This window comes from Streptomyces sp. YPW6 (assembly GCF_018866325.1).
Taxonomy (GTDB): domain Bacteria; phylum Actinomycetota; class Actinomycetes; order Streptomycetales; family Streptomycetaceae; genus Streptomyces.
Genome location: NZ_CP076457.1, coordinates 2,389,225 through 2,504,567, shown reverse-complemented (window position 1 = coordinate 2,504,567; position 115,343 = coordinate 2,389,225). Strand labels below are relative to the sequence as shown.

The following is a 115,343-nucleotide window of genomic DNA, read 5'->3' as shown; positions in this document are numbered from 1 at the left end:
GACCCGGCTGCCGGGCAGCGGGATCGCGTCGTACCAGTCGCCGCCGACCCGGGCGGTCTCGGCCGCCGGGAGGTAGCGCGAGGCGAGGCGGACGCCGGTGGGCTGGGGGAGCGAGTCGGGCAGCATCGTGCGCTGCAGCTCGTCGGCGATGTAGGCCTCGCGGCCGTACAGCACGGCCTTGTCGATGCCGAGCGCGGTGTGCGTCGCCAACTGCGCCGCGACCAGCAGATCACTCGCCTCGAACGGGGTGCGCTCGATGCCCCGCACGAAGACCGCCGCCCCGATGACCCGGCGCCGGCCGCGCAGCGGGGCCAGGATCGCCCGGTGCCCGGTGGGGACGGACCGGCCGGGGCCGAGCAGCTCCGGCAGCGCGGCCCGCGCCGCCGCCGAGTCGCCGAAGACCGGCCGCACCCCGCGCAGCACCTCGGCCAGCGCCCCGCCCGCCTGCACCTCGCACAGCTCGGCGGCGGGCATCAGGTCGGCCTGCGGGTCCAGGATCAGCGGGCGCAGCCGCTCCGTCTCGGAACCGGCCGCCTCGGCGCCCTCCTCGTCGCTGACGCGCAGCCGGTCGCTGCGCCGCAGCCGCAGGACGAACGGGCTCACCGGGCGCTCGTCGCCCACCGGCAGCGGATCGCGGAGGTAGACCAGGATCGCGTCGGAGAACGTCGGCACACTGGCCCGGCACAGCCCGAGGACGATCTCGTCCAGGTCTATGCCCCGGGCGATCCGCCGGGTCGCCGCACCGACGAACCGCAGCCGGTCGCCCTCGCGGCGGGTGGCGGCCTGCGCGTCGGCGACGGCGGCCGCTCCGGGACCCGGGTTCGGCGCGGCGGCCGGAGCCGGCACCGCGGCGGCGGCAGCCGCGGCCGCGGCGTCCTGCTGCCGGGGCCGGGTGCGCTCCTGCGGCCGGGCAGCCAGGGGCTGCCGGCCTTCGTGGGAGGTGGGGTGCTCCGTCACGCGTGGGATTCCGTCCGTCCGGGCCGGTTGTATGAGGCAGTCACCTCGTGGGGCGTCACTGTGCCCCGGCAAGCGCGGGAAGAACAACGGCTGTCACCGGATGCCCCCGATGAGGGGGCCGAAACCGAGCGCCGCGGAGATGGCCGACACGCGACCCCTCCGGCAGCGGACGCGGCGAGCGGGCAGCGGCCGGCGTGCATGTCTCCACCCCCTCGTAGTGGCTCCCGCGACCGAGCGGAACGTCCGGGTCCGTGGCCCGGAGCCCGCACGACCGGTGTGATGACTTGTGGTCAGTTCCGGTGTGGTGCCCGCTGGTTGCGGCGATCGTTCCTCCGTGCGACCGGACCTGCCGACCGGGCCGCCCGAAGGCTTCTTCCAGGGTCTCACGACGGCATACGGGCAGGGGTGCGGTCCCAGTCATCCGGCAGCGGCGGAACCTGCCACCGCGGATCGGGCCGCCAGTGCTCCCAGCCGTCCCGGAAGGGCGACCCCCAGCCGGTGATCACCTCGACCGCCGCCAGGCCCGCCTCCCGCACCCGCCGGGCCGTCCTCCGGTCCATCAGGCCGACGTGCTGAGCCTGGGCGAACTCGTCCTCGTCGAGCCACTTCCAGCTCCGGTCGGGGTGCACGGAGATGTCGAGAAAGTGATCCTCGGAATCCACCCCTCCGGACCAGCGGGTGCGGGGTTCCTCCAGATTCACGTACCAGTTGCGGAACATCCAGCCGCGGTCCCAGAACAGCCACACCGACCACGGGTCGTCCGGCCGGGCCAGTTTCAGCACCCCGGAGCCGAACCACGTCGAGCGGGCCGTGGTGCGCGGCGCGGTGTAGCGGGTGGCCAGCGGCTCGGCGTGCACCTGGGTGCCGTTCGCCAGGACCGGCCGCACGCACTCGGTGCCCGGCGCCATCCAGACGGCGAGCAGTTCGTCGGTGTCCTGCACGACGGTCACCGGACGGCAGATGTGCACGGGCGCGGCCCCGGCCGTCCGGTGGGCCCGGCCGTTGTCGCGGTAACGCCAGAGGATCTGGTCCCCGGGCGCCCAGCGTGCGCACTCTCCGGCGCCTGTCCTGCCCATACCTGTCATGGCGAGATCTTACGGAGCGCTCCCACCGGCCCGCTGCGACTCAGGTCACCCGGGGCCCACGGACGAGTCACCCGTACTCCCGGACGGGCGTCCGCGCTCCCGGACGGGCGTCCGGGGTCATGGACAGCCGGACCGGGTCACGGACGGGTCATCCGCAGCACGTCCAGCGCCTCGTCGAGCTGTTCCCGCGTCAGATCGCCCCGCTCGACATAGCCCATGGCCAGGACCGTCTCGCGGATCGTCGTCCCGTCCCGCAGGGACTTCTTGGCGACCTTCGCCGCCTCCTCGTAGCCGATGTACTTGTTCAGCGGGGTCACCACCGACGGGGACGATTCGGCGTAGGCGCGGGCCCGCTCGGCGTCGGCGGTGATGCCGTCGACCGTCCGGTCCGCGAGCAGCCGGGACGCGTTGGCGAGCAGCCGCACCGACTCCAGCAGGTTCTTCGCGATGACCGGGAGCATCACGTTCAGCTCGAAGTTGCCCGCCGCACCGGCCGCGGCGACCGTCGCGTCGTTGCCGGTGACCTGGGCGGCGACCATCAGGACCGCCTCGGGGATCACCGGGTTGACCTTGCCGGGCATGATCGAGGAGCCCGGCTGGAGGTCGGGCAGCGCGATCTCCGCGAGACCCGTGCGCGGACCCGAGGCCATCCACCGCAGGTCGTTGGAGATCTTCGTCAGCGACACCGCGACGGTCCGCAGCTGGCCCGACGTCTCCACCAGCCCGTCCCGCGCGCCCTGCGCCTCGAAGTGGTCGCGGGCCTCGGTCAGCGGCAGCCCCGTGGCCGCGGCGACCTCCGCGATCACGGCGGCCGAGAAGCCGGGCGGGGTGTTGATGCCGGTGCCCACCGCCGTACCGCCCAGGGGGAGTTCGGCCAGCCGGGGCAGGGAGGCGCGCAGCCGCTCCACGCCGTGGCGGATCTGCGCCGCGTAGCCGCCGAACTCCTGGCCGAGGGTGACCGGGGTGGCGTCCATCAGATGCGTACGGCCGGACTTCACGACGTCCGCGAATTCGGCTGATTTCCGCCCCAGGGAATCGGCCAGGTGATCGAGGGCCGGGATCAGATCGGCCGTCACGGCGGCCGTGGCCGCGATGTGGATGGAGGACGGGAAGACGTCGTTGGACGACTGGGACGCGTTCACCTGGTCGTTGGGGTGGACCTCGCGGCCCAGGCGTTCGGTGGCCAGGGTGGCGATCACTTCGTTGGCGTTCATGTTCGACGAGGTCCCCGACCCCGTCTGGAACACGTCGACCGGGAAGTGCTCGTCCCAGCGGCCCGACGCGACTTCGGCGGCGGCCTCCTGGATCGCGGCGGCGACGTCCGGATCCACCACCTTCAGCTCGGCGTTGACCTTGGCGGCCGCGCCCTTGATCCGGGCCAGCGCCTCGATGTGGGCGCGCTCCAGGCGCTGCCCGGAGACGGGGAAGTTCTCCACCGCCCGCTGGGTCTGGGCGCGCCACTTGGCGTGCGCGGGAACCCGGATCTCGCCCATCGAGTCGTGCTCGATCCGGAACCCGTCGGAGCCGGCCGCGCCGGACGATGCGTCAGTCATGTGTTTAAACCTCCTGAAAAAGATGAGCACGTGTCTTGTTCTCTGTATTCCCAACTGGCCTACCAGCCAGTAAATACCGGGGGTAACCACTTACCGGGAGGCGCAATGAGGCGCACCAGCACCAGATTCCGAGGGCTCCGAGGCCTTCGCCGGCTCCGCTGCACCGTCGCCGCCGCCGTCGCTCTCGCGGCTGCCGTCGGCGGAATGGCCGCCGCCGGACCCGCGGGCGCGACGGAGCCGGCCACCAGCTCTATCGCATCCACCCCCCTTCCGCCCGCGCTGGAAGCCGTCCGGGCCGCCGAAGCCACCCAGCTGTACGGCAGCCCCGCCGAGCGTCCGCCGGCCGAACGCAAGACCGGGCTGATCTCGCTCGGCGACAGCGAGATCTCCGGCGAGGGCGTCGGCACCTACGAACCCGGCACCAACGGGCCGGACAACTGGTGCCACCGTTCCCCGGAAGCCGCCATCCACCGCACGGGCATCGCGGCGGACGTCACGTACAACGTCTCGTGCTCCGGCGCCTATACCGGGAACATCAAGATCGGCGGAAACAAGCAGTACGCCGACGAACTCGTGCAGAGCGACAGCCTCGCCATCAAGGCCCGCAACACCCGGATCAAGATGATCGTCCTGGTCGCCGGGGCCAACGACGACCTCCAGTTCGGTCCGGTCATGACCGACTGCGTGGTCCGCTACATCACCCTCCAGGGCCCCTGCGAGCCGAAGTACGCGGGCGGCTGGCAGGCCCGCGTGGACGCGCTGGTCCCCAAGGTCGAGGCGACGGTCCGCGACCTGCGTACGGTGATGACCGACGCCGGATACGCGAACGACGACTACCGGCTCGTGCTGATGGGCTACCCGAGCCCGATCGGCCCGGACTTCCGCGACAACCCGGACTTCCCCGGCAAGCTCATCTGCGGCGGACTCGGCTACGACTCCGACACCGCCTGGGGCCGCAACACCGCCGTACCCGCCTTCCAGGCCGGCATGCGCAGGGCCGCCGCGAACACCGGAGCCTCCTACCTCGACAACTCCCGGCTCTTCCACGGCCACGAGGTGTGCAGCGAGGCCCCCTGGGCGCGCGGCCTCTACATCGACCTGAGCAAGCCCGGCCTGCCCGACGAGAACTCCGTCCGGCAGTCCTTCCACCCCAACGCGGCGGGGCACCGGGCCTTCGCGTCCTGCCTGACCCAGCTGTACGACTCCGGGCTGCGCGAGGCGAGCTGCGCCGACCCGGCGAGCACGGGCACGCCGGTCCTGACGGGCACGGCCTGGGACGACCTGTTCACCCCGCTCACGAACGAGGCCACCGGGACCTGTGTCGACGTGCCGGCCTCGGTCACCCGTAACGGCACGGCCATCGGCGGCTGGGACTGCCACGGCGGGCGCAACCAGAACTGGTGGTACGACGGCGGGACGCGGACCCTGCGCACCGCGCTCAGCCACGACCGGTGCCTGGACGTGTCCGGCGCCAAGTACAACCCGGGCGCCACGCTCATCGTGTGGAACTGCTCGGGTGCGGCCAACCAGACGTTCGTCCGGCAGTCGGGCACGATCCGCCCGGCCGCGGCGACGGGCCTGTGCCTGACGCTGGCGGGGGCCAAGGACCCGCTCAAGCTCCAGACGTGCGACGGCAGTGCCAAGCAGCGCTTCGCGTAGGCGCGGCCGGTGAGCCGAGGGGGCGACCGTGTGGGGCGGTCGCTCCCTTCTCACGTCCTCAGGGCCAGGGCCTCGCACAGCGCGCCCAGCGTGGGCGTCAGATACAGCTGGCGCAGCGGGATGCCGGGCAGCCCGCGCTCCCGGGCCAGCGTGCCGATCCGGATCGCGTACAGCGAATTGCCGCCCAGGTCCCAGAAGTCGTCGTCCGGGCCGATCGCCTCGACGCCGAGCACGTCGCGCCAGATGGCGGCGAGCGCGGCGGCCGGAGAACCAACGCCGGACGCGTCGTGAGACGCGGGGGGAGAGGGGGAGGCGGTGGCAGCGACAGAGGCGGACGTGGTGGGGGAAGGGGAGGCGCTGCCGGAAGCGGAGGCCGGGGCAGAAGCGGACGTGGTGGGGGAGTCGGGAGCAGAGGCCGGTGCTGCGGCAGGGGCCGTCACCGGGCCGGCCGTCCGCGTCCCGGGCACGGGCAGCCGGCCCGGGTCCAGCTTGCCGTTCGCGGTGAGGGGGAGGGCCGGGAGCACGGTCACCGTCGCGGGCACCATGTGCGGCGGCAGCAGCCGGGCCGCCCGCTTCCGCACGGCCCCGGCGTCCTCGCCCGCCCCCGGGGCCGGAACCACGTACGCGTCGATCCGCACGGCCGCCGCGTCCCCGCCCCCGCCGCCGCTCACGGTGACCGCCGCCGCCGACACCGCCGGGTCCTCCAGCAGGACGTGCCGGATCTCGCCCGGCTCGATCCGAAAGCCCCGCACCTTCACCTGGTCGTCGATCCGGCCCAGGTGTTCCAGCGTTCCGTCGGGCAGCAGCCGCCCCAGGTCCCCGCTGCGGTAGAGCCGCCGCCCCGTCGGGTCCAGGGGGTCCGGGACGAAGCGTTCGGCGGTCAGGGAGGGCCGGTGCAGATAGCCGAGCGCCACGCCCGCCCCTCCCACCACGATCTCCCCGGGAGCCCCCGGCGGCACCGGCCGCCCGTGCGGGTCCAGGACCCGCACCGACCAGCCGGGCAGCGGCCGCCCCACCGACCGCGACCCGGCGAGCGCCTCCCGCCGGGTCACGGTCGCCGCCGTGACATGAACGGTGGTCTCGGTGATGCCGTACATGTTGACCAGCCGGCAGCGGTCCTCCGGGTGCCGGTCGAACCAGTCCAGCAGCGGCCGGGTGTCCAGCGGTTCGCCGCCCAGCACCACCAGGCGCGGGACGGGGTGCGTGCCGGCGGCCCGGTCGGCCGCCGCGAGCTGGGTGAACGCCGACGGGGTCTGGCTCAGCACGCTCACCCGCTCCCGGACCAGCAGCGCGTGGAAGTCCTCCGGGGAGCGGCTGGTCCAGTGGTCCACGACCACCAGCCGCCCGCCCGTCAGCAGCGCGCCCCAGATCTCCCACACCGAGAAGTCGAAGGCCGCCGAGTGGAAGCACGTCCAGGTGTCGTCGGGGGAGAGCCCGAAGTCCTCGCGGACGGCGTCGACCAGGGCCGTCACGTTGGCGTGCGGGACGACGACCCCCTTGGGGCGGCCGGTCGAACCCGAGGTGTGGACGACGTACGCGGGTGAGCCCGGCCCGCCGCGCGGTGCGGCGGCCCGGGGCGGGTGGCCGACGAGGAGGGCCGGGTCCCCGATCGTCAGCCGCACCCCGGCATCCCGCGCGGTGCGCTCCCGCCGGTCCGCCGGATGCTCCGGATCCAGCGGTACGTGCACGGCGCCCGCCTTCAGCACGGCGAGCATCGCCGCCACCAGGTCCGTCGAGCGGGGCAGGCAGAGCCCGACGAGATCACCGGGCCGGACCCCGTGGGCGTACAGGCCGTCGGCCAGCACCTCCGCCCGGCGGTCCAGTTCGGCGTACGACAGCGTCGTGGCCCCGGCGGTGAGCGCGGGGGCGTCCGGCCGGGCGGCGACCTGCGCGGTGAAGGCGTCGTCGATGCGGCCGGGGGCGGCGGGGTGTACCGGGCGGGCCCCGAGGGACACGTGCTCCGCCGACTCCGCCCGGCCCAGCGGATTCAGCCGGGAGAGCGGGGTGGTGGGCGGGCTGTGCAGCAACTGCCTCCGGACGCGCTCCACATGGTGCGCCGGTACGGGCAGGCTGTCCGGCCCGGTCGGCAGGACGGCGGGCCCGTCGCCCGCCGCCAGTTCCAGCGAGGGCGGCTCCTCCCCCGGGGCAGGGGCGGCCGGTTCGGTGGCCAGCAGCTCCGCGACCGTACGGCCGGGTGACAGGTCCGCCGCGAACACCGCGTACCCGTCGAGCGCCCCCAGCGCGTACGGCGGCCGGTCCCGGGCGGGTACGGGGACGGCGACGCGCACCGCCGACACCCCCTCGTACCGTCCGACGGTGAGCGCGAGCGCCGAGGCGAGGCGGCGGGTCTCCTCGTCGAGGTGCGGGGCGGGCGCGAGCGGTCCGGCGAGCGGCGTCACCGCCTCCGCGGCCAGGTCGCCCCGCAGCACCCGCGCGACGATCCGCAGCGAACGCGCGTCCAGGGCGGATCCGGCGGCCGTCAGGACGAGATCGGGGCCCGGGTCCCCTGATCCTCGCCGCTCGTCCGCGTACCGCAGCAGCACCGCGCGCAGCCGGTGGCCGGACGCGACCGGGCGCCGGGCCTCTGCCGCGCGGCGCCGGTCCGCCGCGCCGGACGAGGCCGGGGCGGGTACGGACTCCGTCCACAGCCGGGGGTGGCGGGCCCCGGGCCACCACAGCCCGGACGCCGCGGTGAGGGACGCGGCGAGCGCGGCGTCGGTGGTGGTCGGCGACAGCCGGACCGTCAGGCTGTGCTGGGCAGACGGCACGTACGCAACTCCTCGCGTCTGAACGGGGGATCAGGGATCAGCGGGCGGTGAAGCCGCCGTCCACGGTGACCACGCTTCCGGTCACCTGCCGGGAGGCGTCCGTGGCCAGCCAGAGCACCGCCTCCGCCACATCACCCGGCTCCACCAGCGCGTTCATCGGCTGGTCCCGGACGAAGGCCTCCTCGTGCTCCGCCACCGGCACCTCCAGGGAGCGGGCGATCTCCGCCAGCATCCGGCCCTCCATCGCCTCGTCGTCCCGCACCGAGCCGGGACAGACCGCGTTGACCCGCACCTTGCGGGGCGCGTAGTCCAGCGCCACCGCCTTCGTCAGGCCCACCAGACCGTGCTTGGCCGCGACGTACCCGGCGAAGTGCCGGTAGCCCACCAGCCCCGCCGTCGAGGCGACGTTGACGATCGAACCGGACCCCCGGGCGGTCATCCGGGCCCCCACCGCACGGATCGCCCGCCACGCGCCGCCCAGGTCCACATCGATCATCAACTGCCATTCGGCCTCGGTGATCTCGTGCGCCGGACGGCCCGAAGGCGCGGCGATACCGGCGTTGTTGACCAGCACGTCGATCCGCCCGAACCGCTCCTCCGCCGCCTCCGCCGCTTCCTGGAGCGCCGCCAGGTCCCGGACGTCGGCCCGCCGGGTCAGCACGGCGGACCCCGCCTCACGGCACAGGTCCGCCGTGTGCGCGAGCTGCGAGGCCGAGCCGAGCGGATACGGCACCCCGGGCAGCTCGCCCGCCACGTCCAGCAGCAGCAGGTCCGCCCCCTCGCGGGCGAACGCCAGGGCGCAGGCCCGGCCGAGCCCGCGCGCCGCTCCCGTGATCACCGCCGTCCGCCCGGCCAGCCGTCCCGCACCGGCGCCGTTCACCGGACCCGCACCCGTACCCGGTCCACCGGGAGTCACCGCGCCCTCGCCGCGCGCACCTCGGCGGCCACCAGCTCCAGCAGTTCGCCCGGCCGCTCGGCCAGATACATGTGCCCGCCGGCCGGCTCGGCCACCGTCAGCCTCCCCGTCGTCGCCCGGCTCCACTCGGCCGCCTCCGCCGCCCCCACGAGGGTGTCCTCACGCCCCCGGACGGAAAGGACGGGAACACTCAACGGGCTTTCGGTGGACGGCACATACGTCTCGTGGAGCCGGACGTCCGCCCGCAGTGCCGGCAGCAGCAGTTCCCGCATCTCCGGGTCCGCCAGCGCCGGGTGGTCGTACCCGGCGAACGCCCGGACCCGGGCCGCGAACTCCTCGTCCGGCAGCCCGTCCGCCCGGTCCGTGCGCGACGTCCAGGGGCCGGGCGCCCCGCTCACGACGAGGGCGGTCAGGCGGACCGGCCCGCCCGCCCGCTCGATCCGGTGCGCCAGCTCGTACGCGAGGACCGCGCCCATGCTGTGCCCGAACAGCACGACCGGGCCGCCGCCCCCACCTCCGTCCCCGCCCCCGTCCGCTCCGCCGAGCGCCGCCGTCACCTGCGCGTACGCGTCGTCGACGGCCGGGGCCGCCGTGTCGTGGGCGGGCTCAGGGAACCGCTTCTCGCGGCCCGGCAGGGAGATGGGGAGAATCCGCAGTCCCTCCGGCGCGAGCTTCTGCCAGGGCGTGAAGAAGGAGGGGCCCGCCCCGGCGAAGGGCAGGCAGATGAGGACGGTTTCTGCGTCGGCCACGATCGTTCCTGTTCTCTTTCTCTTCGACCGGAGTCCGGTCAGTCCCCGACCATGATCGTCGTGAGGATCGCTGCGAGGTAGCCCGGGTCGCGCACCCCGCACAGCTCCCGCGCCGAGTGCATCGACAGGCCCGGCACCCCGACGTCCACCGTGGTGACGCCGAGCCGGGCCGCCGTGAGCGGGCCGATCGACGTGCCGCAGGGCATCGCGTTGTTGGAGACGAACGGCTGCCAGGGGGCCCCGGCCCGCTCGGCCGCCGCCGAGAACACCGCGATGCCGGTGGAGTCGGTGGCGTACCGCTGGTTGACGTTCACCTTGATGGTGGGGCCGCCGTTGGGCAGCGGTCGGTGGTCGGGGTCGTGCCGCTCCGAGTAGTTCGGGTGCACCGCGTGCGCCATGTCGGCGGAGACGCAGAACGCGCCCGCCAGCGCCCGCGACCAGTCCTCTTCGCCGCCGCCGCGCGCCGTCACCGACCGGGACAGGATCCGCTCCAGCAGCGGGCTCTGCGCGCCCGTCTCGGAGCCGCTGCCGACCTCCTCGTGGTCGAAGGCGGCCAGCACCGGGATGAACGCCGGCTGCGTGGCCGCCGTCGCCGCGTCCACCAGGGCGGTTACCCCGGCGTGCACCGAGACCTGGTTGTCGAGGCGCGAGGCCACCACGAACTCCCGGTCCACACCCAGGTATCCGGGCGGCTGGATGTCGTGAAGCATCAGGTCCCAGCCCAGGACGTCCGCCGGGTCCTCACCGGCCGCCGCCGCGACCCGGCGCAGCAGTTCGCCCTCCCGCGGGTCGCCCAGCGCCCAGATCGGCGCGATGTGCCGCTGCCGGTCGAGCGCCACGCCCTCGTTCACCGAACGGTCCAGGTGGATCGCCAACTGCGGCACCCTCAGCAGGGGTTCGTCGATCTGGACGAGCCGGCTCCGCGGCACGCCGTCGGAGCCGCGCAGCGCGAGCCGGCCGGAGATGCCGAGGTCCCGGTCGAGCCAGGTGTTCAGCGGCACCCCGCCGTAGATCTCCACCCCGATCTGCCGCCAGCCCGAAGTCCCGGTGTCCGGTGCGGGTTTGATCCGCAGGTTCGGCGAGTCGGTGTGGGTGCCGACGATCCGGAACGGGGTGTGGGCGGGCGCGCCCTCGGGGACGTACCAGGCGATCAGCGCACCGGCGCGGCTGACGAACAGGCCGCCGGTCGCCCCGGTCCAGTCGTCGGTGCCGCGCAGTTCACGGAACCCGGCCTTCTCCAGGCGCTGGGCCGCGGAGGCCACCACGTGGTAGGGGGACGGGCTGGCGGCGATGAAGGAGAGCAGGTCGTCGGTGTGGCTGCGGTGGGGGGCCGGAGTCATACGGCGTCCGCCTTTCCGGTGTTCGGCAATGACTGGGAGGGTGACGGTCCGCCGGGCTGGTCGGGCCCGGCGCTGGCACCCCGGGCGGAGCCCCCGGAGCCTTGGCCCGAGGACCCCTGCGAGGGGCGCTCCCCGAGGAGTTCCCGCACCGGCCGGTCGGGCCGGGCGCAGAACTCCGCGAGCAGGTCGGTGTACGACGCGAGAAGGTCGTGGGCGGTCGTGTGGTCCCACAGGTCGGTGGAGAATTCCAGGAACGTTCGATAACCCTTCGCGGCGTCCCGGCGCGGCGCAAGCCCGAAGCACAGCTCGCTGCGGGAAAGCGGCGGTGCCAGATCGGCCACCTCGACCCGCAGGCCGGGGATCTCGATGTCCGTGTCGACGGAGTTCTGGAAGGCCAGGACGTGCGGCACCCGGTCGGGGACGCTGACAGCGCCCGCGTCCCGCATCGCCTGCATGATGCGGGCCGTGGGCAGCACATGGGCCATGGCGCCGAGCGCGCCCGCGCCCGTACGCACCGCGAGCTCCGCGCACGTCTCTCCGAGATTGGCTGAATCCAGTCGTACGCGGACCATCACCGCCGTGGACGTCATCGCCACCAGCGACTCCGACGCGGTGCCCTCGCGGTTGGCGTACGGCACGCTCAGCAAGGTGTCGGCCTCGCCCGACAGACGGGTCAGGAACACCCCGAGCGCGGCCGCCGCGACGGCGAAGGGGGTGGTCCGCCGGTCGGCCGCGAGCTTCTCCACCGCCGCCCGCACCTCGCCCGAGGCGATCCCGCGCACCGTGTCCCCGTGCCCGCTGAGCTTCTGCGGACGCGGCCGGTCCGTCGGTACGGGAACGGCGGACGGCACCCCGTCCAGATAACGGGCACAGTACGCGGCCCGTTCCCGCTCCACCGCGGGATCGTGGTGCTCCCGCTGCCACCGGGCGTACCCGGGCGCCTGCAGCGCCGGTTCGGGCAGGCCGTGCGGGACGCCCGCGGCGGCCGCCGTGTACAGCGCGGCGATCTCCCCGAGCAGCAGGGACAGCGACCAGCCGTCGGCGCACACGTGGTGCAGGACGAACATCAGCTCCCAGTGGTCCTCCTCGACCCGCAGCAGCCGCAGCCGGGGCAGCAGGGGCCGGCCCAGCTCGAAGGGGGCCGCCGCGTCCGCCCGGCACAGGGCGTCCGCCCGAGGCCGCCGCTCACCGGAGGGCAGCGCCGTCAGATCCTCCACCGGCAACGCCGCGGGTCTCGCCGCCACGACCTCCTGCCACCAGGACCCGTCCGGCGCGTCCTCCTGGACGAACCGGGTGCGCAGCGCGTCGTGCCGGGCGATCACCTCACGGACGGCGGACCGCAGGGCCGCCGGGTCCAGCGCCCCGGTGAACGTGATCCGGGTCGGGACGTTCCACACGGCGGGGTCGGGCACGGCGTGGTGCCCGGCGATCATCCGGGCCTGCTGGTCGCTGACGGGGGCACGGTCGATGACGGGGGCCTCCTCGGCTGCTGAGGCTGCCGTTGCCGGTGCCCTTGCCGCTGGTGCTGCGGATGTCGCTGTCCCGGGCTTCTCGCCGCCCGCCAGTTGCCCGGTCATCGCCCGCAGCGTGGCCTCGGCGAAGAAGTCCGTCAGCGGGTAGCTGACGCCGAGGGTGTCCCGGACCCGGTTCACCAGGCGGATCGCGGCGATCGAATTGCCGCCCAGGTCGAAGAAGTTGCTGTCGTCGGGGAAGCCGCGTACATCGAGGACGGACTCCCAGGCCGCCCGGATCAGAGCTGCGGCGCCCGGCGCGGCCTCCTCGTCCCGGTCGGCTTCCTCGCGCGATGCGGGCTCCTCGTCCGGGGCGCCCCCCTCGCGTGCTGCGGCCTCTTCACGCGACGCGGGCTCCTCGCCCGGTGCGGCTTCCCTGCGTGGCGCGGCCCCCTCGTGTGGCGCGGCCTGCTCGTCCGGCGCGGCTGCCATCGCGTCCAACTGCTCGTCCAGCTCCGCCAGATACCCTTCCGCCGTCGCCGCGTCGAACAGATCCGCGTCGTAGCGCAGCCGCAGCCGCAGGCCCCCGTCCGGGGCGTGGGTGGCCATCAGCGCCAGTTCCAGCGGCGCCGACTCCGTCCCGGCCTCCACCCCCTCCGCCCGCAGTCCGGGCCATTCGATTCCGGCCAGAGCCGCACGGTCCAGATCGACCGAAACCGTCACCAGCGGCCGTGGGTTCCCCGGGTCGGGGTGGACAGAGGCCACCAGCGCGTCCAGGTCCACCCCGCTGTGCTCCTCCGCCGCGAACAGCGCCCGGCCGGTGGCCCGGACGGCCTCCGGCAGCGGTGTGGCGTCCGTCGCGGACAGCGACAGCGGCAGCAGCGCCACATGGAACCCCACCGCGTCCGCCGTCTCCGGCCGTCGCCGCCCGAACGTCGTGCCCAGCAGGAACGCGTCCTGCCCGGACCGCCGCCGCAGCACCAGCTGCCAGGCCGTGCACAGCGAGGCGAACAGGGTCACGCCCTGCTGCCCGCTCCACTCCCGCAGCCGGTCCACCCGCTCCCGGCCCGCGGTCCGGGCCACCGCCCCGCCGCGCCCCGCCACCCGCCGCCCGCGCGGCCGGTCCGTCGGCAGCGCCAGCACCGGCGGCTTCTCGCCCAGCAGCCCGCGCCACCAGGCGAGGCCGGCCGGGTCGTGCGGCGGCTCGGCCGCCCCGACGGTCGTTCCGGCGGGCCGCGCGAAGGCCGGCGGGCGCCCGGCACGGGCCGCCGCGTACAGCTCCCGGAGGTCCCCGGCGATGAGCGCGGCCGAGTGCGCGTCCGTGACGAGGTGGTGCATCCCGAGAACGAGGACGTGGTCGTCCTCGGCCAGCCGGAGCAGCCGGGGCGTGAACAGCGGCCCCCCGGCCAGGTCGTAGGCGCGGTGGCTCTCCTCGGACAGCAGCGCCCCGACGGCCTCGTCCGGGCCCCGCCCCCCGGCGTCGGACACCTGCAACGGGATGCGGAGCCCGTCGCGGACGACCTGGACGACACCCGCCTCGTCCGCGCCCCGGAACACCGTCCGCAGCCCCGGGTGCCGCTCGACCAGACCGTCGACGGCCGCCCGCAGCGCCGCCACGTCCAGCGGGCCGCGCAGCCGTACGGCCTGGGTCTCGTTGTACGCCGCCGGGTTCTCCAGCAACTGCGCCGCCAGCCACAGCCGCCGCTGGGCGGAGGTCGCGGGCGCCACGGTCTCCCGGGCCCGGTCGTCCTGGGGGGCTCGGGAGACCGGGGTGTCCTGCGCCCGGCTGTCCTGGGCCCGGTCGTCCTGGGCCCGGTCGTCCTGCGCTCGGCTGTCCTGGGCCCGGCTGTCCTGCGCTCGGTCGTCCCGGGCCTGGCTGTCCTGGGCCCGGTCGTCCTGGGGGGCTCGGGAGACCGGGGTGTCCTGCGCTCGGTTGTCCTGGGCCCGGTCGTCCTGGGCCCGGTCGTCCTGCGCTCGGCCGAGCCGCTCCCGCGTGCGGCGGCGCAGCACGTCCAGCCGGTCGAGCCCCGACCGCAGCCGCTCCCGGTCCAGCCCGAAGTCGACCAGCGCGGCGATCTCGTCCACCCCGGCCGCGTGCAGCGCGGCGACGAACGGGGCGACGCTGTCCGGCGTACCGATCAGGGCCCGCCGGTCGCAGTAGCGGTCGTAGGCCCGGCGGAACAGGTAGTCCAGGTCCGCCTCGTCCGCCGCCGCCACGTCCTCGCGCCGCTGCCCGGCCGCCGTCGCCGCCGAGCGCATCAGCAGCGAGGAGCGCAGGTAGCGCACCATCGGTTCCAGCGCCTCCGCCCGCGCGGTGGCGTGGTCGTCGCCCAGGTAGGTGTGCACCAGCACCGTCACCCGCCCGGCGTCCGGGTCGAGCCCGCATGCCGCCCGCGTGCGCCGGTAGTGCGCGATGTTGGCGGCCAGTTCCTCCACGGACTGGCTCATCAGGTTGGTGACGACCCCGAGACCGCGCCGGGCCGCCTCCTCGTACGAGGCCCGCTGCCCCGAGGTCGCCAGGAAGAACGGCGGCTCCTCCTGCACCGGGCGCGGCCGGATCCGGATCTCCGCCTCCGCTCCCTCGCCCGTGCGCCGCCGCACCGCCTCCCCGCGCCACAGCCGCCGCACCTCGTCCAGGTGGTCGAAGGCGATCCGCCGCCGGTCCGCGAACCGGTCCGGGTGCAGGGCGAAGTCCCGGGCATGCCAGCCGGTGGCGCAGCCGATGCCGACCCGGCCGCCCGAGAGGTTGTCGACCACCGACCACTCCTCGGCCACCCGCACCGGATCGTGCAGCGGCAGGACCACCGAGCCCGCGTTGATCCGTACACGCTCGGTCTCCCGGGCGACGGCGGAGGCGAGCACGGAGGGGTTCGGGAAGAGCCCGCCGAAGGAGTCGAAGTGCCGCTCGGGCAGCCAGACGGAGGAGAAGCCGCGTTCGTCGGCGAAGCGCACGGTCTCGAAGAGCGCGTCGTACGCCTCCGGAGTACGGGCCCGCCCGGACCCGGTGCCGGTCGCGGTGCCGGTGCTGCTCGCCGGGCTGGTGCCGGGGGCCTTGCCGGCATCCGCCGCGCCGTCGGCCCCGGCGGCTGCCGCGGTCTCCGGGTAGTCACCGAAGAAGTAGACGCCGAAGTCGGGCGCGGGGCGCGGCACATCTCCCGGCCGCACGGCCGCAGCCGGGCGGGGCGCCGACCGGGGGAAGAACCCGCCGTCGCGGAGCTCGCGCAGCGACCCCTCCACCGCCTCCGCGACCCGGTTCACGTCCTCCTCCGTGTGGGCGGTCGAGAGGTAGAAGCTGCGCCACTCCCACACGTACACGCCGCGCAGTTGGAGGTGGTGGTAGAGCAACTCCAGGTCGGCACGGTGCCGGAACCGGAACATCGAGCCGAAGTGGGCCAGCTCCAGCGGGAATTCCTCGTCGCGGAAGAAGGCGTTGAGCCGGTCGGCGAGCCACTGGGTGCGGGCGTTCAGTGCGCTCTGGAGCCCGGGGCCCCGCTCGGTGAGGTGGGTGAGCACGGCACGGGCCGCCGCCATGGACAGCGGGTGCTGCATGTACGTACCGCCGATGAACGTGGTCTCGCGCGCGGGCCCGCCGGGCTCCCCGTACCGCCAGAACCCGCCGTCCACCCCGTCGAGCAGATCCGCCCGCCCGGCCACCGCGCCGACCGGGAAGCCGCCGCCGAGCGCCTTGCCGTACGTGGCGAGGTCCGGCACCACCCCGAAGTGGTCCTGTGCGCCGCGCTGGTGGGGCCGCAGGCCGGTCAGCATCTCGTCGAAGAGCAGCACGATGCCCCGGCGTGCGGTGAGTTCGCGCAGCGACCGTACGAACTCCACCGGCCGCAGGCCCGGGTTGCGGCACTGCACGGGCTCGACGAGCACGGCCGCGATCGTGTCCCCGAGCGAGTCGATCGTCTCCAGGGACTCCTGCTCCCCGTACTCCAGCACGATCAGCTCCGCCACCGCACTGTCCGGGATGCCCCGGGAGACGGGGACCGCGTGCCGCCCCGGGCCGCCGGGGCGGCCGAGGACGGAGTCGATGTGCCCGTGGTACGAGCCCCGGAACATCACGACCTTGTCGCGCCCGGTCGCGGCACGGGCCAGCCGGATCGCCGCCGAGTTCGCCTCCGTACCGGACGAGGCGAAGGCGACCCGTTCCATGCCGGTCAGCGAGGCCAGCAGGGCCGCGGCCTCCCCGGTGTCGGGGGAGCGGGGGCCGAAGCGCAGTCCGTCGGAGAGGTGGCGGCGCACGGCCTCGGTGACCGGCTCCGCCTCGTGGCCCAGCAGCAGGGCGCCGAAGCCCATGGTGATGTCGGTGTACGCGTTGCCGTCCACGTCGACCAGGCGGGAGCCGTGCGCCGAGCGGGCCGCGACCGGATACAGCATCTCCTTGGTGGCGTCCCGGAAACCCACCACGGCCCGGCTGTCGGCCAGCACCGAACGGTGCCGCTGGGCCAGCTCCTTGGAGGTGCGGGTGCGTTCGGTGAACCGCCGGATCAGCGACGCGGTGTGGGCCCGCTGGGCCGCGTCTGCCCCCGCACCGGCCATCCCGCCCGCCGCGTCCACGACGAGCCGCGGGCCGTGCGCACTCCCGCGCGCGGGCCGCGGCTCCTCCGCCGGGGCCTGCGCCGCGGGCTGCACCCTCACCTCCGAAGAGGGCTGCGCCGGGGGGTGTGCCGTGGCCTGCGTCGCGGGCTGCGCCCTCACCTCCGCAGAGGGTTGCGCCGGGACCTCCGCCGGGACCTCCGCCGGGGCCTGTGCCTCGGCCTGTGCGCGGGCCGCCGCGAGCCGGTCGGTGAGCTCCCGTGAAAGCTCCGCCGCCCGTGCCACGGCCTCGGCGGCCCCTGCCGCGGCGTCGGCGGGTGCGGGTATCCCCGCGCTCATCGCGCGTCCGTCCCGGTGGTGCGGGCGGTGAGCAGGGCGACGGCCTCGGAGAGCTGGGTGACCATCGCCGCCTGGGTCTCGGCCAGTTGACGTATCTGCTCGGACAGGGCGGCGACCTCGGCCCGGGTGGCGTACCCGGGCTCGTCGGCCACCGGCGTCACCTGCGCCACCGCCGGGGTCGCGTCGGCTGCCACCGGAGCCGCGAGGGTGGAGTCTGCCGGAGTCGCGAGGGCGGCGTCCGCCGGGCCTGCGAGGGCGGCGCCCCGTGATGCCGCGAAGTCGGCGTCAGCCTGGGGCCGGGGCGCCGCCGAGGAGGGTCTCCGCCCGGCTATCAGCGCCGCCGTCAGCCGAGGCGTTCCCGCCTCCTCCAGGATCTCCCGCATGCCGATCTCCGTGCCGAACTCGGCCTCCAACTGCCGCACCATCCCGATGAGCTGGAGCGAGTCCGCGCCGAGTCCGACGAAGGTGCGGTCGGCCGAGACCTCGCCGGGCCGATGGCCGAGATGGCGCTCGGTCAGCTCCAGCACCCTGTCCAGTACGGCCTGTTCGGTCATGCGGTCCTCCGTGGAGCGTGGCGATGGGTGGGCGTACGGTGCGGGACCCCGCCAGTGGGACCGCCGCTGGAAGGGGTACGTGGGCAGCCGGACGCGCCGGCCGCCGCAGCCGTCGAGCAGCGCGGCCCAGTCCACCGCGGCCCCGGAGCAGTGCAGCACGGCCACCGCCCGCTCCCAGTCCCGGGTCGGTACGCAGACCGCGTCCGGCAGCGCCCGGCGCACCAGCCCCGTCAGCACGGCGGACGGGCCCAGCTCCACCAGCAGGGGCGAGGGGGCCAACGCGTCCAGCACCGCGGCGAAATCGGCCGTACGACGGGCCTGCGCGACCAGGTACGCGGCGTCCGGGCGCCAGCCGGCGGGGCGGACCGTGCCGTCGATCCCGTCGACGAACTCCGTGTGCAGCGGGCGTGGTTCCGTCTTGTCGGCCAGGACGCGGAACTCCTCCAGCGCCGGATCGAGCAGCGCGGTGTGGAACGCCCGGTCCACGGCCAGCACCTCGTACGGCTCACCTCGCGCCGCCAGCAGCGCCCGTACCGCGTCCACCGCCTCCGGAGGGCCGCCCAGCACGTGGTGCGTGGCCCCGTTGACGACGGCGAGCTCAAGACCGGGGACGGCGGCCAGCAGCTCCCGCACCCGGGCCCGGGGGACGAAGGCGGAGACCATCGCGCCCGGCGCGGACCTCTCCCGCATCAGCCGCCCGCGCCCGCAGACGAGCCGCATCGCGTCCTCGGTGTCCAGCGCCCCGGCGACGCAGAGCGCCGCGTACGCGCCGACGCTGTGCCCGGCGACCCGGGCGGGGGTGATCCCGAGCCGTTCCCAGAGCCGGGCCTGGGCGATCTGCAGGGCGAACAGGGCGGGCTGGGCGAAGGCGGTGTCCCACCGTGCGGGCCCCCGCCCGCCGACGATCCGGCCGAGGAAGTCGTCCCGGCCGGTCTCCTCCGCGTACACCCGGGCGCAGGACTCCAGCGCCTCGGCCACCACCGGGAAGCGCGCGGCGAGTGCGGCGCCCATGCCCGGGTGGCCGCCGCCCTGCCCGCTGAACAGGAACACCGGCGCAGGATCCTTTACGGCGTCCGCGACCCCGGTCGTGTACGCGTCGCCCGCCGGAGCTCCGGACAGGAACGCCTCCAGCCCGGCGACCGGGTCCGCGGCCGTGACCACCAGCCGGTGCGGCAGGAGCCGCCGCCCGAGCGCGGTGGTGGTCAGCAGATCGGCGGGGGCGGGGCGCGCGCCGCCCGCCAAGTGGTCCCGCAGGGCCGTGGCGTACGCCCGCAGCGCGGGCCCGTCGGCGGCCGACAGCGGCAGCAGCGCGGGCACGGGAGCCGTCGGCTGCGCGGGGCGCGGGGGCGCGGTCTCCGGCGCCTGTTCCAGGATCACATGAGCGTTCGTACCGCCCATCCCGATGGAGTGCACACCGGCTCGCCGCACCCCCGCCAGCGGCCAGCCCCGCTCCCGTACCGGCAGCAGGAACGGGCTGTCGGCCACCGCCAGCGCCGGGTTGGGCCGGGCGAGGTTCACCAGCGGCGGGACGATGCCGTGCCGCAGCACCTCGACGGCCTTGATCAGCCCCGCCAGTCCCGCCGCACTGTCCAGATGGCCGATGGCCGGCTTCGTCGAGCCGAGCGCGCAGAACCCGGTCCGGTCCGTGTGCGCGCGGAACGCCTCGGTCAGGGCGGCGAATTCGATCGGGTCGCCCTTCAGCGTGCCCGTACCGTGCGCCTCCACATAGCCGATCGACGCCGCGTCCACGCCCGCCGCGCGCAGCGCCCCGAGCACCGCGTCCCGCTGCCCGGCGACCCCGGGGGCGGCGAACCCGCGCTTGTCCGCGCCGTCGTTGGTGACCGCCGAACCGAGGATCACCGCGTGCACGGTGTCGCCGTCGGCCAGCGCCCGTTCCAGTGGCTTCAGGAGGACGGCGGCGGCCCCGTTCCCGCCGACCGTGCCGTCCGCGTCCGCGTCGAACGCCCGGACCGTGCCGGTGGGGGAGAGCGTGGAGCCCTTCACCGGGACCTGCCCGCTGACCTGCGGCAGATGCAGGGCGGCGGAGCCCACCAGCATCAGGTCCGCGTCCCCGGCGCGCAGCGCCTGGCAGGCCAGATGCACCGAGACCAGGGCGCTGGAGCAGGCCGTGGACACGGTGAGCGCGGGCCCGGTCAGCCCGAGCCGGAAGGCGGCCCGGGTGGCGGTGAAGTCGGTGTAGTTGCCGACCTGGACCTGCTTGGCGGTCATCCAGTCGCCCGAGGCGGCCTCCGCCGCCAGGTGGTGGGCCAGATAGCTGTGCAGCGAGTAGAGGCGGTAGCCGGAACTGCCGTACACCCCGATCCGCACGGAACCGCGCGAGCCCCGTGCGTCCGGGTACCTCCCGCCCGGGTGACCGTGCCCGTCCCGTGCGTCCGGAGCCTCACCGCCCGCGCAACGGTCCGCGCCGCCCGCGTGTCCGCTGTCGCCGTGCGCGTACAGGCTCTCGCCGCCCGCGTCACGACCCGAGGGACCGCTCCCGCCGCCCGTACGACCGCTCCCGTCACGCGCGGACGGATGGTCGTCAGGCGCGTACAGGCTCTCGCCGCCCGCGTACCCCCCGTCCTCCAGCGCGTGGAAGCAGCACTCCAGGAACAGCCGCTGCTGCGGATCGGTGAGCTCCGCCTCCCGCCCGCTCATCCCGAAGAACCCGGCGTCGAAACCGTCCACATCCGCCAGGGGCGCGCTCGCCCCGCTGAACCCCGGGCGGCCGTACTCCGCCGCCGGGACCCCCGCCGCGGCGAACTCGGCCCGGGTGAAACGGCGTACACGGCTCGTGCCCGCCCGGATGTCGCGCCAGTACGCGTCGGGCGTGTCAGCCCCGGGAAACCTCAGCGCCGTCCCGATCACCGCGATCCGGTCGTCCCTCAACGGCTTCTTCCTTTCGCAGCCCCGCTCGCTCCGCCCCGCCCGCACGCCCCATCGGACCCGCGGGCTCCGCCCGTCGCAGCGCCGCCACCCGCAGCAGGAACACCACGGCGACGACGATGGCGGCGCCGTGGGACCAGCCCACCACGGCCGGCGGGGAGAACCGGTCGAGGGCCGCCGCCACCAGGATCATGCCGACCCCGAAACCGAGGTTCTCGAAAGTGGCCGAAAGACCGAAGGCGTGACCGCGCAACGTGGCCGGAAGTGTTTGGAGGTGCGAGGTGTAGGCGACCTCGGTGAGACCGTCCGCGGCCCCCGCGATCAGCGCGATCACCGCCGTCACCGCCAGCGGGAACCCGGCGAACGCCGCGATGAACGCCGCCGACATCACCACCGTGCCGTAGCCGAATCCGAGCGCGCCCACGGTCCGCCCGGTGCGCCGGGTGTACCGCTGGATCACCTGCTGGGCACCGATGTTGCCGAGCGCCCACACACACCAGAACGCGCTGACGAACACCGCCGGGTTTGCTGCGTCCAGCGAGGTCGAGTAGACCGGCAGCGCCGCGTTGTGGGACGAGGAGCCGAACGCGTCGACCCCGCGCAGGGCCACCATCAGGCCGAGACCGGGAGCGGCGGCGAGCGCCAGGAAGGCGACCGGCCGCCACCGCGGCCCGCCCTTCTCGGACTTCCCGGACTTCCCGCTCTCCGTGGCAGCGGAGGCGCCGGACCCGGCCGCGCCCTCCGCCCCCCTGCCGCCCGCGATCGGCAGCAGGGCCACCGTCACCGCGCAGATCACGAACGTCGCCATGTCGAGCAGGAAGGCGGCGGTGTACCCCACGAGGGACACCACCACGCCGGCCGAGGCGAACCCCGCCACCATGGCCAGCGAACGCCCGGTGATCGAGAGCGAGTTGGCCCATCCCCTGCGGTCCTCCCCGACCATCTCCGGGATCGAGCTGCGCAACGCGACCATGAACAGCGTCCCGCACGCCCCGATCACCACCGAGACGGCCGTCAACGCCCCGGTCACCAGGGACTCCGGCGTCAGGATGAGCACCAGCATCACAGCGCCCTGGGCGACATTCGCCCACAGCATGATGCTTTTCGCGCTGAAACGGGCGAGCAGTCCGCCGGCGACCAGACCGGCGACGAACCCGGAGGCCAGTCGCACCGCCATGAACAGCCCCATGGCCAACGCCCGGCCCGTCGTCTCGTAGACGAAGAGATTGAGCGCGACCATATTCAGGAAAGTGCCGTAGGAAGACACCCCGTATCCGGCCACCAGGAATCGAAAACGGCGCTCCGCGACCGCGGTGTCCCGGGTCTTTCGAGTTCCGCCGCCCGGCTCGTCCGCCGTCGGTCCGTCCGCACTCCCGATTCCAGATGTCACCCGCTCATACTCGTCGAGCGCGGGAGCCGGGCGGGAGACTCCCGATTGCACAAAGGTAATCTGCATGCTTGTGAAGGACGATCATTCCCCCTCACCGCTATGTGATTGCCGTGAATCACCCTCGGACCGGCCGATACCGGAACAACCCTGCGAGGCGGCGCTCGCGACCTATCGCCGTGCGCTGACCCAGGGCAGCATCCCGGTCGCCGCCGCACCCCCCTGCCTGCTCGCCCTCCATCTGCTGGTCGCCGGACAGGACGCACCCGGCCACCTCGTCCCCGTACCGCCGGAGACCGCCTCGTTCGCCGCGCTCGCCCCGATCGAGGAGGCGATCGTCGAGCAGCGCCGCACCCTGCGCTCCGCGCGCGCCACCCTCGCCGCCTTCGAGGGCCTCTACGCCGAGGTCCACCGCCCCGAACGCCCCGCCCTCACCCGGCTCTCCGGCAGGGCCGTCATCAGCAAGGCCCTGGACGCCGGGGTCAGCGGCTGCCGCGCCGAGGTCCGCACCGCCCACCCCGGCGGCGGGCGCCCCGCCCACGTCCTGGCGGAGTCGTTGCCGCGCGACCTGAACAACCTGCGGCGCGGCATCCGGCAGCGCACCCTCTACCAGCACACCGTCCGCTCCGACCGCACCACGCTCGCCTACATCGAGCAGGTCACCGCCGAGGGGGCCGAGATCAGGACGCTGCCCCAGGTCGTGGACCGGTTCATCGTCTTCGACCGGGACCTCGCCTTCATCCCGTTCTCCGACGAACCGCACACCGCGCTGCGCGTCCGGCACCCGTCGCTGGTCCGCTTCCTGGTCCGGCACTTCGACGAGGCGTGGTCCCGCGCCGTACCCGTACGCCCCGAACGGGCGCCGCTGCGCACCCCCGTCGTCACCTCCGGCCTCCAGCGCGCGATCCTCCAGGCCGTCGTCAACGGTGAGACGGACGCCGCCATCGCCCGCCGGATCGGCATGAGCCGCCGCAGCGTCGCCGAGCACATGCGCAAGGTCTCCGAGCAGCTCGGCAGCAACAGCCGGGCCCAACTCGGCTACCTGGTCGCGACATCGGGCCTGCTGGACGACTGAGCAAGGGGCAGGGCCCCACCCGCTCACCGGGGTGGCCCGACGGACGCCGCAGGGGCCCACCCCTGCGGGTGGGCCCCTGCGCACACGTCACGGATCAGGCCAGACCCGGCCCCCGCACCGGAATGCTGGTGAACGTCGGAGCCGGGGCGGGCTCGGTGAAGAAGTCGTTGCCCTTGTCGTCGACGACGATGAACGCGGGGAAGTCCTCCACCTCGATCCTCCAGACCGCCTCCATGCCGAGCTCCTCGTACTCGACGACCTCGACCTTCTTGATGCAGTCCTGGGCGAGCCGGGCCGCCGGGCCGCCGATCGAGCCGAGGTAGAAGCCGCCGTGGGAGCCGCAGGCGTCGGTGACCTGCTTGCTGCGGTTGCCCTTGGCGAGCATCACCTTCGAGCCGCCCGCCGCCTGGAACTGCTCCACGTAGCTGTCCATCCGGCCGGCCGTCGTCGGGCCGAAGGAGCCGGAGGCGTACCCCTCGGGCGTCTTCGCCGGGCCCGCGTAGTACACCGGGTGGTCCTTCAGGTACTGCGGCATCTCCTCGCCCGCGTCCAGGCGTTCCTTGATCTTGGCGTGCGCGATGTCACGGGCCACGACCAGCGGGCCGGTCAGCGAGAGCCGGGTCTTGACGGGGTACTTCGTCAGCTCGGCCAGCACCTCGTCCATCGGCCGGTTGAGGTCGATCCTCACGACGTCACCGGACTCGTCCAGGTGCTCGTCGGTGGTGTCGGGCAGGAAGCGCGCCGGGTCCTTCTCCAGCTGCTCCAGGAAGACGCCCTCCGCGGTGATCTTCGCGGTGGCCTGGCGGTCCGCCGAGCAGGACACGGCGATCGCGACGGGGAGCGAGGCGCCGTGCCGGGGCAGCCGCACCACGCGCACGTCGTGGCAGAAGTACTTGCCGCCGAACTGCGCGCCGATCCCGATCTTCTGCGTCAGCTCGAAGACCTTCTCCTCCAGCTCCTTGTCGCGGAAGCCGTGCCCGGTGGGGGAGCCCTCGGCGGGCAGCTCGTCCAGGTAGTGCGCGGAGGCGTACTTGGCGGTCTTCAGCGCGAACTCCGCCGACGTGCCGCCGACCACGATCGCCAGGTGGTACGGCGGGCAGGCCGCCGTACCCAGCGAACGGATCTTCTCCTCCAGGAACTTCATCATGGAGGCCTCGTTCAGGACGGCCTTCGTCTCCTGGTAGAGGAACGACTTGTTGGCCGAGCCGCCGCCCTTCGCCATGAACAGGAACTTGTACGCGCCGCCGTCGGTGGCGTACAGCTCGATCTGGGCCGGGAGGTTGGAGCCGGTGTTCTTCTCGTCCCACATGGTCAGCGGGGCCATCTGCGAGTAGCGCAGGTTGAGCTTGGTGTACGCGTCGTAGATGCCGTGCGACAGCGCCTCCTCGTCGCCGCCCTCGGTCAGCACGTTCTGCCCGCGCTTGCCCATGACGATCGCCGTCCCGGTGTCCTGGCACATCGGCAGGACGCCCGCGGCGGCGATGTTGGCGTTCTTCAGGAGGTCCAGCGCCACGAACTTGTCGTTGGAGGACGCCTCCGGGTCGTCGACGATCCGCCGCAGCTGCGCCAGGTGGGCGGGGCGCAGGTAGTGCGAGATGTCGTGCATGGCCTCGGCGGCGAGCGTACGCAGCGCCTCCGGCTCGACCTTGAGGAACGTGCGTCCGTCGGCCTCGAAGGTGGAGACGCCCTCGGCGGTCACCAGACGGTACGGCGTGGTGTCCTCCCCCAGGGGGAGCAGATCGGAGTACGCAAACTCTGCCATGACGGCCATTCCTCACTCGGCGACAGCGGCTGACCTCCCTCGGGCAGCGCGTCCACCAGGGTAGAACGCCTGCTGCGCGTGGATCCTGTGAGGTAAGGCTCACCTGGACGTGGGAGGGGCTCGCCCGGACGCGGGCCGGGCGGTGCGTGCCGCTGGAGGGGTAGTCGCGATCTATCGCGTTTCGGTACGCTGGGCCGGTGGACCTAGAGAAGCAGCCCCAGCAGCCCCTCGGGCCGGCCGCCCAGCCACCCGCCGACGTCCTGAACGGGGACGGCATCCGCGCCTCCGACGGCGACCGCGACCGGATCGCGGACATCCTGCGGGAAGCGTTGGCCGAGGGCCGTCTGACGGCCGACGAGCACGCCGAGCGGGTGGACCTGGTCTACCGGGCCAAGACCGTCGGTGAGCTCCAGCCGCTGGTCCGGGACCTCCCCGCGTCCTCCGGGTCCACCGCCCGCGGCCAGGGCCCGCGGCCCTACAGCTACGGGCCCGAGGCTCCCGAGGGGCCGGCGGACAATCTCGTCGCGGTCTTCAGCAGCTCCGTCCGCAAGGGGCGTTGGCGGGTCGGCGGCCGGACGAACGCCTTCGCGCTCTTCGGCAGCGTGGAGATCGATCTGACCGAAGCGCTTTTCGGCCAACGCTTCACCGTCATCAATGCGACGTCCATCTTCGGCAGCGTCGAGGTGCGCGTGCCGGAGAACATCTCCCTGCGGGGCAGCGGCACCGGTGTCTTCGGCGCTTTCGAGGTGAAGTCGCTCGAATCCGCGGACCCGGAAGCCCCGGTCGTCGTCGTGAACGGCTATGCCGTGTTCGGGAGTGTGGACGCGAAGCCGAAGCGGGGCAAGTTCGTCGCGGATCTCCAGAGGCGGCTGCGTAAACACCTGGGCGATTGAAATCGGCGCCACGGACGACCTCCGTTAATCGGCCAGAATGCCGCAGGGGCGCATTGCGGTGAGTCGCGCGCCGGTGCCACTCAGTGCATAGGCGCACGTACAGCGGGTAGGGAGTGCTGCATCGACTCTCGCTCGCGAAGCCGTAGCCGTCGTCAGGAGTAGCCCGTGCTGCAACCGCCGCATCAGCCTCTGCAGGTCGCCGCCGTTCCGGCCCAGCGGACCCCCGCTCGGGAGGACGATGCGGGCCCCTGGCATTCCGAGGCGGCCTGCCGCCGCGACGAGGCGGGACTCTTCTTCGCCCCCTCCAAGGAGCCGACCGCCGCGCGGCTGGCCCGCGAGGAGGCTGCCAAGCGGGTGTGCGGCGGATGCCCGGTCATGATCGAGTGCCGGGAGCACGCGCTGATGCAGCCGGAGCCGTACGGGGTGTGGGGCGGGCTCACCGCCGCCGAGCGCCGGGTGCTGCTCGCGCGGCGGCGACGGCGGGACATCGAGCTCACCGCCACGACGAGGGCCGGACGCATAGCCGCGGCAGGCTGAACGCGAGCCGCGAGAAGCGAATCGCGGACGCGGAGGGGGTGCGGGGAGCGCCGATGTGCTCCCCGCACCCCCTCGGTGCGTCCCGCGTCGCCCGGAGTGCCCCGGCCGTCGGGCTACTTCGCCCGGTCGAAGTCGATGGCGCTGTAGGCGCGCAGCTTCGACAGCCGGTGGGTCGAGGAGATGGACCGGATCGTGCCGGACTTGGACCGCATCACGATGGACTCGGTGGTCGCCGTCTCCGCGCGGTACCGCACACCGCGCATCAGCTCGCCGTCGGTGATCCCGGTCGCCACGAAGAACACGTTGTCGCCACTGACCAGGTCGTCGGTGGACAGCACCCGGTCCAGGTCGTGGCCCGCCTCCAGCGCCTTCTGCCGCTCCGCCTCGTCCTTGGGCCAGAGCTTGCCCTGGATGACGCCGCCGAGGCACTTTATGGCGCACGCCGAGATGATGCCCTCGGGCGTTCCGCCGATGCCCATCAGCAGGTCGACGCCGGTGCCCTCGCGGGCCGCCATGATCGAGCCCGCGACATCGCCGTCCGAGATGAACTTGATCCGTGCGCCGGTCTCCCGGATCTCCTTGACGATGCCCTCGTGCCGGGGCCGGTCGAGGATGACGACGGTGACGTCCTCGGGGGCGGAGTTCTTCGCGCGCGCGACCCGCCGGATGTTCACCGCCACCGGGGCGTTGATGTCGACGAAGTCCGCCGCTTCGGGACCCGTGACCAGCTTGTCCATGTAGAAGACCGCCGACGGGTCGAACATCGCGCCGCGGTCGGCCGCCGCGAGTACGGCGATGGCGTTCGGCATGCCCTTGGCGTTGAGCGTGGTCCCGTCGATCGGGTCGACCGCGATGTCGACCTCGGCGCCGGTGCCGTCGCCGACCCGCTCGCCGTTGAACAGCATGGGGGCCTCGTCCTTCTCGCCCTCACCGATGACGACGACGCCGTTCATCGAGACGGTCGAGACGAGGGTTCGCATGGCCTTCACGGCGGCGCCGTCGGCGCCGATCTTGTCGCCGCGGCCCACCCAGCGCCCGGCCGCCATCGCGGCGGCCTCGGTGACCCGGACCAACTCCAGGGCCAGGTTGCGGTCGGGGGCCTCCGGGGAGACCTCCAGAGGGGACGGCAGATGATGCTCGGACATCGGAGCGCACCTTTCTGTACGGCGACGACCGGATATGAGGGTGCTGTGACTCTATCGGTAGGTCGATAAAATGAGCAGTGCGGGTCACGCATGAGCACCCTGGCGTCGCCGCCTCCGACCGGCACCCTGCGGCCGGGCGTGTCAGGTCGCGTGCCACCATGGACGCGTGGCAAGCAAGCGAGGCAAGCAGACAGTCCGGGACATGTTCCTGTCGACTTTGGTGATCGCCGCCTGCGCGGGGGTCATCTACCTCTTCATCCCCAAGGACGAGCACGCCGACCCGATCAAGGCGGTCGACTTCACCGTGGAGCTGGCGACGGTACGGACCGCCGCCCCCTATCCGGTGGCCGCGCCGGAGGGTCTGCCGGAGCAGTGGAAGGCGACCTCCGTCCGCTACGACGAGGCCGAGGGCGAGGCCTGGCACCTGGGCTTCCTCGACGCGGACCGCAAGTACGTCGCGGTCGAGCAGTCCACCGCCGCCCCCCGCCGGTACGTCCCCGAGGTCAGCCAGAAGGCGAAGGACACCGGCCGGACCGAGACCGTGGCGGGCAAGGAGTGGCAGGTCTGGGAGGGCGGCAAGTACAACGCCCTCGTCCTGCCCGGCGAGGGCCACACCACGGTCGTCACCGGATCGGCGCCGAAGGAGAGCCTGGTCGAGATGGCCGCGGCGCTGAAGACGGCGCCGCCCGCCGCACCGGCCTCCTGACGCGCGGCCCGCTCGGACGGCGTACGGGAGAAGGCCCCGGAACACCGGGTGACGGTGTTCCGGGGCCTTCGTGCGCCATGAGGCCGCGTGTCGGGCCGCAGCCCGGGCCCCTGTCCGGCGGGCCCGTGTGACGGGCCCGCTCCGGGGGCTCCGTGACGGGCCCTGCTCAGCGGTGTCGTGTGACGGGTTCCTGTCCGGCGGGGCCGCGCGATGGACTCCGTTCGGCGGGACTCAGACGGTCGTGACGACCTCGTCGAAGGAGAGGCGCGGGCTGCGCGGGAACCAGGCGTCCTCGCCCGGCTTGCCGATGTTGACGACCATCAGCGGGGTGTGGTCGGCGTCCAGGAACTCCTTCTGGATGCCCGCGGCGTCGTAGCCGGTCATCGGGCCGGCGGCCAGACCGGCGGCGCGGACGCCGATGATGAAGTACGCGGCCTGGAGCGCGGCGTTGAGACCGGCGGCCGACTCACGGACCGGGCGCTCGGTGAAGAACAGGTCCTTGGCCTGCGGGAAGTGCGGCAGCAGCGCCGGAAGCTCCTCGTGGAACTCGTTGTCGGCGGCCAGGATCGCGACCAGCGGGGCCGTGGCGGTCTTCGGGCGGTTGCCCTCCGCCATGTGCTGCACCAGGCGCTCGCGGCCCTCGGCGGAGCGGACCAGGACGACGCGCAGCGGCGACTGGTTGAAGGCGGTCGGGCCGAACTTCACCAGGTCGTAGATCGCCTGGACCTGCTCGTCGGTCACCGGCTCGTCGGTGAAGGTGTTGGCGGTGCGGGCCTCGCGGAAGAGGAGGTCCTGGGCGGCGGGGTCGAGAACGAGGGACATCTGAGGCAAACCTTCCGAACGAACGCGGTGGGGAGGGTTCGAAGGTACGCCAGAGATAGGTTAACTTTCAACTAAAACTGGAGTCGAGTGATCCATTACACATCATTGCATGATGCAGCTACGTGGTAGAGGCGCCCCGGCCCGGCTCCGGTCGCCGTCCTCCCGGGCCGGCCCCGCACGCTCCGGTCGCCGTCCTTCCCAGGTCGTCTGCGCACGCTCCGGTCGCTGTCCTCCCCAGGTCGTCCGCGCGCTCGGGGCGCTTGCCGTCCCAGGTCGTCCTCGCACGCTCCGGGCGCCCGACTCAGGCCTCGTCCTCGCCGTCACGGGGACGGGCCAGGGCCGCGTCCAGCCGGGCGCGGGCGCCCTCCAGCCAGTGCCGGCAGATCTTCGCCAGCTCCTCGCCCCGCTCCCACAGGGCCAGCGACTCCTCCAGCGTCGTGCCGCCCGCCTCCAGCCGGCGTACGACCTCGATCAGCTCGTCGCGCGCCTGCTCGTACCCGAGCGTGCCCGTGGCGGCAGCCGCCGCCGTACCGTCGTCCGTCATGTGATCCACCCTAGATGTGAGCTGATACGTCGTCGTGGGACCGGCCCCGGCCCCCGGCCGGCCGGCTCCTGCGTTCCTGGCCCGGCCCCGGGCTTCCCGCCGCCCGGCTCATCCGCCCCCGTCCACCCGCACCGTGAACTCGCCCTCCGCCACCCGCGCCCGCAGCGGCTCGCCGGGCGCCCCGGCCTCGTCGGGGGAGCGCACCACATGGCCGTCGGGCCGCTGGAGCACCGCGTAACCCCGCTCCAGGGTCGCGGCCGGCGACAGCGAGACGACCCGGGCGAGCGTGTGCGACAGCTCGGAGTCGGCCCGGTCCAGCAGATGGCCCAGCACCCGGCGGCTGCGCCCGAGGAGCGCGTCCACCTCGGCCTCGCGTTCGTCCACCAGCCGCTGGGGCCGCTCCATGGCGGGACGGCCCATCGCGTGCGCGAGCCCCCGCTCCTCACGCTCCAGCAGCCCCCGCACCGTCCGCAGCGCCCGGTCCCGCAACTGCTGGACGCGCTCCAGCTCCTCGCCCACGTCCGGCACGACCTTCTTGGCCGCGTCCGTGGGTGTGGAGGCACGGAGATCGGCGACCAGGTCCAGCAGCGGCGAGTCCGGTTCGTGGCCGATCGCGGAGACCACCGGCGTACGGCAGGCGGCCACGGCCCGGATCAACTGCTCGTCGGAGAACGGCAGCAGGTCCTCGACGCTGCCGCCGCCCCGGGCCACCACGATCACGTCGACCTCGTCCAGCGCGTCCAGTTCCTCGACCGCCTGCACCACCTGGGCGACCGCGTTCACCCCCTGCACGGCGGTGTTGCGGACCTCGAAGCGCACGGCGGGCCAGCGGCGGCGGGCGTTCTCCAGGACATCCCGCTCCGCGGCGGAGGCCCGCCCGCAGACGAGCCCGATGAGCTGGGGGAGGAAGGGGAGCGGCTTCTTCCGGTCCAGCGCGAAGAGCCCCTCGGCGGCGAGCGACTTCTTGAGCTGCTCCAGGCGTACGAGCAGCTCACCGATGCCGACCGGCCGGATGTCGGTGGCCCGCAGGGACAGCTGCCCCCGGGGCGCGTACCACTCGGGCTTGGCCAGGACGACGACGCGCGCCCCTTCCGTCACCACATCGGCGATACGGTCGAAGACCTGCCGGAAACAGGTGACGCTCACCGAGATGTCGTGGGACGGATCGCGCAGCGTCAGGAAGACGACCCCGGCCCCCGGCCGCCGCGACAGCTGGGTGATCTGCCCCTCCACCCAGACGGCGCCGAGCCGGTCGATCCACCCCCCGATGAGCCGGGACACCTCGCCGACGGGCAGCGGCGCTTCCGCGGACGTGTTGAGAGCCATACGGGCGAGCGTATCGGCCCCCGCTGACAGGACACCGGCCCCGCGCGGAGGCCGACCGGGGCCTCAGCGCCGGGCCCACGGGGCCCTTGAGATCTGCCAGGTCCGCCGGGACCGCCCGCTCCCGCTGGGACCGCCGGATCCACCGGGCCCACCGGACCTACCCCGGGCCCACCGGGCCCACCGGACTCACCCAGGCCCACCGGACTCACCCAGGCCCACCGGACTTACCGCAGGTCCACCAGGCCCACCGCACCTGGCCAGGTCTGCCGGGCCCCCGGGGTCCGCCAGGGTCCTTCGGGCTCACCGGGTCCGCCGGACTCACCCAGGCCCACCGGACTCACCCAGGCCCACCGGACTTACCGCAGGTCCACCAGGCCCACCGCACCTGGCCAGGTCTGCCGGGCCCCCGGGGTCCGCCAGGGTCCTTCGGGCTCACCGGGTCCGCCGGACTCACCCGGTCCGCCCCCCCGGCCCCCCGGTCCCGCGCTGCCGCCCCGTCCCCTGCACCGCCAGCACCACGAGTCCCACGCCCAGCCAGCAGAGGCCCACCACCTGGGCGGAGGCCGTCGCCTCCACGATGACCGCGACCAGCACGCCCGCCCCGACCACCGGAACGAGGACGTGCCGCCACCACACCGGCGGCCCCGCCATCCGGCGTACCGCGAACCAGCCGACCACCGACGCGTGCAGCAGTACGAACGCCGTCAGCGCGCCGATGTCCACCACCGAGACCAGATGGTCCAGGCCGTCGTCACGCCGGGCCGCCCACACGGCGGCCACCAGCGTCACGATGCCCGCGCCGAGGATCGCCAGGCGCGGCACGCCCGACGACGGGTCGACCTTCGCGAGGAGGTGCGGCAGCCGCCGCTCCCGGGCCATCGCGAAGACCAGCCGCCCGGCCGCGGCCTGTCCCGCCAGCGCGGCGAACGCGGCCCCGATCGCCTTGCTGACGGCCACCAGATCGTGCAGCCAGGTCCCCACGGACGCGTCCACCGCGTCGTAGAACGCCGACCCCTGCGCCGCCGGGTCCGCCGCCAGCTGGGCCGAGGTCACCGGCTCCAGCAGCGCCGCCAGGTACGTCTGCGCCACGAACAGCACACCGGCCAGTACCAGGCAGAACAGCACCGCCCGCGCCACCTTCTGCGAGCCGCCCGTCACCTCCTCGGCGAACGAGGCGATGGCGTCGAAGCCCAGATACGACAGCACGGCGATGGACACGGCCCCCAGCACCGCGGCCATGGAGAACCCGGTGTCCCCGGTCAGCGGCGTCAGCCAGCCGCGCTGCGCCCCGTCCCGTACGAGCACGGCCACGGCGGCCACCACGAAGACCAGCAGCACCACGATCTCCATGGCCAGCACCGCGAAGCCGACGCGGGCGGCGGCCCGTACGCCCCACAGGTTGAGCAGCGTGGTCACGACGACCGCGATCGCGGTCCACACCCACCGCGACACCTCGGGCACCAGGGCGTTCATCGCGATCCCGGAGAAGAGGTAGGCGACGGCGGGGATCAGCAGGTAGTCGAGCATGGCCATCCACCCGGCGACGAACCCCGGCCCTTCCCCGAGCCCCTTGCGGGCGTACGTGAAGACCGAACCGGCGAAGGGGGCGACCCGCACCATCTGGGCGTAGCTGAAGGCGGTGAAGGCCATGACCACGGTGGCGACGATGTAGACGAGGGCGACCGCGCCGTCGGACTTGGCGTCCAGGGTGCCGAACACGCCGACGGGGGCCATCGGGGCGATGAAGAGGAGCCCGTAGACGACCAGGTCCCGGAACCCCAGGGTCCGCCGCAGCCGGGCCGGTTCCGAGCTGCTGCCCGCACCGCCTTCCGCGCCACTCCCGGAACCGCCGGCCGAACCGCTCCCGGAGCCACCGACCGAACCACTCCCGGAGCCACCGACCGGAGCACGTCCGGAACCGCCGGCCCGACCACTCCCGGGACCGCTCTGCGAACCGCTCTCCGACACCGAGGTCACACCCCTCCATCACCATCAGCGACTGATCTCACGCGCACCGCGACCAGTGTCCCGATCGGACCGCCCTCGCGCCTGTTCGCCACGGCCTTACGATGGGACGCATGACTGCAACGCCCAGCCCGTCACCCGCCACCACCCCGAGTGGAGGCGCTTCGCGCCGCAGTGACACCCGCCGAGTCCTGCTCGCCGCTCCCCGTGGCTACTGCGCGGGCGTGGACCGTGCCGTGATCGCCGTCGAGAAGGCCCTGGAGCAGTACGGGGCCCCGATCTACGTCCGCCACGAGATCGTGCACAACAAGTACGTCGTGCAGACCCTGGAGAGGAAGGGTGCGATCTTCGTGGACGTCACCGCGGAGGTGCCCGAGGGCTCCATCGTGATGTTCTCCGCGCACGGCGTCGCGCCCACCGTCCACGCGGAGGCCGCCGAGCGCAAGCTCGCCACCATCGACGCGACCTGCCCGCTGGTCACCAAGGTCCACAAGGAAGCCGTCCGGTACGCCAAGGAGGACTACGACATCCTCCTGATCGGCCACGAGGGCCACGAGGAGGTCATCGGCACCTCCGGCGAGGCCCCCGACCACATCCAGCTGGTCGACGGCCCCGAGGACGTGGCGAACGTGGAGGTCCGCGACGAGTCGAAGGTCGTGTGGCTCTCGCAGACCACCCTGTCCGTGGACGAGACGATGGAGACGGTCGACGCCCTCAAGTCGAAGTTCCCGAACCTCCTCTCGCCGCCCAGCGACGACATCTGCTACGCCACGCAGAACCGCCAGATCGCGGTGAAGAAGCTCGCCGAGGACGCCGAGCTGGTGATCGTGGTCGGCTCCAAGAACTCCTCGAACTCCATCCGGATGGTCGAGGTCGCCCTGGACGCGGGAGCCCCCGCCGCCCATCTGGTGGACTTCGCGAGCGAGATCGACGAGGCGTGGCTGGAGGGCGTGACCACGGTCGGCCTGACCTCCGGCGCCTCGGTTCCCGACGTTCTCGTCGACGGCGTCCTGGAATGGCTGGCGGAGCGGGGTTACGCGGACGTGGAGACGGTGAAGACGGCCGACGAGTCGATCACCTTCTCCCTGCCCAAGGAGCTCCGCCGCGACCTGCGCGCCGAGGCCGCCGCCCTTTCCGCCGAGTAGCCGCGCAAGGGGCCCGGGCTGCCCGTACGGTGGATGCCATGGAGATCTTCGGCGTGGACATCGGCGGATCCGGGATCAAGGGCGCTCCCGTGGACCTGGACCGAGGGGACCTGGCGCGGGAGCGCCACAAGGTGCTGACACCGCACCCGGCCACGCCCGAGAGCGTGGCCGACGGCGTGGCCGAGGTGGTCGGCCACTTCGACTGGTCGGGCCCGGTCGGCATCACCTTCCCCGGGGTCGTCACGGACGGTGTCACCCGCACCGCGGCCAATGTCGACAAGGGCTGGGTCGACACGGACGCCCGGACCCTGCTGGGCGAGCGGATCGGCCGGCCCGTCACCCTCCTGAACGACGCGGACGCGGCCGGAGTGGCCGAGATGACCTTCGGCGCGGGCAAGGGCCGCACGGGCACGGTCATCCTGCTGACGTTCGGTACGGGCATCGGCAGCGCGGTCTTCACCGACGGCAGGCTCGTCCCCAACACCGAGCTGGGTCACCTGGAACTGCACGGCCACGACGCGGAGAAGCACGCCTCCACGAAGGCCAAGGAGGACGAGGACCTGAGCTGGCACCACTGGGCGCACCGGGTCCAGAAGTACCTGCTGCACGTGGAGATGCTGTTCTCGCCGGAGCTGTTCATCATCGGCGGCGGTGTGAGCCGCAAGGCGGAGAAGTTCCTGCCCCTGATCGAGAAGGTCCGGGCCGAGCTGGTCCCGGCGCAGCTCCAGAACAACGCGGGCATCGTGGGGGCGGCGATGGCGGCGGCTGATCCGGGGCCGGGCAAGGGCTGAGCGGGTCGGGGCCGTCGGAGCCGACGGGGGCCGAGCAGGCCGACCGGGCTCGGCGGGGCGCCAGGCGCACCGGGCCCCAGCGTCAGGACCGCGGGGACGGAGCAGGGCGGCAGGAGCGGGCCGGACGGCCCCGCCCGCGGGATGCGGGGCGGTCGGACGTCAGGGCCGCTGAGGTCGGCGGGCCGCGGCCGCCGGGCCTGCCCCGGCCCGTACGGGCTTCGAGGACGAGGCGGGGGCGTCGGTCGCACGGGGCCTCCGCTCACCGGCGGGACCGCGCCCCTGGGCCAGGACGTACCGCCGCCGCGCCCGCATCAGGCGCACCTTGCGCACGGTGACGATGAGGCCCGCGACGAGCGTTCCGCCGTACAGCCAGCCGGCGTGCACGGCGAGGGCGGTGACGAGGCCCATGACCTGCCCGCCGAAACCCTCGGACCCCCCGGAGATCGGGAACACCCCGACGGCGAAGGCGATCGGCACGCTGATCGGCGCGGTGACCAGATCGGCGGGCCGCACCCAGAGGGCCGTCAGCGCGCTGACGGGCAGGAAGAGCAGCCCGTAGACGAGCTCCGAGCCGTCGAACAGCAGCCGGTCGGCACAGGCGAGGACGAACATGGTGAGCGAGGCGAACAGCCCGGCCCCGATCCCGGTGAGCCGGGGGTTGGGGAAGCGCCGCAGCGCGAGGACGACGGGCGGCACACTCCGCACCCGCACCCGGTACACGGCGGAACCACCCGGCGCGGGCGGGGCGGGCGCGGCCTGCGGGGGCTGCCGGCGCTGCGGGGGACGTGTCCTGTGCTGCTCCACCTCCACAACGTAGGTCGCCGGGGGCGGGGAATCAGGCGTTGGACACGCGCTTTGGCCGACCTTGGGGTTGCGTTCGATGTCACACGGCCGAAAGCCGCACTGTTCGGGCCCATGGGGCAGGCCCGTAGACTGGAGAATCGGTCCACTCCGGGCCCCGGTCCACCGAGGACCGAGCCGGCCCGGGACGCCCCTGCCCCTGCCCTCCCCGCCTCACTCCAGGAAGTCGCCAACGTGTCGCTCACGATCGGAATCGTCGGTCTGCCGAATGTCGGCAAGTCGACCCTGTTCAACGCCCTGACCAAGAACGACGTGCTGGCGGCCAACTACCCGTTCGCCACGATCGAGCCGAACGTCGGCGTGGTCGGCGTCCCGGACCCGCGCCTGGACAAGCTCGCGGAGATCTTCAGCTCCCAGCGGCTCCTCCCGGCCACGGTGGACTTCGTCGACATCGCCGGCATCGTCCGAGGCGCTTCGGAGGGCGAGGGCCTCGGGAACAAGTTCCTGGCGAACATCCGTGAGTCCGACGCGATCTGCCAGGTCATCCGGGCCTTCAAGGACGAGAACGTCGTACACGTCGACGGCAAGGTCTCGCCGAAGGACGACATCGAGACGATCAACACCGAGCTGATCCTCGCCGACCTCCAGTCCGTCGAGAAGGCCGTCCCGCGCCTGACGAAGGAGTCCCGCCTCCAGAAGGAGAAGGTCGCCGTCCTCGCCGCGGTCGAGGAGGCGAAGCAGATCCTGGAGACCGGCCAGACCCTGTTCGCCGCGGGCATCACGGCGGGCACCGAGAAGGGCAGGCTCCTGCACGAGCTGCACCTGCTCACCACCAAGCCCTTCCTGTACGTCTTCAACGTCGACGAGGACGAGCTGGTCGACGAGGACTTCAAGAACGAGCAGCGCGCCCTGGTCGCCCCCGCCGAGGCGATCTTCCTGAACGCCAAGATCGAGTCCGAGCTGATCGAGCTGGACGACGACGAGGCACTCGAACTGCTCCAGTCCATGGGTCAGGAAGAGCCCGGCCTCGCCACCCTCGGCCGCGTCGGCTTCGAGACCCTGGGCCTCCAGACCTACCTCACGGCAGGTCCGAAGGAAGCCCGCGCCTGGACCATCAAGAAGGGCGCCACGGCCCCGGAGGCGGCCGGTGTCATCCACACCGACTTCCAGAAGGGCTTCATCAAGGCGGAGATCGTCTCCTTCGCCGACCTGGTGGAGACCGGCTCGGTCGCCGAGGCCCGCGCCAAGGGCAAGGCCCGCATGGAGGGCAAGGACTACGTCATGCAGGACGGGGACGTGGTGGAGTTCCGCCACGGAGGAACGTCCGGGAGCGGCAAGAAGTAGGGCACGATCGAGCTGGACGCCGACGAGCCGGAGCCCCAGCCGGCCGTCGACGACGCACCCGTGGTTGTCGCGGAGTTCCGCGACCTCATCCCCCCGGGCCTCGTGACCCTCGATGTTCACCGGATCCGGGGGATGCGGCCGATCGTCCTGCGGGTCAAGCCGTCCGGCACACGCATGACATGACCGGCTGGAAGTCCTCGGTCGTCGCCGCCCCGCCCCGGCCACGAAGCGGTCGGGCACTTCTCTCCACGGCGAACACGCCCCGGAGGCGGCGACCGGCAGCTCACACGCGCGATGTTCCTCTCCGGGGTCGCGGCCCTGTACGGCCCCGCCTCCCGCACCTGCTACGACCGCTGCCGGGCCCGGGGCTCTCCCGTGGTACCGGAGGTCTTTCCGGGGCCGGTGGCGGGAGGCGGTCCGGAGGCCGTCAGCGCGCGGTCGACCAGGGGGCCGGCCATGCCCGTGTAGTGGGCCGGGTCGAGCAGCGGCGCGAGTTCCACGGGGGACAGGGCCCCCCGTACCTCGTCCCGTCCGGCCAGCACCTCGACCAGCGGCCGGCCGGTGTCGGCGGCCTCCGACGACGCGCGGGTCAGCAGCTCCTTCGCGGCCGTGCTGCCCAGCCTCGGGGCGAGCAGGGCGCTGATCCGCTCGGAGACGATCTGCCCGCCGGTGGCCCGCAGGTTGGCCGCCATCCGCTCGGGGCGCACCGTGAGTCCCCGGACCAGCTCCACCATGGTGTGCGCGGCCCCGCCGGTCAGCCGCAGCGCCTCGCGCAGCGGCTGCCACTCGGCGTGCCAGACCCCGGCCGACCGCTCGTCCTCGTGCTGCAGGCACTGGGCGAGGACGGCGGCCAAGGCCGGGACCTGGAGGGCGGCCGAGCGGATCAGCGTCGACAGCACGGGGTTGCGCTTGTGCGGCATCGCCGAGGAGGCGCCCCGCCCGGACACCGCCGGCTCGGCCACCTCCCCGGTCTCGGTACGCGTGAGGACGAGCACGTCGACGGCGATCTTCCCCAGCGCCCCCGCGGTGTGCGCGAGGGCCGCGCCCAGGTCGGCGACGGGCGTACGCAGCGCGTGCCACGGCAGGACCGGCGCGCCCAGCCCCGTCTCGTCGGCGAAGGCGTCCACCAGCTCGGCCAGGACGGCCGCCGGATCGGCCCCGTCGCCCGCGTACTGGAGGTAGCCCGCCAGGGTGCCGGCCGCGCCGCCCAGGGAGACCGGCAGCCCGCCCCCCTCCAGCCGCTCCAGGCGCTCGGCGGACTCCAGGACCAGCTGGCGCCAGCCCGCCGCCTTCAGTCCGAGGGTGGTGGGCACGGCGTGCAGGGCGAGAGTACGGCCCGCCATCACCGTGTCCCGGTGGTCGGCGGCCAGGACCCCCAGGGTGTCGGCCACGGTCCTGAGGTCCGCGACGACCAGGCGCAGGGCGCGGGTGGCCACCAGCATCGCGCCGGTGTCGAAGACGTCCTGGCTCGTGGAACCGCGGTGCACGTACTCGGCCGCTTCGGGCGAGTGGGCCGCGACGCGCGCGGTGAGCGCCTTCACCAGGCCCACCACCGGGTTCGCGGTCTCCCGCGAGGCCAGTGCCAGCTCCCGTACGTCGAAGTCCGCGGCGCGGGCGGCGGCGGTGATCGCGGCGGCCGCGGCGGCCGGGACGGTGCCGCACCGGGCCTGGGCGCGGGCCAGCGCGGCCTCCGCGTCGAGCATTGCCTGGACCCAGGCGGTGTCGTCGACGGCGGCCTCGACGGGAGTGCCGGCCCGGACCGGGGACAGCAGCCCGGTGTCGGTTCCGGCGGGACGGCGCCCGGCGGCGGGGCTCACGCGGCCACCCCTGCCCGAGCGGGCGGGCGCCGGCGGGGCCGTCGCCCTCACGGCCCCGGCCGACGGCTCCGCCAGCGCCAGCACCGCGGCCGCGACGGCGTCGGAGTCCTCCAGCGTCACTGAGCCCACACCCGGACGGATGCCGGCCGCGGTCACCCAGTGCACGGACTCGGTGGGCACCCCGTACGCGAACCGCCTCGGATGCGGCACTCCCCGGGCGTCGATGAGGCGGTACGGCCGCTCGGACACGGCCAGGCCACCGGTCTCGTACGACGAGCCGTCCGTGCCCGCGACGCGGTGAGGCCGCCCCTGCCCGGTACGCAACAGCCCATCCATCAGCGGATCGGCGGTACGCCGGACGTCGATCTCCGGCAGCCGGGCCTCGATCAGCACCGTGGCCCGCACCCGGAGACCGGCGACCCCCTCGGAGGTACCGACGAAGGCCGGGCCCTCCGGGTCGTGCGCGTCGGCGGCCACCCGCAGCCCCGGACCGGTCACGTCGAGGATCCCCGCGTCGATCAGCGCTGCCATCTCCTCGACACGGGAGGCCGGCGGGCCGATGGACAGGTAGGCGTTGAGGGGCGTGTACCACCCGTCCAGCTCGTCACGGTGGGAAGCGGCGTCCAGCCCTCCGTGGTCGATGACCAGGCGCAGCTCGTTGCGCAGATCCCGCAACACGTCCAGAGCGGCCTTGAACGGCCCGCTGACGTTGCCCTCACGGGCCCTGCGCACATCCTCGTCCAGGTAGTCGCGCAGCCAGGAGCGGAAGGCGGCCAGGTCGGGGAAGACGCGCTCACCCGACGGGCGGACGACGCCGTCCCAGTCCCACCGCTCGCCTTCGTCGACACCGGCCGCGGCCAGCAGCCGCTCCTCGGCCGCGCCCTCCTCCGCCCGCAGGAACACGGCCGAGAACACGGCCACCTCGTCCGGATGCGCGCGCCGCGCCAGCAGTGTCTCGTAGTAGACCGTGCGCACCTCCTTGGAGATGAGCGGCCACAGCTCGGTGCCGAAGCGGATCGGCCGGCCGGCCCTCACCCGCGCGCGCAGCTCCGCCACCAGCCCCGTGGTCAGCAGCCGCGGACGGTAGCGGCCGTGCGCGCCCTTCTCGTTGTCGCCTCGCGCCTGGTACGGCACGCCGCGCCGGGATCCGGCGTACAGCCGCGGCTCGCGGCCGGAGGGCCGGTACACCAGGCGGCCGCCGACGCGTTCGAACACCCCGCCGCGTGCGTGCGTGAACAGCGCCATGTAGTCGAAGAAGTTCAGCCCGAGCCCTCGCAGCAGCACCGTCTCGCCCGGGGCCACGCCCGACAGGTCCACGTCCGCCGGGTTGCCCGGCGGGATGTAGGTCAGCCCGTGCCGGGCCGCGTACTCGGCGTGCCCCCGCTCCGTCTCGGTCGGCCGGACCTGTACGTGGCCCTGCGCGAGCACCACGGCGCCGAGACCGGTCAGCCGGGTGCCGTCCTCCAGGACCACGGTCTGCGCCGCGTCGGGTCCGGGGTCGGCGTCCTCCAGGGCGACGGCGCGCGAGGCGTGCACGCGAATGTCGACGTGCGCAGCCGCCTTCGAGACGACCTGCCCGAACACCCAGGTCAGGTAGTGGCCGTACAGCGAGCGGGTGGGATACGCGTCCGGGCCCAGGCCGCGGGCCTCGGCGAGCGTCTCGTCGTCGTACGGCGCGCCGGCGCCGGGGACGAGACCGCCGGCGCCCAGCGCCCTGGCCCACTCGTGGAGGCTCGGGCCCTCCTCCAGCGGTCCTTCGATCCTGACGCTGGCGTCCGTGTGGACGGTCACCTGCGAGGCCACGGTGTTCATGAGCAGGTGCCGGGACTGCGAGGGCCGCCAGACGCGGCCGGCGCCCGGCGGATCCGGCTCCACGACGTGCACGGTGAGGCGGTCCCAGCGGGGGGACTTCCGCTCCTGCGCGCAGAGCCGCTCCAGTACGGACAGCCCGCGGGGCCCGGCACCCACCAGGCACACCCCCATCGTCCTCCCGGTGACTCCCGCCTCGGCCTCGGCCGGGGAGGGGGCCGCTTCCCGGACCCGCGGCAGCCTTTTCGCGCCCTGTGAGGGGCTGGTCCGGGCCGGACCGCGGTTCCCGGTCCGGGGGCCTGCCGCCTCAGCGGTGGGTGAGGTCACGGGTCCGCTGCTCACAAGGACACTCCGCTCAGGAGACGGGGGACGGCCGGACCTCGTCGGCATCGCCGGTGCCGGTCCGGCCCGCTCCCCAAGGGCCGTCGTGGTGTGTCGCAACGGTCTGTCCCGGCGCTCGACCAGGGCTCGGGCCCGGGTGGAAACCGGCCCCGGTCCGGCTTCGGACGCCTTCCCGCCCGGCGAGGCCCCGGAGAGGCCCGGCACCGGCGGGTCCGGGCCTCTCCGGGGCCTCGCCCGGGCCGGGAGGGGACGGACGGCGCACGGGGTCACGGGCTGTCCGTCCTCATCGCCGACAGGAACCCCTGGTCGAGCATGGTCCCGGCGGACGTGTCGTCCGCGGTGCACAGGCCGGCGTCGTGGCAGGCGACGCTCACCAGGTACCGGCCCAGCACCTCGTGCGTGGCGAAGCCCCACTCGCCGCGGGTGGCGGCGCTGCCGTCCGGGGCGTGCAGCTCCAGGTCCCGCCCGAAGCCGAACTCCTTGAAGCCGAGCCGCAACCCCTGCCCCAGCGCCTTGGAGTACGCCTCCTTCAGCGTCCACAGCCGCACCGCGTGCGGCACCCGCAGCGCCTCCGGCAGCTTCGCGATCTCCGCCGCCTCGGTGGCGGTCAGGATCTGCTCCCGCAGCAGGTCCAGCCGGACGGTGCGCCCCGACGGCTCCACGTCCACCCCGATCCGGCCGGTGCGGCTCAGCCCCACGGCCATCAGGTCCCCGGTGTGCGACAGGCTCAGCTCGATCTGGTCGAAACCGCGCAAATACGGGCGCCCGCCGAGCCGGTAGGACAGGTCCAGGTGCTCCGGCTCGATCCCGAGGGCCGCCCCGGCCGTGTACTTGATGAGCAGCCGGGTGGCGGCGAAGCGGTAGCGGGCGGCGGGGTCGTGGGCGCCGCGGTAGCGGTCCCAGTCCGTGCCCAGCAGCTCGCGCAGCCGGGCGGTGGTCAGGACGTTCGGCAGCCATGCGGTCCACGTCGTGTAGGCCACCGCGTTACCGAGTTCCGCCAGGTCCTCCCGCACCCAGTCCCACGGCCCGTCCGGCCGCGGCACGTGCACCGGCACGGCGCACTCCACCTGATGCATCGTCACCTCCTGCGTCGTCGTGCCGGCCGCCCCGGCCTGTTCTGCGTCCGAAGGCCCGTCAGCCCGACAGCCGCGTCCCGTACAGGTCGAGGCTGCGCCGCTCCCGGCACCGGGCGAGCAGCTCGTCCAGCACCGCCTCGACGGTTCCGTCGGACGGGTCCGCCCCTCGCACGCCCAGCCGGCGGGCGATGCGGCTGAGGGCGAGCACCGCCCATGCCGGATCCCCGAGGAACGCGTCGCCGTGCGTGGCCCGCGCCTCCCAGAGCCCCAGCACGGCGGCGGCCGAGAGCACCAGTGCGTAGCGGTCGGCCAGGGCACAGGCCTGCGGGTCGAAGGCGCCGCTGAGCGTGACGCAATGGACGCGCAGCGTCCGCAGCTCCTCGACGAAGGTCCGGGCGAGCGCGGCCAGCGCGGAGTGCGGGGACCCGTGTCCGGTGTGCCCCTCCAGCCGGCCCGTGACCCCGACGAGGGTGGCCGTCAGCAGGTCGTCCGTACGCGAGTGGGCCAGCCGCCGGTGGTCGAAGGGGGGCAGGGGCGCCCCGGGCGTGAAGAGCGCGGGCGGCGGCTCGGCGGTACGGAACCAGGCCGTACGGGCCAGCGCCGGAAGCTGCGGGACGATCACCGCCTGGCAGACGGCGGTGCCCGCGTGCCCCAGCCCGGCCACCGGCAGATCGCGCACGAGCTTCTGGAAGCCCCCGTACAGGGGGCCGCGGTCGTAGCCGCGCCCGCCGAGCACGGTGGCCAGTTCCTCCAGGTCCTCGCGCAGCAGATCGGGCATCGTGTACTTCACGGCCGCGCCCAGGAGGTACGACTGCTCGGGCACCAGACTCATCGCCCGCAGCCCGGTCACCGCCATCGCGTCGCAGGCCAGCAGATCGGCGAAGACCCCGGCGAGCACCTTCCGGCCGCGGCGCGTGGGCCGGGCGTCGGGCCGGTTCTCGGTGGCCGCGCGCACCGCCATGCGCAGGACGCTGTCCACGCCCGCGAGCACGGTGCCGGGGACCAGGCAGTGGCTGGTCTGGAAGCTGCGCAGCGCCAGCGACACCCCGTCGCCGACGGCGCCGACCAGGGCGCCGTCCGGCAGGGCCACACCGTCGAGTTCGAGGCCGGAGAAGTGCGCCCCGCGCATGCCGGGCGTCTTCACCCGGCCGAGGCGGCGCACCTCGCCGGCGGCCGGCGCGTCGGGGCCGAGGATCAGCACGGAGTGGCTGCGGGGGCCGTCCCCTTCCGACGTACGGGCGTACATGACGAACGCGTTCGCGCGGTGGGCGTTGATGACGACGTCCTTGCGCCCGCCGACCAGCCAGCCGCCGCCGGGGCGCGGCCCGGCGTGCATCTCGTCGCGCAGGATGGCGTTGGCGTGGGCGACCTCGCGGTGCACGATCGTGACACGGCCGCCGCCGAGCAGAACGCCGGCCAGCGAACGCCGCTGGTCCTCGTCCCCGGCGGTCCACACCGACGAGGCGGCGAACAGCGAGGTGATGCCGAAGCCGTAGCCGAGGGCGAGGTCACGGCGGAACAGCGGGCGCAGGACGCGGGCCAGCTCCTCCAGGCCGGTGAGCCGGCCGCCGAGGTCGTGAGGGACGAACTCGGCGGCCAGCCCGGCCTCGGCGAGCAGCGCCTCGGTGGCCTCGGGCACCTCGCGGGCCTCGTCGGCGCGCAGCAGCGCCAGGTGGCCGTGCGGGTTACCGGGGTCGAAGGGATCCCCGAGCGCCGCTTCCAGCCGTGCGGCCCGCGCGGGCTCGGCGGCCCGCGGCGCGGAGGGGGCGTCCCGTGCCGGGGCGTGGGCGCCCTGTCCGGGCGGCCGAGTGGTCCCGGGCGCGCTCACGGGGCGCTGACCGGGCCGAGGACGGGCTGGGGGGCGTACCGAGGTACGGACAGACAGGTCCGGCCGGTCCGGCATCTTCCACACCCTCTTCATGCAGTGACGGGGCCGGCGTGGACCACCGCGTGCGGGTGCGGTGGCCTGCCGTGCCGGCGTTGCTCACGCCGGCACGGCCGTCCGCCACGCGTCGGGGCCGTCGGCGGGCGGTACCGGGATCCGCCTCGGTCGGCGGACGTGCCGACGACCTTGTCCTGAACGGCTCGTGTCCGGCTCGAACCCGGCGGAGCGCGCCTCGCCCCGGGCCCCGTCGTGGCCGGACCCGTGGGCCGCGGGCTGCGGGCTGCGGGCCGTGGGGCCGGGGCCGGCCCCGGTGGCCGTCGGCGAGCCGTGGCCGGGGGCACCGTGATCCCGCCGGTGTCCCCGGCCCGTCTCACCGCGCGCCGTCGGCGGTAGGGGCCCGGGCGGCCGGCGTACGGGACAGGTGCTCCCGGCACGCCTCGCCGATCAGGGCGGGCAGCGCTTCGTCGACGACGAAGAAGTGGTCCCCGGCCAGGGTGCGCGGGGTGACGGGCCCGGTGGTCCACCGCCGCCACTCCCGGAGCGCGGTGGGGACGGCCAGCGGGTCGTCGCTGCCGGCGAAGACGAGCAGGGGGACGTCCACGGGGCCGCCGGTGGCGGGGTCCAGGGCCGCCTGCCGCAGGGACCTGGCCAGTCGCAGGTCGTCACGGAGCAAGGGCAGGACGGAGCGGTACCACAGCCCGCCGGGGTCGGAGGTTCCCTTCGGCAGCGAGCCGAGGCCGCCGAGGAGCGGCAGCAACCGCTCGACGGGGGCGTCCGCCGCGCTCATCAGGGGGGTCGTGGCGTGGGGCGGCAGGCAGGCGCCCACGGCGAGGAACAGGGGCGGGGGCGCCCCCTCGTCGGCCAGTGCCCGGGTCAGCGTGTAGGCGACCAGCGCGCCGAGGCTGTGCCCGTACAGCGCGTACGGGCCGGAGTGCGCCGTTTCCAGGAGCGGCGCGAGCAGGTCGCCGAGGAGTCCGGAGCGGTCGGTGACGCGCGGTTCGCGCCGCCGGCGGTCCCGGCCGGGCAGCGGAAGGGCCACCACCTCCACCGCGGGTCCGGCCGCGGCGGGCCAGCGGCGGTAGCTGGACGCGCCCGCGCCCGCGTGGGCGAGGCAGTGGAGCCGTACCCGCCGCTCCACCACCCCGTCGACCGCCGTCAGGGAAGCCATCCGTCTCCCTCCTCCAGGAAGCTGTGCCGACGTGTGAGCCGTGCGACGTACCGGCCGCGGTCCGGAGTCTCGTCACCGGGGCTGGAGCGGGACTCGAATCGCGCGGGGCCGCCCGAGCGGTCTCAGGAGGCCCGCGCCAGACGGTGCGCGGCGAAGTCCTCCGAGGACCAGGAGACGGACCAGACGTCCAGGGCGGGATGGCCGGAGAGGATCGCCGACTGGAGGTTCTGGAGCCGCGGACAGGGCTCGACGCCCAGTTCCTGGTTGAGGACGGACCTGAGCCGGTGGAAGGCCTCCAGGGAGCGGCCGACGCGGCCCGCCCGGTAGAGGGCGATCATCAGATACGCGCAGAGGTTCTCGTTCATCGTGTTCCGCGCGACCACCCGGGTCAGTTCGCCGAGCAGGTCGGCGTGGCGGCCGAGGGCCAGGTCGGCCTCGATGCGCCGCTCCAGGGCGCCGAGCCGGCTCTCCTCCAGGGAGACGGCCTCGATCTCCAGGACGCTGCCCTTGCGGATGTCGACGAGCGCGGGACCGCGCCAGAGCTGGAGCGCCTGGCGGAGCTCCTCGGAGAAGCGGCGGTGGTCGCCGGCCTCGGAGGCGGCGTACCCGGCCCGCACACGTTCCTCGAAGACGGAGACGTCCGTCGTGCAGGCGTCGCCCTCCAGGAGGTAGCCGTTGTGACGTGTGCTCAGGATCTGCCGCACACCGGGGCGTTCGGCGTGGGCGGCGGCAAAGGCGTTGCGCAGCTGGAGGATGTAGGTCTGCAGGGTGGTGGCGTGGCTGCGCGGGGGACGGTCCCCCCACAGCTCCTCGATCAGCGCCGGGACCGTGACGATCCGGCCCACGTTGAGCGCGAGCAGGGCGAGCACCTGGCGCTGCTTGGGCGCGCTGGCCGTCACCTGCGCCCCGTCGAGGTGCAGGGTCAGGGGGCCGAGCAGCCCGATGCTGAGCTGTCCGGGCTGCTGCCAGACGTTGGCGGAGTCGTACCTCATGGGGCCCTCGGACATTTCCGTTCCTCCCGGCTTCGCGCTGTTGGTCTGGGTTTCCGAGCATGCCGAGAGGGGCGGCACTTGCCCACTGACCCGTGCATCTCTCCCGTGTGAAGAATCCACGCGGCGAACGTGAACCGGTGCATGGCGGCCCGCACGGCCGAGGCTGGAAAGTGTGGTCGACCGCGGCACCGACGGCCGCGGACCGGACGAGAGAGGCGATGAACTCATGCAGATCACCCTTGCCGTTGACGACCTGATCATCGAGGACCTGGACGACATCGACGGCTTCACCGGCGACCCCACCGGATGGTGCGCCGTCACGATCCCGACCCCGGCCGCGGCCCAGTAGAGAGCCCGGCCCGCGCCATGCGTGTGGACGAGACACGACCGATCGGGTTCCGGCGCCACCTGCGGGCCGAGATCGTCCCGGGCGAGGCCGTCTACCTCGTCTCGCCCCGGGGGACGACCGCTCTCTCCGGCAACGCGATCCAGAGGATGGCCCCGCTGCTCGACGGGTCGCTGACCCTGCCCGAACTGCGCGAGGCCACGGGGTTCCCCGCGGAACAGCTGGACGGCATGATCGACCGGCTCACCGCCGCGGGTCTCGTCGGCTTCCGCACGGCCCCCCGGGACGTCCCCTCGGGCGCGTACTGGGATCTGGCGGGTGTCGACGGTCCGGCGGACGCGGAGGTGTCCGTCGTGGCGTTCGGCGGAGCCGACGCGGCGGCGGCCGAGCGCGCCTGCCGCACGGCGGGGCTGGTCTGCGGCCCGGACTCGCCCTTCACGCTGGTCGTGTGCGACGACTATCTGGACCCGGCGCTGGCCGAGTTCAACGCGGCACGGCTCGCCGACGGCCGGCCCTGGCTGCCGGCGAAGCCGTACGGGGCGCAGCTCTGGGTCGGCCCGGTGTTCCAGCCGGGTACGGCCGGCGCCTGCTGGTCCTGTCTGGCGGTACGGCTCCGATCCCGCCGGCGCGGTGAGTCGCACGTACGGCGGGCGCTGGGGCTCGCGGCCCCCGTGCGGGCGCCGGAGACCTCGCTGGCGACCACGCGGGAACTGGGGCTGCAGACGGCGGCCCTGGAGGCGGCGAAGTGGCTCGCCGAGCTGCGCGAGGAGCGCCAGAACACGCTGTGGACGCTGGACACGCTGACCCTCGTGGCCGGTCACCATCCGGTGGCGGCGCGGCCGCAGTGCCCGGACTGCGGGGACCCGGGGATGGTTTCGGAGCGGGCGCGGAGGCCGGTGGTGCCGGTGTCCCGGCCGAAGGGCGCGACCGGCGGGAACGGGCACCGGACGCTCTCGGCGGAGCAGATGTGGGAGCGGTTCGGGCGGTTGGCCGACCCGGTCACCGGGGTCACGGAGCGGGTCGTGCGGGACCCGCGGAGCCCTTCGTTCCTGCCCTGCTACCGGTCGGGGCCCAACCTGGCCCTGCCGGAGGGCGACCTGTCCGCGCGCCGGGCGGGGCTGCGGATGCAGAGCGGCGGCAAGGGACGGACGGACGCCGAGGCGCGGGTCAGCGCGCTGTGCGAGGCGGTCGAGCGGTACAGCGCGACGCGTCACGGCGACGAGGAGACCGTGCGCGGGAGCTATCGCGAGCTGGCGGACCGGGCCGTGCACCCGGGGGACTGCATGCTGTTCGACGAGCGGCAGTACGAGGACCGCGAGCGTTGGAACGCCTCGGGCGTCCCCTTCGAGTACGTGCCGGAGCGGTTCGACGAGGACGCGGAGGCCGAGTGGACGCCGGTGTGGTCGCTCACCGGCGGGGAGCACCGGCTGCTGCTCTCGGCGCAGGCGTACCTCGGTGGGCCCTCCGTGGCCTCGGTCGTGGCCGACTCGAACGGCAACGCCGCGGGCGGCTCCCTGGAAGACGCGATCCTCCAGGGCTTCCTGGAACTGGTGGAGCGCGACGCGGTGGCGCTGTGGTGGTACAACCGCACCCGGCACGCCGCCGTGGACCTGGCGGCGTTCGGCGATCCGTGGGTGGCGGCGCTGCCCGAGCGCTTCCGGGAGCTGGACCGCTCGATCTGGGTCCTGGACCTCACGGCCGACCTGGGGATCCCGGTGATGGCGGCGGTGTCGCGCCGGGCCGGGGGACCCGCGGAGGACATCATGCTGGGCTTCGGGGCCCACCTCGATCCGGCGGTCGCGCTGAGCCGGGCGGTCACGGAGCTGGGGCAGATGCTGCCCTCGCTGCCGTCAGGGACGCGGGGGTACGCGCCGGGTCTCCCGGCCCATCTGCTCGACTGGCTGCGCGGGGCGACGGTCGCGGACCAGCCGTACCTGCTGCCCGACCCGGAACTGCCGGTGCGGACCCCGGAGTCGTACGGGTACGTGCCGCGCGCCGACATCCGGGACGATCTGGAGCATCTGGTCGGTCTGGCCCGGACCCACGGTCTTGAGGTACTGGTCCTGGACCAGACGCGGCCCGATCTGGGGCTGCCCGTGGTGAAGGTGGTCGTGCCGGGCTTGCGGCACTTCTGGGCGAGGTTCGCACCGGGGCGGCTCTTCGAGGTGCCGGTGCGGCTCGGGAGGCTCTCCGCCCCGACGCGCTACGAGGACCTGAACCCGACGCCCCTCTTTCTGTAACTTCCATATGAACACGCATGAGTTGAAACCTCCCACGGGCACCCTTGTCCGAGAAAGTTCGGTCGTACCCATGACAGTGTGATGCCTCGTCTGTAAGATCACCTGCGGTATCCAGGAGGGGGGTACCTGGGCGATCGCCCGTGCTTCTCGGACACCACAGGTATGGCGTAGGAGGCACGCTCTGATGCCCGACAAGCCTCGGGGGGAAGGGTGGGGCGACGAGCCCGATCCCCCGTATCAGACCCCGCGCATGGCCCTGCTCGTCACCCTGGGAGTGCTCGGCGGTCACACGCTGGTGACCGTCCTGAACGTCCTCGGGGAGGAGCCCGGAGCCGCGCGGATCGCGCTCCTGGCGGTCTGTCTGGCGGCTCTGCTCCCCCTCCAGTTCGCCTGCTCGACCCGGCGTCCGCGCACCTGGCCCGTACCCGTCCGCGTCCTCACGCTCTGCGCGCAGGCCGTGGTCACCTACCTGCCGCTCGTCTGGCTCGGCATGCCCTGGGGCGCGATGACGGGTCTGCTCGGCGGATCGATTCTCCTCCTCGTGACCGGCCCACTCCGCTGGCCGCTCTTCGCGCTCGCCACTGGCGCGATCGTGCCGATCGTCGTCACGATCGCGGGGACGGGCATCGCGCTCTACAGCCTCGGCGTCACCCTCCTGTTCAGCCTCATCGTCTACGGGGTCAGCTCGCTCTCCGACCTCGTCTCCGAACTCCGCGAGACCCGGCGCGAAATCGCCGGGATGGCCGTCGTCCGGGAACGGCTGCGGGTCGCGGGGGACCTCCACGACCTCCTCGGCTACAGCCTCTCGGCGATCACCCTGAAGACCGAACTCAGCCACCGGATGGTCGTGCCGGCTCCCGATCGCGCCCGCGCGGAGATCGCCGGAGTGTTCGGCATCGCCGGCGAGGCCCTGACCGACATGTCCCTGGTCGCCACCGGCTACCGCGACATGTCGCTCGTCGCCGAGGCCGAGTCCGCCCGCTCCGTCCTCACCGCCGCCGGGATCGAGGCCGTCACCGAGCTGGACTGCGGCCCGCTCCCGAGGGAGTTGGACACCGTCCTCGCCATCGTGCTGCGCGAGGCCGTCACCAACGCGCTCCGGCACAGCAAGGCGGAGCACTGCACGATCACCGCCGTCCGCGAGGGCGGGACGGTGACGCTGCGGGTCCGCAACGACGGCGTGGGGGAGACCAGCCGGGACACCACCGGCGGAGGCGGCAGCGGCCTCGGCAATCTGGCGGCCCGGTTGAACGGTGTCGGCGGCGAGTTCACCGGACGCCCCACGGAGGACGGCTGGTTCGAGCTCCTCGCCCACGCGCCGCTGGAGCCGGCGAAGGGCCCCAAGGCCGATCCGGACACCGGCGGGGCTGCCGCCGTGGACCGTACGGACGGGGCCGGCTCCGAGGAGCGCGCGCCCGCCGCCCCGCACTGGGCGGTCCGGATGGCCCGCGGCATGCTCGTCGCCGTCGTCGTCGGCTACACCCTCGTCGTCGTCATCAACGCCTCCGCCGGCGCGGAATCCGGCCGCGAGCTGCTCGGCTTCCTCGGCTGCCTCGCCGTCGTCGTCGCGCTCCAGTTCCTCCACTCGCTGCGCCGCCCGCGCACCTGGCCGGCCGGCACCCTCGCGCTCAGCCTCACGCTCCAGGCCCTCGCCACGTACGCGCCGCTCCTCTGGCTCGGTGCCCCCTGGGGCTCGATGGCCGGATTCCTCGCCGGCTCGCTCCTCATCACCCTCGTCGGCACCCGGCGGCTCTGGCTGTACGGAGCGGCCGTCGGCGTCATCGCGCCCCTGGCCGTCGCGGCCGGAAACCCCCTGTACGACGTCGTCTACCTGACGGACTCCTCGCTCGTCGCGGGACTCGTCATCTACGGTTTCACGGCGCTGTACCGGCTGGTGATCGCCCTCCACGAGGCCCGGGGCGCGCTCGTCCGGCTGGCCGTCGACCGGGAGCGGCTGCTCGTGGAGCGCGAGCTCCACGAGGTGCTCGGATCCAGCCTCTCCGCGATCGCCATGAAGTGCGCGCTCGTCCAACGGCTGCTGCCCGACGGCCCGGAGGCCGCCCAGAACGAGCTGACCGCCGTCCTCGACCTCTCCCGCCGGGCCCTCGCGGACGTACGGCTCGTCGCGCGCGGATACCGGTCCCTGCCCGGCGCGCGGGAGAAACCGGAGCACCGGGGGCCCCATGATGCGGCTCTCGGTACGCACCTGGCGGAGGACCGGTCGCTCACATTGCGGCAGGAGGACGCCGCGATCTGACAGCTCGTGGTCGTTCAGGGCGGTGAACGTCCTTATCTCATCGGCGGAAGCAAAAAAAGGGGGGCACCAGTGGGGGATCGGCGACTCAGAATTCTCCTGGCCGAGGACATGCACATGGTGCGGGGCGCCTTAGTCGCGCTGCTCGACCTGGAACCGGACCTGGACGTCGTCGCCGTGGTGGACAGGGGGGACCTGATCGTCCCGACCGCCCTGGACTGCCGGCCCGACGTGGCGGTCATGGACGTCGACCTGCCGGGGACCGACGGTCTCACCGCGGCCGAGACCCTGCACGACAAGCTGCCGGGGTGCCGCACGCTGATCATGACCGGGCTCGGGCGCCCCGGTCTGCTGCGTCGCGCGATGTCCGCGAAGGTCTCGGGGTTCCTCCTGAAGGACTCCCCGGCCGAAAGTCTCGCGCAGGCGGTCCGGGAGGTCGCGGCGGGCCGGCGCGTGATCAACCCGCAGTTGGTCATGAGCGCCTGGGACATAGGGGAGAACCCGCTGTCCGAACGCGAGACCGAGGTGCTGCGCATGGCCGCCCGGGGGGACGAACCGCACGAGATAGCGGCCAGTCTGCACCTGTCACCCGGCACCGTGCGCAACTACCTGACGACCACGGTGATGAAGCTCAACGCGCGCAACCGGATCGACGCCGTCCGCATCGCCACCGAGGCCGGCTGGCTCTTCTGACCGGCGCGGGAACGCGTGCGACCGGTCCTCGACCAGCCGTCCACCGGCGCGTTCGACGATGCCGACAGTCGGTGAGGTGAGAGCACCTCCGTGCGACATGAGGAGTGCGTGATGCGCAAGGTCGTTTCCCGGGACGGCACGACGATCGCCTTCGAGAAGTCGGGGGACGGCCCGCCGATCGTGCTGCTGAACGGCTCGTTCCGCGACCACACGATCTTCGACGCGCTCGTTCCCGAACTGGCGCCGCACTGCACCACCTACGTCTACGACCGGCGTGGGCGCGGTGAGAGCGGCGACGCGCCCGAGTACGCCGTCGGGCGCGAGGTCGAGGACCTCGCCGCGGTGATCGAGGCCGCCGGCGGCGAGGCCGTGGTGTTCGCCGGTTCCTCGGGCGCCAATCTGGCGATCGAGGCGGCGCTCGCCGGCGTGCCGATCACCAGGCTGGCGCTGCACGAGCCGTTCTACCGGGTCGACGGCTTTCCGAAGCCCCCGTGGAACGTGGCGAAGACGACGCGTGTGCTGCTCTCCGAGAACCGGCGCCACGAGGCCGTCGAGTACTTCCTCGGTTCCTTCCTCGGCCTCACGCCCGACAGCGTCGCCGAGTGGCGCCGCGGCCCGATCTGGGCGATGAACGAGACGAACGCACACACCCTCCTGTACGACATCGCCATCTGCGGCGACTACGACGTGCCCATCGAGCGGCTCGCCGAGTACCGGACGGAGACCCTGGTCCTCAACAGCGCCGGGACCAGCGACTGGCTGCGCGCCGCCGCGCGGGCCACCGCCGACGCCCTCCCGAACGGGCGCGGCCTCGAACTGCCGGGCTCCTGGCACCGGATCGACATGGACGTCCTCGGCCGCACCCTCGCCGAGTTCGCCACCGCCTGAGCGGACCGACCCCACCGAAGTCGACTCACGTGCAGGAGAGCGTCACCGTGACCACTGCTCCCCCTCTCGCCGCCGCACCGGCCCCGGCCCCCGGGGACCGTACCGAGGCGGCCCTCGCCCGCCCGCGCGGCGCCACCGTCCTGCTGACCGGCCTGCCCAGCGCGGGAAAGACCACTCTCGCCCGTGCCCTCGCCGACCGGCTGCGCGCCGAGGGAGGGCCGGTCGAGGTGCTCGACGGTGACGAGGTCCGTGCCCATCTGTCGGCGGGTCTCGGGTTCAGCCGGGAGGACCGGCACACCAACGTGACCCGGATCGGATTCGTGGCGGAGCGGCTCGCCGCGCACGGTGTCACCGTCCTCGCGCCGGTCATCGCCCCGTACGCCGCCTCCCGCGCCGCCGTGCGGGAGCACCACGCCGCGCGCGGCACGGTGTTCTTCGAGATCCATGTGGCCACGCCCGTCGAGGTCTGCTCGGCGCGCGACGTGAAGGGCCTGTACGCGCGGCAGGCCGCCGGGGAGATGAGCGGCCTGACCGGTGTGGACGACCCCTACGAGATCCCGGCCGACCCCGAACTGCGCATCGGGACCCAGGACCGGTCCGTGGCCGAGTGCGCGGCCGAGCTGCACGCCTTCCTCACCGAGAGGGGACGTCGATGAGCGCGCCGATCATGGCCCGCGGCCCGGCCGGGGCCCCGGAGAACCCCTACGCGCTGTCGCACCTGGACGCCCTGGAAGCGGAGTCCGTCCACATCTTCCGCGAGGTGGCGGGCGAGTTCGAGCGGCCGGTGATCCTCTTCTCCGGCGGCAAGGACTCGATCGTCATGCTGCACCTGGCGCTGAAGGCCTTCGCGCCGGCGCCGGTGCCCTTCGCCCTGCTGCACGTCGACACCGGGCACAACTTCCCCGAGGTCATCGCCTTCCGCGACCGCGTCGCGGCCCGGTACGGGCTGCGGCTGCACATCGCCTCCGTACAGGAGTTCATCGACACGGGACGGCTGCGCGAGCGCGCCGACGGCACCCGCAACCCGCTCCAGACCGTGCCGCTGCTCGACGCCATCGAGACCCGCCGCTTCGACGCGGTCCTCGGGGGTGGCCGCCGCGACGAGGAGAAGGCCCGCGCCAAGGAACGCGTCTTCTCCGTGCGCGACGAGTTCGGTGCCTGGGACCCCCGCCGGCAGCGCCCCGAACTGTGGTCCCTCTACAACGGTCGGCACTCCCCCGGGGAGCACGTCCGGGTCTTCCCGCTCTCCAACTGGACCGAGCTGGACGTCTGGCAGTACATCCAGCGCGAGGGCATCGAACTCCCGGAGATCTACTACGCCCACGAGCGGGAGGTGTTCGCGCGCGACGGCATGTGGCTGACGGCCGGGGACTGGGGCGGCCCGAAGGAGTCCGAGACCGTGGAGAGGCGGCTCGTCCGCTACCGCACGGTCGGTGACATGTCCTGCACCGGCGCGGTGGACTCCGCCGCCGCCGACGACGCGGACATCATCGCCGAGATCGCCGCCTCCCGGCTCACCGAGCGCGGGGCCACCCGCGCCGACGACAAGCTGTCCGAGGCGGCCATGGAAGACCGCAAGCGTGAGGGGTACTTCTAGCCATGACCACCGCACAGGAAGCCACCGTCACGCGGCACGACGCGGCCCCGAAGCACGGGTCCCGGGAGCGCGACGCGGCACCCGGGCACACCGCACCCGCGCCGGGCTCCGCCACCTCGCTGCTGCGCCTGGCCACCGCGGGCTCCGTCGACGACGGCAAGTCCACCCTGGTGGGCAGGCTCCTGCACGACTCCAAGTCGGTCCTCGCCGACCAGCTGGAAGCCGTCGAGCACGCCTCCCGCGACCGCGGCCAGGACACCCCGGACCTCGCCCTCCTCACGGACGGGCTGCGCGCCGAGCGCGAGCAGGGCATCACCATCGACGTGGCCTACCGCTACTTCGCCACGCCCCGCCGCCGGTTCATCCTCGCCGACACCCCGGGCCACGTGCAGTACACCCGGAACATGGTCACGGGCGCCTCGACGGCCGATCTCGCGGTCGTCCTCGTCGACGCCCGCGACGGCGTCGTCGAGCAGACCCGCCGCCACCTCGCCGTCGCCGCCCTGCTCCGGGTCCCGCACGTGGCGCTGGCCGTGAACAAGATGGACCTGGTCAGCTACGCGGAGTCCGTCTTCGCCGCCATCGCGGAGGAGTTCACGGCGTACGCCACCGAGCTCGGGGTCCGGGACGTCGTGGCGATCCCGCTCTCCGCACTCGTCGGCGACAACGTCGTCGAACCCTCCGCGCACATGGACTGGTACGTCGGCCCGACGCTGCTCGACCACCTGGAGAGCGTCCCGGCCGGCGGCGCCCCGAACGGCGAACCGGTCCGCTTCCCGGTCCAGTACGTGATCCGGCCGCAGACCGCCGAGCACCCCGACTACCGCGGCTATGCCGGCCGGCTGGCCTCCGGTGTGCTGTCCGTCGGGGACCCGGTGACCGTGCTGCCGTCCGGCCACACCACCACCGTCGCCGGGATCGACGCCTTCGGAGAACCGGTCGACCTCGCCTGGGCCCCGCGGTCGGTCACCGTACGGCTCGCAGACGACATCGACGTCTCACGCGGCGACCTGATCACCACGGCTCCGGCGCCCGTGCCGACGCGGGACGTGGAGGCCGGACTCTGCCACCTCGACGAGCGCCCGCTGCGCGTCGGCGCCAAGGTGCTGCTCAAGCACACCACCCGCACCGTGCGCGCCGTGGTCCGGGAACTGACGTACCGGATCGACGTCGGCACACTGGAACGGCAGCCGCACCCGTCGGAGCTGCGCGTCAACGACATCGGCCGGGCGGTGCTGCGCACGGCGGAACCGCTGGCGCTCGACCCCTATGCCGACAATCGCGCGACCGGGTCCTTCCTGTTCGTCGACCCCGCCGACGGCACCACGCTCACGGCCGGCATGGCGGGCGAGCCCTTCGGGGCCGCGCTCACCGGGCCGGCCCGCACCGCGGGGGCAGCGGCGAACGACGAGCCGTGGGTCTGACGGTGCCACGCCCGCAGCCGGAGCCCTCGCGCCGCGCGCCCGGCGGGCCGACCCGACGGGCGGCCCTGCGGGGCGGGGCGGCGCTGGCCGCCACCGGCCTCGTCGCCTCCTGCGGCTACGGCTCCCGGAGCCCCGACCGGGCCGGTTCCGGCCCGGTGGAGCTCGCCGCGGGTACGGGCCCGCCGCTCTCCGCCGGCACCGTACGCGTCGGCCACTTCGCGAACCTGACCCACGGCACCGCGCTCGTCGGACTGCGCCGGGGCCTCTTCCAGAAGGAGCTGGGCGGCACCCGGCTCAGGACGCAGGTCTTCGGCGCCGGTCCCAGCGCGATCGAGGCCCTCAACGCCGGAGCCCTCGACCTCGCCTGGATCGGCCCGTCGCCCACGGTCAACAGCTGGACGCGGTCGGGCGGCACGTCCCTGCGGATCGTCGCCGGTGCGGCCTCCGGCGGCGTCCGGCTCGTGGTGAACCCGGCGCGGATCAGAACCGCCGGGGACCTCCGGGGCAGCCGGATCGCCTCCCCGCAGCTCGGCAACACCCAGGACGTCGCCCTCCTCACGTACCTCGCCGAGCAGGGGTACGAGGTCGACCCCGCCACCGGGGCCGGCGAGGTCTCCGTCGTCCGCACCGACCACAAGGTCCTGCCCGGCGCCTACCGTTCGGGCTCCGTCGACGGCGCCTGGGTGTCCGAGCCGGCCGCCGCCCAGCTGACCGCGCTCGGCGCGGAGGTGCTCCTCGACGAGCGGTCCCGCTGGCCCGGCGGGGCGTTCGTCACCACCCACCTCGTCGTCGCGCAGCCCTTCCTGACCGCGCACCCGGATGTCGTCGAAGCCCTGCTGCGCGGCTCGGTGGCCGCCAACGCGGCCATCGCCGCGGCTCCGGAACGGGCGCGGGCCGACGCCGCCGCGTACACCGAACTGCTCACCGGAGGACGGCTCGAACCCGCCGTCCTCGACCGGGCCTGGGACGGCATCGACTTCCTCGACGACCCGCTGGCCACCACCCTCCGCGCCCAGGCCGCCCACGCGGTCGCCGCCGGTCTCCTGAAGGAGGCCGACCTCCGCGGCGTCTACGACCTGCGCCCGCTGAACCGGGTGCTCGCGGCGGCCGGACGGCCCCCCGTGCCGGACGCCGGACTCGGCTCCTGACACCGTACGGCCCGCACCTCGGACCCGCGCGCGGCCGCGCCCCGTCCGTCCTCCCGACCACTCCCTCAGGAGGTGTCCGTGACCACGGCACTGACTTCTCAGAAGGACACTCACCACGTCGGGGCCGCCGCGCCGGCGCCGCCCGCCGTGCGGCTCACGCGGGTCTCCAAGTCCTTCGGACCCCCCGGCTCGGGCGTGCCCGTGCTCGACGGCATCGGCCTGGACGTCGCCCCGGGCGAGTTCGTCACCCTGCTGGGCGCCTCGGGGTGCGGCAAGTCCACGCTGCTGAACCTGGTGGCGGGGCTCGACGCGCCCGACTCCGGGACCGTCGAGGTGCCCGGCCCCCGGCCGGCCCTGATGTTCCAGGACCACGCGCTGTTCCCGTGGCTGACAGCCGGCGGCAACGTCGAGCTGGCGCTGCGTCTGGCCGGGGTCCCGCGCGAGCGGCGCCGGGCCGAGGCCGAGCGGCTCCTCGGCCTGGTCCGGCTCGGCGGCGCCCACGGCAAGCGGGTGCACGAACTGTCCGGCGGCATGCGCCAGCGCGTCGCCCTGGCCCGCGCCCTCGCCCAGGGTGCGCGCGTCCTGCTGATGGACGAGCCGTTCGCGGCGCTGGACGCCATCACCCGGGACGTCCTGCACGACGAGCTGACCCGGATCTGGGCCGAGCACGGCCTCACCGTCCTCTTCGTCACGCACAACGTGAGCGAGGCCGTCCGGCTCGGCGGGCGCGTCGTGCTCCTGTCGTCAAGGCCCGGCCGGATCGCCCGCGAGTGGAGCGTCGACCTGCCGCAGCCCCGCAGCCTTGAGCCCGCCGGGGTCGCGGCGCTGTCCTCCGAGATCACCGAGCACCTGCGTGGGGAGATCCGCCGCCATGTCGTCCAGCACTGACGTCCGCCCGCACGCCGACGAGTCCGCCGGGGTCGGCACCGGGCTCGACGCGCTGCAGACCGTGCCCGCGGAGCGCATTCCGCTCGGCCGGGTACTGCGGCGGAAGGCGCTGCCGCCGCTGCTCGGCGTCGCCCTGGTGCTCGGTGTCTGGCAGCTCGCCCACAGTCTGCGCCTGACGACCCCCGACAAGCTGCCGGCCCCGGCCGACGTGTGGGTCGCCCTCACCGACCTCTGGTACGAGGGCACGCTGTTCTCGATCATCTGGACCAGCCTGTGGCGCGGGGGCTCGGGCTTCCTGCTCGCCGTCGCGATCGGCACCCCGGTCGGTCTGCTCGTCGCCCGGGTCCGTGTCGTACGGGCCGCCGTCGGCCCCGTCCTCGCCGGGCTCCAGTCGCTGCCGTCGGTCGCCTGGGTCCCGCCCGCCGTGATCTGGCTCGGCATCAACGACTCGGCGATGTACGCGGTCATCCTGCTCGGCGCGGTGCCGTCGATCTCGAACGGGCTGATGTCCGGGATCGACCAGGTCCCACCGCTGTTCCTACGGGCCGGCCGGACGCTCGGCGCGACCGGAGTGCGCGGCGCCCGGTACGTCCTGCTGCCGGCCGCCCTGCCCGGCTACCTGGCCGGGCTCAAGCAGGGCTGGGCGTTCTCCTGGCGCTCCCTGATGGCCGCCGAGCTGATCGCCTCCTCGCCCGAACTCGGCCTCGGGCTCGGGCGCTACCTGGACAACCAGCGGGAGTTCTCCGACATGGCCGGCGTGCTCGTCGGGATCCTCCTGATGCTCGTCGTCGGGGTCGCCGTCGACCTGCTGTGCTTCGCCCCGCTGGAGCGCCGGGTCCTGCGGTCCCGAGGGCTGCTCGCCGCCTCGCGCTGAGCGCGCCGCCGCGAGTCCCCGGGGCGGCTCCGGCACCACCGCAGGCCGCCCCGTGCCCGACCCCGCGTCCCCGCCGCGGCGGGCGCTCCACCGGTGTTCGACAGGCTTCCGACCCCGTCTCGAGAGAGGTCGCACAGGGTGGTCACCGGGTGGTTGCCGGTGAAGGGAGACGGACATGGGTTCACGGCTCAGGTCCGCCATGCGATCCGTGTGGCGGGGCCTCGGCAGGGGCCTGATGTGGATGGGCTTCGCGTGGAACGGCATGTATCCGCCTCTGGAATGGCAGGACTACTGGCCCCAGCCTTCCCCCACCGGCCGGCCCCGTCCGCAGCCGATGTCGGAAGAGGAGCTCGCCGCATGGTCGGAACTGGTCAAGCAACTGCGATAGGGGCGCAGCGCACCCCCCAAGGAGACGGTCGAATGCACAGCAATCTGATAGTGGCCAGAATGGACTCCCGGTCGAGTGACGAGGTGGCGCGGCTCTTCGGCGCTTTCGACGAGACCGAGATGCCGCACCGCATGGGGACGCGGCGACGTCAGCTCTTCATGTTCAACGGTCTGTACTTCCACCTCCAGGACTTCGACGGCGAGGACGGCGGAGAGCTGATCGAGAAGGCGAAGACCGACCCCCGTTTCGAGCGGATCAGCCAGGACCTGAAGCCCTTCATCGATGCCTACGACCCGGCGACCTGGCGTTCCCCCGCGGACGCGATGGCGAAGCGCTTCTACCACTGGGAGTCCCAGTGACCGGCAGGCGTGTGGTCGTCACCGGGGTCGGCGTGGCGGCTCCGGGAGGGATCGGGACCAAGAACTTCTGGAGCCTGCTGAGCGAGGGCCGGACGGCCACGCGGGGGATCACCTCGTTCGATCCCGCGCCGTTCCGCTCCCGTGTGGCGGCCGAGATCGACTTCGACCCGGAGGCGCACGGGCTCGGCCCGCAGGAGATCCGGCGCACCGACAGGGCGGCGCAGTTCGCGCTGGTCACCGCGCGTGAGGCGATGGCGGACAGCGGGCTCGACGTGGGCGCGCACGCGCCGCACCGGATCGGTGTGGCGGTCGGCAGCGCCGTCGGCGCGACGATGGGGCTCGACGAGGAGTACCGGGTCGTCAGCGACGGCGGCCGGCTGGACCTGGTCGACCACGGGTACGCCGTCCCGCACCTCTACAACTACTTCGTGCCCAGCTCGTTCGCGGCCGAGGTGGCCTGGGCGGTCGGCGCCGAGGGGCCCACGACGGTCGTCTCCACCGGCTGTACGTCGGGCATCGACGCGGTCGGCTACGCGGCCGAGCTGATCCGCGACGGCTCCGCCGACGTCATGATCACCGGTGCCTCGGACGCGCCGATCTCGCCGATCACCGTGGCGTGCTTCGACGCGATCAAGGCCACGACCTCACGCAACGACGACGCCGAACACGCCTCCCGGCCCTTCGATCTGACCCGCAACGGATTCGTCCTCGGTGAGGGCGCGGCGACGTTCGTCCTGGAGGAGCTGGAGTCGGCCCGCCGGCGCGGCGCCCACATCTACGCCGAGGTCGCCGGCTACGCCAGCCGCTGCAACGCCTTCCACATGACCGGACTGCGCCCCGACGGCCGGGAGATGGCCGAGGCCATCCGCTACGCGCTGGACGAGGCGAGGCTGGCCCCGGAGGCGGTGGACTACGTCAACGCCCACGGCTCGGGCACCAAGCAGAACGACCGGCACGAGACCAGCGCCTTCAAGCGCAGTCTGGGCGAGCACGCCTACCGGACCCCCGTGAGCTCGATCAAGTCGATGGTCGGCCACTCGCTCGGCGCGATCGGCTCGATCGAGATCGCCGCCTCCGTCCTGGCCATGGAGAACAACGTGGTGCCCCCTACCGCGAACCTGCACACGTCCGACCCCGAATGTGATCTCGACTACGTGCCGCTGACCGCGCGCGACTGGCGCACCGACACGGTGCTGACGGTCGGCAGCGGTTTCGGCGGCTTCCAGAGCGCGATGGTTCTCGCCCGACCGGACAGGACGACGGCATGAACTCCACCAGAGTCGTGGTGACCGGCATCGGTGTCGTGTCGCCCAACGGTTTCGGCGTGACGGATTACTGGGAGGCGACGCGCGCCTCGAAGAGCGGCATCCGCCGCGTCGAGCGCTTCGATCCGGAGCAGTATCCCTCGAAGCTCGCCGGCCAGATCGACGGCTTCGTCGTCAAGGAGCACCTGCCGAGCAGGCTCGTGCCGCAGACGGACCGTATGACGCAGCTCGCGCTCGTCGGTGCCGAGCACGCCCTGACGGACGCCGGGGCGAGCACGGAGGGGACCGACGGGTACGGCATGGGCGTGATGACCGCCAGTACCTCGGGCGGCTTCGAGTTCGGCCAGGGCCAGCTCCAGAACCTGTGGAGCAAGGGCGGGCAGCACGTCTCCGCGTACCAGTCCTTCGCCTGGTTCTACGCGGTGAACACCGGCCAGATCTCCATCCGGCACGGGATGCGCGGCCCCAGCGGCGTGGTCGTCAGCGACCAGGCCGGCGGCCTGGACGCGCTGGCCCACGCGCGCCGCCTGGTCCGCAAGGGCAGCGATCTGATCCTGTCGGGCGGTGTCGACGCGGCGATCTGCCCGTGGGGCTGGGTGGCCCAGCTGACCAGCGGAAGGATGAGCACGGAGGACCGGGCGGACCGCGCCTACCTGCCCTTCGACGCGGACGCCTCCGGGTACGTGCCCGGCGAGGGCGGCGCGCTGCTGGTCCTGGAGGACGCCGAGGCGGCCCGCCGCCGCGGGGTGACCGGGGTGTACGGCGAGATCTGCGGCTACGGCTCGACCTTCGACCCGGCTCCGGACAGCGGCCGGGAACCCACGCTGCGGAAGGCGATCGAGATCGCGCTCGCGGACGCGGGTCTGGAGGCCGGCGACATCGACGTGGTCTTCGCGGACGCGTGCGGTGTGCCGGAGCTCGACCGGATCGAGGCGACTGCGCTCACGGAGGTCTTCGGACCGCGTGGGGTCCCGGTCACCGCGCCGAAGACGATGACGGGGCGACTGGGTTCGGGGGCGGCGCCGCTGGACGTCGCGACCGCCCTGCTCGCCATGCGCGACGGGGTGATCCCGCCGACGGCGAACGTCACGCTCTCGCCCGACTACGACCTCGACCTGGTCACCGCGGTCCGGGACGCCCCGGTGTCCACGGCGCTCGTCCTCGCCCGCGGCCACGGCGGCTTCAACTCCGCCGTCGTCCTGCGCTCCGTCGACTGGAAGTGACCGAGGGGAAGAAGGCCGAGTGGACATCACCGGGTCGGCAAGCGATCGTCCCCCTGTACACAAGCGCCGGATCATCGGGCTGTTCCGCCCGTACCGGAGGCGCCTGACGTCCGTGGCGCTCCTGGTGCTGGGCTCGTCCCTGGTCTCCCTCGTCAACCCGTTCCTGATCCGGGAGATCATGGACACGGCGCTGCCCCAGGGGCGGACGGGGCTGTTGTCGGCGCTCGCGCTCGGCATGATCGTGGTGTCGGTCGCGACGAGTTCGTTCAACGTGTGGCAGACCCATGTCTCGGCGAAGGTCGGCCAGGCGGTCATGCACGACCTGCGGACGGCCGTCTACGCGCACCTCCAGCGGATGTCGCTGGCCTTCTTCACCCGGACGCGGACGGGGGAGGTGCAGTCACGGATCGCCCACGACATCGGCGGGATGCAGGTCACGGTGACGACGACCGCGACCGCACTGGTGGCGGACGTGACGATCGTCCTCGCGACGACGACGGCGATGCTGTTGATCGACTGGCGGCTGACACTGGCCTCGCTGGTGATGCTCCCGGGGTTCGTGTGGGTCAGCCGGCGCGTCGGCGACGAGCGCCGGGTCATCACCCGCGACCGGCAGAAGCAGTTCGCCGAGCTGTCGGCCACCGTGCAGGAGTCGCTGTCGGTCAGCGGGATCATGCTGGGCCACACGATGGGCCGGACGCGTTCGCTCACGGACACGTTCGCGGAGCAGTCGCGCAGGCTGACCACGATCGAGGTGCGGGCGAGCACCGCGGGGCTCTGGTACCAGTCGACGATCTGGATCGTCATGGCGTCGATGCCGGCGGTCATCTACTGGGCGGCGGGGCTGACGGCGAGCGGCGGACAGATGGCCGTCTCGATCGGCTCGCTCGTCGCCTTCACCACGCTCCAGCAGGCCCTGTTCCGTCCGGCGCAGCGGCTGCTGACGGTCGGGATCGACGTCCAGAGCTCGCTGGAGCTGTTCGCCCGCATCTTCGAGTACCTGGACCTGCCGGTGGACGTCGCCGAGCCCGAGCACCCGGTGGAGCCCGGGAAGGTGCGCGGCGAGGTGCGGCTGCGCGGGGTGTGCTTCACCTACGCGGGGGCGGAGCGGCCCACGCTGGACCAGGTGGACGTGACGGTGCCGGCCGGGCGGAGTCTGGCGATCGTGGGGGAGACCGGTTCGGGAAAGACAACGCTGAGTTATCTGATCCCGCGTCTGTACGACCCCACGTCCGGTGTCGTGACGATCGACGGCGTCGACGTGCGGGACCTGTCCTTCGGGACGCTGACGGCGGCGGTGGGCGTGGTCTCCCAGGAGACGTACCTGTTCCACGCCACGGTCGCCGAGAACCTGCGCTTCGCGAAGCCGGACGCGACCGACGAGGAACTGGTGGAGGCGGCGCGGATCGCGCACATCCACGACTACCTGATGTCGCTGCCCGACGGGTACGACACGGTGGTCGGCGAGCGCGGCTACCGGTTCTCGGGCGGGGAGAAGCAGCGCCTCGCGATCGCCCGAGCGATCCTGCGGGACCCGCCGGTCCTGGTCCTCGACGAGGCCACGAGCGCGCTGGACACGCAGACGGAGAAAGCCGTGCAGGCGGGCATCGACGCGGCGAGCGCCGGCCGGACGACGATCACGGTGGCCCACCGGCTCTCGACGATCCGCAACGCGGACGAGATCCTCGTGCTGGAGCGGGGCCGGGTCGCGGAGCGGGGCACGCACGAGGAACTGCTCGCCCTGGGCGGGCACTACGCGGCGCTCGTGAACCGGGACGCGCAGGAGCTGGCCGCCGCCTGATCCACGCCGCCGTGGGGCGGTACCGCCGGTGTCCTCGCCGGCGGTGCCGCCCCACCGCCGCGTGGAGCGCCGGTCGACCGTCCCCCGACCGGGCGACCCTACCGTCGGCCGAATGGAACCCTCGGACAACAGCACCTCGCTCATGGCGGGGATCGACCGCCGCTCCCTTCTCCGCGCCGGTACGGCCACCGGCCTCGGGCTCGCCGCCGCGGCCCTCCCGCTCCTCCCCTTGCAGCCCGCCTCGGCCACCCCGCCCGCGCCCGGCGGCCCCGAGCCCTCGGCACCCGAGCTGCGGCTCACCAAGTTCAAGGACCCGCTGCGGATACCGCCCGTGCTGCGGCCCCGCAACAGGGGCGACCACGACGAGCTGACCGTGCGCATGGTCACCGCCGACGTCACGCTGCATTCGGAGCTGCCGCCGGTGCCGATGTGGACCTACGAGGGCGTGTACCCGGGTCCGACGATCGCCGCGGCCGCCGGCCGGCCGCTCCGGATCACCTGGGAGAACCGGCTGACCGGGAACCTGCCCGTCAGGGCCGTCGACATCGGCCAGCCCCGCCCCTCTGCCGACCCGGTCTCCAACTACCCCGGCACGGAAGGCTGCCAGGAGGTCGAGGGCGTCGCCGATCTGCCGCCCTGGGTCGCGGTGCACCTGCACGGCATGCTCACCGGCGGCGGCAACGACGGCTGGATGGAGAATCTGATCGGCCCCGGGGACGTCCAGCTCAGCGCGTACCCGAACGACCAGGCGTCGACGACGCTCTGGTACCACGACCACACCCACCACGTGAGCCGCTTCAGCGTCTACGCCGGACTCGCCGGCCTCTTCGTCTCGCGCACCGCGGAGGAGGCGGCGCTCGGCCTGCCCGAGGGCCGTCAGGACGTGCCGCTCGTCCTCAGCGACCGGAACTTCGACACGGACGCATCCGGCGCCCCGGCCGGCCGCTCGGTGCACAAGGTGGAGATGATCGGCCCGCAGCGGCTGATGCGCGCGCACGCGGCCCCCTACACCCTGGTCAACGGGGTGGTATGGCCGTATCTGGAGGTGAAGCCGCGCTGGTACCGCTTCCGGGTGGTCAACGCCGCCAACTCCCGGATGTACCGGCTGATGCTGCTCGCGGACGGGGTGCCCGTGCCGGGCGCGCTGCGGGTGATCGGCACCGACCAGGGGCTGCTCGACCGGCCGGTCCCGGTGGACGGCGCCCTGAACCTCTCTCCCGGCGAACGGGCCGAGGTCCTGGTCGACTTCACCGTCTTCCGCGGCCGGACCCTGAAGCTGGTCAACACCTTCGAGGGGGTCACTCCCGGCGCCTCGGACCGGAGGAACGACCTCCTCGAACCCGACGTGATGCAGTTCCGCGTCGCCGACCGCCGGCCGGACACCTCCTACGCCCCGCCGGCCGTCCTCTCGGACTCCTTCCGACGGTTCGGGCACGCGGACCTGCCGCACGGGCACGCGCCCCGCTGGATCCTCATCACCGGGCCCGGCTCCTCGGGCGTCCCGGAGATGTGGGAGGCCGAGGAGATCGATCCGGCCGGCCTCACCTTTCCGACGGCCGGCGTCGTGCAGGTCCAGGACGCCCAGGGGGCACTGCGGACGCTGCGCGCGACGTCGAACGCGTACGACGACGGGCGCGCGTTCACCATCGCGCAGGGCAGCGTGGAGATCTGGAACTACCTCAACCTCACCGGTGTCCCGCACCCCATGCACATGCATCTGGGCCACTTCCAGGTGCTCGCGCGCGAGCACTACGACGTGACCGGCTTCGACCGGACGGCCCGGGGCACCGGCCGGCCGGTGACGTTCAGGGCGACGGCCCCGCTCGACGCGCACGAGACGGGCGAGAAGGACGTCATCCGGGTGGGGACCGCCGGGCGGATCGTCCCCGGCCCCGACGGCACCCCGGGCGAACTGGTCAGCGTCGCCGTCAGGTTCCCGGTCGTCGGCCGGGGCGTTCACCACTGCCACATGCTGGAGCACGAGCAGCACATGATGCGTCCGCTGGTGGTGAGCCCGGCCGCGCATCTGCACCTCGGCGGCCATCACTGACCGCACGGTGGAAAAACGGAGTGCCCGCCCGCCGGGGGAGGGACGGGACGGGCACTCGCGGTTTCCGCTCAGGGATTCAGTACCCAGGCGGAGTTGTGGGCGGCGAAGCCGATGTGCGGGTAGTACGCGGTCGCGGCCGGCGCCGACAGCAGCACGATCTTGGCCTGCGGCGCCTCCTTGCGGGTGGCGTCGATCAGCTCGCGGCCGATGCCGGAGCGCTGGTGGGCGCGGACCACGGCGATGTCGGAGAGGTACGTGACGTACGCGAAGTCCGAGACGCTGCGGGCGATGCCGATGAGCTCGCCGTCGACCCTGGCCGTGACGACCAGGTTGGCGTTGCGGACCATCGCGGCCATGCGCTCGGTCTCGTCGACGGGACGGCGCTGGCCGAGGCCGGACTCGCGGTAGACCCTCAGTACCTCGTCCAGATCGAGGTCGGGGCCGTTCTCCCGCTCAATGATCCAGCTCACGAAGGTGCTCCAATCGCTTGTAGATGACGTCATGGTGTACCAGGAAGCGCTCGGGCCCCAGCGGACCGGTGCGGATGCCCTCGCGGCCGAGCAGGGTGAGGAAGTCCTCCCCGTTCGCGGCGTCCTGGATCACCCGGTACGCACGCTCCCGCTCATGCCCGCTCTCCAGCAGTTCGGCGAGGACCGCCGAACTGTAGGCGAGCCCGCCGGTGTGGTCGATCGCGGCGCGCATCCGGTCGGGGTGCACGTCGAGGTCCCGGACGAGTTCGGTGGCCGAGACCACCTGGTAGTGGGCGACCGTGAAGGCGTCCGGCAGGACGACCCGTTCGACGGAGGAGTGGGACAGGTCACGCTCGTGCCAGAGCGCCACGTTCTCCAGCATCGTCCCCGCGTAGCCGCGCAGCAGCCGGGCGAGGCCGGTGAGCCGCTCGCTGGTCGTCGGGTTCCGCTTGTGCGGCATGGCGCTCGATCCCTGGTACGCGGTCGTGCGGGCTTCCTCGACCTCGCGGACCTCGCTGCGGGAGAGCAGCCGGATCTCGACGGCGACCTGCTCGACGCAGGCGCCGAGCGTGGCGATCGCCTGCACGAGCTGGGCGTGCCGGTCACGGGCCACGACCTGGCTCGGCGCCGGCTCCACACCGAGGCCGAGGGTCTCGCAGACGTGCTTCTCGACGAAGGGGTCGATCAGCGCGTACGTCCCGACGGAGCCGGAGACCGTGCCGACGGCGACCTGCGTACGGGCCTCCTCCAGCCGTCGCACCGAGCGGTCGAGGGCGAAGGCGAACCCGGCCAGTTTGTGGCCGAAGGTGGTGGGTTCGGCGTGCATACCGTGGGTGCGGCCGACGCACGCCGTGTCCCAGTGCGCGAGCGCCCTCTCGACCAGTACCGCGCGCAGCCGGCGCGCAGCGCCGGTCAGCAGGTCGCAGGCGCGGGCGAGGGTGCGCCCGAGAGCGGTGTCCACGAGGTCGTAGCTCGTCATGCCGAGGTGCACCCAGCGGGCGGAGTCGTCCGGCATGTCCTCGCAGAAGGCCGCGAGGAAGGCGAGGATCTCGTGGTCGCGCTCACGCTCCAGCTCCGCGACGCGCGCCGCCGTCGGCACCCGGGCGCTCCGGATGTCCACGAGGGAGGCCTCGGGGACCCGGCCGAGCAGCACCTGCGCCTCGGAGGCGAGGACCTCCACCTCGGCCCAGGTGGTGTAGCGGGCCTGATCGGACCAGAGTTCCGCCATCTCGGGCAGTGAGTAACGGGCTATCACGAGCGTCCTACCTCCTCGGGGACGGTTCGCCGGCGCCCCGCCGGGCACGGCGGCACGGCGGCGGCTCTCAGGCGGCCTTGCGGACGATCTCGACGGAACGGCCCTCCATCAGCGTGCGGACACCGGTCTCGCCGCCGGCGATGTCCATGTCCATGTCGTGCAGTCGGCGGATCACCTCCTGGACGACCTTGTCGGTCTGCGTCTGTGCGGTGCCCTCCCAGACGAGGTCGGGGAAGACGGTCAGGTGCACCTTCTCGTTGCCCTGCGTGAAGATGTTGACTTCCATGATGTCCCGAAGAGCCATACGGGCGTTGTAGATGAGGTTGTTCATAAGAGTCACCGTCTTTCGACGTCAGGTGTGCGCTGGGGGCTGAATTCGCCGTACGACATGGTGCCACGACGGAAGGGTCGGTGAACCGGGCGCGATGTTCAGCCCGTTCAACTGCGCGCGATCCTCATTCGAACACGGCCCCACGAATTCACGGTCATTGACAGAAAAACCGCGCCTTGGGGAATATCGAAGCCGTTCCCACATACGCCAGGCCGTGACTCACGAAAAGCATCCGGAGTGCCATGAAAATCCTGTTCGTCACCACAGGCAGCCAGGCCACCTACTATGCCGCCGCCCCACTGGCGACGGCCGCACGGAACGCAGGGCATCAGGTCATGCTGGCCGCTCACGAGCCGTGGGTGGAAACGGCGGAAGCCATCGGAATTCCCACGTTCTGCTTCACGGTCGACCCGATCCGCCACTTCATGCGGGTCACGAACCCGGGCCGCGGCCTGCGGTTCCCCCGTGAGCTCGGGGACGAGGAGATGTTCGGCCAGGGCCGCGGCTTCGCCCGGATGGGCCTCGCCGGCGTCGAGTCCCTGCTGGAGCTCGCCAAGGACTGGACCCCGGACGTGGTGGTGGGCAGCTCGCAGAGCTACGCGGCGATGCTGCTCGCCGCCCACCTCAAGGTCCCCTACGTCCGCCACGTCGAGTACCTGGGCATCCCGCTCACGGGCATCGACCCGGGCGCCGAGGCCGAGCTCCGCCCCGAGCTGGAGCGCCTGGGCGTGGACGGGCTGCTCAAGCCCGACCTGCTCCTCGACTCCACCCCTCCGTCGCTGCGCCCGGCGCACGACCCGGACGCCCAGCCGCTGCGGTGGATCCCCAGCAACCCGCAGCGCCGGCTGGAGCGGTGGATGTACACCCGCCCCGAGGGCCGCCGCCGTGTCCTGATCACCTCGGGCTTCCGCAGCCTGATGTTCCGCGACCCGGGCTGGTCCATGCCGCTGCTGGTCAGCGAGCTGAACAAGCAGAACGCCGAGGTCCTGATCGCCGCGTCCCCGGGTGCGGCCGAACGCTTCGGCGCGGACCTGGGCGACGCCCGCGTCGGCTGGATCCCCATGGACGTGGCCGCGGCCACCTGCGACCTGGCCGTCCACCACGGTGGCGCGACCACGGCCACGACGCTGATGGCCAACGGCGTGCCGCAGCTGATCATCCCGGAGAACCCGCCGGAGTTCCCGCCGAACTACCACCGCGAGGCCATCGCCAAGGCCATCAGCGACTTCGGCGCCGGCAAGACCCTGTGGCCGGTGGCCGATGCCCCGGACAAGGCGCCCGGCGAGACCATCGCCGCCGCCTGCCGTGAACTCCTGGAGGAGCCGAGCTACACCGAGCGGACGCGGTTCCTGGCCAAGGAGATCTCCACCCTCCCGACGCCGCAGGACATCGTGCCCAGGCTGGAGGCCCTGCTCCACCGCTAGGACCCCCGGGCACGCCCTGCCGCGTACGCGCGACGCCCCGAGACCGACGGTCTCGGGGCGTCGCGCGTACGCGGCAGGGCGTGTGGCGTACGGCGGCGGGGGAGCGGGGCGGGGGGCGTGCGTCATCGGCCGCGCGGAAAGCCGAAGGCCGGCCGGTGGGGCACCGGCCGGCCTTCGGGGACGGGGTCAGGACGCGACGAGGGTCTCCAGCTCGCGGAGGACCTCACCGGGCGTGGGCAGGGTGGCGGCCTCGGCGGCCAGCGCCCGGGTCCGCGCCGCGTACCCGGGATCGGCCAGGATCTCCCGGCAGCCGGCTGCGATCACCTCGTCGGGGTCACGGCCCTCCTCCGGGCGGTGCTTGTCGACCACGACGGCCGCCCCGACGGACGCCACGGCCTCGGCGACGGCCTTGCCGTAGCCGTTGTCGGGGATGATCAGCTGCGGCACGCCCGCGTTCACCAGCGTCATCGCCGTGGTGGCGCCGCCGTGGTGGACGGCCAGGTCGCAGGTGGGGGCGACCACGTCGAGCGGGATCCAGCCGATGCGCACGTCGCCGAGCTCCGCGCCGTACTTCTCGGCGGCCTCGGGGAGCGCGGCGATGAGCACGTCGGCGCCCGCCCCGGTGAACTCGCCGACCAGCTTCCGCAGCGAGCTGCCGGGGGTGTCGAGCATGAGGTTGCGGGTGCCCGCGGTGATGAGGACGCGGGGGCGGCCCTCGGGGCGGGTGTACATCCAGGGCTCGACGCGCTGCTGGCTGACCCGCGGGACCCAGCGCATCGCTTGGGCGGCGGGGGCGCCCTCGGGGCGGATCGGCGGCGGGCAGAGGTCGATGAAGAGATCGGGCTCGGGGAGCTCGGCCAGGCCCAGGCGCTCCAGCTCCGGCCGGAGTTCGGCGACGGCGGCGCGGTCACGGCGGGCCATCGGCGCGATGTGCCAGATGTGCCGGACGTACGGAACTCCGAGGCGGGCGGCGAGGACGCGCGGTACATGGGAGAGGCCGCCGACGACCAGGTCCGGGGTCCAGGTCCCGGTGAGCTCCAGAAGGGCGTCGAGGCGGGCCGTGGCCGTCAGCGACTCCTGGCCGTAGCGCATGCGCTCGGGGGTGATGCAGACCGCCGGGAGTCCGACGGAGGCCGCGGCGGCCATGAGCGGCTCGTCCGCGGCGAGCATGATCTGGTGCCCGGCGTTCCGGGCGGCGGCGGCGAGCGGGGCGACGCCGAAGACGGCCGCCTGGCTCCCTCCGACGGTGAACAGGATCTTCATGAAGAGGGGCCTCTTCCGGTGAGTGGGCGTATTCCTTGGTTCCACGCCGTGCGGCGCGGCGGGCGGACTCAGCCGGCCTGGGCCATCTCCATGATGTACTGGCCGTAGGCTGAGTTCGCGAGGCGGATGCCGAGGCGGTAGCAGGCGTCACGGTCGATGAAGCCCATGCGCCAGGCGATCTCCTCCAGACAGGCGATGCGCACGCCCTGGCGGTGTTCCAGGACCTGGACGTAGTCGCCGGCCTCCATGAGGGCGTCGTGGGTCCCGGTGTCGAGCCAGACGAAACCGCGGCCGAGGGGGATGAGCCGGGCCTCGCCGCGCTCCAGGTAGACCCGGTTGAGGTCGGTGATCTCCAGCTCGCCCCGCTCGGAGGGCTTCAGCTCCCGTGCGTAGTCGACCACCTTGTTGTCGTAGAGGTAGAGGCCGGTGATGGCCATGTTGGTCTGCGGATTGGCGGGCTTCTCCTCCAGTGCGGTCAGGCGGCCCTGGCCGTCGACCGTGCCGACGCCGTAGCGTTCGGGGTCGCGGACCGGGTAGCCGAAGAGGACGCAGCCCTCGATGTCCTGGCCGGCACGCTGGAGCATGGGGCCGAACTCGTAGCCGTGGAAGATGTTGTCGCCGAGGACGAGAGCGACGGAGTCGTCGCCGATGTGGTCGGCGGAGACCAGGAAGGCGTCGGCGAGACCGCGGGGCTTGTCCTGTTCCGCGTAGGTCAGGTTGATACCGAGCCAGGAGCCGTCGCCGAGGAGCCGACGGAACATCTCCCGGTCCTCGGGAGTGGTGATGATCTCGATGTCACGTATCCCGGCCAGCATCAGCGCCGACAGCGGGTAGTAAATCATCGGCTTGTCGTAGACCGGGAGCATCTGTTTCGAAACGCCCAGTGTGATCGGATGAAGCCTCGTTCCATTACCGCCGGCCAGGATGATGCCCTTCACCGTCGCACCTCCTTCGTGAATTCCCCCTCGATCTGAGCGGATGCCCGCACTCTATAGCGGGGGATCTAACGGCCGGAAGTCGCGTTCGAGGGCGTACCGGCCGCGAAGTCCGCGGGTGTTGACAAGTAAAGTTCTGCTTATCCAGTCTGACCTCATCCCGATTCAGGCATGCGAATTCCTCTTGCCCTTAGGTGGACTTGTGGACCTTGAAGATCTGACACCCGACCAGGAATCCGAGCGGAGAGCCGGTATCGGCATCATCGGGTGCGCCGACATCGCCGTGCGCCGGGCGATCCCCGCGATTCGGAAATCTCCGTTCGACCTCGTGGCGGTCGCGAGCCGCTCTCCGGCGAAGGCCGAGTCCGTCGCCGCCGACACGGGCTGCGCGGCCGTCGAGGGCTACGAGGCCCTTCTGCGCGCACCGGGAGTCGACGCCGTGTACGTCCCGCTGCCGAACAGCGAGCACGCGGAGTGGGCGCGCCGGGCGCTGGAGGCCGGCAAGCACGTCCTCATCGAGAAGCCGGCGGTGCCGAGCGCCGAGACCGCCCGGATGCTCACCGGTCTCGCCGAGGAGCGCGGGCTGCTCATCATGGAGAACTTCGCGTTCCTCCGGCACCCCCAGCACGACCTGGCCCAGGACCTGATCGCCGAGGGCGCGATCGGCGAACTCCGGTCCTTCAACGGTGTCTTCGGTATTCCGCCCACCGATCCGAACGGCATCAAGTACCAGGCGGAACTCGGCGGCGGCGCCCTGTGGGAAGTCGGCTGCTACCCGGTGCGCGCGGCCCAGGAGTACCTGGGCGGGGCGCTCGAAGTCCTCGGCGCTTCCTTGGAGTTCGATGCGAAGCTGGGCGTGGACGTGTCCGGTGCGACCCTGCTGCGCGACGGCTCCGGTGTCACCGCGCACTGCTCCTTCGGCCTCTCGCACGGCTACCGCTCGACGTACGACCTCTGGGGCAGCGAGGGGCGGCTGACCCTCGAATGGGCGTTCACGCCCTCACGCGAGGCCCGCCCCGTGCTGCGCGTCGAGCAGCGGGACCGGGACACGCGGATCGTCGCGCCGGCCTCGGACCAGTTCCTCGGCGTCTTCAGCGCCTTCCACGCGGCGGTCCGGGACGCCTCGGCCCGTCCGGCGCACCATCGCGAGCTGGTACGACAGGCCGATCTGATGGCCCGGATCCGCGCCCACGCCGGGTGAGGACGGCCTCCTGCCGGGACGAGAAGGACGGCAGCCGGTGCCCGAGGGCACCGGCTGCCGTCCTCATGTGCGCGCACCCGCGGGCGTCAGCCGTTCCGCAGGGCTGCGAAGGGGCGCGGCAGGCACTGCTCGTACGTGGGCAGGATGCCCAGCGCGGCCGCCTCCGCGAGGGTGGGCGCCGCCGCGTCCTTGTCCGAGCGGATCGGCGGTTCCTTCAGCTCCCACGGCAGGCCGATCTCCGGATCGAGCGCGTCGACGTCGATCATCGTGCCGGGCACGTACTCCTGTGAGCAGAGGTAGCTCATGCAGGTGTCGCCGGTCAGGGCCAGAAAGGCGTGGCCGATGCCGTCGGGCAGGTACACGGCCGTGCCGGTCTCCGGACTCTGGTGCGTGACGTCGTACTGCCCGAACGTCGGAGAACCGACCCGGAGGTCGACCGCGATATCGAGCGCGCTGCCCCGAACGCAGGTCACGAACTTCGCCTGACCGGGCGGGACCTTGGTGCCGTGAATTCCCCGCAGCGTGTTCTTCAGGGACACCGAGTAATTCACCTGCCGGACCGAGAAGTCCCAGCCGCTCTCGGCCAGGATCTCGCTGGCACGCACCGACTCGAAGAAATGCCCCCGACGGTCGCTCAGCGGTTCCGGCTCGACGCGGTAGGCGCCCGGGAGCGTCATTTCCGTGATCAACACAGGATCAGCTCCTCGTCGGCTCAGCCCGCCGCGACCGGGGCGCCGGCCGCTTGGGCGATCCGCTGCCGCATGGCGGCGGAGTCGTTGGCGTGCGGGAACTCCTCGTCGGGGACGTCGACCCCGAGGAAGGCGCACAGCGGGTCCCAGCCCTGGCGCACGTCGTAGACGAGCACCTTGTCGGCGCCGAGGGCGCGCACGATGTCCTCGTTGTGCCGGCGGTACGCCGCGACGGCGTGGTCCTGGTCCTCGAAGCGGCCCTCGAAGACGCCGTCCCAGATCATGGTGCTGACGATGCGGAGCAGCCGTTCCTGGCGGGAGCCGGGCTCCGGCGGACGCTCCTTGCTGCGCAGGACGAACTGGTAGAGCGTGTCGTACGTGCTCCGGTACCAGCCCTCGGCGTCCCGGACGGTGACGACGAACCTGGCCTCCGGGAAGGCCTCAGCGAGCTGCCGGTAGTAGACCGTGCAGGGACCGTCGACCGCGGAGGAGTACCCGGCGAACACCGCCCGCCAGTCGGGGTCCTCCCCGTCGCAGACGATCCTCTCCCACTGCTCCAGGCGCGCGTCGTCGTCCACGATGTCGAACATGTGGAAGGAGGGCCCCAGTCCCAGCCGGTCCAGGGCCACCTTCAGCGAGGTCGTGCCGGTCCTGCCCAGACCGGCGTTGATGAGCTTCACGGTTACGCATCCTTCCGTCAGCGCCAGACCGCGGGGGCCTGGTTGGAGGCGACGTTGACCCGGTTCCACATGTTGACCAGGCCGACATGCATGAGCAGGGCGCCGAGCTGCTCCTCGGTGAAGTGCCGGGCGCACTCCTCCCACACCGCGTCGGAGGCCATGTGCTCCGGGTCCGCCAGGAGCGTGACGGCCTCGGCCATGGCGAGGACGGAACGCTCGGCGTCCGTGAAGACGGTCTCGGTGCGCCAGGTGGCGACGAGCGGGAGGCGGTCGTCGGCGCCGTTCGCCAGGCCGGCCGGGTCCACGAGGGTCCAGTCGCGGCCGTTGATCTCGCTCACGCGCAGGCGGACGAGGTCGAGGGTCGCTTGCGGGATGCCGACCTTGCCGATGACCTCGGACAGGTCGAGCAGAGGCTGCAGGGCACCGGGAACGACCAGGGAGGGGTTGTCCATCCGTGGAGTCATCGGGTCTTCTCCTGTGCGATATGTATGGGGGAATTATCTGGGAAACATGCTGCTTCGGTGGCTGTCACATTCGCAAGAAATCACGTTCAACTGTGGATCGGAAGCAGATGTAACGCCCGTTCCCGATAGGTGAGTTGCGCGTAATTCTGGCAATGACTTGTATGGGTCTCGTGTCAGAGTCCACAACGACGAAGAGCAGGCAGCCGGTCCGCCACGGCATTCACACCACACGGAAATCTCTTCTCGACGGTCATTCCACGGTCACCGGTCACGTCCTCGACGTGCTCGGTGCGATCCGCGCGACGGACCCGGAGATCGGCGCGTACGTCGAGGTCGCCGAGGCCCGCGCGCTGCGCGAGGCCGAGGCGGCCGACCGGCTGCTCGCCGTCCTCGGCCCGGCCGCCTTCCGCGACCGGCCGCTGCTCGGCAGCACCGTGTCGGTGAAGGACCTCATCCAGACCGAGTCCCTCGGGACCCGTCGCGGCTCGCTGCTGCCGAACCGCCGCGAGCCGGCCGACGCGCCGTCCGTGGCGCGGCTGCGCGCGGCGGGCGCGATCGTCGTGGGCAAGACGACCACGTCCGAGTACGGTTGGAGCGCGAGCACGGTGAGCCGGGTCTGCGCTCCCACCCGCAATCCCTGGGCGTACGACCGGACCGCGGGCGGCTCCAGCGGCGGGTCGGCGGCGGCCGTGGCGGCGGGAATGTGCACCGTCTCGCTCGGCACCGACGGCGCGGGCTCGGTCCGCATCCCCGCCGCCTTCTGCGGCGTGGTCGGCTTCAAGCCCTCGTACGGGCTCGTTCCGTACGTCCCGCCGTGCCCGGAGCGGCTGTCCCATGTGGGGCCGCTGGCGCAGAGCGTGGCGGACGTCGCCGAGCTCATGAAGGTGCTCGCCGGTCGCGACGGCCGCGACCCGGACTCGGCCGGTGTGCGCTCGGCCCCCGGGCGGGCGGCGGGACCGCTGCGGATCGGCTGGATCGAGTTCCCCGGTACGTCGGCCCCGGTGCGTGACGTCACGGAAGGCGTGCTGCCGGTCCTCGCCGCGCTCGGCCATCGGGTCGAGCGGGTCGAGGTGCCGTTCTCCGATCCGTACGGCGCGCTCGTGGACATCCTGGCCGCCGCCGACGCGCACGGCACCGCCCCCGAGGACGACGCCCGGTGCGACCGGGGCAGGCTCGCGGTCGTGCGGTACGGGCGCTCGCTCGGCGCCGCTGCGGTCGCGCGCGCCGAGGACACCCGGCTCGCGCTGCGGATCCGGCTCGCCGCGGTGATGGACTCCTACGACCTCCTGGTGATGGCGACCGTACCGATCGAGCCGTTCGCGGCCGAGGCGATCGCCCCGCCCTGGGCGGCCGACCCGGCCGAACTGCGCTGGCTGGCCTGGTCGCCCGCCACGTACCCCTTCAACCTCACCGGTCAGCCGGCCCTGTCGCTGCCCGTCGGCCTCACGCCCGCCGGCCTGCCGGTCGGCCTCCAACTCGTGGGCCGCGTCGGTGACGACGGCCTCGTGCTCCAGACCGCCGAACGCGTCGAGGCGGCCCTCGGCCTCGCCCTGGCCCCTCCGGGCCGGCCGCCGGAAGGGAAATGATCATGCTCCCCGCATCGTGGCCTCCGAACGGCGAGGGGGCGGCACCGGACGTCCCCCGCACACCGCCGGGCGCGGGGGCGGCCCGGCCGACGACGACGTCGCGCTCCCGGCCGCCGGACTCTTCGCGACGGCCCCCGGCCCCGCTCCGGCGCGCCCCCATCTCTCCCGCGGAAGGAAAGTGAACATGGTCTCCAGGTCGTGGGCCACACTCGGCGAGGACAGCGGCGTCGGCCGCCCCTCCTTCGTCGCCGAGTTCGGGCTCTGGGACGAACGCCAGATCGCGGCGGCCGAGCAGGTCGAACTCCAGCTCGCCGAGGTCGACCTCGTGCGGGTCGCGTTCTGCGACCCGCACGGGCTCGCCCGCTCCAAGACGGTCCCGGCCGAGGTGTTCCGCTCGGTGCTCCGCAACGGCATGGACTTCAGCGCCGGGCCGTTCCTCTTCGACACCGGCCACGCCGTCGCCGTCGACTTCCTCGCGGACGCCGGGGTCGGCGTCGGCGAACTCCTGGGAGCGGGCGACTTCGTGCTCGTCCCCGACCCCCGTACCTTCCAGGTGCTGCCCCGGGACAAGGGCGCGCGCACCGCCTGGGTACTCGGCGACGAGTACCTCCGCGACGGCACCCCGCACCCCCTCTCCTCGCGCGACGTGCTGCGCCGGGTCCTCGCCGAGTACGCCTGCCACGACCTGTCGCCGGTCATCGGCCTGGAGGTCGAGTGGTACCTGACCCGGCTGGCCGGCGGTCCCGTCGGCAACGAGGGCAACGGCTTCGGCACCCAGGGACCGGCCCCCCAGGTGGTGGCCGTCAACCCCGGCTACCAGTTCAACCTCGACTCCGCCTACGACTCCGTCGCCGACATCGCCGACCCCCTCGCCGCGATGCTGACGCGTCTCGGCCTGCCGCTGCGCTCCTTCGAGCACGAGTCGGGCCCCGGCCAGCTGGAGACCACCTTCAACCCCCTGCGGGCCCTCGACGCCGCCGACGCGATGCTGCTGCTCCGCACCCAGCTCAAGCAGGAGTGCCGGCGCCTCGGCCACCACGCGTCCTTCATGACGCTGCCGCGTCTGGAGAGCTTCGACGCCAGCGGCTGGCACCTCCACCAGTCCGTCAGCAGCGCCAAGACGGGGCGGAACCTCTTCGCCGAGGGCGACGGTCTCCAGGACGCCGTCTCCGCCGACGGCCGGGCGTACATCGAGGGACTGCTCTCCCGCGCCCGGGAGTTCTGCCTCCTCTCCGTGCCGACCGTCAACGGATACCGGCGGCTCGCGCCCGAGTTCACGCTCGCGCCCACCACTGTCGACTGGCAGTTCGAGAACCGCAGCGCCATGGTCCGGGTGCTCAGCGGCGGCAGCGCCACCCATGTCGAGAACCGCATCGGGGAGCCCTGCGCCAACCCGTACCTCCTCATCGCCGCCCAGCTGCACGCGGGACTCGAAGGGATGCTTGCCGGGCCCCCGACCGCCGCCCCCGCCTCGCGTCCCCGGCTACCGCGGACACTGCGCGAGGCGCTCGACGCCTTCCGCACCGGCGAGAGCACCGAGCGGCTGCTCGGCGCCCCGCTCAAGGCGTGCCTGGCCAAGCTGAAGGAGAGCGAGGCCGACCGGTTCGACGCCTGGTCCGCCACCGCCCCGCCGGAGGCCCTCGCCGGCGCCGTCACCGAATGGGAGCACCGCGAGTACTTCGGTGCCTTCTGAACCACCGTTCCCCGCCCCACCCGTGTGTCCCACCAGAGAGGAAGAGGGTGACCACACCGTGCCCGAGGTGAAAGAGACCCCGTCCGGAGCCGACACCGCTCGCGCCGAGCGGATCGCCGAGCGCTCCCGCGACGAGAACTGGAAGAAGCCCCCGCGTCGCATCGAGACGTCGGAGTGCATCACGTGCGACACGTGCCTGCGCAGCTGCCCGCCCGAGTTCGGGGCGATCTTCGACGACGGGCTCAACGTCGTGATCGTGCCCGAGCTCTGCTCCGGCTGCCCGAAGTGCGTGATGGTCTGCCCCGTCGACTGCATCTACGTCGACGAGGACTGGACCGCCACCGAGGCCCGCATGTGGGAGCACATCGAACTGACCAGAGGAGGGACCGCATGACCATCCCCACCGAGCCGGACCGGACGCTCGACCGGCGGGCCGCGATGGCCAAGGCCCGCCGGAGCCGCCGCCCGAGCAGACTCGGCAGCGCCGCCGGGGTCGCGGAGCGGCCCGATCCGCCGGGCGCTCGGGACGGCGGGTTCCCGGTCCTGCTCCGGAAGACCTGGCGACAGGCGCTCGACGCCCCCGACCTCGGCACCGCTGTCGATATCCTCCTCACGCTCGGCGGGCACGTCCCGGCCGACATCCAGCTGCGGGCGCTGCCCGTGAAGGAGGAGGCCGCGCTCAAGGTGCTCGTCGGCCGCAACTGGCGGAAGGACGGCCGGGCCACCGACCGGCCCGAGGACGCGGACACCGCGTTCCTCGGCGAGATCGGCCTCGACCGCAGCGGCCGCGTCCTGCTCCGGGTCCCGTCCGGGGGCCCGCTGAGCGGTGAGGCCGACCTGGTCGACGGCGTCCTGCACGTTCCGTGGTCCGCCGAGGACCTCGCCGACTACCAGGTCGAGCTGGCCCTCGCCACCGACCGCTGGCACGCCTCCGTACGCGACTGCCGCAACTGGCTCCACGAGGCCGGCGCCGAGGGCCGGCGCGAGGTCCTGGAGCAGCTGACCGAGGCGGCACTGCGGACGGCGCCGTTCGTCCTGTACGCCGGCGACCGGCGGTACACGAACTTCCGCGACCAGAACAACCTCACCGGCAAGACACTGCGTCCGGGACATCCCGACTGCGTGCTGAGCAGCCTGCGCACGATCCCGCTGGAGCTGTGGGCGGACAGCGACGTCCTGTTGGTCGTCTGCCTGACGCTGCTCGTGCGCTCGGCCGGGTACGCCCGGATCGAGGAGGCCAACGGGACACAGCTGACGCTCGACCACGTGGCGCTCCTCCTGGAGCGCACGCGCGCCGCCTACGACGCCGCGGCGCCCGGCCTGCCCCCGGTGCCGGCCCCCGCCGCGCACGGCGTGCTCGCCCTCGGCGAGCTGGCCGACGCGCTGGCCGCCCGCCGCCGTGAGCTGATGGGCTCCTCGGTCCAGCTCTACCGGGAGATCCACGGACCGCTGATGCACAAGATCGAACGGGTCTCGGGCCCCGTGAAGCACGAAGCGGCGCGTCTGGAGGCCGTGTTGTGCGCCCGGCTGAGCGAACGTCTGCCGGTATCCGGCGCCACGTTCGCGGAGCTGTCCGCGGCCCTGGAGGGTTCCCCCGGCTGGCTGGCGGAACCGCACGGCGACTTCGGCTCCGGCCTGGAGTCGCTGGTGTACGAGACGGTGACGGCCGCCACGGTCGTCTTCGAGGCGGACTTCGCGATGAGCCGCGGCATGCGGTCGCTCCCGGCGCTGATCGAGGCGCTGCGCGCGGAGGCGTACCCGACGATCGCCGCGTGGGAGATCCCGCACTTCTTCTGCTGCGTGGTGCCTTCGGAGGAGTCGAAGCAGCTCTTCGGCGGCTCGCCGTCCCGGCTGGCCGACACCGCGTGGGCGATCTCCTCCCGGATGCAGTACAACTCCTGGCACTTCCTGGTCGGCAACCTGCCGAAGGTGCCCGAGATCGCGGCGCGCGACCACTTCGTTCCGCCGGCGATCCCGGACATCGCGTACTACTCCGACCAGCACCACAACGGGCACGTCGCGGCCCGGGTGCGGTTCACCGTCCGCAGCCCGCAGGCGGTGGAGGTCCTCGGCCGGCGCTTCAACGGCTTCATGGACCTCCGGCTGCTGCGCTGCGAGGGGCTCCCCTTCGACGAGCAGGACCTGCTGGCCGCCGATCGAGCGTCCGCCTTCGTCGCGGGGGCCACCACCCTGGCGGCCGCGCTGGTCGCCGAGGGCACGGACATCGAGGTCACCTCCTTCGACTCGCGGTGGCACTGGGCCACGATCGCCGGGTGAAGCGGCGCGGACACCACGTAGGGCCCCTGGCGTTGCCAGGGGCCCTACGTCTGTGGGGGGTTGGTCCGGGGATCAGCTCGCGGCGGCGGCCACCGGCTGCTCGGCGGAGCGGGTGTGGACCGCGCGGTAGCCGTTCCAGTCGACGCTGGTGGTCAGGGCGTACCGCTTCTCCTGGTAGGCGTCACGGGCCCGGATCCACTGGGCCTCGGGCTGGTTGCGGAAGGAGTCGTAGAACACCTTGCCGTCCCACTGCGAGTAGACGACGACGAAGTCGTTGTCCGTGCCGACGGTGGCCAGGGTGCCCTGGCCACCGTCCAGGTTGCGGGAGCGGATGCCGCGCATGACGCTCTGCGAGCGGTAGCCGGGGACGTCCACCAGCCACTCGTGGGCGGCACCCAGGGTGTCGACCAGGGTGCCCTGCTGGTTCGGCTTCACGCCGAGGATCTCGATGACCGTGTAGTCGTCGCGCTCGGGCGAGACCTCGGTGACGTCGCCGTACCCGGGGTGACGCTGGCTCAGCTCGACCTCGGTCTGCATCAGGCGGACGTAGGTGGTGATCTCGCGGAAGACCGGGACCGTGTGGTGCTTGAACTCGGAGTCGTTGTAACGGGACTCCAGGTCCTCCATGCCCCGCCACTGGATGAAGTTGGCGGTGCCCGGGTTCTGCTGGCCGCGGTGGACGGTGCTGGAGATCCAGCCCGGGTAGGCGGCGACGTCCACGATCTTCTTCATCTCGTCGACGAGGGTGTCGACGCGGTCGCGGGAGTCGGTCTTGAAGAGGTTGAGGACGGTCAGGTGGCCGGCCTCGGGGCTGATGATCGGCATTGCTGCTCCTTGGACAAGAGAGGTGGGGAGGAGAGGGCGGCGCCCCGCGGGGAGCGCGCGGCGCCGGCTGTCGCTCAGTTCTGGGAGGCGGTGCCGAACCAGCGGCTGAGGGCGTCCCCGAGGCCCTCGGTGCCGGCCTGGGCGGCGGCGATCCAGGCGGTGTAGCCGTCGGGGCGGACGAGGACCGCGTCCACCCCGGCGAGCGGTCCCTCGGGGCGGACCGCGGCGGTGACGACGTCGACGCGGTCGGCCCACGGCGCGGCCGCCCGGGCGACGGCGGGGTCACCGGTCAGGTCGAGCAGGACCGGGCGCCCGGCGTGCAGGGTCTGGTAGGCGGTCGTCTCGCCGTCCTCGCCCGTGAAGGCGAAGTCCGGAAGACGGCGGCCGAGCAGCGGGTGCTCACCGGCCCCGGCGTCGTACGTGATGTCGAAGCCGGTGACGAGGCCGACGAGGTGCTTGCGGACGTCCTCGTGGGCGAGGAGTTCGGCGAAGACGGCGCGCATCGGGTCCATCTCGGGGCCGCCGAGGTACAGGCTGCGCTGGGCGAGCGTGTTGGCGATGATGCGGGCGGCGACCGGGCGGCGCTCGGTGTCGTACGTGTCGAGCAGCCCCTCGGGGGCGTGGCCCTTGAGGGTGGCGGCGAGCTTCCAGCCGAGGTTGACGGCGTCGCCGAGGCCGGCGCTGATGCCCTGGGCGCCGATCGGCATGTGGATGTGCGCCGAGTCGCCGGCGAGGAAGACGCGCCCCTTGCGGTAGGCGGCGGCCTGCCGGCTGGAGTCGGTGAAGTAGCTGAGCCAGACGGCGTTGCCGCCCGAGATGTCGTCGCCGGTGACCCGCTTGAAGGAGTCGGCGACCTCCTGGAAGGTCGGCGGCTCGGAGGTCGGGCGGACGCCCGCGCCGCGCTCGAAGCAGACGACGCGCGTGGTGTTGGGGCCGACCGGTAGGACGACGACCATGCCGGCGTCGCCCAGCTCGCCGGTGGGGCGCAGCCGCACCTGGACGTCGGTGACGTCGGCCATCAGCATCTCGATGGTGGCGTCGGTGCCGGGGAAGTCGATGCCGGACAGCTTGCGGACTTCGCTGCGGGAGCCGTCGGCGCCGACCAGGTAGCGGGCGCGGAGGGTGCGCGGGCCCTCGGGGGTGTCGGCGGTGACCTCGACGCCCTCGGAGTCGTCGGCGAGACCGGTGACCTCCCAGCCGCGGCGGATCTCGGCGCCGAGACCGGTGGCCCACGTGGTGAGGTTGGCCTCGGTGAAGGCCTGCGGGACACCGCGTACGCCGAAGTTGCCGCCGGGCAGGATGGTGTAGTCGAGCGGCATGCCGCCGAAGTGGCCGAACGGGATGACGCCCATCTCGCCGAAGGACTCCAGGAGACCGCGCTGGCCGAACTCCTCCATGGTGCGGGCGGAGAAGCCGAGGGCGCGGGACTGGCGCATCGGCTGGGCGAGCCGTTCGAGGACGAGGGCCTCGACGCCGGCGAGGCGGAGTTCGCCGGCGAGCATGAGTCCGGTGGGGCCTGCCCCCACGATGATCACGTCGGTGTCACATTCCTGCACTGTCGTTCCTGCCTTCCATGGGTGTCGGGTGTACCGGAAGCCGGTCGTCGAGGTTGCTCGCCATCGAGGTGAGATGGCGGCGGACTCCGGGGAGGGCGATCACCTCGGAGAGGACCGCGCGCAGCGGTTCGGTCTCCGGACCGCCGAGCATCAGCTGTTCCTGGGCCGCGACGTGGTCGAGGACCCGGGCGGCGGCGGGGTGCCGCACCTCGTGGTAGCTGTCGAGGAGTCCGGGCGCGGCCGTGCCGCGTACGGACTCGGCGAGTTTCGGGCCCAGGTCGACCGCGTCCTGGAGCCCGGTGTTGAGGGCCTGGCCGCCGACCGGCAGGTGCCAGTGGGCGGCGTCGCCGGCCAGCAGGACCCGGCCGCGCCGGTAGCTGACGGCCTGTCCCCTGGAGTTGTCGAAGGCGTCGAGCCAGAGCGGGACACCGCCGGAGACCTCCTCTCCGGTGACGTGCCGCCAGGTGTCGACGACCTCGGTGAAGCGGGGCGGGCCGGCGCGGACGGGCACGGGCCCGCCGAAGGCGTGGACCATGATCCGGGTGACTCCGTCGCGGGTGTTGGCCACGGCGAAGCCGTCGGTGAGCCGCTCGAAGCGCCGGTCGCGGACGGTGAGCCCGCGGATGTCGGCGCGCAGCAGCTCCCTGGTGGCCGGGGTGGCGGTCACCGGGATGCCGGCGAGCCGGCGGACCGTGCTGCGGGCTCCGTCGCAGCCGACCACGTACGCCGCACGGAGACCGAGCGGCCCTTCGGGGCCCTGGATCCGGCAGCGGACGTGGTCCGGCCGCTCGGTGAGCTCCGTCAGTTCGTGGGAGCGGAGCGTCTCGACGCCCAGTTCCGCGGCGCGGGCGGCGAGGGCGGCCTCGGTCCGGTACTGGGGGACCTTCCAGTTCCCGGCGAACGGGCTGTCCACCGGGGTCAGCGCGAAGCCGAGGCCCCCGAAGTGCGTACGGGGTTCGTGCGCGGACTCGGCCAGGAGGGCGCCGAAGTCGCGTTCGTGGAGCAGCTCGGCGGTCCGTGTGGAGAGCTGGCTGGCGCGTGACTCGGTCATCGGCCGGGCCAGCTTCTCCACCAGGACCACCGGGACCCGGGCTCGTCCCAGCTCGCAGGCGAGCAGGAGCCCGACGGGGCCCGCGCCGACGATGACGACCGGCACGTCCGCCCGGGTCGGGGTCATGACTCCGCGCCTCCGGCGGCGAGGGCCTCGGCGTGGGCCTTGGCGAGGCCGAGAGTGGCGAGGCTGTTGGTGCTGAGCGCGCTCTGGACGAACGCGGCGGCGGTCTCGGCCGTGGCGTCGGCGCCGAGCACCTTGGTGATGTTCTCGGTGTTGATGCGCACGGTGTGGCGGGAGGTGACGGCGACGCCGCCGTCGCGCTCCTCGATGAGCCAGCGGCCGGTGTGCAGGGTCATCAGGGCGGGCAGGACGATCTGCTTGTAGACGATCGTCGTGGCCGGGGTGCAGACGCGGACGGAGCGGGTCGTGTGGGTGCTGCCGTCCTTGGCCCGGGTGTCCATCTCCAGGACCTGGAGGCCGGGCTCGTCCTCGTCGAGCTGGACGCGGCCGACGTGCGGCAGGCGCTCCTGCCAGAGCTGGGCCTCGTTGAGGAAGTCGTAGACGTCCTTGCCCCGGCCTTCGACGTGGACGGTGTCCTCGAAGGTGATGAGCCCGTCGGTGCCGGCGGCCTCGGCGCTCGCCTTGAGGGCCTGGAGCTCGGAGCCGCTGTTGCGGTCGACGGCCTGCCGGATCCACTCCAGGTCGGCGGGGTCGTCGGTGGCGGCGTGGAAGTCGTGCAGGAGGCGGACCCGGGAGGTGGCCTCGGTGAGGGGCTCGACCACCCAGGCGCCGCCCATGCCGCCGACGGGGTGCTGCGAACGCTCCTGGCGGAACGTCACCTCCAGCTTCGCGGCGTCGTGTTCCCGCCGGGAGGTCCAGGTCTTGGCGGTGCCGTTGGCGGTCGCCCAGAGCCGGATCAGCTCGGATTCGCCCGTGCGCTCGACGACCTCGGCGTGGACGGTCGGCGGGAAGGTCTCGGGCCAGCGGGTGACGTCGGCGACCAGTGTGTACACCAGTTCGGCGGGGGCGTCGACGTCGATCGTGTGCTCGGTACGGTGGATCTCGTGCTCGGTCACGTGTGTGTCTCCTCGGAAGTAGCGGGGCGGCCCGTGGCCTGCCTCAGGCGGCCGTGGCCTCGCCGAACCAGCGCCGCAGCGAGCTCTCCAGCGTGCCTCCGGCCGGAGCGGCCCAGGCGATGTAGCCGTCCGGGCGGATGAGGACCGACTCCGTCGCGGCCCCGCCCTCCTCCGGTCCGGCGGGGAAGGTCCGGACACGGACCACGTCGACCCGGCCGGACCAGCCGGCGGCCGTCGCGGCCGTGGCGCCGGTCGCGTCGGCCGTGATCAGGACGCCACGGGCCGGATGCAGCAGACGCGCGACCCGGTCGGTGCCGCCGTCGGCGAGCTCCAGCTCGCGGTCGGCCATCCGGCTGCCGAGCAGCGGGTGGTCCGCCCCCTCGGCCGCCGCGCCGACCTCGTACACGATGTCGAAGCCGCTGACCATGCCGGAGATGTGCCGGGCCGCCGCCGGGATCGCGAAGAGCTCGGCCATGACGGTCCGCAGCGGCTGCACCGAGTTGCCGGTGAGGTTGAGCATTCCCTGGGCGAGCGTGCCCCGCAGGACGCGGGCACCGACCGGGTGCCGCTCGGAGTGGTACGTGTCGAGGAGCCCCTCGGGGGCGCTGCCTTTGACCGTCGCAGCCAGCTTCCAGCCGAGGTTGTAGGCGTCCTGCACGCCGACGCTGAGGCCCTGGCCGCCGGCCGGCAGGTGGATGTGCGCGGCGTCGCCGGCGAGCAGCACCCGGCCGCGCCGGTACTCGGTGGCCTGCCGGGTGGCGTCGGTGAAGCTGCTCACCCAGCGCGCCTCGCCCTGGTGGATGGAGTCGCCGGTCAGCCGCTGCCAGGCGTCCGCGACCTGCGCGAAGGTGACCTCGGCGCGGTCCGGCGGGGTGCCGTTCTCGCAGACGATGATCCGGGTGTAGCCCTCCTCCAGCGGCGCGGCCATGACCATGCCGTTGGCGAAGAGTTCGCCGATCATGCGGGGCTTGATGTCGACGCCCCTGACGTCCGCGAGGTACATCTCGCGGGTGGCGTCGGAGCCGGCGAACTCGAAGCCCGCCAGGTGCCGGACGGTGCTCCTGCCGCCGTCGCAGCCCACCAGGTAGCGGGCGGAGTGCTCCTCGGACCCCTCGGGGCCGGTCACGGTCACGGTCACGCCGTCGGCGTTCTCGGCCAGACCGGTGAGCCGGTAGCCGCGGCGCACGTCGGCGCCGAGCTCGACGGCCCGGTCCTCCAGCATCTCCTCGATCTTGTACTGGGGCGCGCCGCGGACACCGAAGTGCGAGCCCTCCAGGATCCCGTAGTCGATCGGGATGCCGCCGAAGTGGCCCTGGCGGGTGATCTCGGTGTTCTTCAGGCGTTCGAGGAGGCCGCGCTGCTCGAACATCTCGGTGGCGCGGGCGGTGAAGCCGATACCGCGCGACTCCCAGCTCCGTTCGGTCCGCTGCTCGAAGACGACGACGTCGGCGCCGCCGAGGCGGAGCTCGGCCGCGAGCGTCAGCCCCGCGGGCCCTGCCCCGATCACTATGACATCGGTATTCATGACTTCCTGTCCTGAGCCTCGGATTCTGCGGGGGAGGGGAAAGAGAGGGGGAGGGAGCCGGCGTCACATCCGGCCGGACCGACCTCAGACGGTGGGGACGGCCTCGATGACGGAGATCGGCGCGGAGGTGGGGACGGCGCGGGTGAGGGTGAAGCCGGCCTTCGCGAACAGCTCGCGGTACTCGTCGAGCGTGCGCTCCTGGGCGCCCAGCATCAGCATCAGCCAGAGGTCGATGGCCTGGCCGAGGTGGTGGTCGTTGCCCTCCGGGAGGACGTACTCCATGACGAGCAGCCTGCCCTCGGGGCCCATCGCCTCACGGGCGTTCCTCAGCGCCGTGATCGCGTCTTCCTCGGAGAAGTCGTGGATGATGTGCTTGAAGAGGTACGCGTCACCGCCCGAGGGCAGCTTGTCGAGGTAGCCGCCGTGCTCGATGGTGAAGCGGTCCGCGACCCCGGCGGCCTCGAAGTACGCCTGGGAGTCGACGGTCGCGACCTCGGAGTCGTAGAGGACCCCCTTGACGTTCGGCGCCTTCTGGAGGATGCCCGCGAGCAGGTTGCCGCGGCCGGCCACGACATCGACGACGGTGCCGAACTGCGAGAAGTCGTACGCCTCCACGATCGGGGCCGTCTCGGACTCGGAGAGGCCGCCGAAGGCGTGGAAGAAGACCTGTGCGTACTCGGGGTTGGCGTGGAAGAAGTCCAGCGCGCCCATGCCGCGCAGCTTCGGCAGGTTCGGCTCGCCGGTCTCGACGGTCGTCAGGAGGTGGCCCCACTCCTCGTGCAGGGTGGGGTGGCTCATGAGCACCGCGAAGCCACGCATGGTGTCCGGGGCGTCCTCGCGCAGCTTGTCGGAGAGCGCGGTGTTCTCGAAGGAGCCGTCCTCGCGGACCGCGAAGACGCCGTGGCCGGCGAGGGCACGCAGCACGCGGCGGACCGACTTGGCGTCGGCGCCGACACGCTGGGCGATCTCATCGACCGCGAGCGGGCCCTCGGCGAGGACGTCCGCGACGCCGAGCCTGGCCGCGACGGAAAGGGCCTGGGTGATGACCGCACCCTGGATGAGATTGAGCAGCGCATAGGAATCCGACTGGTCGCGGACCTCGGGCGTAGCGGGCATGGTTTTCCTTTCGAAGCGCCTTTTCCGTGGATTCCTGGACGATAGGTCGGCACTTATCGGGCCCGCAACCATGGTTTTTGAATCTGTTGACTCGAACGTTCAACCGGAGAATATGGGCGGTTGAACGCTGTCACCTCCACCTCCGCTCGACCGGGAATCCTGTCGTCCTTGCCACGTTGTCCCGGTACCACATACACCCCGAGAAGGAGCAGGCTTCATGGCGGAAAAGGGACAGCAGGTAGCGCTGGTCACCGGCGGCACGAGCGGCATCGGCCTGGCCGTCGCCGAGAACTTCGCGCGCCAGGGCCACCGCGTCTTCATCTGCTCGCGGAACGCCGAGAACGTCACCGAGACGGTCGGCAAGCTGCGCGCGGAGGGTTACGAGGTCGACGGCGCCGCCGCCGACGTCAGCAGGACGGAGGACGTCACGCGGCTCGTCGAGGCGGCCGTCTCGCGCTACGGAGCGATCGACATCCTGGTCAACAACGCGGGCCGCAGCGGCGGCGGCGTGACCGCGGAGATAGCCGACGAGCTCTGGTACGACGTCATCAACACCAACCTCACCAGCGTCTTCCTGGTGACCCGGGCCGTGCTCACCCTCGGCGGCATGCGCGACAAGCAGAGCGGCCGGATCATCAACATCGCCTCCACGGCCGGCAAGCAGGGCGTCGTCCTCGGAGCCCCGTACTCGGCCTCCAAGCACGGCGTCGTCGGCTTCACCAAGGCCCTCGGCAACGAGCTCGCCCCCACCGGCATCACCGTCAACGCCGTCTGCCCGGGGTACGTCGAGACGCCGATGGCCCAGCGCGTCCGCCAGGGCTACGCCGCCGCGTACGACACCTCCGAGGACACCATCCTGGAGAAGTTCCAGGCCAAGATCCCGCTCGGCCGCTACTCCACGCCCGAGGAGGTCGCCGGCCTCGTCGGCTACCTGGCCTCGGACACCGCCGCCTCCATCACCTCGCAGGCGCTCAACGTCTGCGGCGGCCTCGGCAACTTCTGATCCCCGAGACGGCAGAGACATCAAGGAGGCCGACGTGCCGTACACCCCCCCGACGCCGGTGGACTTCTGGTTCGACCCGACCTGCCCCTGGGCCTGGCTGACCTCCCGCTGGGTCCTGGAGGTCGCGGCGCGCCGGCCCCTCGACGTGCGCTGGCACGTCATGAGCCTGACGGTCCTCAACGAGGGCCGGACCGGCCTGGACGAACGCTGGCACCGCGACCTGGCGCTGCGCATGGAGCCCGTACGGATCTGCGCCGCCGCCGAGGAGCGGTACGGCTCCGGGGTCCTCGGCCGGCTCTACACCGAACTCGGCATCCGCTTCCACCTGGACAAGGCGCCCAGGGAGCGGGCCACCTACGCGGCGGCGCTGGCCGCCGCGGGCCTCGAACCCGGCCTGGCCGAGGCGGCCGGGTCCGAGGCGTTCGACGGCGCGGTGCGCGCCTCGCACGCCGAGGCCATCGGCCGGGTCGGCGCCGATGTCGGCACCCCCGTCCTCGCCGTCGGCGACGTGGCGTTCTTCGGCCCCGTGGTGACTCCCACCCCGCGGGGCGAGGACGCGGTACGGCTCTGGGACGGCGTCCTCGCGGTGGCCGGGACCGACGGATTCTTCGAGCTCAAGCGGACCCGCACACGCGATCCGCTCTTCGTCTGAGGCCCGAGGTCACCGGTGCGCCCCGACCGTCGGAGCCGTCCAGTTCTCGGCCAGCCAGCTCTCCAGGGAGACCAGGTCGGGGCGCCTGCCGCGCAGCGCCGACAGGTCGGCCCGGTATCCGTCCCGCTCGAACCAGTCGAACATGTTGGCGAGGTCCTCGCGGGACGCCCGCAGCGGTTCGATGGGGAGCTGCTGGAAGCGGGTCGGGATTCCGGAGACCGCCTCGAAGGCCGCGGCCATCTGCGGGCCGGTGAGGTCGTCGCCGGCGATCTCCACCGTCCTGCCGAGCCACCCTTCCGGGTCCTCGAAGGCGTCCGCTGCGAAGACGCCGATGTCGCTCGTCGCGATGAGCTGCACGGAGGTCCCCGGGTCGAGCCACATGGCGAGGACCAGTTCGTCCTGGACCCGGCGCGGAGCGATGTCGAGCAGGATGTCGTGGAACATCACCGGCCGCAGCACCGTCAGCGGCAGGTCGAGCGACCTCAGGTACTCCTCGATCCGCAGCTTGCTCTCGAAGTGCGGGACCCGGGTGTCCCGGTCCGCTCCGCCGACCGAGCTGTAGACGAAGTGCTTCACCCCGGCCCGTACGGCAGCGTCGGCCACCGCCCTGCCCTGGCGCTCCTCCGCCTCGCAGCCGCCGGGGCCGCGGAAGGTCTGGACGCTGAACACGCCGTGGACGCCGTCCATCGCCGCCGCCAGCGAGGCCTCGTCGTCGAGGTCGCCGCGGACGAGCACGGCACCCGCCTCCGCGAGGGCCCTGGCCTCCTCCTTGGCCGGGTCGCGGACGAGCGCCCGGACCGCGTGACCGCGGCGGAGCAGCTCGCGGGCCACCGCCCCGCCCTGCCGGCCGGTACCACCCAGCACCATGATCGTCTCTTCAACCGCCACTGTCCGTCTCCATGTCTGTGGTCCGCCGGTTCCTCGTCCGGCGCGACATCGGGTCCTGCACGCAGTAAGGGCCGTACGGGTGGTGCGGGGTCAGGCCGCCGACATCACCTTCAGCTGGAGCAGCGAGTTGACGACGTCGACCAGCTGCCGCGCGGTGAGGATGTCGCCGAGGTCGTCCTCGCACAGCTCGATGCCGAAGTCCCGCTCCAACTCGCTGTAGGTCTCCAGGAGCGCGAGCGAGTCGTAGCCCAGTTCCTCGAAGGAGCTGTCCGGCGCCTCCACGAGCGAGAGCGTGTCCTCGGCCTCGCCGGCGCAGCGGAACATCATGGTCTGGAGGTCGTCGATCGTGATCTGCTGCACGGTCATGCCTCTTTCCGTGTGGATGGTGTGGGTGCGTTCCGCGCTACCACGGAACGGGGCCTTCGTCCGCCAGGCAGGCGCCCGACGGGCCGGACTCGTCCAGGAGGGCGAGCCGGACCGCGATCCCGGCGCCCTCGGCGGGCGTCCGGTGGCCGCGGTGCTGGTTGATGTCGGTGGCCACCACTCCCGGGAGAGCGGCGTTCACCTTGATCGCGGTGCCGCGCAGCGCCTTGGCGTAGGCGACGGTGACGGCGTTGAGCGCGGTCTTGGAGGACTGGTAGGCGATCATGTCGAGGCCGGCCAGCGGCGAGTCGGGGTCCGCGCCCAGCGTCAGCGAGCCGACGTGGCTCGACAGGTTGACGATCCGGCCGGCCGGGGAGCGGCGCAGCAGCGGGAGCATCGCCCCGGTGACGGTGACCACCCCGAAGACGTTGGTCTCGTAGACCTCGCGGAGGTCGGCGGCGGTCGCCTCGGGGGCCGTGCCGGTGAAGCGGCCGGCGATGCCGGCGTTGTTCACCAGGATGTCCAGACGCCCGTGGCGCCGCTCGATCGTGGCGGCGGCCTCCGCCACGGAGGCCGGGTCGGTCACGTCGACGACCACCGCCTCCGCGGTGACACCGTCTGCGGCGAGGGCGTCCGCGGCCTGCTTGCCGAGGGTCTCGTCGCGGGCGCCGACGAGCACGACGGCCCCCCGCTCACCGAGCTGCCGTGCGACGGCGAAGCCGATGCCCTTGTTGGCACCCGTGACGAAGGCGATCTTCTCGACCGGCACGTCCCTGCCCCTCTCGCTTTTCTCGGGGACCGAAATACTCATGCGGTGAAGTTAGTAAGAGGTGAAACCCGGGAGCACCTCCGACATTGCCATCGGCCCTTTTGTTCAACCGTTCAGGGCCGACGTTCAAGCAGGAGCAATCCGCAGTCGAACGCCCTCCCCGCGCGCGCTTATTCCTTTTCTTGCGACCGGATATTCCAGTGAGTAGCTTCACCTCGCATGAGAATTATTGACGTCATCGTCGTCGGGGCCGGACCGGTCGGCCTGATGCTGGCCGGAGAACTCCGCCTCGGCGGGGCGGACGTGGCCGTCTACGACGCAGAGCCCTCTCCCTCCGGGGAATCCCGCGCCCTCGGGTTCAACCGCCGCGCCGCCGAGTCGCTCGGCCAGCGCGGGGTGCTCGACCGGATCGGCTCCTTCCGCTGGGGTCCGATGGGCCACTTCGGCGGGGTCCGCTTCGACCTCGGCATGCTCGACGAGGACCACAGCGGAGTCCTCGGCCTCTCCCAGGCACGCACGGAGGAGGCGCTCGCCGGCTGGCTGGCCGATCTCGGCGTGCCGGTGGTGCGCGGCCGCGAGGTGACCGGGCTCCGGGAGACCGGGGACGGCGTCGTCGTCTCGTACGACAGCCCCGAGGGTCCCGGGGAGGCGTCCGCCGCGTACGTCGTCGGCTGCGACGGCGTGGACAGCACCGTCCGGCGGCTCGCCGGTATCGCCGCCCCCGGCTGGGCGTCCACCCGCGGCATGTACACCGCCGAGATCACCGGGGCCGCCCCGCGCCCGCGTCCGATCGGCGAGCGTCTGCCCGGCGGCTCCATGGTCGTGTGCACCCCGGTCGGCGAAGGCCGCTTCCGCGTCGTCGTCCACGACCTCGCGCTGCCCGCGAACCCGGACACGGAGACGCTGACCTTCACGCAGGTCGCGGACGCCTGGCAGCGGCTGACCGGCGAGTCCCTCCACGACGCCGAGCCGCAGTGGCTGTGGGCCACCGGCAACTCCGCCGCCCTGGCCGAGGAGTTCCGGCGCGGCCGGGTCCTCCTGGCGGGCGACGCCGCCCACGAGATCCCGCCGCTGGCGGCCTGGGGCCTGAGCGCCGGCCTCCAGGACGCCGTCAACCTCGGCTGGAAGCTGGCCGCCACGGTCAGGGGCTGGGCGCCCGAGGGGCTCCTGGACACCTACGACGCCGAACGCCGCCCGGTGGGACGGGAGCTGATCCGCAACGCCCGCGCCGCAGGCAAGATCTACCTCAGCGGCGAGGAGATGGACCCGGTACGCGAGGTCATGGGCGAACTGCTCGCCCAGAAGGACGCGGCGGAGCGTGCCGCGGGGATCGTCAGCGGTCTCGGTGTCCGCTACGAGCTCGGCAAGGGCGAGCACCCCCTGCTCGGTCTGCGGATGCCTCCCGGGCGCGAACTCGCCCTCGCCGACGGCGCCACGGCCCGTGTCGGTGACCTGCTGCGCACCGGGCACGGTCTCCTCATCACCACCGATCCGGCCCACGCCCGTCTCGCCGAAGGGCTCGACGACCGCCTGGACGTCGTCACCGGGGCCTGGAGCCAGGAGGGCGAACCCGCCCTCGAGACCGTCCTCGTCCGTCCGGACGGCTACGTCGCCTGGACCTCCCCCGGCACCGTCGACACCCTCGTCGACACCCTCACCCGCTGGTTCGGCACCGCCCAGCGGTGACCGGCACCTCCCCTCGCGGAACCAAGGAACGGACAAGGAGCACACGCATGCCCAGGGATGTCATCGTCGTCGGAGCGGGCCCGGTAGGCCTGATGCTGGCGGGCGAACTCGCGCTCGGCGGCGCGGACGTCGTCGTCTGCGAACGTCTGGCCGCCCCCGCGCGCGAGTCGCGCGGCGCCAGCATCACCAAACGCGCCGCCGAATGCCTCGACCAGCGCGGACTCCTCGGCGGCCTCGGCCCGACCGAGCCCGCCGACGCGCACTTCGGCGGGGTGCCGATCGACTTCGCCCCGCTGGCCGAGGACCACTACGGACTCCGGGGCGTGCCGCAGTTCCGCACCGAACGGGTGCTGGGGGAGTGGGTCGCCGGGCTCGGTGTGGAGATCCGGCGCGGCCACGAGGTGACCGCCTTCGAGGAGACCGGCGAGGGCGTCCGCGTCCGCGTGACCGGCCCCGACGGCCCGGCCGATGAGACCGCCGCGTACCTCGTCGGCTGCGACGGCGGGCGCAGCCTGGTCCGCAAGCTGGCCGGGATCGACTTCCCCGGCACCGACGGCCGACGCGGCTTCCTCACTGCCGACGTCACCGGCGTCGAGACCCGCAGGCGGCGCATCGGCGAGAACCTGCCGGGCGGCAGCATGATCATGGCGATGGACCTGGAGAACGGCGTCACCCGCCTCGTCGTCCACGAGGCCGGCACGGCACCGCGTGACCGCGCCGCCCTCACGTACACCGATCTGGCGGACGCCTGGCACCGGCTCACCGGAGAGTCCCTGCACCACGCGGAGTGCCGTTGGCTCAGCTGCTTCACCGACGCCTCGCGATCCGCCGCGGCCTACCGGCGCGGCCGGGTGCTCCTGGCGGGCGACGCCGCGCACGTCCAGCCGCCGGCGATGGCCCAGGGGCTGAGCGTCGGAGTGCAGGACGCCGTCAACCTCGGCTGGAAGCTGGCCGCCACGGTCAGGGGCTGGGCGCCCGAGGGCCTGCTCGACACGTACGACTCCGAACGGCGTCCGGTCGGCGAGCAGTTGGCCCGGAACGCGCGAGCCGCGATCGAACTGCGGCTCACCGGCGAGGACATGGACCCGGTGCGCGAGATCATAGGAGAGCTGGTGCGCCAGGAGGGCGCCGCCGAGCATCTGGCGGGGATGCTGAGCAACCTCGGTGTCCGCTACGAGTTCGGCAAGGGCGAGCACCCCCTGCTCGGTCTGCGGATGCCTCCCGGGCGCGAACTCGCCCTCGCCGACGGCGCCACGGCCCGTGTCGGTGACCTGCTGCGCACCGGGCACGGTCTCCTCATCACCACCGATCCGGCCCACGCCCGTCTCGCCGAAGGGCTCGACGACCGACTCGACGTCGTCACCGGCGCCTGGAGCCAGGAGGGCGAACCCGCCCTCGAGACCGTCCTCGTCCGTCCGGACGGCTACGTCGCCTGGACCTCTCCCGGCACCGTCGACACCCTCGCCGACACCCTCACCCGCTGGTTCGGCACCGCCCAGCGGCGGTAGGACGGCGGTCCAGCCGGTCTCGACCGGGGTTCGGGGAAACCCGTCGAGACTGCCGACACATCTGCCCCGGCGCCGATCGCGGCGCCCGGGGGCGGCTTACGACACCGTAACCATGAAGGAGCTGGTGGAATGGCTGGCAGCGAACGGGATCAGGCGACCGGCATGCCGCACGTGGTCGTCGTCGGGGGTGGTATCGCGGGCCTCTCGACGGCGTTCCACCTGCGGAACGAGCCGGTGCGGGTCACGGTCCTGGAAGGGGCGGACCGGCTCGGCGGCAAGCTGAAGGTCTCCGAGGTGGCGGGGGTGGCCGTCGACGAGGGCGCGGAGTCGCTGTACGCCAACCGCCGCAGGACCACCGGTCTGATCAAGGACGCCGGGCTCGGCGAGCGGATCATGCCGGCCGGGGTGACCGCCTCCGCGATCTGGACCAGGGGCGGGATCCGGCATCAGCCGGACCGTCAGTTCATGGGCGTGCCCTGCGACATGGACGACCTGGCCCGGTCCGGCGTCCTGTCCGAGGAGGGGGTCGAGCGCGCCCGGCAGGACCTGTCCCTGCCCTCCTTCGACCGGGACGGGGACGTGTCGGTCGCCGACTACGTCGGGAGCCGCTTCGGCAAGGAGGTCGTGGACCGCCTCGTCGACCCCTTCCTCGCGGGCGTGTTCTCCGGCCGAGCCGAGGAGCTCTCCTTCGAGGCGACGCTGACGCCGCTGGCGAAGGCCTCCCGGCGCCACGCCTCCCTCGCGGACGCGGCGGGCGCCCTGGTGCCGGTCCTCGCCCCGGGCGAGAAGCCGCCGCCGGTGAGCGTGGCGACGCTCGAGGGCGGCTTCGGCTCGCTGCCCGAGGCCGTCGTGCGGGAGACGCTCGCCGCCGCCCCCGGCACCGTGTTCCGTACCGACGCCCCGGCCCGCGCGCTGGAGCGCACCGCCGACGGCTGGCGGATCACGGTCGGCCCGGCCGGGGCCCCGGAGCTGATCGAGGCCGACGCGGTCGTCATCGCCACCCCCGCGGGACCGGCGGGGAGCCTGCTCGCCGGCGTCCCGACGGCCGGCGGGGCCGTCGAGGCCCTGAGCGAGATGCGGTACGCGAGCGTGGCCGTGGTCACCCTCGCGTACCCGAAGGCGGCCTTCCCCGGCGGCGGGCTCTCCGGCCGCGGCTACTCGGCGTACCGGGTGCCGGCGGTGGAGGGGAAGCTGGTCAAGGAGGTCGCCTTCACCACGGTGAAGTGGCCGCATCTGGCCGGCGAGGTGGAGATCGTCCGCTGCTTCCTGGGCCGCGTCGGCGAGGACCGGGTGCTGGTCCGGGACGACGCCTCGCTCGTCGCGGTGGCGGCTGCGGAGCTCGCCGAGGCGACCGGGGTGACCGGTGTCCCGGTCGAGTCCCGGGTGAGCCGCTGGCAGGACGCCCTGCCGCAGTACGCCGTGGGCCACCTGGACCGGGTGAACCGCATCAGGGAGTCCGTGGCGGCCCTGCCGGGTCTCGCGGTGTGCGGCGCGCTCTACGACGGCGTGGGCGTGGGTGTCTGCATGGCCACCGCGCGCAAGGCCGCCGACGAGATGCTGTCCTGGCTGGCGAAGCGGGGCGACGCGGCCCGGCCGGTCACGGCGTCCGTCTGAGGAGATCCGCCCGGAACGAACTCTCGTTCCGGGCTTTCCCCTGCCCGTTTCCCCTGCCCGTTCTCCGTGCCCAGGCCCGTGCTCGTGCCCAGGCCCGTGTCCGTGCCCAGGTCCGTGTCCGTGCCCGAGCCCGAGCCAGGAGAACGCAACGAGAGTGTCCGCACCCTTCGGGGCGCGGACACTCTCGATTGCGTTCTCCGGACGGGCGTCAGCGGCCCAGGACGGCCGTGAAGACCTCCGTCAGGATCCGCTCGGCGTCCTCGGGGCCCCCGGCGCCGTTCGTACCGCGCCAGGCCACGTGCTGGTCGGGGCGGATCAGGAGCGCGCCGGCCTCACCGATCCCGCGGACGGCCGCCCAGCCCCGTTCCACGTCCTCGTACGGGCCGGCCTCGCCGATCCGGACGGTGGTGACGGGCACCGAGAACGTCCCGGCCACCCGGGCCGCCGCCTCGGCCCACGCGTCGCCCTCCGCGCCGACGATCAGCGTGAAGCCGCCGGTGCCGGTGAGGTCGAGGACGGACACGCGCTCGCCGTCCTCCCCGGCGAGCCAGGCGTGCGGCAGCCGGTGACCGGGGCGGGAGGTGGGCGTGTGCTCGTTGCGCATCGGGACGCGGACCGGCGGCTCACTGCCGTCGGGGACGAGCGCGCCCGCCTCGTAACCGAAGCCCACCTCCATGTCGAGCGACTGGCAGCCGCCGCGGTGGGTGTGGAAGATCTCCAGGGCGCGGGCCCGGGTGGTCTCGCCGAGCCAGGAAGGGTCGAAGTACGCCGCCAGACGCTGACCGCGCCGGCCCGCCGGGATGTTGTGGCCGCCGCCGATGGCGTCGATGACCGTCTGGTGGTGCTGCGCGGCGGCGACGGCCCAGTCGACGTTCTGGCAGCCGATCGGACGGCGCTCGGCCTCGTACGTGTCGATGAAGCTTTCGGGCGCCTGGCCGCCGAGGATGGCCGCCAGCTTCCAGGCGAGGTTGTGCGCGTCCTGGATACCGGTGTTGAGGCCGAGGCCCACGGCCGGCGGCTGCTTGTGGGCGGCGTCGCCGGCGATGAGGACCCGGCCCACGCGGTAGCGGTCGGCGAGGATCGCGTCCACGATCCAGTCGGTGACCTTGTGGACGGTGATCTCCAGGTCCGGGATGCGGAGCAGCTCGCGGATGCGCGGGACGACGGTCTCGGCGTCCCAGCGTCCCGGCGGGCCCGGGGCGAAGTGGAGTCCCCACTGCTCGCACTTCTTGCCCCAGCTCGGCCCCATCTCGATGAGGTTGCTGGAGAGGTCCGGGTCCTCCGGGCTGAGGAAGTGGGTGATGAGCGTGCCCTCCTCCCACCACTCGGACAGGTCGGCGGAGAAGTACGCGGTCGTGGTGTTGACCAGACCGGGCGGACCCTCCATGCGGATGCCGGCCTTCGGACCGACGAACTTCCCGCCGTCGGCGCCGACGAGGTACTTCGCCCTGACCGTGGTGGTCTCGCCGGTCTCGACGTTCCGCAGCTCGGCGAGGACGTGGTCGCCCTCGTCGGAGAAGGTGGTGACCTCGTGGCCGAAGAGGACACGGCCCGGATTGCGCTCCTCCGCGTGGCGCCTGAGGATCGGCTCCAGCCACATCTGCGGCAGCTTGGCCGGCAGGACCGGGCCGGCCGCCGCGTACGTCTCCGTCAGCTCACCGCCGCCGAAGGCGTCCATCTCGTGGATGAGCCGCCGGTCCATCGGACCGTCGCCCGCGAGCGTGGTCATCCAGCGCACCTTGCCGAACAGCTCCAGCGGCGCGGCCTCGGCGAGGACGTCGTCCGCCATCCCGTGCTGACGGAAGATCTCCATCGTGCGCTGGTTGAGGTAGTGGGCTTTCGGAATCCTCGACGTGTCCGAGTGGCGCTCCACCAGCAGGTGATCGACGCCATGGTCGGAGAGGAAGACGGATGCGGACAGCCCGCATCCGCCGCCACCGACGATCAAGACCGGAACCTCGACTGCTTCCATGTTCGCCCTTCCAGAAAGACGGGTGCCTTGCCCACCGAGGCTGGCAAGGCACCCTGCAGCTCCGGTCAAGAACGACTGGACTCCGCCTCCGCGCGGCCGGTCAGGAGGCCGGCCCGGCCGGCGGAGACGGAGTCGCCGGGGGTGCGGGGACGCCGAGACAGGACGGGGCCTCAGCCGCGCCAGGCGCCGTCGCGCATGAGGCCGCGGCCGGCCAGCTCGTTCGCCTCGCGCCAGGCCTGCACCCGCTGCGGGCGGATGCGGAAGTACTGGTACTGCTCCTTCAGTTCGCGCGGGTCGAAGCCGGTCTTCGCCGCGAAGGCGTCCCCCGTCTCCTGCCCGAGCTCCGCCGTGTCGACCGGTTCCGCCACGCCGTCGACGATGACCACGTCGCGGGTCGGGCCGATGCCGATCCGCACCCGGCCGTCGGTGATCATGTTGCGCCCGGTGACCGAGGCGCGCGGGGTCGACACGAGGATCGCGGTGCCGTCCCACAGGAACGAGAGCGGGACGAGGTGGACCCCGCCGCCGTCCGTGCCCGCCGTCGACAGCCACAGGTCGACGTCGTTCTCCAGGCGCGCACGGGTGTCCTTGAGCCGCTCCTCGAGCGTCCGGGGTGCCGCCACGTCCGTCATGCTTCCTCCATCAGGGTCAGGGAGCCTCCCCGGCAGGGGAGTTCCTCGCTCTCGGGGGTCTCGCGGTCCCGGGGGCCGGCCGGCGGGAGGGCACGGCGGCCGCCACGGCCGTCAACGCCCCCACGGCCTCACGCACACCGATCATGCCGTGCGCGCGGTGCGTCACGAAACGCACATGTCCGTTCGGGAGGGGCAGGACGCGCACCCCGTGCGCGGCGAGGCCCGCCGCGCAGGCGTCCGGGCCGAGACCCGGGATCCGTGTCATCACCATGTTCGTCGGGTGCGCCGGACTCAGCACCTCGACACCGGGTACGGCCCGGAGTCCGGCGGCGAGCGCGGCGGCCGTCGCGTGGTCGGCGGCCAGCTCCGGCAGCCGCCCGAGGGCGACGAGGGCGGGCGCGGCGACCACCCCGGCCTGGTGCAGGGAGCCGCCGAGTCCGGTGCGCAGCTCGCGGGCGCGCGCGACGTAGGCACGGCCGCCGCCGAGCAGCGCGCCCATGGGGGCGCCGAGGGCCTTGGACACCGAGAAGGCGACGCTGTCGGCGGGTGTGGCGAGCGCCGCGGGCGGGACGCCCAGGGCGACGGCCGCGTGGGCGAGCCGGGCCCCGTCGAGGTGGAAGCGGGCCCCGTACCGGTGGGCGAGGCCGGCCACGGACCGGGTCGCCGCCTCGTCCAGGGCGTTGCCGGAGCGCATCATGCTCGTGTTCTCCAGGCAGACCACGGTGGGACGGCCGGCTCCTGCGGCGAGCAGTGCCTCCAGGCGGCCGGGGTCGGGGAGGCCGTCCTCGTCCTGCTCGACCGTGACCAGGGTGATGCCGCCGAACCGCCGCAGCCCGTCGGCCTCCAGGAAGCCCATGTGGCTGTCGGCCCCGACGATCACCCGGATCCCGGCCGGGTCGGGGAAGGCCGCGAGAGGCGCCAGGAGATTGGCCATGGTGCCGGTGGGCACGAACAGCGCGGCCTCGACGCCGAGGAGCGCGGCGGTGCGGGCTTCGAGCTCGGCGACCGTCGGATCGTCGCCGTACACGTCGTCACCGACCTCGGCCAGGGCACTCGCCGCGCGCATCCGCTCGTCCGGGACGGTCCGGGTGTCGCTGCGGAAGTCCAGCCGGGGATCCGGTACGGGGACGGGGGCGCCGGTCACCACCGCCACCACCCGGGCCGGTGCACGGCCCGGACGGCGCGCGGCCCGGTACGTCCCTCGACCGCGTGGAGGCCCGGTTCGCGCCCGTGTCCGGACCGGCCGAGGCCGCCGACCGTCGCCCCGGTGCCGTCCCGGGTGTTGATCCCCACCCTGCCGGCGCGCAGGGCCGGCGCGAACCGCTCGCCCCGCCCGGAGCCGGAGGTCCGGGCGGAGGCCGACAGACCGTACGCGGTGTCGTGGGCGATCCCCCGCCCGGCGGCGGGGGCGGGCCCGGCCCTGTCCGTCCCGGGGACTGTCGGAGGCGGCGCGTCCGGGACCTCCGTCATCCCAGCGCCTCCGCGCGGCCCGCCAGGCGCAGCTGCGCGTCGAGGGCGGCGGCCAGGGCGAGGAAGGGCTCGCGGCCCAGCCGCGCGTGGGCGCTGCCGAGGAGGCGGAGGTCGTAGCCGTCGGGGTGCTGCCAGAAGGCGTCGCAGGCGCCGTACGCGGCGCTCAGGTGGGCGAGGTGGAGCGGGCGGCCGTCGGCGAGGGCGTGGACTTCGTCCGCGGCCGGGTGCTTGTCGCGCTTCGGCGGGAACTTCAGACGTCCGCCGCCGGTCTTCTGGGCGGTGAGGCGCAGCTCTTCGCCGGTCGGCGTGGTGTAGACGGCCTCCAGCTCGCGGACGGTGCCGCCGTCGCCGAAGGTGGCGGCGCTGTTCGCGCGGAAGGGTCCGACCGTCACGGGGAGGCCCTGCGCGGTGAGGAAGGCGGCGACCCGGTCCGGGGGGAGCCAGTCGCCCTCGTGCTCCTTGCCGCGCCGGTGGAAGTGGTACGGGCCGGTGGGCACGGAGACCATCTCGGCCGGGTGCCGGGCCCAGTAGCTCAGCTCCGAGAAGGGCGTGGCGAGGACGCGTGGCACCGCGCCGGGTACGGCGGGGCGCAGCCCGGCGTAGAGGGCGACCAGTTCTTCGTCGGTGAAATCGCCTTCCAGCACGGAGAGTTCGACGGTCGTCCCGGCGAGGCGGGCACTGCCGGCCCGGTGCTTCATGTAGTCGGTGCCGAGCCAGGCCACCCGGCCGTCGCCGATCGCGTGCGACCGCGTCTCGCCGCCCCACAGGCAGGGGTGGTCGGCAGCGGGGAACGCCCAGTCGTACAGGAACTGCTTCAGCCGCAGCCGCCGTCCGCCGCCGCCGATCTCGGTGCGGTACCCGGCGGGGTTGGCGTCGCTCCAGGGGCTGCGGCCCTCGGCCGCGACACGACCGGGGGGCGCCTCGCGGCGGAGGGTCCCGACGGAGGTGTCGCAGCCCTCGGGCAGGGCGCTGGGCCGCCACAGTACGAAGGGGCACCACTCCTGGGCCCGCTCCTCCTCGATGACCGGGGGGACCGGGTCAAGTCCGGACGCGCTCGACAGGACCCGCGGGCGCCAGTGCGGGACGGGACTGCTCACCATGACTCCTCGATTCGGTTCTGAACTCCGCGAGGTGGCCGAGCCAGGCGGAGGTGGAGGCCAGGAACATCCATTCGCCGACGCCCAGTCCGGCCCGGATCGCGGCCGGGACGGGCGGGAGTCCGAAGGGGCTGCCCAGGTCCTGGGCGAGTTCGGTCAGCCTGCGGACGTATCCCGGGTCTGTGGGGCTGGGGAAGCCCTGCTTGCGACGGTGCCGCACGGGGTCGGGCAGCAGGTCGCCGAGGGCTTCTTTCAGGAGGCCCTTGTGGGTGCCGGGCTCGTTGGAGTCCTTCAGGTGCTCGGGGCAGCGGAAGGCCAGCTCGGTGAGGGTGACGTCCTGGAAGACGGGCCGGTCCTCCAGGGTGTGTGTCGCCGAGGTGGCGTCGACCATGTCGTTGACGTAGACGAGGAAGCGCCGCAGGAGGTGGTGCCGGCCGCGCTTGAGCGGGGACGCCGTCTTGACGGCCCGGTACTCGTCCATCGTGCGGGCCCAGACCCGGTCGGTGACCTCGCTCATGTCGACGTCGAGTTCCCGGGCCATCCAGGTCACGAGCTCGGCCCAGACGGGCCGTTCGTCGGCGTGCAGCCGGTGGGTGAGGTAGTGGCGGCCGTGGATGTAGGTGGGCGCGTACGGGTCGACGACGGGGAAGTAGCGGCCGTCCTGGTAGCCCCAGAGCTCGTCGGCGCCGTGCCCGGAGTAGACGACCACGTTCTGGTCGGCGGCGATCGTGCCGTACAGGTGGTGCATGGCGAGTTCAGCGCCGTGCAGCAGCGGGCGCATCAGCCGGGTGGGCAGCACGGGGACGAGCCCGGCGGCCGTCTTCTGGTCGAGGTCGCAGACCGTCAGCGGGACACCGAGGTGCTCGGCGACGCCGGTGGCGTACGCGACGTCGTCGCCGGAGCCGCCGACGCCGTCCTGGTAGCGGAGCACGTAGCCGTCGAGCGGGACGCCCCGCGCGGTGAGCCCGGCCACGATCGCGGTGCTGTCGACGCCGCCGCTGAGAACGGCCGCGCGCGGCACGTCGGAGACGGAGCGCTGTTCGATCGCCCGGTCGAAGGCCGCCCTGATCTCGTCGGCCCCGACGGGGTCGTCCACGGAGGCCGGCTTCCAGTAGCGGTGGGTACGCAGCCGCGACCGGTCGATGACCAGGTACTCGGCGGGCTGGAGCGACCGGACTCCGCGCAGCCAGGTGTGGTCGTCGGCCGCGTCCATCCGGATCCAGGAGCGCAGCACGAACTCCTCGGGCTCCACCTCGGCCGCGACGAGGCCGGTGCGGAGCAGCACGCCCTGCTCGGAGGCGAAGACCAGCCCGCCGTCGACATGGGCGTAGAAGAGCGGCTTGACGCCGAAGTGGTCACGGGCGAGGACGACCCGGCCGGTGGTGGTGTCGTGCCAGGCGAGCGCGAACATGCCGTCGAGGGGCCGCAGCGCCGGGCCGGGCTCGTCCTCGCGGCGTATCTGCTGGAGGACGAACTCGGTGTCGCAGGTGGTGCGCCGCGGCCAGAGCGGCGGCGCCGGCGAACGCGAGCCGTACACCTCGCCGTTGTGGACGAGGACGATCCGTCCGCTGGGGTCGGCCATGGGCTGGTCGCCCGCGTGGGAGCGGTCGCGGACCGCCAGCCGGGTGGCGCACAGCATGACCGTGCCGCACGCGGAGACGTAGGGGGCGCGGGAGCTCTCGCCGCGGTGGGCCATCGCCTCGGTCATGGTGCGGCCGAGGGCGTCGAGCCAGGCGGCGTCGCGTCGGCCGTCGAGGCTGACGAAGCCCGCTATACCGCACATGTGCCGACCGTCCTCCCGGACCAGACGTGCCGCAGGCCGGCGAGGGCGTCGGTGAAGACGTGCTCGATGCCGTGGTGGCCGCCCTCGTGCTCGCGGTAGTGGTGCGGGACGCCGTGGGCGTCGAGGGCGGCGTGCAGGGCGCGGGCGCCCCAGTGCATGCCGTACTCGTCGCGTTCGCCGACGCTGAGGTGGAGGTGGTCGAGGCGGGTGAGCGCATCGGCGTGCTCGTCCAGCATGCGTACGGGGTCGTGGGTGAGCCACCGCCGCCAGACATCGTCGCGGAAGGCACCGGTGTCGGGATCGCAGGGCAGCGCGTCGGACGGGCTGGTCCGGGCGTCCTCGGCGTAGCACATGCCCATGGCGATGATGCTCATGGCGACCATGAACGGCCCGTCGACGGGGCCGGTCGCGCGGCGGGCGAGCAGCGCGTCCATGCCGCCGGCGGCCCGGACGGTGTCGAGGGCGCGTGGCAGCAGCGGCAGGTAGCTGTGCTCGAAGCCGGCGTCGGGCGAGCAGGCGATGACCGAGCCGAAGAGGCCGGAGGTCATGCCGGCGAGCAGCGCGCCGTAACCGCCGCTCGACTTGCCGCCGATCGCGCGCCAGCGCGGCTCGGGCCGGGTGGCGAACCGCCGGTCGACCTCCGCGACGACCTCGGCGAGGTGTCCGGCGTAGCGGCCGGAGGAGGCGGAGTCGATGTACTGGGAGCCGCCGTAGGAGGTGGTGCCGTCGGGGACGACGAGCAGGGCGGGCGGCACCCGGCCGTCGCTCATGGCCGTGCGGAGCCGGTCGGCGACGGTGGTTCCGAAGGCGAGGGCCCTGCCGGTGAGGCTGGGATGGGCGCCGAAGCCGGGCAGCCAGTGGACGACGGGGAACGGGCGGACACCGTCGTACCCGGGCGGCAGGTGCACCTCGACCCGGCGTGTGTGCGGGTCCCCCAGCGGGTTGTCGCGCAGGCAGGCGCTCCGGTGCTCGAAGACCACGGTCTCGGGGAGGTCGCTCACGGTCGGCTCGCCTCCCGGAGTTCCCGCTCGACGTGGCGGGTGTAGTACGAGGGGTGGTGGAAGACGGCGGACAGCAGGACGCCGTCGCTCGCCCACAGGCCGAAGGAGCTGCCGAAGAGGAGGTCGGCGCCGAGCATGGCCTCCAGGGTGCTCGCGGCCGTCTCGGTCCAGCCCTCGGCGTGGGTGACGTGGGCGCGGGCGGGGCCCGCGCCGAGCTTCGTCACCCGGCCGGCGACCGGGTCGAGGAGGTAGGAGGTCTCGTCGCCGCCGTCCTCGTACAGGGAGACGACGTGCCGCCCGGCGCCGTCGTCGAGCGCCCGGTACCAGTAGTCGGTGGCGACGAGCAGGTCGAGGAGTTCGCGGAGCAGCTCCTCGGCGGACCGGGTCTGCCTGCCGTAGCGGTCGAGGGAGGCGTCGAAGGCGGGGACCGGTGTCCGCGGGTCGAGCCGGACGGCGGCGTAGACCTCGTCGAAGTCGTACGCGTCGGGGGCGACCGGCCCGTCGACGAGGCCGGCCTTCCCCCCGCCGACCTCCAGGACCTGGCCGGGACCCCACAGCAGGCCGTCCCGGCCCCGCTCGGTGAGGCGTGCGAGGGCCTCGACCGGGGTGAACGGGAACAGGGTGCGGTTGCACCAGTCGTAGTCGCGGTCGGTGTCGCCGCTGACGCGCCAGCCGAAGGAGGACGGCACGGTCAGGGCGGCCGGCAGGGAGTCCACGTACCGGTCGAAGTTGGCGACGGCGCGGGCGCGGACACCCTCCGGGTCGCTGAGCGGGCGGCGCTCGGTGAGGACGCCGGGCGGCGAGACGCTGTGGGTGGGCACGAGCGCGAGGTCGAGCCTCGGCGCGTCCTCGCGCCGGAAGGCCTCGACGGTCGCCTCGTGCAGGAGCGCGTCGCCGCAGATCATGACGGCCGCGTCCGCGGTCTCGACGAGCACGCTCATCTCGGGGAAGGAGACGGCGGACGGGAAGGTCCGCAGGGTCGCCCCGCCGAGGGTGACGGTGTCACCGGGCCGCACCGGGCACAGCCGCTCGAAGCCGAAGCGGCGCAGCGTCCAGGAGATCGCCTGGTGCCCGAGGCCGGAGGCGGTGAGCGTCGGCGGCACGGGTCCGGCCGGGTAGACGCAGGTGACGCCGGTGCTCTGGCGCGGAGTGTCGTCGAAGTCGACGTCGGCGCCGTCCGCGAGGAGACCCAGGGAGGGGTAGTGGTGGTGGTCGAAGTGATGGTGGCTGAGGACCACGCAGTCGACGCCCTCGTCGAGGACCCTGCGGACGAGGTCGTCCTCCAGGGGCGGGTGGTGCTCCCAGAAGCGGTCGAGGCGCTGGGTCAGCCACGGGTCGAAGAGGATCCGCTCCTGGCCCGTCTCGACGAGGACGGCGGCGTGGCCGAGTGAGGTGAGGCGCATCAGCCGTCCGCCTCGTACACGCAGCGGAAGCCGACCTCCATGTGCCGGTCGGTGATGAGGTCCTTGCCCCGGTAGAAGGTGGTGAGGCAGGTCGGCGGGGACGTGAACGTGCCACCGCGCAGCACGTGGAAGGCTTCCTTGCGGTTCATGAAGTCCAGCGGGTGGCGGCCCTTGAAGAAGGGGTCCATGTCCTCGCCGGTGTAGAAGTTGGTGCGGGTGAGCTCCCAGACGTTTCCGGACATCTGGAGGACGCCGTAGGGGCTGGCGCCCTCGGGCAGCGCGTCCGCGGCGAGCACGGGGTGGGCCGGGTTCTCGCCCTGCTCGACGGTGACGAGGAGCGCTTCGAGTGAGTCCAGGTCGGCGACGGCCTGGCCGAAGGACCGCTCCACGTAGTTGACGCGCCCGGGATCCCAGTCGTCGCCCCAGGGGAAGCGGCGGCCGTCGACTCCCCGGGCGGCCTTCTCCCACTGGACCTCGCTGGGCAGCCGGCCCCCGGCCCAGGCGGCGAAGGCGTACGCGTCGTACCAGTCGATGCCGACGACGGGCATGTCCGGGGCGTTGAAGCGCGGATCGTGCCAGTGGGCCGGGCGGTGCGTGCGTTCCAGCGGCTGGTCGGGGTGGTCGAACTCGCCGGAGTCGCCGACCTCTTCGAGGAAGTCGCGGTAGCGGGCGTTGGTGACGGTGGTCCGGTCGACGAGGAACGCGGGCACGTCGACGGCGCGCAGGACGGTGTCGTCCTGGGCCATGCGGAAGGCGTCGGGCTGCTCGTCGGCGGCGCCGATGATCGCGGGGCCGGCGGGGACGAGGACGACGTCCTCGTGACGGCGGACCCGCTTGCGGGCGGCGGCGATCCTGGACCGCATCTCGGAGAAGTACTCGTCCTCCAGGCGGCGCAGCTCGGCGGGGTCCTTGGTGCCGAAGACGGCGATGAGGGCGCGCTTGGTGAGTGCGGCGCCGCAGCCGACGGGCTTGCGGGCCCAGTCGGGACGGGTGAAGTTGCTGGGCCAGCCGGAGATCCGGATGAGGTCCGGGACGGCGGCGCCGATGCGGTGCTCGGCGATGACCTTGAGCGCGGTGAACGCGACCCAGTCGACGGTGTCGTGGGTGGCGGCGGCCACGGCGGTGGCGGCGGCCTCGTCGCCCGAGTGGTGGGTGGCGAGGAGGCGGACGGCGCCGGCACGGACGGGCCACTCGGGGTGCGAGACGGCGATGCTCGCGAGGAGCGGGATGCCGTCGGGGGTACGGCCCTTCTCGTCGGCCAGTGCGACGACGCGTTCGACCGACGCCCAGTAGCGGTCGTCGGCGGAGTCGTCGATCACCAGCGTGTCGGCGGGAAGGTCGATGATGTGTGAAACGCGATTTCCTACCACTTCAACCTCTCTTTGACGACGTGCCGCCCGTACGGAAACCAGTTCCGTACGGGCGGCGCGGTACGCGTCACGCATAGGCAATTCGCCGGGTCAGCGAATTACCACTTGCTGGTCTCCTGCTGCGCGTCACGGGTCTCGATGAAGTCGCGGTCGCTCATGGGTCACTCCTTCCTTCCGAGAATGCGTGGGTCTGGCCGACCTCACGGCCCAGGACCTTAGGCGGACGCAGAAGCGGGCGGCAACATTCGCGGAATGCCGCCGGTTGAACACGAACACCGTCCGAATCGTCCGAGTAGGTTCGCGGTCATCCGAACCGGAGAAAGGGAGGAAGAATGGCGGACACCTATTCCCGGGAGATGCGGGAGAACGGGGTCGTACGGCTGCCCGGGCTGGTCGGCGGGGCGGAGCTGGCCGAGCTGCGGAGCGCGGCGGGACGTCTTGAGGAGTCGGCCCGCGACCGCTCGGCCTCCAGCGGGGACTTCGTCCTGGAGGCGCCGGGCATCGGCGGCTGGGCGGCCTGGCAGCAGGGGGCGGGCGCGCTGCCCGGCGTGCTGCGGTCGGTGGACCGCATCCATGTGCACGAGCCGGCGTTCGACGCCGTGCAGCGGTCCCTCGGCCTGGCCGAGGGACCGGTACGGGCGGCCTCGGGCGCGGCGGGCACGCTGGTCAACGCGTTCCTGTGGGCGAAGCCGCCCGCGGTGGGATCGGCGAAGCCCTGGCACCAGGACATGGCGTTCGCGCCGCCCGGGTTCGCCGCCGGACAGTACGGCATCGTGACGATCTGGATCGCCCTGGAGCGGGCCGTCCCGTCCAACGGCTGTCTGGAGTTCCTTCCGGGCTCGCATCTCCTCGGGCTGTTCCCGCACACCGGGGACCGGGAGCGGCTCCCGGGAGAGGCGCCTCTGCGGCACGCGGTGGAGCCGCGCGTGGCGGACGAGCACCTGCCGCGTACGGCCGATCCGGTCGCGATGCCGCTGGAGCCGGGCTCGGCCGTGATGTTCGACGGCATGGTGCTGCACCGCTCGGCGCCCAACACGACGGCCTCGGAGCCGCGGACGGCCGTCAGCTTCGTGTACCGGGTGCCCCGCCCGGCCTGGACGCGCATAAAGCCGGCCGCCGCCCCGGTGTGACGTTCGACTGCGGCGGGGCGGCGGTCGAACGCTCCTCAGGAGTCGGTCGCCGCCCCGTCGACGGCGTAGAACCCGGCGCCGTCGAGGTGCCGGATGGTGTTGAGGTCACGCCGCACGACCTCGTCGAGCTCGTGCAGCAGCGTCACGATGACCGGGTACGTGAGGTCGTCGACGGTCCGCCGGATCCCCTGGCCCGGCCGGACCAGGGGCGTCAGGGTGTGGAGGCCCTCCAGACGCTCGATCTCCTCGATCCCCCGGTACGCGCGGAGCACGCCCTCGACGGGCGAGACCATGCCGTAGATGGCGGCGTACCGGCGGATCTCGTACGGGGCGCCGGCCCGCTCGTGGAAGCGCTCGGGCCGCAGGACGGCGTCGACGGTCCACTCCAGCTGGGACTCGCCGATACCGAGGCCCGCGGTGGCGGGGATGCCGCCGCCCGCGATCCGGGCGCCGACCTCCACCAGACACGGCCCGGCCGGGGTCATCCGGATCTCCAGGTGGGCGGGACCGTACCGGATGCCGAGGGCGTCGAGGACGCTGAAGGCGTAGTCGGTGAGGGATGCGACGACCCGGCTGCCGGAGTCGATGAGGCGGAGCGCGTCACAGAGGTCGACGACCCCGTTGCGGCTGGCGCGATCGGTGTGCCAGACGTCGCACACGTGATGGCGGCCGTCCCGGCTGACCGTGTTGACCATGTACTCGGTGCCGGCGAGGTACTCCTGTACGACGGCCCCGTTGTTGGGCTGGGAGAAGACGTCGTCGGCGCCGGCGAGGAGACGGAAGGCGGCGACCGACTCCTCGGGGGTGTCGCAGAAGGTGACGCCCTGGCTGCCGGCGCCGCGCGGCGGCTTCACGACGACCCGGCCGCCGAGGTCGCGGTGCCAGGCGGTCAGCTCCTCGGCATCGGTGGCGAACAGCTGGCGGGCGGCCCGCAGTCCGGCGGCGCGGACCGTCTCGATCATGAGGTGCTTGTCGCGGCGGGCCGCGCTGAGGGCGGTGCCGTTGCCGGGCAGTCCGAGCCGCTCTGCGAGCAGGTCGGCGAGTTCGACGCCGATCTCGCCCCCGGAGACGACGGCGACCGGCGCGAACTCCGCGACCGCCTTCACGGTGGCGGCGACATCGCCTTCGTGGGTGATGTCGGCGATGAAGTCCTCGGGGACATAGGGAGCCGACCGGTAGACGTACGGGGTATCGCGCGTGCTCTGGACGCGGATGACGGAACATCCTTGCCGAAGGAATTCGAGAACGAGTGAACGGACGCTCGCGTAGGCGTCGACCATCACGATGCACGGAGTACCAGGAAGGTCCTGGGCGGCTGTTGTCATATGTTCAAAGATAGACACCCGGCCCGCTCGCCGAAATCCTTTCGCCTCTGACATCCTCCAGCCTCTGGACGACTCTTCATGACATTTTTCCGTGCATATGCGAGATCGCCTCTCTGTATTCCTATCCTGCTTTTCGTCAACACATCCGGGAGTTTTCTGCTCCTGGTGAGCCTGTCCACCCACATCGGCTCCGTCACCGGCTCGGGACTGCTGGCCGGCGTCGTCCTGAGCGCCCCCTGGCTGCCGGCGCTGCTGCTCGCCGCGCCGCTCAACCGGCTGCTCGCCGGCCGCGCCCCGGAGCGGCTCGTCCGCATCGCGGAGGCGGCGAGCCTGCTGCTCACGGCGGTGGCCCTGGCCGTGCCCGGCGGCGCGCTGCTCGCGGCCGCCACCTGCCTGGTCGTCGCCCGAGGCTTCTTCGAGGCGGTGACCCGCTCGGCCACGTCGGTGGTGCTGCGCGGCACGGTGCCGAAGGAGCGGCTCGACCGGGCCAACACCTTCGCCGAGATCGGAAAACTGACCGGACTCAGCGTGGGCGCCGCGCTCGCCGGGCCTGCCTCCTCGGTGCTCTCGCCGCGCGGACTGATCGCGCTGAACGCGGCGACGCTCGCGCTCTCCGCGCTCCTCGCCTGGGCGCTGCCGTCCGTGGCCACGGCGGCGGCGGAGAGCACCGCGTCACCGAAGAAGTCCGGGACCGGGGCGCGGCTGCGGGTGGAGGACCCCGTCGTCCGCCGCCTGTTCGTCCGCTTCCTTCTGGTGGCGTTCTGGCAGGGTTTCCACACCGTGGCCGTCACCGTGATCCCGCTGCGTCTCCTCGACGGCGACACCCGGCTCGTCGGGGTGTTCGTCGCGGTCTCGGCCGTCGCGGTCTTCGCCGGTTCCCTCGCCGCCCTGCCGGCCCAGCGGTATCTGGACCACGTGCCCCCGACCGTGTGGCTGGTGCTGCCGATGGCGCCCCTGCTCGCGGCGGTGCTGGTGGCGAGCACCGTCCCCACGCTGGCGCTGTACGCGGTCTTCCTCGTGCTCTTCGAGCTTGCCTTCGTGCACTACAACAACAGGGTCCTCGCGGCCGTGTCGGACAAGGAGCTGTCCTCGGTGGTGACGCTGCGGGCGACGCTGCTGCCCTCGGGTGTGGCCGTGTCGATCCTGGTCATGGGCGCGCTGAGCGATCTGGCGGGCCCCTTGCCGGCCGTCCTCGCGGTCGTCGTCACCACGCTCGTGGTCACCGCCGCGACCGGCACCGGGCGGCAAACTCGGAGAAGTGCCGTACCCGACGCATGATCAGGATGGAAGGGACGACACGCGGGGCGCCCCTCGCCCCGCTTCCCCTGACCGAAGGAATCCGTCGTGCGCGTGCTCATCGTCCCGTTCCCGTTCAGGAGCCATCTCTTCAACCTGGTGCCGCTGGCCTGGTCCCTGCAGACCGCCGGGCACGAGGTACGGGTGGCCGGGTGGCCCAATCTTCTCGACGCCGTGACCGGCGCCGGCCTCACGGGGGTGGGCGTGGGGCCCGGCGAGACCGCGCGGGAGCAGGAGGCCGGCGACCGGTCGCAGCAGCGGGAACGCAGGGCGGCCCCGCCGATTCCGGGGCGCGGGCCCGGCGGGGCGGGGGGCCTCGACCCGCTCTTCGACGTACGGCCCGACCGTGAGCGGCTGGGCTGGGAGCAGGTCACACGGGTCTTCGACGACCTGGTGCTGCCACAGGCCCGCAGGTCGAACGACTCCATGATGGAGGACCTGGTCGAGCTGGCCCTGGACTGGAAGCCCGACCTGGTGCTGTGGGGTGCGAAGGCCTTCGCCGGCGCGATCGCCGCCGCCGCCGTGGGCGCGGCGCACGCCCGGGTGCTGTATTCGGTCGACGTCTACACCCGGATGCGGGAGGACTTCCTGCACGCCAAGGCGCGGCAGCCGGAGCACGACCGGGCCGACCCCCTCCAGGAGTGGCTGACGGACTGGGTGGAGAAGTACGGCGGCGAGTTCTCCGAGGACCTGGTGAACGGGCAGTTCACGATCGACCCGCTCCCCGCCGCGTTCCGGCCCGATCCGCGGCCGACGACGATCCCGGTGCAGTTCGTCCCCTACAACGGACCTACCGTCATGCCCCGTTGGGCCGCGGAGCCACCGCGTGCGCCGCGCGTCCTGATGACCTTCGGCGACAACGCCGACGACCGGTCGGCGCGCCGGCTGCTGTCGGTCGAACGGATCCAGGACATCCTCGACTCGGTGGGCGACCTGGACATCGAGCTGGTGCTCTCGCTGCCCCGGCAGTCCCAGGAGGAGTTGAGCCGCGTCCCGGCCAACACCCGTCTCGTGGAGTCCGTACCGCTCGCGGAGGTGCTGCCGGGCTGCTCGGCGATGGTGCACCACGGTGGGACGTGGTCGTTCGGCTGCACGCTGCGGTCCGGGGTGCCGCAACTGCTCGTCAGCCGGGCGTTCGACGCGCCGCTGAAGCTCCGGTGCCTGGAGCGGACGGGCGCGGGGCTCACCATGCGGCCCTCGGACGCCGACGGTCCCGCGGTACGCGAGGCGCTGCTGCGGCTGCTGGAGGACGAGACGTTCCGGGCCGGCGCGCGGCGGCTCCAGCGGGAGGTTCTCGCGACGCCGGCGCCGGGCGACCTGGTGCGCACCCTTGAGGACCTGGTCCTGGCTCATCGTGCGGCGGCCCACCGGGCCGGCGCGTCCGTCGGCCGCTGAGGCCACCGAACGAAGACACCGGCGGCCGACGGGTGGCGATGCCCCGTCGGCCGCCGGACGCCTTGCCCGGGTTCCGGTCAGGCGGTGGGCACCGGGTCCGGAGCCGCCGCGCAGGTCGCGTCGGTGCCCCACCCGGCGGCCGGCCGGGTGCCGTCCCGCAGGAAGTTGCTGACGTGGGTGTTCAGGCAGGTGTTGTTGTTCGCGGAGAGGGCCGCGCCGACGCTGTGGCCGCCCTTCTCCAGGATGAGCCGGGAGTTCGGGAACAGCGCGCGCGTCTGGTAGGCGCCGATGAGGCCGTGCGCGGCGTCGAACTGCGGCTGGACGATGAGGACTTCCACGTTGCTGTTACCGACCTGGACGGGCGTCTTGGACGGCACCGGCCAGAAGGCGCAGGGCGCGGTGTACCAGGCGTTGGTCCAGGTGAGGAACTTGACGCCGAGGGCGTACTGCGACGCGTAGGCCATGCTGTAGGAGGTCCAGCCCTTCGGCCAGGGGCCGTCGGTGCAGTTGACCGCGTTGGTCATGGTGTGGCGGTTCTGGTGCGGGAAGCCCGGGTCCGAGTAGTTCGCCTTCAGCGACGTCGGGTCGTCGTCGACGACGAAGTCGGAGAGGATCTTCGCGCGGTTCATCCAGATCCAGTGCCGGTAGACGACCGGCTCGAAGACATCGGCCCACTCGGCCGGGCCTATCTCGCCGTCGACGGGCGCGGCGCGGAGCTTGTCCTGGCCCTCGTAGTACTTGGCTTCGACCTGTGCGGCGGTCGTGCCCAGATGGTAGACGCTGTCGTACTTGGCGACCCAGGCGAAGAACAGGTCGGCGTTCTGCTCCGACGTGAAGTTCTTGCTGAACTGGTTCAGGAATCCGACACCGGTCGGGTTGGCGACGCTGTCCAGGAGCAGCCGCTTGACCCGGTTCGGGTACAGGGTGGCGTAGACCGAGCCGAGGTAGGTGCCCCAGTCGGTGCCGAAGAAGGTGATCTTCTCCTGGCCGAGAGCGATGCGCATCCGGTCCAGGTCGCGCGCCGCGTCCTTGGTGGTCAGGTGCTTGAGCACGTCGCCGTACTGCTGGCCGCAGCTCTCGGCGTACGCCTTGGCGCGGTTCGCCCATGCCTGCTCGGCGGCCGAGGAGGTCGGCACCGGGTCCGGCTGGGCTTGGCCCGGGTTGATGTAAGAGGGGTCGCAGACGACGGCCGGCTCGCTGGCGCCCACACCGCGCGGGTCGAAACCGATCCAGTCGTAGGCGCTGCCGACGTCGGAGGCGAGACCGGTGGTGCCCTTCGCGTAACGCGTGGGAAGGTCACGGCCGATGCCTCCGGGCCACTGGCCGCGGTTGAGGATGACGACGCCCTGGTAATCGGCCTCGGCGACCGTGTGCTTGGCACGGGTCAGCGCGAGCTTGATCTTCTGTCCCGAGGGATCGTCGTAGTCGAGCGGCACCTCGAGCGTGCCGCAGTCGAGGCCCTTGAGCATGGGGCCGAGTACCGGGTCGTTCTCCGTGCACGGAGCCCATGCGAGGGTGCCGGCGTTCTGCGTGACGGCGGTCTGAGCCGCCGCGACCGGAGTGAGGACCGGGCTCACCAGACCGGTCACGATCACCGTGGTGACCAATGCGAGCTTCTTCACGTGATTCCCCTTCTGAATACAGCGCGCTCGCAGCCTGACAACCGAACCTCCATTTCCGGTCAACGGCGGCTGGAATCCCATCAGGGCACTATCAGAGAAGCGCCGCGTCGGCGCTCTAATTAACATGCGAGGAGGAGATCCCGACCCCAGGAGTAACCGAATGAGCACGGCCGAATCTTCCGTGCAGGCGATCAAGACCGTCCTGCATCCCGTCAAGGACCTCGCGGTGGCGCGGGGGGTGTACACCGCCCTGCTCGGCACCGAACCGCAGACCGTCTCCGACTTCTACGTCGGCTACGACATCGCAGGTCAGCACATCGGTCTGGTGCCGGGCGCCGGTACCCAGGGCATGTCCGCACCGGTCGCGTACTGGCACGTGCCGGACATCGAGGAGAAGCTCGCCGAGGTGACCGCGGCGGGTGCCGCCGTCCAGAACCCGGTCGCCGACGTCGGCGGCGGGCGCCTTGTCGCGACCGTCACGGACATCGACGGCAACGTTCTCGGACTTCTTCAGGACAACTGAGGCGAAAAGCTTCTCGATTCTTCGCAAAACCTTCGCGATTCCGGCTCCCGGCCTCCTCGTGTCCCTCTCGCGGCCGACTCGAATCCCACGTGAGCCCCACTCGGATGTTTTCCCGAGCGGGGCTCAAGCCGTTTGCGAGCGGCCGCCGAGCCCGTCACGGCACCCTCTCCGGACGGGCCGGGCGACCACGGCCCGGTCCTCAGCCAGGGAGACCCATGAGCCAGGAATCCGCCTCCGTCCACCGTCACGACCGGATCCGGGTGCACGGCGCGCGCGTCAACAACCTCAAGGACGTCGACGTCGAGATCCCCAAGCACCGGCTGACGGTCTTCACCGGCGTCTCCGGATCCGGCAAGAGCTCCCTGGTGTTCGGCACGATCGCCGCCGAGTCACGGCGACTGGTCGACGAGACGTACAGCGCCTTCGTCCAGGGCTTCATGCCGACGCTTCCCCGCCCCGACGTCGACCTCCTCGAAGGTCTGACCACCGCGATCGTCGTCGACCAGCGGCGCCTGGGCTCCGACCCCCGTTCCACCGTCGGCACGGTCACCGACGCCAACGCCATGCTGCGCGTGCTCTTCAGCCGGCTCGGCACCCCCCACGTCGGCCCGCCCAGCGCCTTCGCCTTCAACGTCCCGCGCCGCACGGCGAGCGGCGCCATGAACGTCGACAAGGCCGGCGGCAAGCGGATCGTCGTCCGCAAGGCCGTCTACCACGGCGGAATGTGCCCCCGCTGCGAAGGCCGCGGCACCGTCTCCGACATCGATCTCGCCCAGCTGTACGACGACACGCGCGCCATCGGCGACGGGGCGTTCACCATCCCCGGCTGGCGGCAGGAAAGCTTCTGGACCACCCGCGTCTACGCCGAGTCCGGCGTCCTCGACCCGCGCAAGCCCATCCGCGACTTCTCCGAACGGGAGATGCGCGAGTTCCTCCACGGCGAGCCCCGCAAGGTGAAGGTCGACGGGGTCAACCTCACCTACGAGGGCCTCCTTCCGAAGCTCCGGAAGTCGATGCTGTCCAAGGACCGGGAGTCGCTCCAACCGCACATCCGGGCCTTCGTCGACCGGGCCGTCGCCTTCACCACCTGCCCCGACTGCGCGGGCACCCGGCTCTCCGCCGAGGCCAGGTCCTCGAAGATCCACGGGATCTCGATGGCCGACGCCTGCGCGATGGAGATCAGGGACCTCGCCACCTGGGTGCGCGGTCTCGACGACCCCTCGGTCACGCCGCTGCTCGCCTCCCTGCTCCACACACTGGAGTCGATCGTGGAGATCGGACTCGGCTACCTCTCCCTGGAGCGGCCCGTCGGCACCCTGTCCGGCGGCGAGGGCCAGCGCGTCAAGATGATCCGTCACCTCGGCTCCGCGCTCACCGACACCACGTACGTCTTCGACGAGCCGACCACCGGCCTCCACCCGCACGACATCGCCGGCATGAACGAACTGCTGCTCCGGCTGCGCGACAAGGGCAACACCGTCCTCGTCGTCGAGCACAAGCCGGAGGCCATCGCCCTCGCCGACCACGTCGTCGACCTCGGTCCGGGCGCCGGCGCCGACGGCGGCCGGGTGCTGTACGAGGGCACCCTCGACGGACTGCGCGCGAGCGGCACCCCGACCGGCCGCTGCCTCGGCCAACGGATCGGTCCGAAGGCGACCGTACGCGAGCCCACGGGGTACCTGGAGATCCGCGGCGCCGCCACACACAACCTCCAGGACGTCGACGTCGACCTTCCGCTCGGCGTGCTCTGCGTCGTCACCGGCGTCGCCGGATCCGGCAAGAGCTCCCTCGTCCACGGTTCGGTGGCACGCCGGGACGGCGTGGTGGCCGTCGACCAGTCGCCGATCAAGGGCTC

At 72.9% G+C, this 115,343-nt stretch carries 91 protein-coding genes and 3 pseudogenes (2 of these 94 only partly in view); 42 read left to right on the top strand and 52 right to left on the bottom strand.

The window, feature by feature from the left end:
- From KME66_RS10800 to KME66_RS10790, 3 genes are all read right to left on the bottom strand, one after another.
- Positions 1-957, bottom strand: the 5' portion of a protein-coding gene (locus KME66_RS10800; RefSeq protein ID WP_073215325.1) for an ATP-binding SpoIIE family protein phosphatase. Its footprint begins 951 nt before the window's first position; 957 of the gene's 1,908 nt are visible here — the first part of the coding sequence; the start codon lies at positions 955-957; the stop codon falls past the left edge of the window.
- Positions 958-1,340: 383 nt separating this feature from the next.
- Entirely contained in the window at positions 1,341-2,042 is a 702-nt protein-coding gene (locus tag KME66_RS10795; protein WP_178378899.1) for a DUF402 domain-containing protein, read from the bottom strand.
- A 137-nt stretch (positions 2,043-2,179) separates the two neighbouring features.
- Positions 2,180-3,595, bottom strand: a complete 1,416-nt coding sequence (locus KME66_RS10790) for an aspartate ammonia-lyase (protein WP_216321420.1) — start codon at positions 3,593-3,595, stop codon at positions 2,180-2,182.
- Between the two features lie 105 nt (positions 3,596-3,700).
- Here KME66_RS10790 and KME66_RS10785 point away from each other — a divergent pair, with 105 nt between their 5' ends.
- Positions 3,701-5,254, top strand: coding sequence for a ricin-type beta-trefoil lectin domain protein (locus KME66_RS10785; RefSeq protein WP_073215318.1), 1,554 nt, complete (start codon positions 3,701-3,703; stop codon positions 5,252-5,254).
- Between the two features lie 50 nt (positions 5,255-5,304).
- Here KME66_RS10785 and KME66_RS10780 read toward each other — a convergent pair whose 3' ends face one another.
- Genes KME66_RS10780 through KME66_RS10750 form a run of 7 tightly spaced genes read right to left on the bottom strand, consistent with a single transcriptional unit; the run spans position 5,305 to position 22,174 of the window.
- Positions 5,305-8,022, bottom strand: coding sequence for an amino acid adenylation domain-containing protein (locus KME66_RS10780; RefSeq protein WP_216321417.1), 2,718 nt, complete (start codon positions 8,020-8,022; stop codon positions 5,305-5,307).
- A gap of 37 nt (positions 8,023-8,059) precedes the next feature.
- Positions 8,060-8,902 carry an SDR family oxidoreductase gene (locus tag KME66_RS10775; protein WP_253208294.1) on the bottom strand — a complete coding sequence of 281 codons (843 nt, stop codon included), beginning with the start codon at positions 8,900-8,902 and terminating at the stop codon, positions 8,060-8,062.
- 32 nt (positions 8,903-8,934) lie between these two features.
- The gene (locus KME66_RS10770) at positions 8,935-9,687 is read right to left on the bottom strand and encodes a thioesterase II family protein (protein ID WP_216321410.1); all 753 of its coding nucleotides are present in this window, start codon (positions 9,685-9,687) and stop codon (positions 8,935-8,937) included.
- 38 nt (positions 9,688-9,725) lie between these two features.
- On the bottom strand, positions 9,726-11,027 hold the full coding sequence (locus tag KME66_RS10765; protein WP_216321407.1) for a M18 family aminopeptidase: 1,302 nt from the start codon (positions 11,025-11,027) through the stop codon (positions 9,726-9,728).
- Positions 11,024-17,356 carry a MupA/Atu3671 family FMN-dependent luciferase-like monooxygenase gene (locus KME66_RS10760; RefSeq protein ID WP_216321404.1) on the bottom strand — a complete coding sequence of 2,111 codons (6,333 nt, stop codon included), beginning with the start codon at positions 17,354-17,356 and terminating at the stop codon, positions 11,024-11,026. The genes KME66_RS10765 and KME66_RS10760 overlap by 4 nt, the downstream gene beginning before the upstream one ends.
- A complete protein-coding gene (locus KME66_RS10755) occupies positions 17,353-20,799 on the bottom strand; it encodes a type I polyketide synthase (protein WP_216321401.1) in 3,447 nt (1,148 codons plus the stop codon). The genes KME66_RS10760 and KME66_RS10755 overlap by 4 nt, the downstream gene beginning before the upstream one ends.
- Positions 20,744-22,174: an MFS transporter gene (locus tag KME66_RS10750; RefSeq protein WP_216329238.1), complete on the bottom strand. Its 1,431-nt coding sequence runs from the start codon at positions 22,172-22,174 to the stop codon at positions 20,744-20,746. Before KME66_RS10750 ends, KME66_RS10755 begins: the two co-directional genes overlap by 56 nt.
- Before the next feature lie 82 nt (positions 22,175-22,256).
- Here KME66_RS10750 and KME66_RS10745 point away from each other — a divergent pair, with 82 nt between their 5' ends.
- Positions 22,257-23,258, top strand: a complete 1,002-nt coding sequence (locus tag KME66_RS10745; protein WP_216329236.1) for a LuxR C-terminal-related transcriptional regulator — start codon at positions 22,257-22,259, stop codon at positions 23,256-23,258.
- A gap of 94 nt (positions 23,259-23,352) precedes the next feature.
- On the opposite strand, the gene KME66_RS10740 is transcribed toward KME66_RS10745, so the two are convergent.
- Positions 23,353-25,029 carry a fumarate hydratase gene (locus KME66_RS10740; RefSeq protein WP_216321398.1) on the bottom strand — a complete coding sequence of 559 codons (1,677 nt, stop codon included), beginning with the start codon at positions 25,027-25,029 and terminating at the stop codon, positions 23,353-23,355.
- 188 nt (positions 25,030-25,217) lie between these two features.
- Between KME66_RS10740 and KME66_RS10735 the strand changes: the two genes are divergently transcribed.
- Positions 25,218-25,913, top strand: a complete 696-nt coding sequence (locus KME66_RS10735; RefSeq protein ID WP_073215303.1) for a DUF1707 domain-containing protein — start codon at positions 25,218-25,220, stop codon at positions 25,911-25,913.
- Between the two features lie 165 nt (positions 25,914-26,078).
- A complete protein-coding gene (locus KME66_RS10730; RefSeq protein ID WP_073215300.1) occupies positions 26,079-26,450 on the top strand; it encodes a WhiB family transcriptional regulator in 372 nt (123 codons plus the stop codon).
- A gap of 113 nt (positions 26,451-26,563) precedes the next feature.
- Here KME66_RS10730 and glpX read toward each other — a convergent pair whose 3' ends face one another.
- On the bottom strand, positions 26,564-27,595 hold the full coding sequence (glpX, locus tag KME66_RS10725; RefSeq protein ID WP_073215298.1) for a class II fructose-bisphosphatase: 1,032 nt from the start codon (positions 27,593-27,595) through the stop codon (positions 26,564-26,566).
- A 202-nt stretch (positions 27,596-27,797) separates the two neighbouring features.
- On the opposite strand from glpX, the gene KME66_RS10720 reads away from it, so the two are divergent.
- Positions 27,798-28,301: a DUF4245 domain-containing protein gene (locus tag KME66_RS10720; RefSeq protein ID WP_253208576.1), complete on the top strand. Its 504-nt coding sequence runs from the start codon at positions 27,798-27,800 to the stop codon at positions 28,299-28,301.
- 231 nt (positions 28,302-28,532) lie between these two features.
- Here KME66_RS10720 and KME66_RS10715 read toward each other — a convergent pair whose 3' ends face one another.
- The 4 genes from KME66_RS10715 to KME66_RS10700 all read right to left on the bottom strand — a co-directional run bounded on the left by KME66_RS10715 (position 28,533) and on the right by KME66_RS10700 (position 32,727).
- On the bottom strand, positions 28,533-29,123 hold the full coding sequence (locus KME66_RS10715; protein ID WP_073215291.1) for a malonic semialdehyde reductase: 591 nt from the start codon (positions 29,121-29,123) through the stop codon (positions 28,533-28,535).
- A gap of 301 nt (positions 29,124-29,424) precedes the next feature.
- Positions 29,425-29,667, bottom strand: a complete 243-nt coding sequence (locus KME66_RS10710; protein ID WP_073215288.1) for an exodeoxyribonuclease VII small subunit — start codon at positions 29,665-29,667, stop codon at positions 29,425-29,427.
- Between the two features lie 108 nt (positions 29,668-29,775).
- A complete protein-coding gene (gene xseA, locus KME66_RS10705; protein ID WP_216321392.1) occupies positions 29,776-30,993 on the bottom strand; it encodes an exodeoxyribonuclease VII large subunit in 1,218 nt (405 codons plus the stop codon).
- Between the two features lie 450 nt (positions 30,994-31,443).
- The gene (locus KME66_RS10700) at positions 31,444-32,727 is read right to left on the bottom strand and encodes an APC family permease (RefSeq protein WP_367303642.1); all 1,284 of its coding nucleotides are present in this window, start codon (positions 32,725-32,727) and stop codon (positions 31,444-31,446) included.
- A gap of 344 nt (positions 32,728-33,071) precedes the next feature.
- Here KME66_RS10700 and KME66_RS10695 point away from each other — a divergent pair, with 344 nt between their 5' ends.
- Both KME66_RS10695 and ppgK read left to right on the top strand, forming a co-directional pair.
- Positions 33,072-34,103, top strand: coding sequence for a 4-hydroxy-3-methylbut-2-enyl diphosphate reductase (locus KME66_RS10695; protein ID WP_073215283.1), 1,032 nt, complete (start codon positions 33,072-33,074; stop codon positions 34,101-34,103).
- A gap of 38 nt (positions 34,104-34,141) precedes the next feature.
- A complete protein-coding gene (ppgK, locus tag KME66_RS10690) occupies positions 34,142-34,894 on the top strand; it encodes a polyphosphate--glucose phosphotransferase (RefSeq protein WP_073215280.1) in 753 nt (250 codons plus the stop codon).
- Between the two features lie 159 nt (positions 34,895-35,053).
- On the opposite strand, the gene KME66_RS10685 is transcribed toward ppgK, so the two are convergent.
- The gene (locus KME66_RS10685) at positions 35,054-35,614 is read right to left on the bottom strand and encodes a DUF6542 domain-containing protein (protein WP_073215277.1); all 561 of its coding nucleotides are present in this window, start codon (positions 35,612-35,614) and stop codon (positions 35,054-35,056) included.
- Between the two features lie 315 nt (positions 35,615-35,929).
- Here KME66_RS10685 and ychF point away from each other — a divergent pair, with 315 nt between their 5' ends.
- Both ychF and KME66_RS10675 read left to right on the top strand, forming a co-directional pair.
- Complete coding sequence (gene ychF, locus KME66_RS10680; protein WP_216321389.1) at positions 35,930-37,039, top strand: redox-regulated ATPase YchF; 1,110 nt, start codon at positions 35,930-35,932, stop codon at positions 37,037-37,039.
- Between the two features lie 214 nt (positions 37,040-37,253).
- A pseudogene (locus KME66_RS10675) lies at positions 37,254-37,408 on the top strand (IS110 family transposase); the annotation flags it as partial.
- On the opposite strand, the gene KME66_RS34540 reads toward KME66_RS10675, so the two are convergent.
- The 7 genes and pseudogenes from KME66_RS34540 to KME66_RS10645 form a co-directional block, all read right to left on the bottom strand.
- Positions 37,384-37,731: a hypothetical protein gene (locus KME66_RS34540; protein WP_367303641.1), complete on the bottom strand. Its 348-nt coding sequence runs from the start codon at positions 37,729-37,731 to the stop codon at positions 37,384-37,386. The pseudogene KME66_RS10675 and the gene KME66_RS34540 sit on opposite strands and share 25 nt — an antisense overlap.
- Positions 37,732-37,761: 30 nt before the next feature.
- Positions 37,762-38,778: pseudogene (pcaB, locus tag KME66_RS10670) on the bottom strand (3-carboxy-cis,cis-muconate cycloisomerase); the annotation flags it as partial.
- Positions 38,779-38,928: 150 nt separating this feature from the next.
- Positions 38,929-40,839 (bottom strand): annotated as a pseudogene (locus tag KME66_RS10665) (FAD/NAD(P)-binding protein); the annotation flags it as partial.
- 434 nt (positions 40,840-41,273) lie between these two features.
- On the bottom strand, positions 41,274-42,083 hold the full coding sequence (locus KME66_RS10660) for a 4'-phosphopantetheinyl transferase superfamily protein (protein ID WP_216321385.1): 810 nt from the start codon (positions 42,081-42,083) through the stop codon (positions 41,274-41,276).
- A 58-nt stretch (positions 42,084-42,141) separates the two neighbouring features.
- Entirely contained in the window at positions 42,142-43,911 is a 1,770-nt protein-coding gene (locus KME66_RS10655) for an acyl-CoA dehydrogenase (RefSeq protein ID WP_253208292.1), read from the bottom strand.
- A 427-nt stretch (positions 43,912-44,338) separates the two neighbouring features.
- Positions 44,339-45,136 (bottom strand): thioesterase II family protein, encoded by a 798-nt coding sequence (locus tag KME66_RS10650; protein WP_216321383.1) that lies wholly within the window; start codon positions 45,134-45,136, stop codon positions 44,339-44,341.
- A gap of 122 nt (positions 45,137-45,258) precedes the next feature.
- Positions 45,259-46,143, bottom strand: coding sequence for an AfsR/SARP family transcriptional regulator (locus KME66_RS10645; protein ID WP_216321380.1), 885 nt, complete (start codon positions 46,141-46,143; stop codon positions 45,259-45,261).
- Positions 46,144-46,354: 211 nt separating this feature from the next.
- Here KME66_RS10645 and KME66_RS34395 point away from each other — a divergent pair, with 211 nt between their 5' ends.
- The 17 genes from KME66_RS34395 (at position 46,355) to KME66_RS10565 (ending at position 65,566) form a co-directional block, all read left to right on the top strand.
- Entirely contained in the window at positions 46,355-46,477 is a 123-nt protein-coding gene (locus KME66_RS34395) for a hypothetical protein (RefSeq protein WP_301184489.1), read from the top strand.
- 17 nt (positions 46,478-46,494) lie between these two features.
- Positions 46,495-48,714, top strand: a complete 2,220-nt coding sequence (locus KME66_RS10640; protein WP_216321377.1) for a TOMM precursor leader peptide-binding protein — start codon at positions 46,495-46,497, stop codon at positions 48,712-48,714.
- A gap of 184 nt (positions 48,715-48,898) precedes the next feature.
- Positions 48,899-50,971, top strand: a complete 2,073-nt coding sequence (locus KME66_RS10635) for a histidine kinase (protein ID WP_216321374.1) — start codon at positions 48,899-48,901, stop codon at positions 50,969-50,971.
- Between the two features lie 108 nt (positions 50,972-51,079).
- Positions 51,080-51,661, top strand: a complete 582-nt coding sequence (locus KME66_RS10630; RefSeq protein WP_216329228.1) for a DNA-binding response regulator — start codon at positions 51,080-51,082, stop codon at positions 51,659-51,661.
- A 111-nt stretch (positions 51,662-51,772) separates the two neighbouring features.
- Complete coding sequence (locus tag KME66_RS10625) at positions 51,773-52,549, top strand: alpha/beta hydrolase (RefSeq protein ID WP_216321369.1); 777 nt, start codon at positions 51,773-51,775, stop codon at positions 52,547-52,549.
- A gap of 47 nt (positions 52,550-52,596) precedes the next feature.
- The gene (cysC, locus tag KME66_RS10620; RefSeq protein WP_216321367.1) at positions 52,597-53,205 is read left to right on the top strand and encodes an adenylyl-sulfate kinase; all 609 of its coding nucleotides are present in this window, start codon (positions 52,597-52,599) and stop codon (positions 53,203-53,205) included.
- 11 nt (positions 53,206-53,216) lie between these two features.
- A complete protein-coding gene (gene cysD / locus KME66_RS10615) occupies positions 53,217-54,146 on the top strand; it encodes a sulfate adenylyltransferase subunit CysD (protein ID WP_216329226.1) in 930 nt (309 codons plus the stop codon).
- Between the two features lie 2 nt (positions 54,147-54,148).
- Complete coding sequence (locus tag KME66_RS10610) at positions 54,149-55,570, top strand: GTP-binding protein (protein ID WP_216321364.1); 1,422 nt, start codon at positions 54,149-54,151, stop codon at positions 55,568-55,570.
- A gap of 65 nt (positions 55,571-55,635) precedes the next feature.
- Complete coding sequence (locus KME66_RS10605) at positions 55,636-56,718, top strand: ABC transporter substrate-binding protein (RefSeq protein ID WP_216329224.1); 1,083 nt, start codon at positions 55,636-55,638, stop codon at positions 56,716-56,718.
- A gap of 90 nt (positions 56,719-56,808) precedes the next feature.
- The gene (locus KME66_RS10600) at positions 56,809-57,606 is read left to right on the top strand and encodes an ABC transporter ATP-binding protein (protein WP_253208573.1); all 798 of its coding nucleotides are present in this window, start codon (positions 56,809-56,811) and stop codon (positions 57,604-57,606) included.
- Entirely contained in the window at positions 57,590-58,480 is an 891-nt protein-coding gene (locus KME66_RS10595) for an ABC transporter permease (protein ID WP_216321359.1), read from the top strand. The genes KME66_RS10600 and KME66_RS10595 overlap by 17 nt, the downstream gene beginning before the upstream one ends.
- Before the next feature lie 175 nt (positions 58,481-58,655).
- Positions 58,656-58,868, top strand: a complete 213-nt coding sequence (locus KME66_RS10590) for a hypothetical protein (RefSeq protein ID WP_216321356.1) — start codon at positions 58,656-58,658, stop codon at positions 58,866-58,868.
- A 32-nt stretch (positions 58,869-58,900) separates the two neighbouring features.
- Positions 58,901-59,227 (top strand): TcmI family type II polyketide cyclase, encoded by a 327-nt coding sequence (locus KME66_RS10585; RefSeq protein WP_216321353.1) that lies wholly within the window; start codon positions 58,901-58,903, stop codon positions 59,225-59,227.
- The gene (locus KME66_RS10580; RefSeq protein WP_216321350.1) at positions 59,224-60,495 is read left to right on the top strand and encodes a beta-ketoacyl synthase; all 1,272 of its coding nucleotides are present in this window, start codon (positions 59,224-59,226) and stop codon (positions 60,493-60,495) included. Before KME66_RS10585 ends, KME66_RS10580 begins: the two co-directional genes overlap by 4 nt.
- The gene (locus KME66_RS10575; RefSeq protein WP_216321348.1) at positions 60,492-61,715 is read left to right on the top strand and encodes a ketosynthase chain-length factor; all 1,224 of its coding nucleotides are present in this window, start codon (positions 60,492-60,494) and stop codon (positions 61,713-61,715) included. The genes KME66_RS10580 and KME66_RS10575 overlap by 4 nt, the downstream gene beginning before the upstream one ends.
- Positions 61,716-61,734: 19 nt before the next feature.
- Complete coding sequence (locus KME66_RS10570; RefSeq protein WP_216321345.1) at positions 61,735-63,516, top strand: ABC transporter ATP-binding protein; 1,782 nt, start codon at positions 61,735-61,737, stop codon at positions 63,514-63,516.
- 112 nt (positions 63,517-63,628) lie between these two features.
- Positions 63,629-65,566: a multicopper oxidase family protein gene (locus tag KME66_RS10565; RefSeq protein ID WP_216321342.1), complete on the top strand. Its 1,938-nt coding sequence runs from the start codon at positions 63,629-63,631 to the stop codon at positions 65,564-65,566.
- A 68-nt stretch (positions 65,567-65,634) separates the two neighbouring features.
- On the opposite strand, the gene KME66_RS10560 is transcribed toward KME66_RS10565, so the two are convergent.
- The 3 genes from KME66_RS10560 to KME66_RS10550 form a co-directional block, all read right to left on the bottom strand.
- On the bottom strand, positions 65,635-66,036 hold the full coding sequence (locus KME66_RS10560; RefSeq protein WP_216321339.1) for a GNAT family N-acetyltransferase: 402 nt from the start codon (positions 66,034-66,036) through the stop codon (positions 65,635-65,637).
- Positions 66,020-67,291 (bottom strand): adenylosuccinate lyase, encoded by a 1,272-nt coding sequence (gene purB / locus KME66_RS10555; protein WP_216321336.1) that lies wholly within the window; start codon positions 67,289-67,291, stop codon positions 66,020-66,022. Before purB ends, KME66_RS10560 begins: the two co-directional genes overlap by 17 nt.
- A 67-nt stretch (positions 67,292-67,358) precedes the next feature.
- Complete coding sequence (locus tag KME66_RS10550) at positions 67,359-67,622, bottom strand: hypothetical protein (RefSeq protein ID WP_216321333.1); 264 nt, start codon at positions 67,620-67,622, stop codon at positions 67,359-67,361.
- A gap of 242 nt (positions 67,623-67,864) precedes the next feature.
- Here KME66_RS10550 and KME66_RS10545 point away from each other — a divergent pair, with 242 nt between their 5' ends.
- Positions 67,865-69,046, top strand: a complete 1,182-nt coding sequence (locus tag KME66_RS10545) for a glycosyltransferase (protein ID WP_216321330.1) — start codon at positions 67,865-67,867, stop codon at positions 69,044-69,046.
- Positions 69,047-69,232: 186 nt separating this feature from the next.
- Here the strand turns inward: KME66_RS10545 and KME66_RS10540 are convergent, their stop codons facing one another.
- Together KME66_RS10540 and rfbA are read right to left on the bottom strand one after the other, a co-directional pair.
- A complete protein-coding gene (locus KME66_RS10540) occupies positions 69,233-70,309 on the bottom strand; it encodes a nucleotide disphospho-sugar-binding domain-containing protein (RefSeq protein WP_216321328.1) in 1,077 nt (358 codons plus the stop codon).
- Between the two features lie 68 nt (positions 70,310-70,377).
- Complete coding sequence (gene rfbA / locus KME66_RS10535) at positions 70,378-71,247, bottom strand: glucose-1-phosphate thymidylyltransferase RfbA (protein ID WP_216321325.1); 870 nt, start codon at positions 71,245-71,247, stop codon at positions 70,378-70,380.
- Positions 71,248-71,446: 199 nt separating this feature from the next.
- Here rfbA and KME66_RS10530 point away from each other — a divergent pair, with 199 nt between their 5' ends.
- Positions 71,447-72,445, top strand: coding sequence for a Gfo/Idh/MocA family protein (locus KME66_RS10530; RefSeq protein WP_216321321.1), 999 nt, complete (start codon positions 71,447-71,449; stop codon positions 72,443-72,445).
- An 86-nt stretch (positions 72,446-72,531) separates the two neighbouring features.
- On the opposite strand, the gene KME66_RS10525 is transcribed toward KME66_RS10530, so the two are convergent.
- Genes KME66_RS10525 through KME66_RS10515 form a run of 3 tightly spaced genes read right to left on the bottom strand, consistent with a single transcriptional unit; the run spans position 72,532 to position 74,278 of the window.
- Positions 72,532-73,137, bottom strand: coding sequence for a dTDP-4-dehydrorhamnose 3,5-epimerase family protein (locus tag KME66_RS10525; RefSeq protein ID WP_253208291.1), 606 nt, complete (start codon positions 73,135-73,137; stop codon positions 72,532-72,534).
- A 20-nt stretch (positions 73,138-73,157) separates the two neighbouring features.
- Entirely contained in the window at positions 73,158-73,814 is a 657-nt protein-coding gene (locus KME66_RS10520; protein ID WP_216321319.1) for a sulfotransferase family protein, read from the bottom strand.
- Positions 73,815-73,831: 17 nt separating this feature from the next.
- Positions 73,832-74,278, bottom strand: a complete 447-nt coding sequence (locus KME66_RS10515; protein WP_216321317.1) for a carboxymuconolactone decarboxylase family protein — start codon at positions 74,276-74,278, stop codon at positions 73,832-73,834.
- Between the two features lie 170 nt (positions 74,279-74,448).
- On the opposite strand from KME66_RS10515, the gene KME66_RS10510 reads away from it, so the two are divergent.
- The 4 genes from KME66_RS10510 to KME66_RS10495 all read left to right on the top strand — a co-directional run bounded on the left by KME66_RS10510 (position 74,449) and on the right by KME66_RS10495 (position 79,834).
- Positions 74,449-75,864, top strand: coding sequence for an amidase (locus KME66_RS10510; RefSeq protein ID WP_253208290.1), 1,416 nt, complete (start codon positions 74,449-74,451; stop codon positions 75,862-75,864).
- Positions 75,865-76,048: 184 nt separating this feature from the next.
- Positions 76,049-77,557: a glutamine synthetase family protein gene (locus tag KME66_RS10505; protein WP_216321314.1), complete on the top strand. Its 1,509-nt coding sequence runs from the start codon at positions 76,049-76,051 to the stop codon at positions 77,555-77,557.
- A 58-nt stretch (positions 77,558-77,615) separates the two neighbouring features.
- Positions 77,616-77,951 (top strand): 4Fe-4S dicluster-binding protein, encoded by a 336-nt coding sequence (locus KME66_RS10500; protein WP_216321312.1) that lies wholly within the window; start codon positions 77,616-77,618, stop codon positions 77,949-77,951.
- A complete protein-coding gene (locus KME66_RS10495) occupies positions 77,948-79,834 on the top strand; it encodes a hypothetical protein (RefSeq protein WP_216321310.1) in 1,887 nt (628 codons plus the stop codon). The genes KME66_RS10500 and KME66_RS10495 overlap by 4 nt, the downstream gene beginning before the upstream one ends.
- A gap of 72 nt (positions 79,835-79,906) precedes the next feature.
- Here the strand turns inward: KME66_RS10495 and KME66_RS10490 are convergent, their stop codons facing one another.
- The 6 genes from KME66_RS10490 to KME66_RS10465 form a co-directional block, all read right to left on the bottom strand.
- Entirely contained in the window at positions 79,907-80,659 is a 753-nt protein-coding gene (locus tag KME66_RS10490; RefSeq protein ID WP_216321308.1) for an antibiotic biosynthesis monooxygenase, read from the bottom strand.
- A 74-nt stretch (positions 80,660-80,733) separates the two neighbouring features.
- Positions 80,734-82,215, bottom strand: a complete 1,482-nt coding sequence (locus tag KME66_RS10485; RefSeq protein WP_301184488.1) for an FAD-dependent monooxygenase — start codon at positions 82,213-82,215, stop codon at positions 80,734-80,736.
- On the bottom strand, positions 82,202-83,392 hold the full coding sequence (locus tag KME66_RS10480; protein ID WP_216321306.1) for an FAD-dependent monooxygenase: 1,191 nt from the start codon (positions 83,390-83,392) through the stop codon (positions 82,202-82,204). The genes KME66_RS10485 and KME66_RS10480 overlap by 14 nt, the downstream gene beginning before the upstream one ends.
- Positions 83,389-84,345, bottom strand: coding sequence for an aromatase/cyclase (locus KME66_RS10475; protein WP_216321303.1), 957 nt, complete (start codon positions 84,343-84,345; stop codon positions 83,389-83,391). The genes KME66_RS10480 and KME66_RS10475 overlap by 4 nt, the downstream gene beginning before the upstream one ends.
- A 43-nt stretch (positions 84,346-84,388) precedes the next feature.
- Positions 84,389-85,870: an FAD-dependent monooxygenase gene (locus tag KME66_RS10470; RefSeq protein WP_216321300.1), complete on the bottom strand. Its 1,482-nt coding sequence runs from the start codon at positions 85,868-85,870 to the stop codon at positions 84,389-84,391.
- Between the two features lie 84 nt (positions 85,871-85,954).
- Entirely contained in the window at positions 85,955-86,986 is a 1,032-nt protein-coding gene (locus tag KME66_RS10465) for a methyltransferase (RefSeq protein WP_216321297.1), read from the bottom strand.
- A gap of 217 nt (positions 86,987-87,203) precedes the next feature.
- On the opposite strand from KME66_RS10465, the gene fabG reads away from it, so the two are divergent.
- Entirely contained in the window at positions 87,204-87,989 is a 786-nt protein-coding gene (gene fabG / locus KME66_RS10460; RefSeq protein ID WP_216321294.1) for a 3-oxoacyl-ACP reductase FabG, read from the top strand.
- 34 nt (positions 87,990-88,023) lie between these two features.
- A complete protein-coding gene (locus KME66_RS10455) occupies positions 88,024-88,641 on the top strand; it encodes a DsbA family protein (protein WP_216321291.1) in 618 nt (205 codons plus the stop codon).
- 9 nt (positions 88,642-88,650) lie between these two features.
- On the opposite strand, the gene KME66_RS10450 is transcribed toward KME66_RS10455, so the two are convergent.
- The 3 genes from KME66_RS10450 to KME66_RS10440 form a co-directional block, all read right to left on the bottom strand.
- Positions 88,651-89,529, bottom strand: a complete 879-nt coding sequence (locus KME66_RS10450; RefSeq protein ID WP_216321287.1) for an NmrA/HSCARG family protein — start codon at positions 89,527-89,529, stop codon at positions 88,651-88,653.
- Positions 89,530-89,619: 90 nt separating this feature from the next.
- Positions 89,620-89,895: an acyl carrier protein gene (locus KME66_RS10445; RefSeq protein WP_216321284.1), complete on the bottom strand. Its 276-nt coding sequence runs from the start codon at positions 89,893-89,895 to the stop codon at positions 89,620-89,622.
- Positions 89,896-89,932: 37 nt separating this feature from the next.
- Positions 89,933-90,703 carry an SDR family oxidoreductase gene (locus KME66_RS10440; protein WP_253208289.1) on the bottom strand — a complete coding sequence of 257 codons (771 nt, stop codon included), beginning with the start codon at positions 90,701-90,703 and terminating at the stop codon, positions 89,933-89,935.
- 177 nt (positions 90,704-90,880) lie between these two features.
- Here KME66_RS10440 and KME66_RS10435 point away from each other — a divergent pair, with 177 nt between their 5' ends.
- The 3 genes from KME66_RS10435 to hemG all read left to right on the top strand — a co-directional run bounded on the left by KME66_RS10435 (position 90,881) and on the right by hemG (position 95,469).
- Positions 90,881-92,347 (top strand): FAD-dependent monooxygenase, encoded by a 1,467-nt coding sequence (locus tag KME66_RS10435; RefSeq protein WP_216321281.1) that lies wholly within the window; start codon positions 90,881-90,883, stop codon positions 92,345-92,347.
- A 47-nt stretch (positions 92,348-92,394) separates the two neighbouring features.
- Entirely contained in the window at positions 92,395-93,855 is a 1,461-nt protein-coding gene (locus KME66_RS10430) for an FAD-dependent monooxygenase (protein ID WP_216321279.1), read from the top strand.
- A gap of 129 nt (positions 93,856-93,984) precedes the next feature.
- Positions 93,985-95,469 carry a protoporphyrinogen oxidase gene (hemG, locus tag KME66_RS10425; protein WP_216321276.1) on the top strand — a complete coding sequence of 495 codons (1,485 nt, stop codon included), beginning with the start codon at positions 93,985-93,987 and terminating at the stop codon, positions 95,467-95,469.
- 208 nt (positions 95,470-95,677) lie between these two features.
- Here the strand turns inward: hemG and KME66_RS10420 are convergent, their stop codons facing one another.
- The 9 genes from KME66_RS10420 to KME66_RS10380 all read right to left on the bottom strand — a co-directional run bounded on the left by KME66_RS10420 (position 95,678) and on the right by KME66_RS10380 (position 106,197).
- Positions 95,678-97,441: an FAD-dependent monooxygenase gene (locus KME66_RS10420; RefSeq protein ID WP_216321274.1), complete on the bottom strand. Its 1,764-nt coding sequence runs from the start codon at positions 97,439-97,441 to the stop codon at positions 95,678-95,680.
- 170 nt (positions 97,442-97,611) lie between these two features.
- Positions 97,612-98,073 carry a pyridoxamine 5'-phosphate oxidase family protein gene (locus tag KME66_RS10415; RefSeq protein WP_216321272.1) on the bottom strand — a complete coding sequence of 154 codons (462 nt, stop codon included), beginning with the start codon at positions 98,071-98,073 and terminating at the stop codon, positions 97,612-97,614.
- A 16-nt stretch (positions 98,074-98,089) separates the two neighbouring features.
- Positions 98,090-99,217, bottom strand: a complete 1,128-nt coding sequence (locus KME66_RS10410; RefSeq protein ID WP_216321267.1) for a low specificity L-threonine aldolase — start codon at positions 99,215-99,217, stop codon at positions 98,090-98,092.
- Positions 99,214-99,543, bottom strand: coding sequence for an aldehyde dehydrogenase family protein (locus KME66_RS10405; RefSeq protein WP_216321264.1), 330 nt, complete (start codon positions 99,541-99,543; stop codon positions 99,214-99,216). Before KME66_RS10405 ends, KME66_RS10410 begins: the two co-directional genes overlap by 4 nt.
- On the bottom strand, positions 99,540-100,643 hold the full coding sequence (locus KME66_RS10400; protein WP_216321260.1) for a hypothetical protein: 1,104 nt from the start codon (positions 100,641-100,643) through the stop codon (positions 99,540-99,542). Before KME66_RS10400 ends, KME66_RS10405 begins: the two co-directional genes overlap by 4 nt.
- The gene (locus KME66_RS10395; RefSeq protein WP_216321257.1) at positions 100,582-102,423 is read right to left on the bottom strand and encodes an asparagine synthetase B; all 1,842 of its coding nucleotides are present in this window, start codon (positions 102,421-102,423) and stop codon (positions 100,582-100,584) included. The genes KME66_RS10400 and KME66_RS10395 overlap by 62 nt, the downstream gene beginning before the upstream one ends.
- Positions 102,411-103,424: an alpha/beta hydrolase-fold protein gene (locus tag KME66_RS10390; RefSeq protein WP_216321253.1), complete on the bottom strand. Its 1,014-nt coding sequence runs from the start codon at positions 103,422-103,424 to the stop codon at positions 102,411-102,413. The genes KME66_RS10395 and KME66_RS10390 overlap by 13 nt, the downstream gene beginning before the upstream one ends.
- Positions 103,421-104,827, bottom strand: coding sequence for an MBL fold metallo-hydrolase (locus tag KME66_RS10385; RefSeq protein ID WP_216321251.1), 1,407 nt, complete (start codon positions 104,825-104,827; stop codon positions 103,421-103,423). Before KME66_RS10385 ends, KME66_RS10390 begins: the two co-directional genes overlap by 4 nt.
- Positions 104,827-106,197: an SUMF1/EgtB/PvdO family nonheme iron enzyme gene (locus KME66_RS10380; RefSeq protein ID WP_253208288.1), complete on the bottom strand. Its 1,371-nt coding sequence runs from the start codon at positions 106,195-106,197 to the stop codon at positions 104,827-104,829. Before KME66_RS10380 ends, KME66_RS10385 begins: the two co-directional genes overlap by 1 nt.
- Before the next feature lie 332 nt (positions 106,198-106,529).
- Between KME66_RS10380 and KME66_RS10375 the strand changes: the two genes are divergently transcribed.
- Positions 106,530-107,327, top strand: coding sequence for a phytanoyl-CoA dioxygenase family protein (locus KME66_RS10375; protein WP_216321244.1), 798 nt, complete (start codon positions 106,530-106,532; stop codon positions 107,325-107,327).
- Positions 107,328-107,362: 35 nt separating this feature from the next.
- Here KME66_RS10375 and KME66_RS10370 read toward each other — a convergent pair whose 3' ends face one another.
- Entirely contained in the window at positions 107,363-108,652 is a 1,290-nt protein-coding gene (locus KME66_RS10370; RefSeq protein ID WP_253208287.1) for an ATP-grasp domain-containing protein, read from the bottom strand.
- Positions 108,653-108,730: 78 nt separating this feature from the next.
- Here KME66_RS10370 and KME66_RS10365 point away from each other — a divergent pair, with 78 nt between their 5' ends.
- Both KME66_RS10365 and KME66_RS10360 read left to right on the top strand, forming a co-directional pair.
- Positions 108,731-109,930: an MFS transporter gene (locus KME66_RS10365; RefSeq protein ID WP_216321242.1), complete on the top strand. Its 1,200-nt coding sequence runs from the start codon at positions 108,731-108,733 to the stop codon at positions 109,928-109,930.
- A gap of 66 nt (positions 109,931-109,996) precedes the next feature.
- Entirely contained in the window at positions 109,997-111,343 is a 1,347-nt protein-coding gene (locus tag KME66_RS10360) for a nucleotide disphospho-sugar-binding domain-containing protein (protein ID WP_216321239.1), read from the top strand.
- A 77-nt stretch (positions 111,344-111,420) separates the two neighbouring features.
- Here KME66_RS10360 and KME66_RS10355 read toward each other — a convergent pair whose 3' ends face one another.
- Positions 111,421-112,965 (bottom strand): alpha/beta fold hydrolase, encoded by a 1,545-nt coding sequence (locus KME66_RS10355; protein ID WP_216321237.1) that lies wholly within the window; start codon positions 112,963-112,965, stop codon positions 111,421-111,423.
- A gap of 160 nt (positions 112,966-113,125) precedes the next feature.
- On the opposite strand from KME66_RS10355, the gene KME66_RS10350 reads away from it, so the two are divergent.
- Together KME66_RS10350 and KME66_RS10345 are read left to right on the top strand one after the other, a co-directional pair.
- Positions 113,126-113,488 carry a VOC family protein gene (locus KME66_RS10350; protein ID WP_216321235.1) on the top strand — a complete coding sequence of 121 codons (363 nt, stop codon included), beginning with the start codon at positions 113,126-113,128 and terminating at the stop codon, positions 113,486-113,488.
- Positions 113,489-113,703: 215 nt separating this feature from the next.
- Positions 113,704-115,343: the 5' portion of an excinuclease ABC subunit UvrA gene (locus KME66_RS10345; protein WP_216321232.1), read on the top strand. The gene runs 748 nt beyond the window's last position; the window shows 1,640 of its 2,388 coding nt (coding positions 1-1,640); it begins with the start codon at positions 113,704-113,706; its stop codon lies off the right edge, out of view.

Bases quoted from the DNA above. Each gene is read 5' to 3' on its own strand.
- KME66_RS10565 (WP_216321342.1), top strand. From the start codon at position 63,629: ATGGAACCCTCGGACAACAGCACCTCGCTCATGGCGGGGATCGACCGC.
- KME66_RS10495 (WP_216321310.1), top strand. From the start codon at position 77,948: ATGACCATCCCCACCGAGCCGGACCGGACGCTCGACCGGCGGGCCGCG.
- hemG (WP_216321276.1), top strand. From the start codon at position 93,985: ATGGCTGGCAGCGAACGGGATCAGGCGACCGGCATGCCGCACGTGGTC.
- KME66_RS10660 (WP_216321385.1), bottom strand. From the start codon at position 42,083: ATGCATCAGGTGGAGTGCGCCGTGCCGGTGCACGTGCCGCGGCCGGAC.
- KME66_RS10590 (WP_216321356.1), top strand. From the start codon at position 58,656: ATGGGTTCACGGCTCAGGTCCGCCATGCGATCCGTGTGGCGGGGCCTC.
- KME66_RS10715 (WP_073215291.1), bottom strand. From the start codon at position 29,123: ATGTCCCTCGTTCTCGACCCCGCCGCCCAGGACCTCCTCTTCCGCGAG.
- KME66_RS10635 (WP_216321374.1), top strand. From the start codon at position 48,899: ATGCCCGACAAGCCTCGGGGGGAAGGGTGGGGCGACGAGCCCGATCCC.
- KME66_RS10650 (WP_216321383.1), bottom strand. From the start codon at position 45,136: ATGGCTTCCCTGACGGCGGTCGACGGGGTGGTGGAGCGGCGGGTACGG.
- KME66_RS34540 (WP_367303641.1), bottom strand. From the start codon at position 37,731: ATGGCGGCCAACCTGCGGGCCACCGGCGGGCAGATCGTCTCCGAGCGG.
- glpX (WP_073215298.1), bottom strand. From the start codon at position 27,595: ATGTCCGAGCATCATCTGCCGTCCCCTCTGGAGGTCTCCCCGGAGGCC.
- KME66_RS10350 (WP_216321235.1), top strand. From the start codon at position 113,126: ATGAGCACGGCCGAATCTTCCGTGCAGGCGATCAAGACCGTCCTGCAT.
- KME66_RS10470 (WP_216321300.1), bottom strand. From the start codon at position 85,870: ATGAATACCGATGTCATAGTGATCGGGGCAGGGCCCGCGGGGCTGACG.
- KME66_RS10435 (WP_216321281.1), top strand. From the start codon at position 90,881: ATGAGAATTATTGACGTCATCGTCGTCGGGGCCGGACCGGTCGGCCTG.
- KME66_RS10575 (WP_216321348.1), top strand. From the start codon at position 60,492: ATGAACTCCACCAGAGTCGTGGTGACCGGCATCGGTGTCGTGTCGCCC.
- KME66_RS10440 (WP_253208289.1), bottom strand. From the start codon at position 90,703: ATGAGTATTTCGGTCCCCGAGAAAAGCGAGAGGGGCAGGGACGTGCCG.
- KME66_RS10720 (WP_253208576.1), top strand. From the start codon at position 27,798: ATGTTCCTGTCGACTTTGGTGATCGCCGCCTGCGCGGGGGTCATCTAC.
- KME66_RS10785 (WP_073215318.1), top strand. From the start codon at position 3,701: ATGAGGCGCACCAGCACCAGATTCCGAGGGCTCCGAGGCCTTCGCCGG.
- KME66_RS10640 (WP_216321377.1), top strand. From the start codon at position 46,495: ATGCGTGTGGACGAGACACGACCGATCGGGTTCCGGCGCCACCTGCGG.
- KME66_RS10795 (WP_178378899.1), bottom strand. From the start codon at position 2,042: ATGACAGGTATGGGCAGGACAGGCGCCGGAGAGTGCGCACGCTGGGCG.
- cysD (WP_216329226.1), top strand. From the start codon at position 53,217: ATGGCCCGCGGCCCGGCCGGGGCCCCGGAGAACCCCTACGCGCTGTCG.
- ppgK (WP_073215280.1), top strand. From the start codon at position 34,142: ATGGAGATCTTCGGCGTGGACATCGGCGGATCCGGGATCAAGGGCGCT.
- KME66_RS10645 (WP_216321380.1), bottom strand. From the start codon at position 46,143: ATGTCCGAGGGCCCCATGAGGTACGACTCCGCCAACGTCTGGCAGCAG.
- KME66_RS10505 (WP_216321314.1), top strand. From the start codon at position 76,049: ATGGTCTCCAGGTCGTGGGCCACACTCGGCGAGGACAGCGGCGTCGGC.
- KME66_RS10385 (WP_216321251.1), bottom strand. From the start codon at position 104,827: ATGCGCCTCACCTCACTCGGCCACGCCGCCGTCCTCGTCGAGACGGGC.
- KME66_RS10420 (WP_216321274.1), bottom strand. From the start codon at position 97,441: ATGGAAGCAGTCGAGGTTCCGGTCTTGATCGTCGGTGGCGGCGGATGC.
- KME66_RS10545 (WP_216321330.1), top strand. From the start codon at position 67,865: ATGAAAATCCTGTTCGTCACCACAGGCAGCCAGGCCACCTACTATGCC.
- KME66_RS10370 (WP_253208287.1), bottom strand. From the start codon at position 108,652: ATGACAACAGCCGCCCAGGACCTTCCTGGTACTCCGTGCATCGTGATG.
- KME66_RS10480 (WP_216321306.1), bottom strand. From the start codon at position 83,392: ATGACCCCGACCCGGGCGGACGTGCCGGTCGTCATCGTCGGCGCGGGC.
- KME66_RS10405 (WP_216321264.1), bottom strand. From the start codon at position 99,543: ATGACGGAGGTCCCGGACGCGCCGCCTCCGACAGTCCCCGGGACGGAC.
- KME66_RS10430 (WP_216321279.1), top strand. From the start codon at position 92,395: ATGCCCAGGGATGTCATCGTCGTCGGAGCGGGCCCGGTAGGCCTGATG.
- KME66_RS10700 (WP_367303642.1), bottom strand. From the start codon at position 32,727: ATGGCCCCCGTCGGCGTGTTCGGCACCCTGGACGCCAAGTCCGACGGC.
- KME66_RS10765 (WP_216321407.1), bottom strand. From the start codon at position 11,027: ATGACTCCGGCCCCCCACCGCAGCCACACCGACGACCTGCTCTCCTTC.
- KME66_RS10585 (WP_216321353.1), top strand. From the start codon at position 58,901: ATGCACAGCAATCTGATAGTGGCCAGAATGGACTCCCGGTCGAGTGAC.
- KME66_RS10365 (WP_216321242.1), top strand. From the start codon at position 108,731: ATGACATTTTTCCGTGCATATGCGAGATCGCCTCTCTGTATTCCTATC.
- KME66_RS10710 (WP_073215288.1), bottom strand. From the start codon at position 29,667: ATGACGGACGACGGTACGGCGGCGGCTGCCGCCACGGGCACGCTCGGG.
- KME66_RS10790 (WP_216321420.1), bottom strand. From the start codon at position 3,595: ATGACTGACGCATCGTCCGGCGCGGCCGGCTCCGACGGGTTCCGGATC.
- KME66_RS10625 (WP_216321369.1), top strand. From the start codon at position 51,773: ATGCGCAAGGTCGTTTCCCGGGACGGCACGACGATCGCCTTCGAGAAG.
- KME66_RS10740 (WP_216321398.1), bottom strand. From the start codon at position 25,029: ATGGCCGTCATGGCAGAGTTTGCGTACTCCGATCTGCTCCCCCTGGGG.
- KME66_RS10445 (WP_216321284.1), bottom strand. From the start codon at position 89,895: ATGACCGTGCAGCAGATCACGATCGACGACCTCCAGACCATGATGTTC.
- KME66_RS10400 (WP_216321260.1), bottom strand. From the start codon at position 100,643: ATGGTGAGCAGTCCCGTCCCGCACTGGCGCCCGCGGGTCCTGTCGAGC.
- KME66_RS10375 (WP_216321244.1), top strand. From the start codon at position 106,530: ATGGCGGACACCTATTCCCGGGAGATGCGGGAGAACGGGGTCGTACGG.
- KME66_RS10630 (WP_216329228.1), top strand. From the start codon at position 51,080: ATGCACATGGTGCGGGGCGCCTTAGTCGCGCTGCTCGACCTGGAACCG.
- KME66_RS10595 (WP_216321359.1), top strand. From the start codon at position 57,590: ATGTCGTCCAGCACTGACGTCCGCCCGCACGCCGACGAGTCCGCCGGG.
- KME66_RS10515 (WP_216321317.1), bottom strand. From the start codon at position 74,278: ATGACTCCACGGATGGACAACCCCTCCCTGGTCGTTCCCGGTGCCCTG.
- KME66_RS10465 (WP_216321297.1), bottom strand. From the start codon at position 86,986: ATGCCCGCTACGCCCGAGGTCCGCGACCAGTCGGATTCCTATGCGCTG.
- KME66_RS10760 (WP_216321404.1), bottom strand. From the start codon at position 17,356: ATGAGCGCGGGGATACCCGCACCCGCCGACGCCGCGGCAGGGGCCGCC.
- KME66_RS34395 (WP_301184489.1), top strand. From the start codon at position 46,355: ATGCAGATCACCCTTGCCGTTGACGACCTGATCATCGAGGACCTGGAC.
- KME66_RS10490 (WP_216321308.1), bottom strand. From the start codon at position 80,659: ATGCCGATCATCAGCCCCGAGGCCGGCCACCTGACCGTCCTCAACCTC.
- KME66_RS10540 (WP_216321328.1), bottom strand. From the start codon at position 70,309: ATGAAGATCCTGTTCACCGTCGGAGGGAGCCAGGCGGCCGTCTTCGGC.
- KME66_RS10695 (WP_073215283.1), top strand. From the start codon at position 33,072: ATGACTGCAACGCCCAGCCCGTCACCCGCCACCACCCCGAGTGGAGGC.
- KME66_RS10610 (WP_216321364.1), top strand. From the start codon at position 54,149: ATGACCACCGCACAGGAAGCCACCGTCACGCGGCACGACGCGGCCCCG.
- KME66_RS10415 (WP_216321272.1), bottom strand. From the start codon at position 98,073: ATGACGGACGTGGCGGCACCCCGGACGCTCGAGGAGCGGCTCAAGGAC.
- KME66_RS10550 (WP_216321333.1), bottom strand. From the start codon at position 67,622: ATGAACAACCTCATCTACAACGCCCGTATGGCTCTTCGGGACATCATG.
- xseA (WP_216321392.1), bottom strand. From the start codon at position 30,993: ATGGCTCTCAACACGTCCGCGGAAGCGCCGCTGCCCGTCGGCGAGGTG.
- fabG (WP_216321294.1), top strand. From the start codon at position 87,204: ATGGCGGAAAAGGGACAGCAGGTAGCGCTGGTCACCGGCGGCACGAGC.
- KME66_RS10395 (WP_216321257.1), bottom strand. From the start codon at position 102,423: ATGTGCGGTATAGCGGGCTTCGTCAGCCTCGACGGCCGACGCGACGCC.